The sequence below is a fragment of the Chryseobacterium paridis genome (genome assembly GCF_016595215.1).
GTDB classification, from domain to species: Bacteria; Bacteroidota; Bacteroidia; order Flavobacteriales; family Weeksellaceae; genus Chryseobacterium; species Chryseobacterium paridis.
This window is the reverse complement of record NZ_JAENHK010000005.1, coordinates 80,100-195,442: the sequence shown is the minus strand read 5'-3', so window position 1 is coordinate 195,442 and position 115,343 is coordinate 80,100. Positions and strand designations below refer to the sequence as shown.

Below are 115,343 nucleotides of genomic sequence, written 5' to 3'. Positions count from 1 at the left end.
AGGAAGAAGTTCTTATGAAGAAGTGGATGCCTCTATGTTTATGAGAGGAGATGAATTTGATCATCTTGCAGATCTTTACTTTCCGGATATTTTAGGAAATGTAAGACAGAAAGCAAGACCGTAGAATAGATAAAAAAAACGCTTCATTAATGAAGCGTTTTTTTTGTTTTTTATTGCTGGGCAGCTGTTCTTGTTTTTGTATCGTAAATCTGAAAGTTAAATACAAATGTTCTGTTCTGAAGAGAATAGCCTGTATAGTTATAGTGTGCTTCTCTTCCAAAAGCTGCTCTTGATGGTACAAGAATTACACCCTGTAGGTTATAAGCATCACCATCTGCCATATTTTGAAATCCTTTAAAGTACTTTAAACCTTCCTGGAATCCTTCAATTTCATAATACTTTCTTTGTTTTGCTACATCTGTTGTAGCATCAGTCAACGTTTTATTCTTAACATAATACCACATTGGATCAGAAATAGGGGACCCACCTCCATTTATTGTATTGACAAGAAAAGGAGAAACAGAAGAGGGTGTAAGTGCAACTGTTCCGTCTGTATTAGTTGCTAAATAATAACTAGCTCTTACCATCATTTTAAGTACATCAGTAGTGCCTATAGCGGTTCCCGGAGGAGTAGGTTGTGCACCTGCTCTTACGATATAAATTACACCTGAAGGGAGTTTAACAGGATTTAAATCTGCTAGCTTCTTCTCATTATCATCAGTAGTATCAGTAGAACTAAAAGCTTTTATATTTCCTTGAGTATCCAGATAATTATCATTCAAGAATTTTTGGATTGCCTGGTCATCATAAGTATTTCGAACTGCAACATCATCAGGTTCTACAAAGGTTTGCGGATCATCATCTTTTTTACAAGCAGAAAAACACAAAGATCCGGCAAGGATATATAAAAATATTTTTTTCATTTCAAAAACTTTAATTACTTTACAAATAATATAACGGCAAAAGTATAAAAAATTATGAGAATAGATAAATTTTTATGGAGCATTCGTTTTTATAAAACAAGAACTGTTGCAACTGAGGAGATTAAGAAGAACAGAGTTTCCATTGGAGACTCTGTTGTAAAGGCTTCTAAGGAGGTGAAAGAAGGTGATATAATAAAAATCCGTAAAAATCAGGTTGACTATAAAATTAAAGTAATTCAGATTCCTAAAAGCAGGATGGCTGCTAAGCTAGTCCCACTTCATATCAAAGATGTTACTGACAAAGAACAATATGAACTTCTCAGATTACGTAAAATATCTCAGGACTATTACAGAAATAGGGGAGAAGGCCGACCTACTAAAAAAGATAGAAGAGAGATAGACGGATATGTGGGAAATGATATTGATTCAGATTTTACAGATTGGGACGACTTTTTCGGAGAAAACGATAATGATGATATCGAAAACGAAATTGAAGAAAAATCATAAATAAAGTTTTTCAATAATTTCATTCAGGATATCTTCAGGTTCTCTTGAATCTGTATTGATACTGATCAAAGCTTTATTATAGAATTCATTTCTCTCAAATAAATGCTTAGCAATGAACTCAGGAAGGTTTTCATCAGAAATATTAGCTATTAATGGCCTTTTTTCTTTTTGTTTCGAAAGCCTTTCTGTTAGTGTTTTAACGGATGCTTTCAGGAAAATACTTTTAGAGTTATTATTAATGATCTCCATATTATTATAGTAGACAGGTGTTCCTCCCCCTAAACTTAAAATAAGATTTTCTTCTGTCGCAAGTATTTCTTCCAAAGTTTCTCTTTCCAGCTTTCTAAAGTAGATTTCTCCCTTTTTTTCGAAGATTTCTGGAATAGTTAATTTATTTCGCCTGGAAATCTCTTTATCTAGGTCAATTAATTTAAAATTTATTTTTTCGCTTAAAATTTTGGAAATGTGTGATTTGCCACAACCCATGTATCCAACTAGTGAAATTATCATGAAATATTTTTAAACAAATTTGCGAAAAAGTTTTGAGAAATTAAAAAAAGTTATATCTTTGCACCACTTAAAACAAGGGACATTACTTAAATGAAAATTGTTTAAAATAAGTGGCCGACTCGGTAGCTCAGCTGGTAGAGCAATACACTTTTAATGTATGGGTCCTGGGTTCGAATCCCAGCCGGGTCACTAGCAAAAATTTTACTATATTCTGTAATTTTTTTGCCTGCGTGGTGAAATTGGTAGACACGCCATCTTGAGGGGGTGGTTTCCTAAGGATGTGCTGGTTCGAGTCCAGTCGCAGGCACTGCAAAGAAAAATAAATTTTAAATTGTACATTGATTTAAAATTTGTAAATTAGAAATTTAAGACCGACTCGGTAGCTCAGCTGGTAGAGCAATACACTTTTAATGTATGGGTCCTGGGTTCGAATCCCAGCCGGGTCACAAGTTTACTGAAAAGTAAATTTTTTTCATATTAATATTTTGTGATTTGGTGTTCAAAGGCTTCCTTCCGGAAGCCTTTGATTTTTTATAGATGTTCTTTAATCTAAATGCATATTGTCAATCAGTCTCACGCCATCTACAACAACAACTATAAAAGCTCTGTAAGATTTATCTTTATAGAAGAAATCTGTTTCTTTTAGTGAGTTTTCATCAGCAATCATAAAATATTCCAGTTTCATACCATGTTGATGGTCGAAGATGTCGATAACTCTTTCTTTAATTTCTGGAACTGTAATTACTCTAAACCAATCATTCACCTTTTTTAATGTTTCAGAAATGATTTTTGAAGTTTCCCTCCGGTCTTCGTGAAGTCGTTGGTTTCTTGAACTCAATGCCAAGCCGTTTTCAGCTCTGTAAATTGGAACTCCGGTAATTTTTATGGGCAGTTGTTTTTTTTCAACCATTTTTTTAATGATTGCTAATTGCTGAAAATCCTTTTCTCCAAAATAGGCATTGTCCGGTCGTATTTGTCTGAAAAGTTCTTCTACAACTGTTCCAACACCATCGAAATGACCTGGTCTTGACTTTCCTTCCATTTCATTTTCTAAACCATCAAAATCGTAATGTTGGCTTTCTGCTTTTTCAGGGTAAATATCTGTGACTTCCGGAACGTAAACTGCATCCACCAATCCTGAATTTTCTAAAATAAGAATGTCTCTATTGATATCCCGAGGATATTTTGCTAAATCATCAGAATTATTAAATTGAGTGGGATTAACAAAAATTGAAGAAATAACAAGATCATTTTCTTCCCGAGCTATTTCATAAAGGGAAAGATGTCCATTGTGTAACGCTCCCATCGTGGGTGCGAACCCAATCTTTTTTCCCATTTCTTTCTGTCTTTCAATGAAATCCTGAAGTGTTTTTTTATTTTTTAAAACTTCCATAATTATTTTTAATAGCAATTCAAAAATACTAAAATATCACATAATAAACTGCGTTTTTGATAATTTGAAAAAGGGAAATATCGTAAAAAAATGTTAATTAAAATAATGTTGGATGTTTTTTTGTAATTTTGCACATTAAAGCATTTTTACAAAAATTAGATAGAAATTTATGCCGAATCAAAAAATACTGTACATTACTACAGAAATGTATCCATATCAAGAAGATACAAACATGGCTACTGTGGTAAACAAAATGGCACTTAAAATGCACAATGAAGGCAATGATGTAAGAGTTTTTATGCCAAGATTTGGACAAATAAGTGAAAGGAAATTCCAACTTCATGAGGTTATCCGTCTTTCGGGGATGAATATTATTATTAATGATCTTGATCAGCCTCTAATTATTAAAGTCGCATCACTTCCTGGAGAGAGACTTCAGGTCTATTTTATAGATAATGAAGAGTATTTCAAAAGAAAGCAGTATTACTTCGAAGACGACGGGACAGCTTTTGATGATAATGATGAAAGAGCTATATTTTTTGCAAGAGGAGTAATAGAAACCATCAAAAAACTGAATTGGGTTCCTGATATTATTCATTTAAATGGATGGATGGCTTCTTTTGTTCCTATTTATCTTAAAACTTATTACAAATCCGATACTTACTTCAAAGACGCTAAGATTGTGCTTTCTCTTTATAATGAGAAAGATGCGCCTCTCAATGATCAAATAGGAGAGAAATTGGAATTCGATAATATTTCAGGATTAAAAGCGTTAGATAAACCAAGCTTTCAAAGTTTTGTAATTGAGAGCATGAACTATGTGGATGGGGTTGTAAAAGGAGATGAATTCCTGGATGGTGATTTAGATAAAGCCTTCAATGAAACATCGACCACCAAATCGGAATATCTAGATGTAGATTCTATAAACAAACTTTATTAAAAAGACATTTAATGACTCGTACTATTAAAAGAACTTTTGCCATACTTTCTCTGGCAATTTTCGGCAGTGTATTACTTTATAATTGTGAACCAGATCCGGATTCTTTAGGGGAACAATTATTTTTAGATGGAGCCGCTCAGGGTATTGAGAAGGCTTATGAAGTAATTGCTTTCAATATTGATAATAAAGATACAATCAAAAGTGATGCTACTCAATTAGGGTCAGCTGTTCTAGGTGCTTTTCAGGAAGGGCAGTTTGGAATGCAAAAAGCATCTTATGTTACACAGTTAAGACTATCTACTTATAATCCAGATTTTGGAACTAATGCTAAAGTAGATTCAGTGGTTTTAGTTATTAAACCAACTTATGCATCAGATTCCCTTACCACAACTACAGACGAAAATTATGTCTATCCTGATGGGAATGTACCAGCGAAAAAAGAAGTAAAGACATATCCTGTTAATAAATATGGTAAGGCTAAAACAACATTCCATATCAATGTAAATGAAGTTACCGATTTCTTGGGAGCAGCGACTGACAGTGTTAAATCAAATGCTAATTTTGCTTACAATGCAACTGTATTAGGAACAAAAGAATTTAAAGGGACAATTAATACAGTAGCTATTACTAAAGATTCTGATAATAGTGCATTATTTACTACTACAACACCTGGTATAAGAATTTCATTGAATAAAGATTTGTTCCAGGAAAAGATTATAGATAAAAAAGGGAAGCCTGAGCTTATGGATGCTTCTAACTTTATAAGACACTTTAAAGGTCTTAGAGTTTCTGTACAGGAAAATGATGGATACTTGTTCCAGTTTTCTCCCAATGATATGGAGCTGATCATGTATTATAAAAATGATAAAGTAGAAAACGGAACTACTACCCGACCACAAACAACTTATGCATTTGCCTTAGGAGCGGGTAATTCTCATATTGGACAATATGAGTATGATAGAACGGGTTCCGAAGCATCTACTGGAGTGATAGGAAATAGAGTGACTGGAGATAAAAAATTGTATGCACAGGGAATGGGTGGTCCATCTATTGGGATTAAGATTCCAAAAGAGACTATTGATAGTCTTAAAACTTTATATCAACAAAATAAAGCTGCAATTATAGGTGCTAAAATCAGAATATATACGGACAAGGCAACATGGAATAACAGCTATAAAAAACCGACTGCATTAACCTTTTTGCAGAAAGATAGAAATAAGGATAAACCTGTAATTACAACTACTGGTTTTACTAGTGATGTACTAACTCTTGCAGGCTCTCCTAATTATGCAATTTATAAAACCTTTGATTTAGATAAGAATCCTGATCCTGGTTATTATGATTTTATTGTTACGAAATCGGTAAAAGATTTAGTAGAAGGAACAGCAGATAATTACGCATCAAACAATACCTATAAATATTATAGAATTGATATTGGAGCGTTCTTATCCAATTCAGATAATACAGGATTAGCAGGAGCTAGATTTACATCAAGATCTTATGCTAGGGAAAGAGCCGTTTTTGTAGGATCTGATAAGACAAATGCTCAAAGAGCGAGGTTAAGAGTTACTTACGCGACAAAATAAACTTAAGAAATACACCAAATAAAAATAAATTATGTGCGGAATAGTTGGATATACAGGCTTTCAAGATGCTTATGAAATCGTAATTAATGGTCTTAGAAGACTAGAATACAGAGGGTATGACAGTGCTGGAATTGTTTTGGAGAATAGAAACAATTCATTTGAAGTTGAAAAAACAAAGGGGAAGGTTGATGATCTAGTGAATATTTCCAATCAACTAAAAGGTACTGCACAAATGGGAATGGGACATACGCGTTGGGCTACTCATGGAGTTCCAAGCGATAGAAATTCACACCCACATTTATCTAATAACAACAAAATTGCAATTATCCATAATGGAATCATTGAAAATTATGATACCATTAAAAAGATGCTTACTGAAAAAGGGTTTACTTTCAAGTCTGAAACAGATACTGAGGTATTGGTAAATCTTATTCAGTATTTTATGGATATTAATGCTGATATTGATTTTCCAACAGCTGTAAGATATGCTCTTAATGAAGTATACGGTGCGTACGCTATTACAGTAATGCATGAGGATTATCCTGGAGTTTTAGTAGTTGGAAGATTAGGTTCTCCTTTAGCTATCGGGATAGGTGAAAAAGAATATTTTATTGCTTCTGATGCTTCTCCATTTGTAGAATTTACAAAAGAAGCAATATATCTGGAAGAAGGACATATGGCTACTATTTCTTTAGAAGGAGGAGTAGACATCAGAACAATCAATGAAAATTCTAAAATAGAGCCAGAAATTCAAAAACTGAAATTAAGCTTAGAGCAAATTGAAAAGGGTGGTTATGAACACTTCATGCTTAAAGAGATTTTTGAACAGCCAAAGTCTATTCATGATACAATGAGAGGTAGATTGCTTGTAGATGAGGGGGTGATTAAAATGGCAGGAATCTGGGATCATGTTGAGAAATTCAAAAATGCAAACAGAATCATTATAATTGCTTGTGGTACTTCATGGCATGCCGGTCTTATTGGAGAATATCTGATAGAAGAATATGCAAGAATTCCTGTTGAAGTAGAATATGCATCAGAGTTCAGATATAGAAATCCTATTATTACGGATAAAGATGTTGTAATTGCAATCTCTCAATCTGGAGAAACTGCTGATACGATGGCTGCATTAAAATTGGCAAAGGAAAAAGGAGCATTTATCTATGGTATCTGTAATGTAGTAGATTCATCTATTGCGAGAATTACAGATGCTGGTTCATATACTCATGCCGGACCAGAAATTGGGGTGGCATCTACAAAAGCTTTTACAGCTCAGCTTACCATTTTAACTTTAATTGCATTTAAGTTAGGTAAACACAACGGTAACCTTGGGAATGCTGACTTTATGAGTCTTATTGCTGAATTAGATGCAATTCCTAAAAAAATTGAAGATGTTCTAAGCTCTACCCATGAATTGGTTCAGAATATTGCTAAGGATTTCGTCGGAGTTCAAAACTTCTTATATTTAGGAAGAGGATACAATTATCCTGCTGCATTAGAGGGAGCTTTAAAATTAAAAGAAATATCATATATTCATGCAGAAGGATATCCTGCTGCTGAGATGAAACACGGACCAATTGCTTTAATTGATGAGAATATGCCAATCGTTATTATTGCGCCTAAAAAAGGGCACTATGATAAGATTGTAAGTAATGTTCAGGAAATAAAAGCTAGAAAAGGAAAAGTGATTGCTGTCGTTAATAGAGGAGACCAACAAGTAAGCGAAATGGCGGACTATGTTATTGAGATTCCTGAGACTTCAGAATGCTTCTCACCTATCGTTGCTTCCGTACCTTTACAACTCTTAGCTTACTACATTGCAGTATACAGAGGAGCCAATGTAGATCAGCCAAGAAACCTAGCTAAGTCGGTAACTGTAGAATAAAAATACTAGGAAATAAAATAAATTTAGATTTCTCGCGTTATTCTAAAAAAAATCTTAAAAGTTTCTTAAAAAAATTATATATTTACGGCTTAATTATAAAAATTAACATGAAAAGGATATTTCTATTATTATTGTCTGCGTCGGTAGCGTCGGTATCTTGTTCAGGTGGTGGTAGCTCTTCTGTAGGGAAGCCAGGAACAAAAGGAGAGTTGATACCAAGAGAAAAAACTAAATCATTTGTTGCTGAAAGACCATATGGTATGGTTGCAATTCCTGCAGGATCATTTATCGCAGGTTTAGCTGATCAGGATATTACTCATACTCCTGAAAAATCAACACTGAAAACAGTAACTGTTTCTTCATTCTTTATGGACGAAGCAGAAACTACTAATGCAGAATACAGAGTATTCATTAATTATGTAAGAGATTCTATTGCTAGAACTCTACTTGCTGAAGCTGCCGGAGAAGGTGGAGATGGCGGAGGTAGAGGAGCAAGCATAGGTGATTATGCATACCTTGCTAAAAAAGAAGAAAACTTAACTCCATATCAAGAGTATCTTGAAGGACAAGGAGGGAGAGATGATGGGAGTTATGACGCAAGTAAAAGATTAGACTGGAAAATCCCATTACATTGGAATACGACAAAATATCCTGATGTAGAATATGCGGAAGTTTTAGAATCATTGTATTTGCCGGCTTCTTCAAGAATAGGTAATGAAAGAATCCTTGATGTTAGTAAATTAAAATATAATTATCAGTGGGGTGACATGGATGCAGCTATTGCTGACAACGAAAGAGGTGCAAATTACCTTAAAAGTAAGAGCATCGCTATCTATCCTGATACCACTGTTTGGGTGAAAGACTTTCACTTTGCATATAATGAGCCTTTATTCGAACAATATTTCTGGCATAAAGCTTATAAAGATTATCCAGTTGTTGGGGTGACTTGGGATCAGGCAAGAGCGTATTGTAGTTTCAGATCTAAATTGAAAACGGATTACAACGAAAGCTTGAAAAGAAAAAAACAAAGACCATTACAATTCCGTTTACCTACAGAAATCGAATGGGAATATGCAGCAAGAGGCGGTATGCAAAATGCGACATATCCTTGGGGAGGTCCATATTTAATGGATGACAGAGGTTGCTACTTAGCAAACTTTAAACCTAAACGAGGTAATTACATGGAAGACGATAAAAAAGGTACTTATACATATACAGCTCCAGTAAAGAAATTTAAGAAAAATGGATTTGGGTTATTTGATATGGCTGGAAACGTTTCTGAATGGACAGCATCTTCTTATAACAATTCTTCATACGGATTTTCTTCAACTTTAAACCCTTCTACTAAAGATAAATCAGATTCTAAAAAATCTGTGAGAGGTGGATCTTGGAAAGATATAGGCGCTATGCTTATGACTGGTGCAAGAGATTGGGAAAGAAAAGATTCTGCAAGAAGTTATATCGGATTCAGAACAGTACAGGACATTCCTGAAGCTGCTGTTAAGCCAAGAAGAATTAACAGATAATCAGATTATAAAACTATTTTTCAATACAATTTATTTTTAATCATTAAAAAAACTAACTTATATGTTTAAGACTAAAGATGCTTGGATGAATTTCTTTTATTCATTCGGTGCTGCAATTGTAATCCTTGGAGCTTGGCTTAAGATTACTCACATTAACATAGGACCAATCAGTGGTAACGTTGCTCTTACTGTAGGACTTATTACTGAAGCTATTATTTTCATTATTTTCGCTTTCGACCCTCCAAAATCTGAAGAGTCTTATGCATGGGAAAATGTATATCCAGAATTATTGGATAAGCATGCAAACCCGAACCCTTTACATTCTAATGTATCTTCCAGAAATAATGCTGCAGCTCAGTTTGCAGAATTAGAAAACTCTCTTTCTTCTAAACTGGATAAGATGTTACAAGATGCTAAATTAGACGTCCAATTATTTGACAGATTAAGAACAGGAATTGATAAGTTTTCAAGTTCTGTTGATCAAATCAATCAGACTGTAGATGTTTCTGCTTCTACTCACAAATATAACGATCAGTTAAATATTGCTGCTCAGCATATGGAAAGTATGAATGCTTTATATACAATGCAAATCGAGAACGGTAAAAGACAATCAGAGTTTGCTAATAAATATGTTGCAGATATGCAAAAGTCTGCTGAACATTCAGAAAAATTCAATCAAGAGTTACAAGGTTTAACATCTAACTTAAATAATTTAAACAGAGTTTATGGTGGTATGTTAACTGCTATGAAGTCTTAATTTCCTAACCATTTTTAAATTAAATTTTTAATCCAAACAAAGAAAAAGAATGGCACAAGGAAAACAGACTCCACGTCAGAAGATGATCAACCTTATGTATTTGGTGTTCATCGCTATGATGGCCCTAAATATTGATGCGGAAATCATCAGATCTTATTATGACTCTACAATATCATTAAGAGAAACTAGAAAGCTTACTGAAGCAAAAAATGAAGATATCTTTGAGAAGACTTTAGAAGCGAAAGCTCAGCAGGTACCTGATACTTATGCACAGCCTTGGGAACAGTATAAAGTTTTAAAACAGAAGATTAATGAATTGGTTTCTCATGCTGAAGGTATCAAAGACAAATTAAAAAAAGAATCTGAATTTGTAGAAAAGGATGCAAAAACAGGAAAACTTACAGATGTTAGTGAAAACTTCTCTGCACTGAATAATAATGAAGCTACAACACATTATTTCTTTAAAGATGGGGACGAAAACTCTCCTTCAAAAGGAGCTGGTGATTTAAAGAAGAAGATTGATGATGTTAGAGACTACATTAACGCTACTTTTGCTAATAATCCTCAGTTACAGGCTTTAGTGGAAAGAGCAAATAAATCTTTAATAGCTGAATACGCTAAAGGGCAATCTCCTAATGATAAAACCTGGTTGCAGAATAAATTTTATCATCAACCTTTGATTGCTGCAATTTCTAATATAGAGATTATCCAAAATGATGCAAGAAATGTACAGTCAGATGCATTGGCATTATTGTTAAGAGAGAAAGTAGATGCTAGTATTAAATTCAGCAGCTACGAGCCAATCGTTTCTGGACCAGTTGATATTCAGGCTGGAAAACAAGCGGAGGTTAAAGTAATGCTTGGAACTTATTCTACAAGTAATAAGATTAATATTACTGGAGTTAGCAAGCTTGAAAATGGAAAAGGTATTATTCCGATTTCAGGATCAGGTATTGGAGAACATAAATTAAATGGTACTATTACATTAACAGATGCGTCTGGTAAACCTCAAAGTTTCCCTTGGACACATACATATAATGTAATTGCGGGACCTAGAGAAGTAAAACTTGAAAAAGGATTATTACTTTCTGCGGATAAGATGAACGTAATGTATAGAGGATTGGAGAATCCTGTATCCGGATCAATCTTAGGTGCTGATAATTCTAAATTGTCATTATCCGCTCCTGGTGCTGTTGTAAAAGGAAATGGTCCTGGAAAATGGACAGTTACTCCTTCTACTGGTACTACTGTTAAAATGACATTATCTGGAACAGATCCTTATGGTAAAACGGTTTCTCAGGTATTTGAATACAGAATTAAGAACGTTCCTCCTCCACAAGGTCAAATGAGAGGTCAGACGGTACTAAACATCCCTGCTACTTCGATTCCAAATCAAATGGTACAGGCTGCATTACCTGACTTTGATTTCCCGGTTTCATTCACTGTTAATCAGTTTATGGTTAAAGTACCTGGAAAAGCAGCATTACTAATCAAAGGTAATAGCCTTGATGAAGCTGCAGGACTGGTTAGAAACCTAAGAACGGGTGATGTAGTATATGTTTTTGATATTAAAGCGACAGCTACAGGATTAGGAAATCAGACATTGAAAAATATTTCTCCTGTTGTAATCAATGTTCAGTAATTTTAATAAGTTAAAATAATATTATGAAAAAATATATAAGCACTTTTTTAGTATTAGTTTCGGGATTTGCTTTTTCCCAAACTATTCTGAATGCTTCTTCTCCGGAGGAATTCAGACAAATGAGAGCTGAAAATAAACAAAAAGTTGGTGATACGATTGTTGATAAAACTGTAAAACCTTTGGAATATGGTTTTGTGGAAGACAAGGATATCCTGAAGAGTATGTTTGTTTGGGAGATCATTGATATGAATGATAAGATTAATCAGCCATTGTATTATGATAATCCGGACGGTCTACTTGCTACACAAACAAGATCTTTATATCAGCTATTATTGGATGCTGCCACTTCAGGTAAAATCCAGGAAGTATACGATGATGAGAACTTCGTAACTAAGCTTAGCCCGGAAGGAATTCAAAAGAGATTAGAAAGTGTTAGAGTTTCTGATGCTGCTATTGATATCTTGAATACTGGTAGAACCTTAACTGATCAGGAGAAAAAAGAATATACAGATATCTTTAAGACAACAACTGATAAAGTTAAAGTACTTAAAATTATGGGTATGTGGTTTATCGATAAGAGAGACGGGCAAATGAAATACAGACCTTTGGGTATTGCTGCTATGGGACCTGACCCTGCCGTACAGGGAAGAACAGGACCAGATGGACAACCTTTAGCTGGTGCTAACGAGCTTATTGATCTTTTCTGGATTTACTATCCAAGTGCTAGAGATATATTGGCTAATAACTATGTTTATAATAGAAAAAATTCTTCTGCGGATTTATCTTTTGATGATATCATTAACGCAAGACGTTTCTCTTCTATAATTTACAAGTCATCAAACGGTCTGGGAGATGGTACTATTAAAGACTATATTCCAAGAAATGCTGATGAGCAGATAGAAGAAAGCGACAGAATTAAGGCGCAGATTCTAGATATGGAAAATGATATGTGGAATTATTAGATTTCACTTGATATTTATACAAAACCTGAGTACTTTTACTCAGGTTTTTTTATTATGAAAAATGTAGATTATATTATTGTAGGAGATGGATATGCCGCTCTTTTTTTTGCACATCAGTTAATACAAAATGATAAATCATTTGTTATTTTTTCAGAAGGCAGGAAAAGTGCTTCTCAGGTTTCTGCTGGAATTATTAACCCGGTGGTGCTGAAGAAATTTACAACATTCTGGCTAGCTCAGGAGCAGATAGATATTCTTAAAAAGAGTCTTGATGAAATTCAATCATATACGGGTAAGAATTATTTAATCGATACTCCTATTCATCGTGTTTTCCATGATGAGAACGAACAGAAGCTTTGGCTGAAAAAATCAGATAATGAAGATTTATCTGCTTTTTTAGATAAAGAATTTCAACATTTAGATGGGATTAATAATCCTTTTAATACAGGGAAAGTAAACCAATCCGCAAGATTAAATGTAAGTGATTTCTTCAACGATTTTTTTGATTATTTCAAAAGGAACGAACAACTTATAAGCGAAAGATTTGACTACAGCCAATTGAATATATCTGAATCTGCTTATAAGGATGTTTCCTTTAAGCATATCATTTTTTGTGAGGGTATGGGAGTGAAAGATAACCCCTATTTTTCGGATATTGCTGTAATCCCTAATAAAGGGCATCATATAAGAGTTAAGCTTTCAGAAGCAATACAAAGTAATGTTACCATAAAGAAAAAACATTTTTTATTTCCTGTAAATAATGGACTTTATTTTTATGGTGGGACCTATGACAGGGAGCAACTTCATCATCACATTGATGATTCTGCTGTTGAACAACTTATTAAGGGTTTGTCTGAAGTATATCCTCACGACTTCGAGGTAAGTGAAATCAATTTTGGATTCAGGCCGACTGTTAGAGATAGGAGACCCATTGTAGGCCATCATTCTTCACATAAGAACCTATATGTGATTAATGGGCTTGGTGCAAGAGGAATTTTGAATGGATGTTATTTTTCTAAAAGTTTATACCAGTTTATTGAGGAAGGTACTCCTTTACCTGATGAAGTATCTATTTCAAGATTTAAGTAAAAACAATATATTTAAATATTCTAGAATTAGCTGATTAGAAATAAATAAGATGAATGAAAATATTCTGGGGATTATAGCAGGTACACTTACATCCATTGCAATGCTTCCCCAACTTATAAAGGTTCTTAAAGAAAAAAATGTCGACGATATTTCTTGGATCATTTTATTGGTACTTATTTCCGGGCTTTCTTTATGGATATATTATGGTATTCTAAAAGATGAACTTCCAATTATTCTCTCCAATGCCTTCGCTGTACTCATGAATATTTCACTTTTGGTTTGTTATATAATTTATAGGAAATAATATTTTTTCCTTAAAATAAAAGGACTTCTAATTCATAGAAGTCCTTTTATTTTAGATTTGTTTATATTCTATTTCTGTAAAATAAATTTTGCCAAAGGTGCCATTCTCGCCTTGTTAAGCGTCAGTGTATTACCATTTACAGAATAGTTATCGGCTGAGAGTAGAGCCTTTGTGAACAGCTGTTCCGTTTCAAGATCATCACAAGCCATCATGGTAGACATTCCCTGATTGAACTTTATGCGCATGATATCTTGCTTAATTTCAAAAGAACCTCCCACACCATTGCATCCTCCCTTTCCACTATATCTCATATCAGCTTTATTTAAAGAGAAATAAGGATTGTTCTTTGGGTCCTTAAGCTTTAGAGGCTGACCATTGATTTCGATTAGCTTCCAGGTCTTCCCTGTAATATCAACATTGTTTTGTTGTGCATTTTTTGTTGTACAGCAAAATAAAAATGTAAATACGGAAAGCATCAACAAATAGATGTGTAATTTTTTCATGGTTATTATTTTATAATGAATACCTGATTAAGGTTTAAACATAGCTAATAAGAGGCCATTTTACTAGATCCAGATTCCTTTTTGTCTTGTTTATGATGGAACAATACCATATCAACATTTCTTTTCAGGAAGGTAATATTTCCTCTGATATTTGAATATTGATATTCAGAATTCGATGCGGTGTAGTTGGGGAGATCTTTGTTTTTTTTGAGCTCATATGATTTTCCATTCAGATGAACAACAGCCGTATTATCCGTGTTGTTGATAGCTACTTCTATTTTGTCTCCAAAACTGTCTGTAAAAACATCTTTGGTAATTTCATCGGTTTCTACAGATTGATTCGCAACGATTTCAGGCTCGTCTTTAGCTGAACTTTTACACGCTGCTACTGAAACGACAGCGAGAACAAGAATGATTGATTGTACTATTTTCTTCATAATTATTTGTGTTTAGGTATACCATAGGGTAGGTGTTTATGAACTGTAAAATTACAATTTTTTTATGGAGTATTTGTTAATTTTTAATAAATTAATTAAATATTCATATAGAAAGGTGATGAAATGCCTTTGTTTCAAAATGTATATTTTTTATTTTTTAACTTATTTTTTATTAATTATGAATTATTTTCACGAGATGTTTTTGGGGACCTATTTTTTTAAAAAACTATAAAAAGCTCTCTAAATCTCAGGTATTTTAATGTTGTATTTTACAAAAATTGAAATTAATCACCATTTAATATATTTAAAGGTGAGTTAAATTTTGTTAATCTGTATAATAATATTCAAATCTAAGCTTACCTTTGCCACTTCAAAATGAGAAACTATATTGTGTACTTTTTGACGAGCCTATTTCTGCTTTTTATAGTAGAAAGCAAGATCAATGTCAAAACATTGCATAGTCATCTTCCTGATCACGTTTCTCATAATCTACCCAAAAAAGCAAACCGCTTAAACCAGACTTACGACAAATTATCTATTCAGCAAATGTTGGATAATGTGGATAATACTTCTTTAGAACTTACTGAAGATGATTTTCAGTTATCTGATACTTTACAAAGTGCTGTTCTTTTTGTAGGCGTTTTCAGTTTGGTGTACTTCTTTGGTTTATTTAATTATAAACGGCTAAAGCCTACTATACAAGGCTTTGTTTCTAACTATTCCTCCGTTAAAAAATTCATTCTAATACGTTCTATTAGAATATAAGATTATTTTTTCGATCTATTTTTCTGCTCTTTAAATAGAGTGGGATATCTGTGCGTTGTGTTTGTTGGTGGTCTGCATAACGTGTAATCTTAACTACCATTTCTATTCTATTAAACATTAACGATTTATAATAATTTCAAAATTATGAAAAGAGCTGCCTCGGGCATAGCGCTAAGCGTCCTCTTGTTGTTTGTTGGTTGTAACAACAAAAAAGAAGAAAAAGAAGAAGTAACAACATATCCTATTACGTCTCCGGTAAAGATGGATACAGTGATCAATAAAGAATATGTTACTCAGATTCAGTCTGTGAAGAATATTGAGATCCGTGCACAGGAGAAAGGATTTCTGGAGAAAATATATGTTGACGAAGGTCAATTCGTTCATGCCGGGCAAACCTTATTCCGCATTATGCCTCAGTTGTATCAAGCTGAGTTGATGAAATCTAAGGCAGAAGTAGAGCAGGCTAATATCGAACTGAGAAATGCAAGTACATTAGCCAATAACAATATTGTTTCCAAGAATGAAAGGGCTATGGCAAAGGCAAAATTAGATGCTGCCAATGCCGAAATGAAATTAGCTCAGATTCATTTATCATTTACCGACATAAAAGCACCTTTCTCAGGGATTATTAATAGAATTCCATTAAAATTAGGAAGTTTGGTGGATGAAGGTGATCTATTAACAAGTCTATCTGATAATACAAATGTTTATACTTATTTTAATGTTTCAGAACCTGAATACTTAAACTACCAGACGCATGCTGCTGATAGAGGAAGTAAAGAAGTGACTTTGATTATGGCGAATGGAGATGCTCTTCCTCAAAAAGGAGAAATCCAGACCATAGAAGGAGAATTTGATAATGAAACAGGAAATATTGCATTCCGTGCTAAATTTCCAAACCCGGATAAACTATTGAGAAATGGTGAAACCGGAAAGGTGAGAATGACTTTACCACTCAGAAATGCTTTAATTATACCTCAAAAAGCCACTTACGAAATTCAGGATCAGAAATATGTATTTGTTGTTGATAAAAATGGTGTTTTAAAATCAAGAAATATAAAAGTTGCTTACGAATTACCTGATCTGTATGTACTGACTTCCGGACTTTCACAAGGGGATAAGTTCCTGTTAGAAGGGGTTCAGAAAGTGAAGGATGATCAAAAAGTAAAAGTGAAATTCCAGGATCCTAATAAAGTGATTCAATCATTGAAATTAAAAGCAGAGTAGTGTACTCTTAAAATGAAGTTTGTATGTTTAAGAAATTCATTCGCAGACCTGTTCTGTCTATTGTAATCTCATTGATTATAGTATTTATGGGAATTCTGTCATTGGTAAAATTGCCGATTACACAGTTCCCTTCAATCTCTCCTCCTAAAGTAAATATTACCGCAGAATATCCGGGGGCCAATAACGAGCTATTGATTAAATCTGTGGTTATTCCTTTGGAAAGAGGATTGAATGGTGTTCCAGGCATGAAGTACATGACTTCTGATGCCGGAAACGATGGAGAAGCATCTATTCAGGTCGTATTTGACTTAGGCACCGATCCGAATGTTGCTGCGGTAAACGTTCAAAACCGTGTTTCTTCCGTAGTTAACAAGCTGCCTCCATTGGTTGTCCGTGAAGGGGTGAAGATTACAAGGGAAGAGCCTAACATGTTGATGTATATCAACTTATACAGTGATGATCCTAAAGCTGACCAGAAATTCCTGTTCAACTATGCGGATATCAACGTGATGTCTGAGCTAAGAAGGGTAAGTGGAGTAGGCTTTGCCGATATCCTTGGAACCCGTGAATATGCGATGCGTGTATGGTTGAAGCCAGATAGGTTAACGGCTTACAATATTTCAGCAGATGAAGTAATGGAAGCTTTAAATCAGCAGAGTTTGGAAGCTTCTCCTGGAAAAACAGGGGAAAGTTCCGGAAAGCGTTCGCAATCATTTGAGTATATCTTAAAATATCCAGGTCGTTTCAGCAGTGAAAAAGATTATGGAAATATTATTCTTAAAGCTAAATCAGCGGGAGAGTTTGTAAGGTTAAAAGATGTTGCTGATATTGAATTTGGTAGTTCGATGTATGATATATATTCGACATTGAATGGAAAACCTTCTGCAGCGATCACAGTAAAACAATCTTACGGTTCGAATGCAAGTGACGTTATTAAGAATGTAAAAACCTTAATGGCTGATCTGCAAAAGACTTCCTTTCCAAAAGGAATGCACTATGATATCAGTTATGATGTTTCCAGATTCCTTGATGCTTCTATTGAAAAAGTTGTTCATACTTTATTTGAAGCGTTTATTTTGGTGGCAATCGTAGTATTTCTTTTCTTAGGAGATTGGCGATCAACATTAATTCCGGCATTAGCGGTTCCTGTGTCGTTAGTAGGAACATTTGCTGTCATGTCGGCATTTGGGATCACCTTGAATATGATCTCGCTTTTTGCCCTCGTTATGGCGATTGGGGTGGTTGTGGATGATGCAATTGTAGTTATTGAAGCCGTTCACGCTAAAATGGAAGAGAAGAATCTCTCACCATTAAAAGCGACAGAAGAAGCAATGCACGAAATCAGTGGAGCGATTATCGCAATTACATTAGTAATGGCGTCTGTTTTCATTCCAATTGCATTTATGTCCGGACCGGTAGGTGTATTCTACCGTCAATTCTCTATTACGATGGCTTCGGCTATTATTCTTTCAGGGGTTGTTGCTTTGACGCTTACTCCTGCATTATGTGCTTTAATTTTAAAGAATAATCACGGGAAAGCTAAAAAGAGAACTCCGATTACCATATTCCTTGATAAATTCAATGCAATGTTTACGAAAGGAGCTGGAAAATATGAGAAGATGCTTAATAAGACAGTCACTAAAAAGCTGTTTACTCTTCCGTTATTATTGCTTTTCTGCTTAGGTACATTCTTTTTAAGTAATTCTCTTCCTTCCGGATTTATCCCAAGTGAAGATCAGGGGATGATCTATGCGATTATTCAGACTCCTCCGGGATCTACTTTGGAAAGAACCAATCAGATTGCAAAAGAGCTTTTGAGGGAATCAGAAGATATTGATGGAGTGCAATCCGTTTCTTCCCTGGCCGGGTATGAAATTTTGACAGAAGGTACAGGATCAAACTCCGGAACCTGTCTGATCAACTTGAAAAGTTGGGAAGAGCGTAAAGAGTCTGCTGCCGAAATAATTGAAAAGCTTGAAGAAAAAGCTAAAAATATTCCAGGTGCTAATATAGAATTCTTCCAGCCGCCATCTATTCCTGGTTACGGAGCTGCCGGTGGTTTTGAACTTCGTTTATTAGATAAAGCAGGAAGCGGGGATTATCATAAAATGGAGCAGGTAAGTAATGACTTTGTAAGGGAATTGAAAAAACGACCTGAATTGGGATCTGCATTTACATTCTATTCTGCAAGTTTCCCTCAGTATATGTTGAAAGTCGATAATGACCTTGCTGAACAAAAAGGAGTAACGATTGCCAATGCAATGGATAACCTTTCCACTTTAATCGGATCGAATTATGAAACCAGTTTTATCCGCTTTGACAGACCTTATAAAGTAATTGTTCAGGCAGGACCACAATACCGTGCTCTACCAAACGATCTATTGAAATTGTATGTTAAAAATGATAAAGAGCAGATGGTTCCCTATTCTGATTTCATGAGACTGGAAAAAGTATATGGTTTGTCTGAAATTACCAGACACAATATGTATAACTCTTCAGAGGTGAGTGGAACTCCTGCACCAGGATACAGTAGTGGTCAGGCAATTAAAGCCATTCAGGAAGTTGCCGATAAAACACTTCCGAGAGGATTTGGTATTGACTGGGCAGGTATTTCTAAAGACGAGGTGAGCCGTGGAAATGAAGCTGTGTTTATTTTCCTTGTGTGTTTAGGATTCGTTTATCTGATTCTTTCTGCACAGTATGAAAGTTTTATACTTCCATTACCGGTAATTCTTTCTCTCCCTACAGGTATTTTTGGAGCATTCTTATGCTTAAAGCTCTTAGGGTTAGAAAATAACATCTATGCTCAGGTGGCAATGGTAATGCTTATCGGACTTTTAGGTAAAAATGCTGTGTTAATTGTTGAGTTTGCCGTACAGAAAAAGGCAGAAGAAGGAATTCCTGTAATGAAAGCTGCTATCGAAGGAGCTACCATTCGTTTCCGACCGATTTTGATGACATCGTTTGCATTTATTGCCGGGCTTATCCCATTGGTAATGGCAACAGGTCCCGGAGCAGTAGGAAACAGAACTATCGGAACAGCAGCGGCCGGAGGAATGCTTATAGGAACTATTTTCGGATTAATGATCATTCCTGGATTGTATTTCATCTTTGGAACGATTGCTGAAAAATCAAGACTGGCAAGATATGAAGAAGAGAATCCTTTAACAGAACAAACTGAACCTTATGAACATGATGGAAAATTTGAAGACTAAATCAATCCTTACAGCCATAGCAGTATCACTTGTTTTAGCAAGTTGTAAAGCTCCTATGGCGACAGTTATAAAAGACGAGGTAAAAGAAAATGTACCTCAAAATTTTGGAGAAAACAATCAACAGGATGCTAATGCCAATAGTGGTACAACTCCCTGGAGACAGTTTTTTACGGATCCAAATCTTGTAAGCTTAATCGAAACTGCTCTGAAAAATAATCAGGAGCTATTGATTACTCTCCAGGAAATTGAGATTGCCAAAAGCGGAGTTCTTTACAAAAAAGGGAAATTAAGCCCTACAGTACAAGCACAACTTGGAGCAGGTGTTAAAAAATCCGGTCGTTATACGAGCGAAGGAGCCGGAGATGCCACCACAGAAATTGAACCGGGAAGAGAAATGCCAGATCCGCTAGGAAATTTTGAAGGAGGTCTTATGGCTAACTGGGAGATTGATATCTGGAAAAAGTTACGAACTGAAAAAGAGTCGGCGGTAGCTCATTATCTTTCTACGGTAGAAGGAAAGAACTTTGTTCTTTCCAATCTGATTGAGGAAGTGGCTGATAATTACTATGAATTACTGTCTCTTGACAATCAGCTGGATATTATTCAGCAGTATATTAAACTGCAGGAAAAAGCATTAGAGATCTCTAAAATACAGAAACAGGCGGCAGCGGCTACGGAATTGGCGGTAAAGAAATTTGAAGCAGAATTGGCTAAATCCAAAGCTACAGAATATACCATCCGTCAGCAGATTACTGAAAAAGAAAATGGAATTAATGCACTTTTAGGGAGATTTCCACAACCCATTGTAAGAACCAAAGAAAGCTTTATGTCAACGATTCCACAAACAGTGTATACGGGTATCCCTTCACAGTTGTTGGCTAACCGTCCAGATATAAAACAGGCTGAACTGGAACTGAAATCTGCAAAATTGGATGTAGAGGCGGCAAGAAAAGAGTTCTATCCTTCTTTGGAAATTTCTGCAACCTTAGGGTTGGAAGCTTTTAAGCCTTCATATTTGGTTAAAATGCCGGAATCTATCGCTTATAATCTGGTAGGTGAGGTAGCAGGACCTTTAATCAATAAAACGGCAATTAAGGCTAATTTTCAGACTGCCGATGCAAAACAGATCCAGGCATTGTATGAATATGATAAAACTATTTTAAATGCCTATCTGGATGTTGCTAATTTAATGTCGAAAGTTAAAAACATAGATCAATATTATAAGCTGAAATCTGAAGAAACACATGCTTTGGATCAATCTATTGATATTGCTAATCAATTATTCAGAAACTCAAGAGCAGATTATCTTGAAGTTCTTTTAAATCAAAGAGATGCTTTAGATGCCAAAATGGAATTGGTAGAAGCAAAAGAAAAACAGCTGAGTACAGTTGTTGATATTTATAAGAGCTTAGGCGGAGGCTGGAAGTGATTATAAATCCTTAATGTTTTTTTAATAGAAAGGAGGTTGTCGTAAGGCAGCCTCTTTTTTATTGGAAAACCTTTGAGTAGGAATGAGCTTTTAATCATTCTGTTTATGAAAAGGAGCCCAGTAATTAAACTGAGCTCTCTGCAACTTACCTGCACACTGCAACTAAATTATATATAAACATGGTTATTAGTTAGTAATAGTATTAATCATATACTTTATTAGAGTACTATTGATTTTTCCAGTGAGTTCCATTTTTTACTGGTGGATCAGCTTCTATCAGCTCCTCGCCTTTGGCCGTCTTTGATTGTCCACTTTTTGCTATTTTGCTTTCACTCATACTGGTTTTTGTATTTTGAAAGTCATTTTCATCATCCTGCCTGCAGGCTCCTAAAGTCATCAATATTGCAACTGCAATACATAGAGGAAACGTTTTTAATGAGATAATCTTTTCCATAAAATTTCAGAGTTAAAAGGTTATCCCGGCCAGGTTTGTCATTCAGAATTCTAAGTCCGAAATTATAGGCATAAATCGATATAAAAAAGAACTTGTTGTCTCTATTCGGCAATTAAGACGTCCTAATTCATAAATAAGGACAATGTTAAATATTTGATATTCAGTGTTTTAATAATGTGTTTTGTGTTTAGGAAATTCTATGTATTAAATCATTATTGTTGAATAGCATTTAAATGATTTTATGTATTTTTGGTTACTAAATAGGCCATATTAATCATTCATTGTGATAAAAAAAATTCTTTTTCTAATTTCTTTGATAGTTTTTAAGCTTTTCTTTTCTCAGGAAGGTTTCAGTGATTATTATAAATTACGGTTGAAATACGAAAATTTTGATGAAAATAATATACAGGCCTTTCCTTACATTCAACCTTATATTAATAAGGCCAAAAAAGAGAAGAATTACGAAAAACTGGTTCAGGGATATAAGGATGGGGTATTTTATTCATCCTCCAATGAAAGAAAGCTCGTTTATGCAGATAGTGCTATATGGGCTGCTCAACTGTCTGAAAATAAAGATCTCATAAGTACCGCTTATATTGAAAAAGGAGTAGTTTACTATTATCACTATAAAAAATTCCAGGCAGCACTTAATGAATATCTTCTGGCTTATGAATATTCTAAAGACACCAAAAATGAATTTTTAAAATATCAGAACCTCTATCATATTGGTGTCGTAAAAAGTTATTTGGGATATTATGAGGAAGCTTCAAAATTATTTGAAGAATGTATAGCCTATTATCATCCAAAAACGAAATCAGGATTACATCCCAATGAAATTTACAATAATAAGAAAGGCTATCTAAATAGTCTCCATCAGCTTATTATATGTTATCGTAACCTGAAAAAATCAGATAAAGAAGATTTAGCAATAAAAACGGGGCTTAGTGAAGTGGGTAATGATGATGATTATGTACAGGAAAAAGGATATTTTTTGCTTTCTAAAGGGATTTCAGAGTATGATGAAAAAAAGTATCTGTTGGCTTCAGATCATTTAAAACAATCTCTTCCTCCTTTAAAGAAGAGTGGCGATTTTGCGAGACTTTCTGTCAATTTTTTTTATATAGGTAAAAGCTATGCCGGACTAAAAAAGAATGAAGAATCTATTTCATATTTTAGAAAAGTTGATTCCATTTTTCAAAAGCATCAATTTATCCTTCCTGAACTTCGGGAAAATTATGAGATATTAATCAAGCATTATAAAAAAGAAGGTAATCAGGGACAGCAATTGTATTTTACCAGCCAGCTTTTAAAGGCAGATAGCATTATTTCAAAAGATTTTATTTACCTATCAAGTAAAATTCATAAAGAATTTGATACAAGAACTCTACTGGAAGAAAAAAGTAAATTGGAGAAAGCGAATTCCTGGGGGAATATTATTATTGGGAGTTTAATTTTGGTGGCGATTATTCTTTTAATCCTTTTAATTGTTCGGTATAGAAGAGAAAAAAATATTCAGCAAAAATACATTTTACTGGAAGAGAAATTTAGTTTGCAGCAAAATGCACTGTCAGAAGAGTCTTTTATTAATATGGATATTGAAGAAAAAAAGATAGGATTAGATGAAAATAAAGTAGAGGAACTCCTGACGAAGTTGAAGATATTTGAAGATAAAAAAGAATATACCCAAAAAGGGCTTACTATAAATAAACTTGCCGGACAGCTGGGTACCAATTCTAATTATCTATCACAGGTTATTAATGATTGTAAAGGCGTAAATTTTAACAAGTACCTAAGTGAGCTTAGAATCAATTATATAACCACCCTTTTGTTTGAAAATAAAGAATATCTTAAATATAGAATTGAAACCCTTGCAAAAGAATGTGGTATCGCTTCGAGGCAAAATTTCTCAGATTTATTTTATGAGATTAATGGCATTCGCCCTACCGATTTTATCAGGAAGAGGAGACAGGAGCTTGATAATAAAAATAATTTTTCGGCATTTAATCCCGCATAGATAATTGCTTTTTCAAATTTCACTTTTGAAAAATATTATCCTTTTGGTTTTTTTATCGGGATATCTTTTTTATATTTAGAGAAAGCCATCACAAAACCAAACGACCATGAAAAAATTCCTTTTAGCCATTGCAGCCATTATAATTATTGTAGTAGCAATACTGTTAATCAAAACATTTACCTACCCATTCAAAAAACATAATGAAAGTATAGTTCCTGAAACAAAATGGGTTAAAAACGATTCTGCTATCCAAAGATTTTCGGGTGGAATTAAAATTCCAACAGTGTCTGCAGGTGATCTGGATGTTTTTGATTATGCTCCATTCGGGCAATTTAAAGAGTATCTGAAAAAATCATATCCCTTAGTTTATCAAAATACGGAGAACTACGAAGTCAATACCTATGGCTTAGTTTTTAAACTAAAAGGAAGCAATCCGAAACTTGAACCTATTCTTTTTTTATCACACATGGATGTAGTGCCTCCCGGTGATGCTGATATCAAAAATAAGGACCAAAATGTTTTCAGACCCAATGATAAAGCTTTGCCTGCTGTAACTAAAGTAGCCGAAGATTGGGACTTTGCCCCTTTTTCAGGAGCAGTTGCGAATGGAAGAATTTATGGGAGAGGAGCAATCGATATGAAAGGGATGCTGTTTTCTTTAATGGAATCTCTTACGAATATGATTAAAAGCAAAACCGTTCCCCAACGGGACATTTATTTAGCTTTTGGGTTTGATGAAGAAGTGGGAGGAAGAAAAGGTGCTAAACAAATTGCAGAACACTTTAAAGAAAAAGGCTTGAAGTTCGATGCAGTATACGACGAAGGTGGACTAATATTACAGAAAGGGGGTATTAAAGGAATTGATGCGGATGTAGCTGTAATAGGCTGTGCTGAAAAAGGGTTTCTTTCAGCAAAAATAAAAGTAAAAGGTTTGGGAGGGCATTCTTCTATGCCACCTATTGAAAGTGCCATTGGTAAAGCGGCGATTATTATGCAAAGATTGGAAAAAGATCAAATGAAGCCAATGATTACTCCTCTTATAAATGATTTTTTTAATAATATTGGAGGAACGATGCCTTTTGCAAACAGACTGGCTATTTCGAATCAATGGCTTTTAAAATCAGTATTGCTTTCCCAATTGGCTAAAAATAATTCTACAAATGCAATGATTCGTTCCACAACAGCTCTTACTATGATGAAAGGTAGTGACGGAACTAATGTACTGTCTCCGGAAGTTGAATTTGTCGTTAATTTCAGGCTTCTGTCTGGGAATTCTGTAAAAGATATACGAGATCATATTGCTAAAGCTACCAAAGGTTTTGATGTCGAAGTAGAAGAGATTGATAATACCAGAGAGGCTTCTGCTGTATCTCCAACCAATGTAAAAGCATTTCAACTGATTCAACAAGGAATTAAGGAGGTTTATCCAAATGCTGTTACCACTCCTTATCTTACAGTAGCAGGAACAGATGCTTATAAATATCAGGTCGTGAGTAAGAATATCTACCGTTTCATGCCCATCAAGATTACAGATGCGGAGAAACAAAGTATTCACAGTACCAATGAATACATCAGCATAGAAAACTACATGAAAATGATTCATTATTTTGAATTTATTATGAAGAATTATGATAGGTAGCAGGTGGCAGGTAGTAGATGTTAGGTGGTAGGGATTAGGTAATATTTATGTCATCCTCTTCTTAATCTTTCAATCTTTTAATTTTTTAATCTTTTAATAATTAAATATTACACGTCGAGTTTTGACGCATTACTGAAATAGCTTTGTCACATCAAAATATAAAGCTATGGAAATGCCATTCTATTTAAGTTATAAAGAGTTTGAAAGCCATTATTACGACAACCTTGAAAAATGGTTTGAAGAATACCACAATACCACCGAAACAGATTTTCTAAAAAGTCTGGTGGATATATATCGTCCGTACTTGTATTATAATTTTGCGAATGATAGAATTCAGGCTGATGCGTCTATTCAAATCAAAGATTGTTTCTTTCCGTACTATGAGAAAATAGGCTTGTCCTTTTGTACCAACTGTGAAAATGGGAAAGAAAAGAAAAATAATATGAATCATGTTTTTGAATGGAAAACCATTACGATGATGGAATATGCTCAGCATATCCTGGATAAAGTGAATCGTCATTTTTCAAAAAGCGGCATTTTTCCAAAAAATGAAAACGTTCATGATTATATCAATAATTTAGAAATTATAACATTCCGAGAAGGAGCTGGTTATTGTGTCAATTATAACCTGCATCAGCGAACTATTTCCTTTTTAAAAGCTTATTTACCTTGTTACGGGCAAACTGTGAATATAGCGACTTACCGTGATTTTATATTCTCTGTTGCCCAAATTGCCAATTTCATCGATCAGAAACTGAAGGCTGTCCAGGCTGTAGAAGCGACAATTTACAGCAGGCTAAAATCAGATGCGAGATTTAAGGTACAAATGAGTCATCAGTTTCTTACCATGTGCAATTAACATACAAACGACACCAAAACATTCATTATAACTCAATTATGGTCTGATTCATATGTTTATATTTTTCAGACAAGCAAATCCTGATCATTTGATCAGGATTTTGTTTTTTATTTAGAAACCTGTATAGGGTATTTCAATTGTAAGGCAAACTCCTGAAGATATTTCTGCCAGTCCTGAGAAGAAGTAATTTTTCCTGCTTTATCCCAGACTGCTCCTGAATAGAATGTAACTGATTGATTACTTTTTAGAATAATTTCTGAGCCTAAATGTTGATTCTTATCTACAATATGATCATTAGTATCTGGAAAGAGAATGGCTGTTCCTACAATTCCATTTTTAGAATTTTCCGGCCAGTAAGCAGCTAAGTGATTGTTTTGATCTGATATTTTTTGGCCTTTACCATTCCAGTGAACAATCCCTGCAAAAACAGGAAGACTTGGCTTGCCTGAAAATTGATAGGTGACTACAGATTTATTAAGTTGGGAACCTGCATCAAGACTAATTCTTTTGGTTAAAGAAATATTATACCCATCTTTTTTTACTTGTGAATAGGTAAGCTCAAAAGTCATACGAAGTGGTCCATCTTCTATAATTTTGTACGAAGTATAATTTCCAAGATAAACAAAATGATCATTTATGAATGGGAGGATATCTCCGGCACCTAATGTGCTTCCAACCTGGAAGAAGTCAAGTCCATCTCCATTATCCTGATGATAATTATTTAATTTGTACCATTCATTGATGACCATTCGATCAGTTCTTTTAGCCCAGGCATCCATTCCCCATCCATTTTGTTCAGGAACTTTTTCGAGCTCCTTTCCATACATGCGGAAAGCTATTTTGTCATTTTCCCACGCAAAATCTCCTAATCGCTCAGGCACAAACCTTCCATATACTTTAGTATCTAAAGGTTTTATGGAACCCTCATAAAATTCTATATTTTTTATCTCTTTAGATTTAAAATCCTCCTGAATAAGAAGATCCCCATTCGAAAGCCATTGATAGGGGATCTCTTTTTTTGTTATAGTTTCGGTGATTTTAAAATTTTTACCAGAAAGAAACTTGATCTTTTTAGAAGGAATTTCTATAGATTGTAGGTCTCGTGAAATCTCCAGACTATTTGTAAGCCGGAGTTTATATAATAGAGTTGATTGCTGAGCATTAGATAATGAATTGAACCCCATCATTATTATGCTCCAATGTATTACTTTCATTCGCTTTATTTGTTATAAATACCAATCTTTATATCTTTTCAAGGCCTCCATATAATAATAATCAGCATAAATTAAAGGCACATCAATTTCTGAATGGAGTGGGAGTCCTCCTGTACTATGCATAAGAATGAATCCTCCATTTTCTCCTAACTTTGCATGGTATTGAGCTCCAGACAAACTGATAAGCATTTGGCGAGCATTATCTACATAATTTTTTCTTTCATCTGTTTTTACATATTGTCCCAATTCCAATAAGGCAGAAGCCATGATTGCTCCCGCGGAAGCGTCACGTGGAACATCAGGAATTTTTGGGTCGTTAAAATCCCAATAAGGGATTTTGTCTTTGGGCAGAGTAGGGTTATTTAGAATAAATTTTGCAATATTTCTGGCCTGATTCAGATATTTCTCATCTTTCGTAAAGCGGTACATCATAGTGTAGCCATACAAAGCCCATCCTTGCCCTCTAGCCCAGGCAGATGAATCAGAATATCCCTGAAAGGTCTTTTTACCTAAAACTTGACCAGTGTTGATATCATAGTCAATGACATGATAAGAACTATAGTCCGGACGAAAATGATTTTTGATTGTTGTATTCGCATGGGCAATGGCTATTTCCTTCAATTTTTTATCACCTCCATTCTGTGACGCCCAAACAAGCATTTCCAGATTCATCATATTGTCAATAATAACAGGACCTTTAAAGTCTGCCATTTTATCCCAAGACAAGATAGCTTGCATTCCGGGATGAAAACGAGTGGATAATGATTCGGCAGATGTAAGAATGATCTCCTTATATAATGGATCTTTAGTAATTCTGTAAGCATTCCCAAAGCTATTGAACATCATAAAACCAAGATCATGATCTCTTGTAAACGTTTTATTGGTTTCTATCAGGTGTAATGTCCTTTCGGCTTCTTTTTTAATTTCAGGATCGCTGGTTTGTTCATAAATCATCCATAAGGAGCCCGGGTAAAAGCCAGAACACCACCAGGTAATATCTCTTGTGGTAACCTGATTCGAAGAAGCATTATAAGATTGTGGCATTTTATCACGTGGAATGCCTTTCATCAGATATTTGTATTGCTTATTGGCAAATTGATACTCACTCTGGATAAGTTTCGACATTGGTTGCTTATTTTGTGCAAATGTTATGGTGTTGATAGCCAATAAAGTAGCTGTTATTAATCTTTGTAAAGGCATAAATTATTCAGATTATACAGTACAATTTAATTAAATTTCGTGAATTGTATTAAAATTTTACTTTAAAGAAGGGATTTTATATGCAATTCAACATCATTTATTAAAGAAATAAACTAATCTTACTGATGAATTATTATTAATGATAATAGTGGAAATGAGATGATTTTTTTCTTATCTTTGAGTATATCATTGATATTATTCTGGTTAAGAATAGAGCAGTTGAATCAGGTTGTGCCAAAATTTGTTTTTTATCATTCAGGTTATTTGTAATTTAATTATATATATTAATCTTAAATACCCAATCAAATTATGAAAAAATCAATTATTCTCTTCTGTTTATGCACATCAGCCTTTTATTACTCACAGGTTGGTATCGGAACAACAAACCCTCAGGCAGTTTTACATGTTGACGGAGCAAAAGATAATGCAGTTACTGGAGCTCCAACTGCAACCCAGGCAGCCAATGATTTTGTAGTGACGTCTACTGGTAATGTAGGTATAGGAAATGTTGATCCTCAAAGGTCATTAGACGTAGATGCCAAAAATCAAAGTTTAAGAGTCCGAAATTTAATCAGACAGGTACCTATGAGTTATGATATTTTAACAAGAGATATAGCTACTAGTGATGTTGTTGCAACATCATATAGCTATACTGAAGCTGTAACAGTCGCAGCAGGAGCGAGTGCAACAGTTACAGTACCGGCGACAGTAAATATAGCTACCGGACTTTTTATTGTAAAATCAATAAATGGTTGTAACAGGGCAATGATAACTAGTTTTGTGTATAATGGTCTATCTCTGGGATATGTATCTGGAGTAGCTAGAGATAAAATTGGAAACCCAACCATAGCCCCAATACCCACTTCTGCCAATACCTCTGGAACGTGGTCTGTTACTTTTTCTAATGTCACAAACTGTGCAGATGGAGGAACAGGAACACAGTTTGATTTTACTGTTGTAAAACCAACAGCAGATTCTTATACCATTACTAACAATGGGAATATAGCAAAGACATATCAATTGACTGTTAGTCGTTTGTAAGATAAATACACGTAAATGTATTTTTTACGATATTTAAATAAAAAAAATAAAGCGCTGAATTTCAGTGCTTTTATTTTTGAAAAGAGATCATACTTTAGAAGAAAGTTTTTATTTGAACTTATGATCCAAAAGATTGAAAATTGTGTTACTAATAGGATTCGTGGTGAGTCATTTCTCCAATTTGATTAAATTATTTTGATAATCTTTTTTTGGTTATTCACATTTGGCTTGTTTTATGTTATATTTATTACATCAATTTTAAAAATGAAAATATGAAAAAGAAGTTATTGGGCTTATTAGCCTTTGGTTTATTTACAACAGCTATTCATGCTCAGGAAACTGTAAAAAAAGAAGCTAAGAATGTTGGCAATGCAATTGAAAAAGGAGCAAAAGCAACAGGAGAAGGGGTGAAAGATGGTGCAGATTGGGTTGGTAAGACCGCAACTAAAGGGGCAAAAGCTACAAAAAAAGGAGTTAAAAAAGGCACAAAATGGGTTGGTAAAACCGCAACCAAAGGTGCAAAAAGTGTTAAAAACACCGCTGTAAAAGGTGCAGATGCAGTTTCAGATGGCTATAAAGATGTAAAGGCAGATTTAAAAAAATAAATTTTCACGGAAAATAAAAAAAGCGGCTTCGGTTAATGAAGCCGTTTTTTGTTTTTTTTTTCGTTATAATACATTTATAAACTATGTAGCTCGGTTTTTTAAAAATGAAAAATAATTTAGTTAAGGATATTATGACTGTGACAGTATCATTGCCTAGCTTTACTTACAAAGTTACTGTTACAGGAAGAAATTCTTAAATAAATAGAGAAATAAGCATAGGCTCTTACCATATTTACAGAAACTAAAAAAACTTCTCTCGAAATGGGAGAAATTTTAAATGCTTTACTTTCGTAAGAACATATATGGGATATTTTACGTATTAAACAACTGATAATCAGAAGTGTGTGTGGTCCAAATGGCAGATTGAATATTTTAGCAAAGAAATGAATCTAGGTGTTAAAAATTTAAGCTTTAAAAGAGTCAATATTATTTTAATATTAAAAACTAAATATCCGTATAGTATACAAGTTTTATTCTTCTTCAGAATCCTCATCAGAAATCTCTTGTTCGTCAGAGGAACTTTCTTCGTTGGTGTTATTCTCAGGTATATAAATGGTTTTATTACCATATCCACATCCCCCTTTATTTAACAAAGTGACTTTATATTCATAACCGGCATCACTTGTGAAAGAGCAAGAACCAGTTGAAATATCTTCGGGGCTAAAATGTGAATCATCTAACCAGCCTCCATTTGGCCAGTTAATTTGAATTAATTCTCCATTGTCCACTTCTACATCTAAAGTATATGTACTAGAAGTGCCTGTCTTATAATAAAAATAATCAATTTCAGCACAATATGTACCATCAATCACTGACTCTTCGTTTTCTTCATTATCAAGCTCACTATCTATACTTTCAGAAATATTGTAAGTGTTTGTGTTTGGCTGATTTTTTTTCTCCGAACAAGAAAAAACAATAATAAGAATGAATAACAAGTAATATTTCATGATATAGAATTTGCAGTAATCCAAACAAATTTCAAATTCATATTTAATTTAATTTCATCTGTGAACATTCCCTCTAATAGAGTCTTTCAATACTAGATTTTTACCTTTAATTTTATAAATATATTCTGGATACATTGCATCGTTTATTACAAAATCTTTTTGAGTAAATTTTTCCAAGTCTTTTTGAAAATATTTTTTTACAAAATTTTTTCCTATCCTGTCTTTATCTATAATGTATGTAGCTTTCAATGACTCATCTCTATAAATACCATAGAGATTTTTCTCTTCAAGATTTATCCCAATAGGACTAAGAGAAACAGATAGGGTACTGTCCTGATAAAAATAAACTTCATAAACATAAATTGAATTCTCAGGGGTTTCTTTAAATGGATTTTTTTTCTGGTAATCTATAAGAACGTTATATAGATTATCATTTAAATCCATATTGTTTTTTTTCTCTTCACATGAAGTAAACAAGAAAAAAACAAAAGCTAAAATTACTGTAATTTTCATTATTCTGAATCTTAAATTATTGTTTATTTACCTAGCAAGCTTAATTCCTGTAGGGGTAACATTATATAGATTTCCTGATTTTGGAAAATAGGTTTGATATTTGTAATTGATTGGTTTGCCAGTACCATTTCCCCTTACATTATAATAATCCCCAGAAATTTTTGTTCTTCCATTTTGTTCTTTAAAGCCCATAGAGTTTATTTCTGTAAAACTGCTATCATAAGTATCTTTGCTAGGATGATTATGTTTTAGTTTTATTTCACTTCCTTCTGCAACACCAATTTGATTCATACCTGGTGATCTTTCGTCCGAATTGTACGTTTGTAGAGAAATAAATTTTTTATCGTTTATTTTAAAGTCAGTCAATGAAAATTCAACTGTAGAATTTTTGGCTGAGAAATCAAACAACTTAGACATATCATTTTGGGTAGATTCCGTACTTTCTTTTATAGCTTGGTGATAAGCTGGATAGCTATCAGAAGTGTTCCCATCTCTGAGATACTGTAACTGACCTACAGTACCTTTTTCCACTGTTACAACGTTGTTTTTATCAACATTCCCTTTTTTATCCGTAGCAAACAATCTGTCATCATTTCTTTTTTCACTTCCATCCTTAGGGTCAACTCTGGTAACAGAACCATCTTTTAAAAGTTTATAATCAGTAAGAGGAGCTCTCCCGTCTGGGTCAACATTGCTTATAGGATTATTAAATACAAAATTGTACGGAGACCAACTACTAAATTCCTCACTCAACGGGTCAGGAGAAAACCATCTCCCTGCCGTATCTAAGTAGGGTTGAGTATCTGGGTCACTTAAATCTATTTCTCTGAATTCAACAATCTCTTTGGTTTTCCTGTTAAATCTTACAGAGCCTATATTGACAATAGAATCTTTATCGTGGAACTCTAAATATTTTCCTTTGCTTAAAGTAGCTACTTTAGGATAGTACCCATATTTCTTAAATGGATTTCCTGCTTCAATGTTCTTTCTTCTCCTTTCAGCTTCCTCAGGAGTTAAAGGCTCTCTACTTTTCAAAACCTCATCCATGTAAGGTCTGTTTCTTTCCTCTTTAGTCAGCTTTACAGGATTGATGTATTGTTTCTCTGCCTTTGGTTTATTGTGGGAGTTACTTTTTACTTGTCCTTGTGTAAATCCTGCCACAAGTACAAAAGTAGTGAGTACAATTCTTTTCATAGTCATTTGTTACTTCGTAAAGTTATTCAATAATTTTTTATTCTCGTATTTTTCTCTTTCTGTTTTTAAGGAAGTTAGCCAATCCAAATACATTTCCTCTGGCATCTGACGATAACCCGTGTCATAGATATGAGCATATTCTTTGGTCATTATCTCCATGAGTTCTTTAGCTTTTGGGTCTTGTTGAACTTTTTTAATGTTTTCAGTATTATTGGAACTCAAATTTTGTTTATCCATTAGCCTTTCAAACTGTTCTTTGTGAGTTTCAGCTTTTAGAATAAGAGCTTTTGCAAAGTTTGGATAAACTTCTAAAGCTCTATTTATGGTCTTTAATACAAACTCTCCATCATTGTCAGGAAAATTTCTGTTGTATGCCTGTGCTAAATCAAACAGGCATAAAGCTAGGCTTTCTTTATTGTTCAATGCCTTCATAAACACTCCATTTTTAATAGCATCTAAATGAATGTAACCAGAAGCCATTAACCACGAATCCTGTGGAAATATACCACTTGTAAGCTCTGTATTATACCACCCATCGGATTTGATTTGATGCTTAATATAAACATGATTAGGTGCTAATGCCAGATTGGCTTCAACTCCCAATTCTTCTGCTAATATCTTATACAAATAGGGCATGGAATTACAATTTCCTTTTTTGGTAGCCAAAAGTTTTGAAACAAATAAATTAGTAATGTCTTTGTGTCCAAATACATCCTCAAAATCATAATTGAAAGGTTTGTACTGGATTACTGTATCTTTTATAGCAATAGGAAGAGTCTGGCACATGATAGAATAGACTGCTGCATATTTGCTTACCTTATCTTTATCTGATTGCTTATAGGTAAGGTCTCTGCTCTTAATAATAGCATTGGCAAAACCCTTTAAAAAGGCTATTTCTCCGTTTAATTTCTCTGTATCTAACTTACCCTGATAATAAGCATTTTCAACACTAAATACAGCCTCTTTGAAGCTGTATTGCTGTTTGTCATTCAGCATATTATCAATAGTTTGATAAGCATCATTGTAAAACTGATTGCTTTGGGCTTTTGCCATCCCTGTATTCAACCAAACAAGTAGTATAGATAAAAGGAATGTATTCCTATACGAATATGATAAATATTTTTTCATTATAATTTACTTGGGTCAATTGGTGTGTATTTAGGTTTTTGTTCTTGTGTCTTTCTTTGAGTTTCCTGCTGTTTTTGCTTTTGCTTTTCAGCATTAACTTGTCTCATTCTTTCAGCAAGTTCTTCACTTTTCTGTCTGTTGGCTTCTCCTTTCATATTACCCAACCACTGTTCATAAGCTCCTTCGGGCATCATAACAAATCCCAAATTATCAATAGTATTAAACTGGGCTTTAGTTTCCTGCAATAAAGCTATTGCCTGAGGATAAAATCTTATCTTTTTAAGGTCTTCTGGATTCTCTAAATCTGTAACTCCTAATTGACCAGCTACATAAGCTAATCTTGCCTGTTGATACATAGATTTAAGCTGATTAGCATAAATGTTATTGGGTGAGTATTCCAAAGCCTTATCTAATGTGTTCCCTACAAACTCATCCATTCCGTATTTGTGAATGTATCCATTGGCTAAGTCAGCATAGAATTGTGCTAAAAGTTCTTTTTTGCTTAGATTTTTCATGTAGATGTCATTCTGCAAAGCTTCGGATTTGATGTATCCAGATTCCAGAATTAAAGAATTGGCTGTAAAAATACCATTGGTAAGCTCTGCATTTTGCCATTCTCCCTCACCATCCAAAAACTTGATATAAGTATGATTAGGTGCATAAGCTAAAGAGGCTTCTGTATTCATTTCTTCTGCCAACATCAGATACAACAATGGCATTGAATGGCATTGTCCTGAACCTGTTTTGAGCAGTTTGGAGACAAACATCTTTGAATGGTCTTTTTGACCCATATAATCCTCAAAATCGTATTTGTAAGCTTTATGCTGAACTCCTCCCAGTTTCATGTTTTTTGAGAAATATTCAAATATCATCAGATTCTTGTCTGTGTTGCTTTCTGTATCTTCTTTTCTTTCCTTCATTTTCTGCAAGAGCTGTTTTGCAGTTTTCTGAATTCCTGATTTGAACTGATTGAAGTTTTGTTTGTTATTGTAGTAAGCATTTTCCACAATAAAATTGGCTTCACTTACGGAGTAGTTGTCAGTATTGAGTGAGGCTAATTGATTATAAGCATCATAATAGGATTGAGTTCCTGCTTTTCCTGATAAAGAGGGTAAATTATAAGAAGAATCCTCTGAGGATTGTAATCTTGTGTATTCTTGCTGTTTGGCTATAAGCTCCTGTTCCTGATTAGCTCTTTTAAAGTCCTCCTGAACCATTCTCTGGTTCTGCTGGTCTACCTGTGAGCTTTTTTGATTATACAAACCACCATGAGGAATAGAGGGAACAACTGACCTTGCTGAACTTCCATAGTTTGAATTTGAAAAGTTACCCAGATTACTTTGGTTAGGAGCTTGGGAGGTGGGAAAATTATGAATCTGTCCCAGTCCACAAACACTTATACACAGCAAAGGCAAAACCTGTAGTTTTTTCATCATAAATACTCTTTTTCTTGTGCTTATTAAGGGCTTGCAATTTTACAAAATTTCAATGACTTGTGAAAATTAAAGCCAGTCTTAAACACTCATAGCATTAATTTAGCCAAAGGTAGATAAGGATAACGACAAAACCTGTCGTGTGACTAAATTAATACTGTGAGAATTTTATAAATGCAATGGAACCCTATTCTGTTTCGGTTATCAACTCAATGATTTCATTTGTTGGTTTTTGCACTTCCGATAAATTTTCAACCCAGACAACTTTTTCTCTATCTGTTATTACTGGCTCATTAATTATGGTTAATTCTCCTTCTTTATTAAAATCCCGAGCCAACAAAGTCCATTTTATAGTAATTTTATCTTTATTAGAAAAAGGTTTTAAATAAAATTTAAACCATTTGTTATCATTTTGAATTAATGGAGAATTTTTTACTGGAAAGTACTTTATTAATTTTTCATCTTCATAAGCATATGTAGTTCTATTATCCCTCATATGTGTTTTAACTTCGTTCGATAGCATCCAAGGAATGTCAAAGCCATCATCAACTGTTTTGATATTATCTGAAATCTGCAAACTTAATTTCCAATCCTCTATTACCATAGCTCCAGTGTTCTCAATAATTATTTCAACTTCACACCAGCTATGATTAATTTTATTGGATTGGAAAGGCATCAAAGGTTTTTCCCACATCCATGATGGTGCTAATATTGGTTTTGCACCATGTTTATACTTTGTGATTACATTTTCAAATTTTGGATTCACAATCATTTCTTTATTGTTAAAGTAATTAATGAAAATCTCAACATCAAATTTATCTCTAAAATTATGTTCTTTTACATACCAATTAAAAGTTTCTCTGTTTTCCTCTATTAAATCTGTAATGTCTTCCCAGCAAAAAAGTAAAATTTTAAATCCATTATTGCTTCTACTTTCTATATCTTTTTCTCTAACATATTGTTCAGCTTTAATATCTTTATTTGCTGTTGTAGCAATAATAAAAACATCTAAAGCTGGAGAAAAAGTTTTAGCTTTTTCTATTTCATTTTGAATTTCATTAGTCTCAAGTTTTGCACCCGTATAATCATCTTTTCCTTTAGCTTGAATTCCAAAATAATTTATCTTTCCTTTAGGAACCCCGTAAACATCAATTCCAGCTTGAGGTTGTCCAAGTCTTCCATTTTTTTTAATCTCATGTGGAATTTCCCACAATTCACCCCATAATTTTTTACATAAACTTTCAAAATCTTGCCAGTTTTCAGGTTTCCTTAGAGTCTTTTTCAATGTTAAATGTTTTATAATTGTTTAACTATTATTTTTTTTAATACTTCTTGACTAACTTTTCTAACTATATAACCAGTCCATTCTATAAGATTTATATCGAATGGTAAAGGGTAGAGTTTACAACCATTTTTATCACTATCAGAAATTTGTGGTAATGAGATTCCAGCATAGTATCTTTCATTTCTTACTCCACTATGAAGGTATTTACTTCTATCAACATAATATTCATCAAAAACCTTTTTTAAAGAATCATTTAAATGAAGTTCCACAAGGCTTAAAACTCTTTTTCTGATTGAATATAATGGCTGGTTACAACACTTACATATATCACCCATTGTAAAATTAATTTCTGTAAGAACTTCAATGCATGACATGAAATACGTAATAGTAATTTCTTCTGGCATTCTTGCAGTTTGCAAGTTTAAACCATTAACGTAATGATGACTTGCTCTCAATAGTTTTAAAATTGAATCATCTTTTAATTGAGGGATTTTTTCAAGTGCTTCAAGTACATATTCAGGTAATAAGAAATGATTATTTTCAATTGGATACTCATCAATCCAATCTAAATCACATTGAAATTTATTAGCAACTGTTATACTTGTTCTTTTTTTTAATAAAGATGTTTTCGTATGTTCAAATTTTGAATTGGTTTGGGTAGAAAGTATTGATGTAATTTTATCTACAATTAAAAGTACCTCTTCTTGCAATTGTTCTTTAGAATAGGCATTATGTACAATTTCTATATATTGTTTATCCTTAATACAGTAAATAGAAACATTTTTAGATTGATAAGGATGGAGATAAGAAACACCAAAAAGAGAGCTAATGTCAAATTCTAAAGCAATTATAAATTCTTCTTTTAAAATTAGATTTCTTCTTTTATTGATTTCTTCAAAGAAATCAGATTCTTCTTTTGTGATACTTTCCTTTTGGGTTATAAAGATAACAGAAGAAATCTGACTCTTTGTTTTTCTTACAAAAGAAACATTATAGTCACCAACCCCATGAATTGATACACCACCAACATTGATTAAATTATTCATTTTAAATGGAGAGTATTGCCAACTCATTTTAGTTTTCTCTAAAATAGAAGCCCATATCTTCATCAATTCTTCGTTTGTAGACTCAATATCCTTTGATGTTATTTTAAATTCATATTTATTCATAATTGTTAGCTGTTGTAGCTCATAAATATAAAGACAATCTTTAAAATTTAAAACTACTTTTTATATGTTTCTAACATACCTATATGAACAACAAGCCCCTCCTATTGTTGTAGCTTTGGTGGTACCCCCTCTTTTTGAAATCGGGCTTATTTCTATTTATTTGAAAAAATATAAAATATTTTTAGTTTGGAGATTTTTCGAAAGATGTAGCAGTAAGTTTTGAATCTAAAAAATTACCAAATGTGATACTGAGATAAGAAATCACTATATTTGCTATATAAGAAATGTAGGGAAAATGTGGGGAAGAAAACTTTAATAAAAAACAAAACCCACTGATTATCAGTGGGTTTATGTTTGATACTTGCAGAGAGGAAGGGATTCGAACCCTCGATACAGTTACCCGTATACTACCTTTCCAGGGTAGCTCCTTCAACCACTCGGACACCTCTCTATTTCGAGATTGCAAAAGTAATGTATTTTCTCGAACTAACAAATATTTTAAGAGATTAGTCTGTAATTTCTCCACATAAACTTTTAGAGAAATTATCAGCAAAACTACCCGAGTACTTTGGGTTACCTACCAAATGCATAGCCTTGGTAATTGCAGTTTCCGCTGTCATATCTTTTCCGCTAATAGCTCCTATTCTTGAAAAAATGTTGCTGTTTTCATATTTTCCAAATGAGATACCTCCTGATATACACTGGCTTACCACTACTATTTCAGTTCCATTATTCCTGATCTCCTCAAGTGTTTGCTGTGTTTTTTCACTGCTGAAAATGGTTCCTGAACCAAAGACCTGAAGAATAAGAACCTTCATTTTAGGTATTTCTTTAAAATGACTCAGATGCATTCCTGGAAAAATTCTCCAGAATAAAATATCTTCAGAAATGTGGTCATCAACATGAAATTCTACAGAAGGGTCACAACGATGCAGATTATCTTTTACAATATTTAAGTGAACTCCCGATTGACCGAGAATAGGATAATTAGGACTTGCATAAGCATCAAAATACTCTGCCGAATATTTCAGCGTTCTGTTTCCTCTTAATAATTTATATTCGAAATAGATGGCAACCTCTTGAATAACGGCTTTATCATTTTCATATAAACTGGCATAATATAAACTCGTTAAAAGGTTTTCCTTGGCATCAGTTCTTAGATCTCCGATGGGCAACTGTGATCCTGTAAGGATAACAGGCTTCTTCAGCCCTTTTAGCATGAAACTTAAAGCAGAAGCTGTATAAGACATGGTATCAGTTCCATGAAGGACTAAAAAACCATCATATTGATCATAATTCTTGTGGATATAGTGCGCAATGATTTTCCATTCTTCTGGTCCCATATCTGAAGAATCCAGAGGTTCTGCGAAAGGATGTACAAAAACTTCACATTCCATTAGTTTCATTTCGGGCATCTTTTCGAAGATATTTCCAAAATCAAATGCTCGAAGGCTTCCGGTTTCATAATCTTTCTCCATACCAATGGTACCACCTGTATATATCAACAGAACTTTTCGTTTCATGTATTACTTTTTATTAAGAAGTTGAACCCCGCTCGGGTTTATAAACTCAAAATTACGTTAATTTGCAAAGATTTGAAAATGAATGAAACGCTTATGAAAGAATTTTATAAAAATAAAGTTGTAATTGTAGGTGTTTTATCAGGCTATCTAAAAAAATAACAGAATGGAGATGAAAGATTTAGCACAAACTTTTGAATATTTAAAACAGTTCCTAACAGATGAAAGACTAAGAAAGATTGAACATTTTTCCCAGGATAGTTCAGACTTTGTTCTTCCTGTAATGGAAGATATTTATCAGTTTAGAAATGCGGCGGCTATTGTAAGATCTGTTGAAGCATGTGGGTTTCACAAAGTGGTGGCAATGGAAGAGGAGAATGTTTTTAATCCTAACCTTACAGTAACGAAGGGTGCAGAAACATGGGTAGAAGTAAAAAAAATGCCCAAGAACATCGTTTCGCTTCAGGAAATTAAAAATGAAGGATATAAAATTTTAGCTGTTTCACCTGAAAAGAATGCGGTAATGCTTCCTGATTATCACATTACAGAGCCTATTGCCTTGGTTTTTGGAACTGAACTGGAAGGGGTTTCAGAAGAGGTACTTGATTTTGCAGATGAGACATTGGCAATCCCAATGTATGGTTTCACCAAAAGTTTTAATGTGTCAGTTGCTGCTGGTATCTGTATGTATGAACTGAAACAAAAACTTCTCAGATCAGGTATTGAATATAAACTCAATGAAGAAAAGCTTCTGAGAATGAAAATTCGTTGGGCAGTTAATTCTATAAGAAGTGGTCATGAAATATTGGAGCATTATTTAAAAGCATAAATCTTGTTATCTATCTGATGAAAAAATATACCAAACACCTATTTATCTTTTCCTTTGTAATGTCTCTGATAAGTCTGCTTATCATAGAAAAAGGCTATAAGGAAATGTATCCTTTTTATAGCTGGAAATTATTTACAGTACCTAGTGGGGGAGAAGCCACTGAAGATCAGTATAGATTATATGGAATTATCGGTCAGGATACAATACGAATTCTAAATACGCCTGCTCGTAGTTATGAAGCTAGTTATAAAGCGGTAATTGTTGGTACTTATGGAAAAAAAATAGATGAAAATGATGATAGAGAGACTAACAAGGCAAAACTATTAATCTTCGCTAAAGATACGGAGCCCAAATACAAAGAATTTTTGTTATACAAGGAAACTTATCGTCCTAAAGAAATTGGTGAAGCAAAAATGAATATTAATAAAAAACTAATTATAAAACTGTAATGAATTATCCACAACTTACTGTATTTAATTATAAAGTTTCTTATTATGTTTTAAGACTTTTTGGTCTGTATTGGCTTATCGAACAATATCTGACATTCATTAAACTGAAAGGGAGACCTGCGGTTATTTATGAGCCTGCTTTTAGACTTGAAAAATTAATGTTTCCGGAATTTCCAAGCACATTTGTTTTTGCTGGTCTTTTGATAGCCTGTGCGGCTCTTCTGATCATTACGCTTTTTAAGCCATCTTATATTTTGAATGCTCTGATATTTCTGTTAGTTGCAATTATTAATTTACCAATTTCAGCTAATTTTGGAGTTCACCATGACGGACATACCATAATTCTTGGCTTTTTTCTCACCATTTTTCTTTTGCCGAAGAACCTGGAAGATAAAGACTATAAACTTATTCAATACTTTTATTTGGGGATTCTGATGACTTACTCGTTAGCAGGCATGGGTAAAATTCTTGGAACCATAAAGAATGTAGTCAAAAACACAGATAAATTAACATGGCTGGATAAGGATGCTGCAAAGCTGAATACTTATGATAATTATTGGATGGCAGATGTGGATATTCCTGCTGTATTTAAGAGTATCTATGCCTATGATAATTTTTGGGTAATACTAACTGTTATTGGTATATTAACTCAATTCTTGTGTTTTCTGGGAGCTTTTAATAGAAAGTTACTTACTTTCTTTCTGATTTTCCTCTATATCTTTCATGTATATACAGCTATGTTTGTTTTGGCGGATTTTGAAAATGCCAATTATTTTTTGATTGTTATTTTCTTTCCTTACCATCTTTTACAGCCGTTATTCAAGAAAAAGTATGCTGTGAGTTAATTATTAAAAAGTGGTTATTGTAGGTTAAGGTAATTCCATGAAGCTACAAATATTCCAGCTGTTTCGGTTCTGAGTCTTTGGTTGCCGAGTGATGTTGCTTTCACTTTGTTATCTGCCAGATGTCGAATTTCTTTTTCAGAAAAGTCTCCTTCCGGTCCTATCAAAAAAGTATATTGATCCAGCTTGGGAAGCTTATCAAGCTCAATTCTTTCCAGATTTTCATGACAATGGGCAACAAAAGTATTTTCCGAAGTTATGTTTTTAATGAAATCTGAAAATTTTACAGAGTCATTGATAATTGGGAAGTGAAATCTTAAGCTCTGCTTTGAGGCAGCAATACTCTGCTTTCTGATCTTATCAATATTGATGTTTTTACGTTCTGTTTTTTCAGTGATCAAAATTGTAATTTCTGAAACACCCATTTCCACTGCTTTTTCTACAAAAAATTCTATACGGTCAATGTTTTTGGTAGGTGCAATTGCAATATGAAGCTTAGGATTAAAATCAGGCATACCCGTTTTAATTTCAGAGACATCAAGAAGCGCTTTCTTCCCTTCCAAAACCAATTTCCCGGAAGCAATATTCCCTTTACCATCAGTCACATGAATTTCTTCTCCATTTTTCATTCGAAGAACCTTTACAATATGTTGTTGTTCCTCATCATTGATGGTAACCTTGTTGTCTTCTATGTGTCCGTAAAATAATTTCATAATGTGTAGGGTAAGCTAGCTAAAGGCAAAAAGGCGAATTTGCAAAATAACTATATGCTGCTGTTTAATGTTTTATGTAGAGCATTTAACTGGTTTGAAATGCTTTCTGTTTTGGTTCTTAATTGTTCATAATCTGTATTGTCCAGGAAACCTAAGTCATTAGAAATAATTAAAAAATTAATAACTTCAATACAGCTGCTAAAAGATATGTTTATAAATCTTGACTTTTCCTTGTCTGTTTGTCTGGACATTCCCTCTGCAATATTTGCAGTTATACTAGTACTTGCCCTGCGAATCTGGTTGGTAATACCAAATTTTTCGTTGTCTGGAAATGAAGAAGTTGTAGTATAAATTTCTTTCACTAATACTCTGGCATTATTCCATACCTCCATTTTTTCAAAATAAAATTTGTGCATTTTTTCATCATTTGTTTGTGTTTATTTATTGGCGATTTCGCCCCTCTGCCTTTTAGCTACAGCTCATATTTCGATGTCGCACTAGTTCTCAAATCCGTAAATTCTCCTCGTTCAAATTTTAATTGCGCTACCATAGCTATCATAGCAGCATTATCTGTAGTATACTCAAATTTTGGAATGTAAATATTCCAGCCTAATTTATCGTGGTTATCTTGCATAACCTTTCTCAATTCTGAGTTTGCTGAAACACCACCAGCAATAGCTACTTCTTTAATATTAAGTTCTTTTGCTGCTTTTTCAAGCTTGTTCATTAATATTTGAATAATAGCTTTTTGTACTGAGGCACACAGATCGTTGAGGTTTTCTTTGATGAAATCCGGGTTCTTCTTCACTTCCTTCTGGATGAAATATAAAACCGAAGTTTTTATCCCACTGAAAGAATAATTGTAATCCTCCATCTTGGGTTTATTGAATGTAAAGGCATCAGGATTTCCTTCTTTTGCCAATTTATCAATGATAGGACCTGCCGGGTAATCCAAATCAAAGATCTTTCCTATTTTATCGAATGCTTCTCCTGCCGCATCATCAATGGTTTTTCCAATAATTTCCATGTCGAAATAATCTTTTACCAAAACGATCATAGTATGTCCACCACTCACTGTAAGGCATAAAAATGGGAATGTAGGCGGCATAGGATTTGCATCGTCAATAAAATGGGCTAAAATGTGCGCCTGGAGATGGTTTACTTCGATTAAAGGAACATCTAGACTCATAGCCAGAGATTTAGCAAAAGATGTACCTACGAGAAGTGAACCTAAAAGTCCCGGTCCGCGTGTAAATCCTATAGCAGAAATCGCATTTTGTTGTATATTTGCTTTGGTGAGAGATTTTTCAACAACGGGGATGATGTTTTGCTGATGGGCTCTTGAAGCCAGCTCAGGAACAACGCCACCATATTCTTTATGAATTGCCTGATTTGCAGCAATATTAGAGAGAATAGTATTTCCCTTGATGATAGCTGCTGATGTGTCGTCACAAGACGATTCGATACCTAAAATTATAGACTCGCTCATAATAATGGCAAAGTTAGAGAATAATAACGAAAATGAGAATAAAAAATCTGTAACTGAAAACTTAAGTGATCAGGTACATAAGACTGTAGAGAATGTAGAGGAAAAAGTAAAGGAAACGGTAAAAGAAGCATCGGAGCTGGCATCGGATGCTGTTCACCATCCGGTAGAAACAGCTCAGGAGTTCGGTAAGCAGGCTGCTAAAGATGTTACCAGCTATTCCTGGTGGGCAAGGCTTTTGTTGATTTTATTCTGGCTTGGTTTTTCTCTCGTTGTTGCGATTATCGTTATTATTAATCTTCCAGTGACCAAGCAGTGGGCAGCAGATCAGGCGCTACAAATTGTTAACAAAGATTTCAAAGCGAAAATGTCCACCGAAAGTGTGGAGGTAAATTATTTCGGAAATGTTACCATAAAAGGATTAAAAGTAAAAGATTATAAAGGTCTTGATTTTATTAAAGCAAGAGAGTTTCGGGCAAATTCCGATTGGTTATCACTTGCTTCAGGAGCCATTTCTGGGAAAAGTAATTCATTGAGCTTTAACTCACTAACTTTAGTTAATGCCGATATTAAGGTAATTACCTATAAAGGGGATAGCATTTCGAACTTTATACGCTTTACAGAGTTATTTGATAACGGTAAAAAAAGAGATCCTAAAAAACCTCCTTTTCAATTAAATTCCCGGGTACAAATTGTGGATTCCAAGGTTTCCATTGTCAATCTAAATTCACCGGGTGAAGCTGGAAAATGGCTCACAGCGACTAAATTCAATCTGAAAGCACCTAATTTAAAAGTCAGTGGTCCCGATGTTTCGGCGCTGATCAATAATTTATCCTTCGTTACGACAAGATGGGGGAAATCTCATTTTGTAGATACATTTTCTACCGAATTATCGCTTACCCATAAATTTCTTTCCCTTAAAGATCTGACATTAAATACGGATCACACGCTTTTGCAGGGTGATATCAAGTTTAATCTTAATAACGGTTCATGGGCTGGTTTTGCTGATAGGGTAAGATGGGACATGAAACTTAAGCAAGGAAGTCAACTGAGCGGATATGACATCAGTTACTTTGTGACCAATTGGGATAATTTCAAGCCTTTTAATGTATCAGGAAAAATGACAGGTCCGCTCAATAAATTTTATCTGGAAAACTTCCTGATCAGAAATCCTGATGTGAATATTGCTACTCAGACGATGAAGGTAAATAATCTTTTGAAAGGACATTTTCAGATAGAAACCAATAATCTTTCAACGGATTTTACTTACCAGGATCTTAAAGCGATGATGCCTTCATTTATTTCTAAAAAGATGAAAAACTTTGCTGATGATTTTGGTAAACTTAAATATAATGGAGCAGCAAGGGTAAACCCTGATCAGATTTTTATTCCTAATGGAAATTTGATGACAGGTATTGGACAGGCTAAAATCAGTAAGCTTTCTCTTACTGGATACAGTACAGCGATGCCGAAATATTCAGGATATGTTGAAGCAACAGATTTAAATGTTTCAGTCATTACAAAAAATAAATCTGTTGGATTGATTTCCGGAAAGTTTGATCTTAATGGCCAAAGCTTCGATGTGAATACCATGCGATTGACTACCAAATCTCAAATTTCGCGCGTTGAGATCATGAATAAAGAAATCAACAATCTTTATCTGGATGGTTTGTTGGATCATAAAAAATATAACGGGACAATTACCGTAAATGATGAACAGGCGAAAGCGACTGTTAAGGGACTTATTGATTTCAGTACATCAAGGATTGCAATGGATGTAAACGCTGATGTCAATTACCTGAATATGAATTATTTTACGGATAAGCCAGGAAATCAGATTGTGAGTGGTCAGGTGATTGGAAAGATGGCCATGTCCTCTATTAATGATCTTACACTGGATGTCGAAGCTAATGATATTAATTTTGCAACTGCTACACAGAAGTATATAGTTCCTAATGCTAAATTGAAAACATTTGTTGAAGCTGGAGGCAGAGTTATTTCTGTTGATGCACCTGGAGCTGTAAATGGAAAGATTTCAGGGAAGTATAGCCTGGCAGATCTGGCTGGAATGGTAGAAAATGGTTTAGGGAGAATTTTAGTAGGCCCACCACCAAGAAAGTTATATAAAGGTCAAAATTTTGCAATGAATTTTGATGTTCAGCAAGGATTGGTAAGTTATTTTCTTCCGGATTTAAAGTTACCTCAGGGCGCTATAGTAGAAGGAAGTTATGATGGAAATGCGAATAATCTTATTCTGAATATTGATGCTGCATCCTTAAAATATATGATGACCAAAGAAGTTGAAATTACGGAGGCGGATAAGGCATTGGCAGAAGCGAATCCAGCATATAAAATCAATCAAAGAGATAATATTGCAAGGGATAGTGCCTTAGTCGATAGTGTCATGGTGAGAATAAACACGGCTAATCTGGATGAGCAACTTTATGCAAAAATAAATAAGGTACAATACAATAAAAATATACTTAAAGATATCACCCTAAGCGGTAAGAACGAAAATAATACAGTTCTTCATCTTGCTACCAAATTTAAACATGGGAGCCCTGAAGATGAATTGGATGATAAGCTGAAAGAATATGCTATTAACGTAAATCAGTCTACAAATAATTTAGGAGATTTTGTTTTCAAATTTGACCCTACTGAAGTAAAATTCAATGAAGTTACCTGGGCTATTGACACCAGTCCTGAACTCGATCATTCCATTACCTATAGAAAAAAGACAAGCGATTTTGAGATCAGAAATTTAAAGATCTTCTCGGATAAGAGTGAATTATTTATTAAAGAATCAACATTTAAATCTGCTAAAGATTTCTATGTTGATGCTGATATTAAAGATTTTTCTATTGAAAAATTGTTAGAAATGCAGTCCGGAGGAAACACCATGGATCTAAAGGGTCTTGCAAATGGGAGTGTAAAGATAAGGATGGATAAAAATACCTTGCAGCCATTGGTTGATTTAACGGTAGATGATATCAAAATGAACGGAACTGATATGGGAGATCTTACGATCTCCGCTACCAACGGTTTTTCCCTTAATGTTTATGATATTGATGTAAAGGTGACATCGGCAGGAGTTCTTGGAAACAACAATCTGAACCTCACCGGAACTGTTAATAATAATACTTCTTCGCCTACGATTGATCTTGTAGCAGAAATGCGTGATTTCAATATATCTTTTGCACAACAGTTTGTACAGTCGGTATTTGGAAATTTAAGAGGGAAAGCAACGGGAGATCTGAAAATAAACGGAACTTTAAAAAATCTTGATTATAGTGGAGATATTACTTTAAAAGAATTTGGATTGAAGCTCTTGTTTACAGGAGTGGATTATTCTTTTGATGATACGGTAATACCATTGTCAAAAGGATTGGCCATCCTTAACAATATAGAAGTTCACGATGGAAGATCAAATTCTAAGGGAAATATTTCGGGGGCTATTCAGTTTGAAACCCTTTCTTCAATGGGAGTCAACCTCGTAATGAGAGCAGATAATCTATTGGTGTTGAATAGTACACAAAAAGATCTAGATTTGTTCTGGGGTAGAGTATATGGGCAAGGGGATCTCTATATTGATGGACCGGTATCAGGCCTTAGTATATCGACCCCGAATATGAGAGCACTTAGTGGAAGTACGTTTACGTTCAACTCAAGTTCGACCTCTAATGTTGAAGAATTTAAAATGCTGAGGTTTTTAAAAGAAGGGAAAGATGGTTTGGTAACGCTTGAAGAAAAGAAAAAAACCGGAGCCAATATGAATATCGACTTCTCGCTTGATGTGGATAAAGGAACCACGGTAAATGTTTTGGTGGGAGATGATGTAGGAAATATCACCGTAAAAGGGGAAGCTAAAAACTTAAAGTTCCAGATGAACAGACAGGGAGCAATTGCAATGGCGGGAACTTATAAAGTAGATAATGGAACATTTGTTTCAAAGGCTATTCTTAATAAAACATTTCAGATAGCGAAAGGGAGTAGTATCCGTTGGGACGGTGATGCTATGAAACCAGCATTGAATATTAATGCCAATTATGTAAGAATGGTTTCCAACGCGGGGCAATATTTAAATATGGGTAGTCTTCAGCCTATCAGTATATTATTACAGGCAAATATTACACAGTCTCTTGTAGACCCTAAGATTGATCTTGATGTATCTGCATTAGATGTATCAAGTCAGGTCAAAGAAACACTTGCGGCTAAAATGAGCCAGGAAGGCGAAAAAGTTCTACAGTTTGGTTCTATATTGTTGTTAAACAGTTTTAATATTTCAAATACCGGTGGTGTAGGGGTAGACGTTGCAGGGGTAGCCGAATCATCCGGATATAATATGTTATTAAAACAATTGGGATCTGTTCTTAATACGATGAGTAATGAATTTCAGATCGACTTGAATTATGTGAAAGGAGATCAGAATTCAAATACTGGAGATAGGGCAAATGCTGGAGTAAGTTTTGCGCTTTCACCTAGAATAAAAGTGAAGACCGGTTTAGGTATTCCATTAACGAAAACTGAAAGTACAGAAGCTAATTATCTCTCCGGAGAGGGATCTATCGAATATGATATTTCTAAGAAAAATGATGGAAGTTTAGTTTTAAGAGGTTACTCCAAACCTACGAATATCGGAATGGGAACAGGAGCAGTTGGAACTAACGGATCTGCAAATCAAGCCTATGGAGGCGGTGTTGTGTGGAGTAAAAGCTTCAATTCTTTATTTAAAAGAAAGAAAAAAGATAAAAAACAATCAGAAGTGAAAATGGAAATAAAAACAGATTCCCTAAAAGCAGAGGGTAAATAATTTGAATATTTTAATGATTTTTATCATCTGTGTTAATTATTGTTAATTATTGTTATTATTTTTTTAGTTAAATTATTTTTTATAGATTTGCAAAAAATACATAGATTTTTTAAGAAAATTGTAATTTAACTAATATGAACTATCAACTGGACGAAATAGACAAAAAGATTCTTGATTTCTTAGTAGAAAACACAAGAATGCCTTTTACTGAAATTGCTAAACAGATGGATGTGTCTGCGGGTACAATTCACGTAAGAGTGAAAAAAATGGAAGATGCAGGTATTATTTTGGGATCATCCCTTAATATCGATTATGGTAAATTAGATTATCACTTTACTGCCTTTATCGGAATTCTTTTAACTAAATCAAACCGTACTCAGGAAGTTTTAAAAGAGTTGTCAACTCTTCCAAACGTAATTGAAGCGAGTGTGATTTCTGGAAAATATAATATTTTCTGTAAAGTAAGAGCGAAGAATACTGAAGATGCGAAAAGAATTATCTATCAGATAGACGATATTCAGGACGTAATGAGAACAGAAAGTATGATTTCTATGGAAGAATACTTAAGTGACAAAAATAGATTGATCAACGCTATTTCTATTTAATCAAATTCTAAACGAATAATTATAGAAGAACTTATGAAATTACTCATAAGTTCTTTATTTTTGTACCTATGGAAGAATACAGTTACTTTGATGAGGATCCAAAGAAAGGATGGGGTTTTATTTTAGCATTTGCCTCCCTGATGTTATTTACGATTATGGGATTGGGAATAGATGTAGATGAGTATTTACAACATGAATATCTTAATATCCCCAGGTGGTACTTCTACATTATTTTTTCTTTAGACATACTCATGATGATCAGTCTTGTTCTCATGTTCTTTTACAGGAAAATAGGGATTTTTACTTTTCCTGTATTACTGATTCTGCATTTCTTTATGCATAATTATTATCTCTCCACTTTCTTATATACGGATGTTACCAATCTTTTCCTTTTCACTGGATTTGGTATGCTCGCAATAATTCCCAAATGGAAATTCTTTAAATAATATTATATACCACATAGCCTTCCTTGAGAAGGCTTTTTTTTAACTGTATGTAAGGCTTATAAATAGAATAAGTTAATTAGTGAACTTTTGAAAAAATAGCAGACAGACTTGTCTGTATGTGAAAAATTTATTTTAAATTTGTAAAATAATAAACAGTCTTATGAGCGCTCCAAAAGAAAGAATTGTAGAAACCACAATGAAGCTATTTTCCTCACAGGGATATAATTCTACAGGAATCAATCAGATCATTTCGGAATCGAGTGTAGCGAAGGCAAGTTTCTACCAGCATTTTAAATCTAAAGAGGATCTATGCGTTGAATTTCTGAATACAAGACATACTTACTGGTTTAATGAATTAGATAGTTTTACGGCATTGAAAAACGATCATAAATCTAAAATAATAGCTGCATTTGACTTTCTGATCCATATGAATGAAAAGGAGAATTTCAGAGGGTGTAGCTTTCTCAATATTTTATCTGAAATTCCGAATGATAATATCAAAATCCTAAAGGTTATCCAGGAGCATAAATCAGGGCTTCGAAATTACTTCAATGGTTTAATACAGGATAAAGATATAGCGGATCATGTATACATGCTTTTCGAAAGCAGCATCATAGAAAGCCAGTTATTCAAATCGAATGAATTAATAGAGAGATCAAAACAAATAGTTACCAATTTAATACATTAATCATGGAACAAAAACATCCGCTTCCGCCTTTCACTTTTGAAACAGCGAAAGAAAAAATTCAATTAGCAGAAGATGCCTGGAACAGTCAGGATCCTGAAAGAGTTTCCAAAGCCTATACTGAAGACAGTGAATGGAGGAATAGAGATCAATTCGTCAATGGAAGAAGTGAAATTGTTGAATTTCTTCGTCAAAAATGGGCAAGAGAATTGAATTATAAATTAAAGAAAGAATACTGGGCACATACCGATAATCGTATCGCAGTACGATTTGAATATGAATACATGAAAGAAGGGGGTGAATGGTTCAGGGCGTATGGAAATGAAAACTGGGAGTTTGATGAAAATGGATTGATGAAGAAAAGATTTGCCAGTATTAATGATTTAGCCATAAAGGAAGAAGAGCGTAAATTCAGATAAATAGATTGTAAATAATAAAAGCATCCCATTGGGATGCTTTTAATGAATATGATAAGAAAATTATTTATCTAAAATTCTTTTTACTGCTTCTTTTACTGCAGCAGCATCAATTTTATATTTCTTCATCAATTCCGCAGGAGTAGCAGATTCTCCGAAAGTATCGTTTACTGCAACGAACTCCTGTCTTGTCGGTTTTTTTCTTGCCAACATTCCCGCAATTGATTCTCCTAAACCTCCTAAATAGTTATGTTCTTCAGCAGTTACGATCTTACCTGTCTTTTCAACTGATTTTAAGATGATTTCTTCGTCTAACGGCTTAATAGTATGGATATTGATCACTTCGCAAGAGATACCTTCTTTTTCAAGCTCATCTGCAGCTACAAGAGATTCCCAAACAAGATGTCCTGTTGCAACAATTGTTACATCCGTTCCTTCTTGCAACATAATTCCTTTTCCGATTTCGAAAGGCATGTCTTCAGGAATGAATACAGGTACTACAGGTCTTCCGAATCTTAAATATACCGGACCTTCAAAATCAGCAATAGCAAGAGTAGCAGCTTTTGTCTGGTTGTAGTCACATGTGTTGATTACCGTCATTCCCGGAAGCATCTTCATCATACCGATATCTTCCAATACCTGGTGTGTAGCTCCATCTTCTCCTAATGTAAGACCAGCATGCGATGCACAGATTTTTACATTTTTACCCGAATAAGCTACTGACTGACGAATCTGGTCATATACTCTTGAAGTAGAGAAATTAGCGAAAGTTCCAGTGAAAGGAATTTTTCCTGTGATACTAAGACCTGCAGCAATACCAATCATGTTAGCTTCTGCAATTCCTATCTGAAAGAATCTTTCCGGTGCTTTTTCAATGAATTTTTCCATTTTCAAAGAACCAATAAGATCTGCACAAAGTGCTACTACATTTGGATTCTTATCAGCAAGCTCAGCTAATCCGGCTCCGAATCCTGAACGTGTATCCTTTTTTTCTGTATATGTATATTTCATTTTTATTTTTTTAATCAAGATTTTTTAAATAATTATTTAATTTCTTTTTATCAGATTGATCAAGTTTTTCCTGAATGGTATTGAGATAGAGAACTTCCCGTCTTATTTCATCAAGCGTCAGTTTAATGCCCACATTATGGCTTGCTGATTGTGTAAGGTACATATCACACATCTGCCCTACATAATTTCGTAAATGTCCCTTTACTTCTTTAAGCTTAAAAGCCGGAAGGTCCTTTTCGAAATTTTTGCAGTGTTTAGGCAATCCTTTCCAAAGATTTTCACTTGGGATGTTGGTTATTGCTAAACTTCCATCTTCATCATGAGCTTTTTTATACTCAGAAACATAGTCAGGAATATAATAGTAGGTTTGATCTGAATATGGAACAGCTGCTGTTGCAGAGTCGACTACCACAGCTGTGGAATCAGTTGCTGTATATACAGAATCATTTTTCGCATATTCCTCTTCCTGTTTTTTATAGGCAATCATTATAGAGTCCTGCTTTCTTTGCTGGTCCGTCATTGCTTTTTTATGATCAAAAAATACCTGATCTTTAGAATCTTTTATAGATTCCAGTACAAAATATTCTTTGTCATACGTTTTCTCAGGACCTACTTTTAAAATAAGACCGCTTAAACCTGAACTTTTCATTTTGATACCTGGAAGGTATTGATTTAAAAGGCCGCTAAATACATACATGTTGTTGATAGATGACTGATCATCGATACACAACTTCAAGTCTTCATTTTCCTTTTTTGTGCCATCTTTTGCCCGGTAATTGATCAGGTAATGAGAACATGGCATTCCTAAAATGGTTTCTTTTGTATCCAGCTTTTTGGCCTCCAGAACATACTCTTCTTTTTCTCCATACCCACCATAACTGCTATAGCCCAAATACATTAATGCGCTCAAACCTGAACCAGCAAGACGACTGTTCATTTCTAACGAAACGGCAGTTGTTCCCAATGCATCGGTATAATAATACATCGGAACTTCCTTGATGTTCAATCTGGTAAGAAATTCATTATTGTTACTTGCAAACATCTTTAAAGTAAGCAAAGGTGCTCTCTTATCAATCATTTGATAATTAAATACTTTAGCGAAAGAAATTTTCTTTTCTTGCGCGGTACCTAAAATAAAAGATGTTAGTAGGCAGATTAAGATGAATTTTTTCATGGAAAACGTAATAAATGTGATAATCAAAGATATTAGTAATCTGCAGGAGCTTCCAAATAAAGTTGTTTGAATGCTGCTTCCAACTGCTCATCATTAGGAGCTTTACCATGCCAAGCGTGGCTTCCCATCATGTAATCTACTCCAGCACCCATTTCAGTATGAAGCATTATTGCAACCGGTTTGCCTTTACCCGTTTCAGCTTTTGCTCTTTCTAAAATAGCAATTACTGCCTCAAGATCATTTCCGTTTTTCTCTTCTAATACAGTCCATCCAAATGCTTCTAATTTAGCATGCAGATCACCTAAGCTTAATACATCATCAGTATCACCGTCGATCTGACGACCATTATAGTCAATCGTAGAAATGATATTGTCTACTTTTTTAGCTGCAGCGAACATTAAAGCTTCCCAGATCTGACCTTCCTGTAATTCACCATCTCCATGAAGCGAATAAACCAATGATTGGTCACCATCTAATTTCTTTCCTAAAGCAGCACCTAAAGCTACAGAAAGTCCTTGTCCTAAAGATCCGGAAGCAACACGGATTCCAGGTAATCCCTCATGAGTAGTCGGGTGACCTTGTAATCTTGAATTTAGTTTTCTGAAAGTTTTCAATTCCTCAACCGGGAAAAATCCAAATCTAGCTAAAGTAGAGTAGAAAACCGGTGAAATGTGACCATTTGAAAGATAGAAATGATCTTCATTTTTACCTTCCATAGTGAAAGGAAGATGATAGTTCAGTACTTTTCCATACAGCGCTGTGAAGAATTCTGTACATCCTAAACTTCCGCCCGGATGTCCTGAATTTACATCATGAACCATTCTTAAAATGTCTCTTCTGATTTGTGTAGCAAGAGATTTTAACTCTTCAATACTTTTACTCATTATATCTGATTTATTTGCACGCGAATTTACGATTTTTTAATGGCTTATAAAAATGTAAAAATCCGGATATAAAACCCGGATTTCTAATTATTTAAAGAATTGAACTTTTTAACAACCTTCATTTAGTGATACTGAGATTTCTGTCACAATATTATTAATCATTTTAAAAGATAACATGGTAGACGCATCCGTGTCATTCAGCACAAAGTAGCTTTCATTTTTTGTAGGCTTGCCCTTGTCATCCCAGCCGGTGTACACATTGTAATTTGGATAATTTTTATAGGCATTGATGATGTCATCTTTTGTACTTCCTACTCCAATACCACTTTTGGTTTTAAATTTTTTACTGGTGGTAGAGATGCTATATATGCTATAGCCATTGGTTTCTTTCCCATTATTATCATATTCCTGAGTGGTGCTGATCATAATAGTTTCACCATTATATTTTACAGAATTCTTGTATTCTCCGTTCGTTAATCTCAATTTTTCTCCAGAGAATTTTTCTATTTCTGTACTTTTCATAAATACTTTGTAAGGTCCTATCCTTAGTGTTGAAACTTCAAAGTTATCCTGGGCAGAAAGAAAGCTGAAAGCAAACAATCCAAGCAGAAGAGGAATAATTTTTTTCATGTTAATTATATTTTGTTTTTGATGTAGTACTTATTTACTTTTTTCTGATCAGCCACAATCCAAGGAATGTTAATAATCCATTGATGATCAATAATTCCAAACCTATTTTGAAGTTCCCGAAAATAGTTGCCTGATATTTGTCGATAAAATAGGATATGATTGGAGCTGCGATACAAACATAAGGAACAAGCTTGTCTTCAACTTTGTATTTCGTGAAAATACCAAAAGCGAAAAGCCCTAAAAGCGGTCCATAAGTGAATCCTGCTAATTTTAAGATCAAGCCGATCATGGAATTGTCATTAATCACCTTAAATATAATAACCATGATGAGAAACGAAAGCGCCACTATAAGGTGTACATTCTTACGGAACTTTTCCTTCTTTTTATCGGTCCAGTCTTTTTTTTCCTTCATCCCGAAAATATCAATACACAATGAAGAGGTAAGGGCGGTCATAGCACCGTCTGCACTTGGAAATAATGCTGAAATTAATGCTATGATGAATATGATGGAAATAAAGCCTGGCATATGATTTAATGCAACCTCAGGAAATATTTTATCTCCGAAAATATCTTTTCCGCCAAGTAGAAATTCTTTTTTAGGAATACCATCTTGGATGATTTCAGTAAGGTGTCCCCCCTGGCTTTCTCCAAAAAGATACAAAAGCCCTCCCATGTAGAGGAATAGTGAAATTACCCCCAATAAGATGAATCCAAGGGTAACCATATTTTTCTGAGAATCCTTAAGCTTGGTTACAGAAAGACTTTTTTGCATCATTTCCTGATCAATTCCCGTCATTGTAATGGTAATAAATGCCCCTGCAAGAATTTGTTTTACAAAGAACCCAGGCGAATTAAAATCCATTTCAAATATTTTGGTATAACCTTTATCGCTCATTGCTGTTAAACTCTGTCCAACGCTCAGGTCTAAATGGTTCAGCATATAAATAGTACAAATGATGAGTCCCAAAAGCATACAAGAAGTTTGTAATGTGTCTGTCCACACAATGGTTTTTACGCCTCCTTCATACGTATAAAGGATAATCATGGCAAGGATGATTAAAGTGGTAACAATAAACGGAACACCTAAACTATCCAATATGGTAACCTGGAGAATATTTACTACCAGATATAATCTGGCGGTAGCACCTACTAATCTCGAAACAATAAATATCCATGCACCTGATTTGTAGGAAAGTTGCCCCATTCTCTGTTGAAGATAGCCGTAAATCGAAGTAAGCTTTAGACGATAGTATAAGGGAAGTAAGACGTATGCAACTGTAATATAACCAATAAGGTAACCTAGAGTAATTTGTAAATAGGAAAAACTGTCTTTTCCAACTGCTCCGGGAACACTTACAAAAGTTACTCCAGAAAGAGAAGTTCCAATCATTCCAAAGGCAACAAGCATCCAATTACTTTTCCTGTTTCCGATAAAGAAACTTTCATTGTCACTTCCTTTACCAGTTTTGTAAGCTACCCAAAGAAGCAACGCGAAGTATACAACGATAATGGACAATAATATAATGGGAGACATATTTTCTGTAATTAAAATTTTACAAATATAGTTTTTTTATGTTCTGGTAAAAAAGAAAAACCTTTCAAGGGAGATCCCTGAAAGGTTTATAAAATATTTTTTCTGATCAACTAGACTACGACGTCCTGAAGGTCCTCGTTTTTCTGGAAAGTAGCTTTCGCAAAAGGACAAAGTGCAATTATTTTTTTGCCTTGTTTTCTTGCGAAATCTACCGCCGCTAAAACCATTTCTTTACCAACGCCTTTGCCGTTGTAATCTTCTTCTACTTCTGTATGATCAATAATGAATCTTTCTTCTCCAGCCCAGGTATAGGTCATAAGTCCTGCGCGGTTTCCGTCTATGAAAGCCTCAAAACTTCCGTGTTTTTCGTCGTTGTTTTGTTTTACCTCTATCATATTATGAAAATTTGGTTAGTATTTCTATTTCGTTTGTTAAAATTTTATGTACCGGACAGGCATCCGCAATAGTGTGAAGCCTTTTCAGTTGTTCTTCATCCAGATTGGCTCCCTCAAAACTGATCTTTCTTTCAAAAATAGCTCTTTTGGTAAGCGGGAAGTTTTCCAGATCAACTTCTACATCGATTTTCTCTATATCCCATTCTTTTCTTTCAATATACATTCTAAGTGTAGCAGCAGTACAACTTGCCAAAGACGTAGCCAGGATTTCAAAAGGATTGAAACCTTTGTTTTGACCCCCTTTGTCAATAGGTTCATCTGTGATGATTGTATTTTCTCCGGCTACTACTTCCGTATAGTATTTTGTTTTTCCTAAACTTGCTTTTACGGTTACGCCCATTATTTTTCAGTATTGAATTTGTAACTTAATGCTCCTGAAGGGCATTGTTCTATTTGATCTATAAGTTCCTGTGTTGTTGCGTTCTCAACTTTTATCCAAGGTCGGTCTTTGGGGTTGTAAACTTTTGGCAACAATTTTACACACATTGTAGAATGGATACATTTTTTAGGCATCCATATCACTGCTAGATCGCCGTTGTTATATTCGTGTGTTTCCATATTATTCTTCTTTTAGTAATTTTTCGATTCTTCTGTCCGGAATGAGCCATATAAGAGCAACAATGTAATAAAAACAGATAGCAATATAAGGATAAAAAAATGAAGTCGCTATTCCCGTTATATAGAACAAGATAGAAATATATTCTTTAAACTTAGAGTGTATCGCTTCTTTTAACCTTGAATTTTCTCCCTCACATCGGACGATTAAATTTTCCATAATCGTGTATGCAATAGCACACATGATCAGCCCGACGCCATAAGCGGCAACCGGATTTTTAGCAAAATGGGTATTTCCAATCCATTCTGTTGCAATAGGCATTAACGAAAGCCAGAAAAGCAAATGCAAATTTGCCCATAGGATTGTTCCATTAATTTTTTTTGCAGCCTGAAATAAATGATGATGATTGTTCCAGTAAATACCTACATAAATAAAACTAAAGATATAAGCCAGAAGTTTTGGAATAATAGGTTTCAGACTAGCCCAGCTATCTCCTTCCGGTACCTTAAGTTCAAGTACCATGATGGTAATGATAATGGCTAATACGCCATCACTAAACGCTTCCAGTCTTCCTTTGGTCATCAGTTCTTAATCTGGATTTTAAAATTCTCAATTTTTTCATTCAGCTCTTTCAGCATATCAGGATTAATAACTCCGCTTTCCAGATCAAAATTTTCATAAAATTTAGGTAGAGAAAAGGTATCTTTAATATCTGCTGCAAATTGCGGGAAAAATGTTTTTGCTGTATTCATTACATTTCCGCCACCATAGCCACCAGGAGAAGTGCTCATCAGAAGCATAGGTTTGTTCTGAAAAAGCTTAACATTGATCCTTGAAGCCCAGTCAAAAACATTTTTAAATGCAGCACTGTATGACCTGTTGTGTTCTGCGAGAGAACAGATAATAACATCACAGTCTTCAATTCTTTGTAAAAACTGATGCGCTTCATTTGGGAAACCTTTTTTCTCCAGATCTACAGAGAAAACAGGCATGGTATAATCATTAAGATCAATTAAATTGATTTCTTCATTTTGAAAATCTTTCAATACGAATTTTACCAGTTCTCTATTGATAGAGGTGGAAGAAGTGCTTCCTGCAAATGCTAATATTTTCATGGGTTATTATAAGTTACTTGGCTCTGGACCTTATTTATTTTCTATTCAGGACTGCTTTTGGAAGTGGAACAAATTCGTTTTCATCTCCGGGAACCAAAGGAAACGCATCATGATTCTGATCGTTCCAGTTCACTTTTGCCTGGTCTATTAATTCCTTATCCGAATTTACGAAATTCCAAAATATAAAGCGTTCATCTTCAAAAGGTTCGCCTCCGAAAAGATATACGGTAGCATTTTCGCTCATTTCGAATTCACAAAGTTTAGTATCCTTAGCGATTAACAATTGTTTTGAGCCATAAGTGTTTCCTTCAATATTTACTGTTCCGTCCAAAACATACATCGCAGCTTCGCCATATAGATCTTGTCCAATACTTATTTTCTGAGCTGTTTTGGTTTTGATTTCAATAAAAAACAACTTGCTGTGAACAGGAACCGGAGACTTCTTTCCAAATGCCTCTCCTGCAATAAGTTTATAATGGATCTCACCATCTTCCCAAACCGGAAGCTCATCCGCTTCGGTATGATGAAAAGTAGGTTCGCTCTGCTCCAAATGTTTTGGAAGACCAACCCAAATCTGAAAACCATGTAATCTCTTATCGGTTTCTCTTAAATATTCCGGAGTTCTTTCAGAGTGTACAACACCCTTTCCGGCAGTCATCCAATTAACAGCTCCCGGTTTTATTTCCATAGCACTTCCAATGCTGTCACGATGGAAAATAGATCCTTCAAGCAGATAAGTCAATGTAGATAATCCGATGTGAGGATGGGGTGGTACATCAAGATTTTGATAATCTTTTAGTTCCGAAGGTCCCATGTGGTCTATAAAAACAAATGGGCCAACTGCTCTTTTTTCACGAAAAGGCAAAAGTCTGCCTACTAAAAAGTTTCCTATATCTGCGGCTTTTTCTTCTATGATAAGTCCAATATTTGACATAAATAATGTGTTCTTTAGGGTTGATGTTTTTTTTAATTTAATTAAAATTTTACTGTTTTCAGATATTAAAGCTGGTCATATCTTTCAAACTTTTCGTCAACGATACGTTTCCATTCAGGATGCTTTTTAATGTAAGCAAAAACATAAGGACAGTATGGAAGCAATTTCTTGGCGTTCTCTTCGATAAAATGAAGAGTTTTCTCAACAACAGCTGCTGCGGCTCCTGTACCTGCCAATTCTGGGTTAGCTTCTGTGTGAACTAAAATAATCTGGTCTCTCCCTTCGCGATAATCAATAAATGCAAAATGTCCGTTTACTTCTATTTCAAATCTTTTCTTTGATTCGTTCTTTACTAGGGGAGTATTTTCAAACTCTGGTTTCATTGTTTAAATTTTCTTGATTGATGAATACTTATAAAGTATATTGTTAAAGGTAATAAAAAGCAATAATTAAATAAAGAGCTCAAGATTAAGATTATTTAATTATTGCTTATTTGTTCTGTTAGTCTTCTAAATACCCGAATTTTCCGGTATTGAAATCTTCAAAAGCCTGCATGATCTCCTCTCTTGTATTCATTACAAAAGGACCATGAGGAAAAATAGGTTCATTGATCGGCTCTCCACTGATGATCAATACAATTGCGTTTTCGCTGGCCTCAATGATAAATTCCTCACCCGCATTTTCAAACAAGATCAATTGGTCTGTTGCTGCCTTTTCATTTCCATTTACTGTAACATTTCCCTCAATTACAAGGGCTGCTGTATTATAATTAGCGGGAAATTGAAATGTAGCCTTTCCGCCGGTTTTTAATTTGGCATTCATCATGTGTACAGGAGTGAAAGTAAATGCAGGACCTTTATTTCCATTGTATTCTCCAGCGATCACTTCGATTACACCGTTTTCACCCAGATCTACCAATTTCATATCTGAGTTTTTAATGGCCTGATATTTAGGCTTGCTCATTTTATCCTTTGCAGGAAGGTTGACCCAAAGCTGAACCATTTGAAAAATTCCACCGGTTTTAGACCATTCTCTTTCATGATATTCTTTGTGAAGAACGCCTCTTGCGGCTGTCATCCATTGAACATCTCCTTCTCCGATCACACCTCCTCCTCCCGAGCTGTCATGATGTTCTACTTTTCCCTGGTAGGCTATGGTTACAGTTTCAAAACCTCTGTGCGGATGTACGCCGACGCCTCTTGGTTTTTCAGATCCGTTAAAATGAAATTTTGAATTATAATCGAGCATAATGAAAGGATCCATTCTTTTCATATCCAATCTTGATACTCCTGGTATAAAGTTGTGAACTCTAAAACCATCACCTACAAAATGAGCAGGTTTTGGTGATACCACTATTTCTACTTTTTTAGTTGTCATCATAATGTTGATTTTTTATATAAACAAAAATAGAGTAGATCGTGATCAATTGCATTGACCTGTGTTAAGTTCGGTTTAAGTTAGTTTTTACCAGATGATTAATGATCTTTAGATTGCATATTTTTCCCATCTGAAATATGAAGTCTTCTGAAAACCAATCCTGATAGTATCGTAAGAATACCTACAGTGAGAAATGTATAACGGAATGCATTATGTATTTCTCCTTTGATGAGGTCTGTGCTTTCAAAAATTTTTAGAACGATGAGACCAAAAGCAATCCCAAAACCAATAGCAAGCTGTTGATTTACCGATATTAAAGAATTTCCACTACTCGTCTGGAAATTGCGTAAATCAGCGATGGAAATGGTATTCATTGACGTAAACTGAATAGAATTAAAAAATCCTAGAACAGCGATAATCGGAATAAACCAAAATAGGGAGGTATTTATATTTGGAATAGCAAGCATGCATATCAATGTTCCGATAATAAATGTATTCACCATTAATGTTTGCCGGTATCCGAACTTATCAAGAATCTTTATAACTGAAGATTTTCCGAAAATAGCAGTCAGTGCCATAGGAGCAACGATCCAGCCAGATGTAACTGCAGATTGTTTATAGGCAATTTGTATCATGAGGGGAAGTAACAATGGAACAGCACTGATTCCTAATCGAGTGGCAAGGTTTCCCACAATTCCCACGCGGAAAGTCCTTACCTGAAACAGATTTAATGGGAATATAGGATTTCCTCCTCTTTTTGCATGTTTATAATAGTAATAGAGAAATAAGAAACCAAGAATAAATACCAAAAGAACCGGTGTTGTATTCTGTAGATCTCCAAAAAGTTCCAATGAAATAGAGAGTAGGAGTGAGGCTGCAGCGAATATCATAAATCCTTTCAGATCAAAATCCACATCAGCTGATTTATAGTTAGGCATAAATTTGAAGCCTAAAACAATTCCCAGGATTCCAATTGGGATATTGATGAGAAATATCCAGTGCCACGAAAGATAATCTACCATATAACCACCTACAAGAGGACCAAGTACGGGTCCAATAAGTGCTGGAATGATAGCGAAATTCATAGCTTTTAGTAATTCATTCTTATCAAAAGTTTTGATCAAAGCTAATTTTCCAACAGGGGTCATCAAACTACCTCCAACACCCTGAATTACCCTTGAAATAACGAGATGAGTAAGGTTTTGTGAGAGTGCACAAAACAAAGAACCTAAACTAAAAAGCACCAATGAAAAAATAAAAACTCTTTTTGTTCCGAATCTATCCGCCAGAAAACCACTTGCCGGCATAAAAACCGCTAATGTCAGAACATAGCTGATAATTGCGTTCTGCATATTTAATGGAGATTCCTTTAAATCCTTCGCAATTGAGGGTAAAGAAGTATTCAAGATAGTAGAATCCAGCATCTGCATAAAAATAGCAGTGGCAAGAATCAGTGGAAGGATCTTTTTAATTGATGTTATTGACGAGTTGGTTTCAGACATTTTGTATCAGCTAGAATCTTTAAGTAATGTAAAATCTATCAGTAAAATGCAGCTCATCCGAGTTGATTAAAAGGTAGTAATGGAAATGAGAAAAGAATGTATTTTTCTTTCCTCTGCTTATAAATTGCTCAAACTACACACTAAAAAACTTGATAGAATTTATGATTAGATAAAGAAATATCTATAAAATTAAAAAAGTCCTGTGAGATTTCACAGGACTTTTTTAATTATTTTCTGGTTTTTTCTACTCCTTTCCATTCATCCCCAGCTTTTCGGTACTGGCTTAAAATGAAAGTTTTGAAATCTGTTGTCTTATATTCAATGTTATCAGTGTTTTGTTCAAAAGGCATGATGTAATAAAAGTCAACATCCGTTTTATCTGTTTTATTCCCCTTTTTCACTGAAGGAACATACTTTGAAAATTTATAGTTCGGAAGATATTGTTTTAATGAAGCATAGAATTTTTTGTCATCTTCTTTTGGAATAATATCCACAATATTAAAGTCATCTTTTTTCTTATCTATCCAAAGGTAGTAGGTAACTTCTTCCTGAGTTTTTCTGTTCAAAGAATTGAAAGCAAATAATTCTTTTGGGACCAGCTCTTTAATTTTTTCAGGATCTACTTTTGTAAAATATTCTCCTTGAGAAGGATCTACATACGTTTCAAGATTGTACATCAATACCGCATTATTTTCGAAATTTTTATTCTTGAAATATTGGTTTAAAGATAATTCAGCAGTTTCTCTCAGTTCTTTACCTCTTGCATCTAGTTTTTTTGTCGGATTCTGAGGGTTTACTTTTTTTACAAATTCATAGAGAACAACTGGTTTTACATCCTTAAGGTGAGGGTATGTTTTTAATTGCTCAGCTTTCGCCAGCCAGTAATATTGCTGATAGTAGTTTTCTTTTTCGTTGTCCTTTACTGTTTTATAAGTTAAGGCAAGTTTTTTTGAATTTAGATATTTACCAAATTTACCTTGGCCAAAAGCAAAATTTATAGATAACAAAGCAAAAAAGATAGTAACGGTTCTTCTCATTTTATAATATTGATTTTTTCGTTTTCCAAATATAATTATTTATTAGATACTATTTTTGATTGTCAGTTAAAATGTGTTAATATTCTTGCTGTTTCTTCAAAAGAAAATCCTGTATTGCTACAGGATTGATAAATTTTATTTTTTTTGATGACTATAATAATGTATGAGGAATAAGATCAGAATAATTTTTATTTCTAATAACTTGAAATCTGAAACTCATCTCTTAAAACATTACTCTTCATAAGAGGTTTCATGTACTTTTACAGCCCTTCCGCTTGGGTCATTCATCTTTTTAAATGCCTCATCCCATTCCAGTGCGATAGGAGTGGAGCATGCCACTGATGGTACAGAAGGAACTGTTGCTGCAGCCGTTTCACTAAGAAAATGTTCTTCAAAAATAGTTCGGTATCTGTATTCCTCCTTGTTTTGAGGGGTGTTCAGAGGGAATCTGAATTTTGCATTCGCCATCATTTCATCTGTAACTTCTTTTTCAGCAACTTCTCTTAAAGTGTCAATCCAGGAATAGCCAACGCCGTCAGAGAACTGTTCTTTTTGTCTCCACACAATAGATTCAGGAAGGATGTCTTCAAAGGCTTTTCTTAAGATCCATTTTTCAATTTTCCCTTCAGCTGCAGCAATCATTTTGTCTTTAGGATTAATTTCCATGGCAATATCCATGAATTCTTTATCCAGGAAAGGAACACGTCCTTCAATTCCCCAGCTCATTAATGCTTTGTTAGCTCTTAAACAGTCATAAAGGTGAAGCTTTCCTAATTTTCGTACAGTTTCATCATGGAATTCTTTTGCATTGGGAGCTTTATGGAAGTATAGATATCCTCCAAACAACTCGTCAGAACCTTCTCCTGAAAGGACCATCTTGATTCCCATAGATTTGATAACCCGTGCCAATAAATACATTGGAGTAGAGGCTCTTACAGTCGTTACATCATAAGTTTCCAAATGATAAATGACATCACGGATGGCATCCAATCCTTCCTGAACAGTGAAATTAACTTCATGATGAACAGAACCAATGTGATCTGCTGCTTTTCTTGCTGCAGCAAGATCCGGAGATCCTACAAGGCCTACTGCAAAACTGTGCAATCTTGGATACCATGCTTCCTGCGTATCCCCACTTTCGATTCTTTGTCGGGCGTATTTTGCAGTGATAGCAGAAATAACGGAAGAATCTAAACCTCCTGATAAAAGTACACCATAAGGAACATCGCTCATCAGCTGTCTATGAACCGCATCTTCAAGTCCTTGTCTGAGTTTTTGGATATCACTTTCGTTATCCTTTACATTATCAAAACTATCCCAATCTCTTTTGTACCATTGTTGAAGTTCATTTCCATCCTTGCTGTATACAAAGTGACCAGGCAAAAAGGTTTCTATTGTTTTGCAAACACCTTCCAATGCTTTTAATTCTGAAGCTACATAATAATTTCCGTTTCTGTCCCAGCCTTGATAAAGAGGGCAGATTCCCATATGATCACGAGCGATAAGATAAACATCATTTTTTATATCATATAGAGAGAAAGCGAAGATTCCATTTAGTTTTTCTAAAAAGTCTTTCCCATATTTTTCATAAAGAGCCAGAATAACTTCACAGTCAGATTGGGTTTGAAATTCATAATCAGGAAACTCTTTTTTTAGTTCTCTATGATTGTAGATTTCACCATTTACTGCTAATACGATATTTCCATCTTTAGAAAATAGGGGTTGTTTACCTGAAGTAGGATCTACAATGGCTAGTCTTTCATGAGAAAATACCACTTTCTCGTTTTGAAAAACTCCGCTCCAATCTGGTCCCCTATGACGGATTTTTTTTGACATTTCCAAGACCTGAGGTCTTAATATTTCTGTTTTTTGTTTCGCGTCAAACAAACATACGATTCCACACATTTTTTATCATTTATTTAGAAGCAAAAATAGAATTGCAATTTAAAAAAGAAAATATAAATTGAATATAAGTTAATATTTTTAATCAATTAGTTTTATTTAATTAAAAATATTAATTATTTTAAATGATAAGCATGATTTTGATTGATATTTTTCACAAGGAAAAATAGTGGTGAATTACATACGAAATTAAAATTAGATATTTATTAATATTTGGTAATTAATTATATGAATTTTTACTTTTACTTTGTGGCTCGAAATAATTTTTTTTCATCATTTGTGTTTTTACCTTCTTGTGACTAATATCACGAGAAGGTTTTGTTTTTATTGGATTCCTAATAAAACTCCGGAAACGTTCCATGAACTGAAACTGGTGCCTTCTGTTGGTCCCTGAGGAATTTTTATTTGTATACTGTGTTTTCCAGCTTTTAAATCTCCCAAAGGAATAAAATTAGGATTGGTAACGGTGCCCGGGCACCAGTTTGATCTGCTTAGATCTGACGAAGAAAGCCCATCGGGGAAATTTCCTGAAGCAGGATTGTACAATCTATAAGATCCACAATCTGTTCTCCAGGGAGTAAAAGAGAATGTCATTTTACCATCCAGGAATATCGAGTTAGGTTTTGGTACAAATTCATCTCCATTTTCCCATCCACCATGACCTGTGGTAATATATCTTAATTGTGCATTTTTCACATCTTTTTTCAATGTGAACTCTACAAAAAGCCCTTTATCCTTATCAAACATTGTTGAATAGTCCTGGCCAGCCATTTCCATAATGTTTACGGAATTGAACAGAGGAAGAGCAATGTTATTTTTATTAATTGTCTGATCACTTTTATGAATAGTGATATCAAGACTTACTTTGTGTCCGCCCTTATCATAATTACCTATAAAAGTACCTATCCAGAGCTCCTTTTCTGATAAAGATGGTTTAAGATCTGTAATATCCTGACGGAATGGACTGATGGTTTGCCAATCTTTTCCTTTTAACTGAATGTGATTAAACTTCTGGATACCAAAGGCAGTGAAAAAGCGCATCATTTCAATGCTAGGATCGTAGTTGTCGGTTGAAGTAATACCATAATATTGTTTTCCGTTTCCATTTTCGTAAACCGGAAGTGTTTTAGCTCCTTTTTCGAGTCCATCAAAAAAAGATTGAGATTTATCCTGAGGAATGAAGAATACAGTTCCTGTTCTGTCATAAGCATCTCCATTGGATTGTTGTTTTAATTCGACAAAAATATTCTCCCCGTCAGTTATTTTAGGAAATTTTACTTTTTTTAGGATAATGGTTCCGTTGGCAAATCGCTTTATTTTTTCATCGGATTTTGATTCATCAGAAAAATTAATAGTTTCATTTTCAAAGACCTGTAAAGTCGTAAATCGACTTTTCCACAGAAGGTCTTTGTATCCCAATAAATCTGTAGTAGTGATTTGCCCTTTTATGATATTCTCAATATCTGTCTTTTTAATTTTTTTAATAGAGGTTGCAGTGATCAATGAATTTTTATTTTTTTCAATTTCAAGAACCAATCCCATATTTTGACCCAATGTAGAAGGACCTCCGCTTATTTTTAAATCATTTGTATACCACACCTCAATGGTGTTGGAATTTATTTTAGTTACTGCTTTTCTACAGTTATAGCCTAGTATTTTTTTAGTTTCGTTCGTTAATTCAAAAGTTTGCTTACCTATTGATTCTTTATCTATTGTAGATATTGTTTCATTAGGTTTTAAAAAAGCGTAAGAAACAACGGTGTTGGAAGGTTTTTCCACTTTGGTGATCTCAAATGGGAATTCACTTTTTTGTTCTCTGATTGAGTTGTTTAGTATGAAGTTTTCTTTATCATTAGCCCAGATAAAAGTGGGTGATTGTTCAGTTTGTACTTTTCCATTGTAAGAGCTGGTGTATTGGATTTCGTAGGTCTGTGCGTACGTAATACAAAATAGGAAAGAGAAGAAACTGAATAAAATTCTTTTATACATAGAGATAGTGGTTTATCGCAAAGATAGATTTTAGTATCAATATCTACCTGTTGATTTAAAAATGATTTTTCATGAATAGGTATCACAAAGAAGTGAGAATGTTACGAAATTGTGAAAATATTTTTATTGTAATTTTATTTTGATTAAAAACATTACGTTTAACGTGATATTTCAAACAAAAAACTACCCTAATAATAGAGTAGTTCATATATTTAATCTTGAAGATCTTAATTATGCAAGTCTTTCAATCAAAGCCATATAGAATCCATCGTATCCTTCACTAGGCATTACTTTTTCATCTTTAATAAGTTTGAAATCAGGGTTGTTTTTAAGGAATTCCTTAACCTGTCCTGTGTTTTCCGATGGTAAAATAGAACATGTTGCATATACCATTTTTCCACCCTTTTTTACTATTTTGGAATAATCCTGAAGGATTTGTTGTTGTTCAATTTTAATTCTATCAATAAAGTCCTGATCAATTTTCCATTTGCTGTCCGGGTTTCTTTTTAAAACTCCTAAACCTGAACAAGGAGCATCAATAAGAAGTCTGTCTGCCTTTTCATGAAGACGTTTAATCACCTTATTATCAGAGATCATACGGGTTTCGATGTTGTGTGCTCCAGCTCTTTTTGCACGACGCTTCAATTCTGCCAGTTTCCATTCAAAAATATCCAAGGCGATGATTTGTCCTTTATTTTCCATTAAAGCAGCCAGGTGAAGTGTTTTTCCACCAGCTCCGGCACAAGCATCAACAACACGTTGTCCTTCTTTTACATCAAGAAAGTATCCTATCTTTTGTGAAGAAGCATCCTGAACTTCAAATAATCCTTCTTTAAAAGCAGTAGTTAAAAAGACATTCTTTTTTTCTTCCAATTGTACAGCATCCTGATAATTTCTTACTGTAAAAGATGCAACACCTTCGTCGGATAGATCTGAAATAAGTTCTTTTGGGGTTGTCTTTAAAGAGTTTGCACGTAAAACAGTTGGAGCTTGTTCGTTTAAAGCTCTCATTTCTTTTTCCCAGCCAGAACCTAATTCTTTTTCCAAAGTTTCAGCTAACCATTCCGGAATAGAATGTTCAATAGCTTTAGTTGGAACAGTATCTTTTTTAAGTTTAGTAATAATATCAGCTATTTTTATTCCTTCGAACTCTTCAAATCTTTTGTAATTTGTTTTACTCCAAAGTAAATAAGCAATAATGAGTTTGTAAATATTGTTAGGCTTTACACCTTCTCCCATATAATATTCCAGACGTTTCTTCCAACGGATGATGTTGTAAAAAATCTCAGAAACAACTGCTCTGTCCTGACTTCCCCATTTTCTATGTGCTTTCAAAAGTCTTTCAATTACTTTATCGGCGTATTTATTTTTTTCAAAAAATGTTTCCTGTAGGGCATCGTGAATTCCGATGGCTAAGTTTCTGTGAATAAGTTCCATAATTGCTTCTGCTGTTTTCAATCTGCAAAAGTACAAATTATAGTGGAGAGTTGAAAATGGGAGTGGAGTTGAAAGTTGAAAGTAAAGGCTAAGTACTAAATCATAAAACGTTCAATATGTTTTCAATTTTCCACTTTCAACTTTCCATTTAATTACCGGTTCAGTCCTTTCCTCTTGATTCAATGGTTCAAAAAGCCCTACCTTTGTGAAAAATTAAAATATGAGTGATGTTGTTCTTTGTCCAAAATGTGGTTCTGAATTTACTTATCCTAGTGATAATATGACGGTTTGTTCTCAGTGTTTCTATGAATGGAATGCGGAAGAAGCGGCTTCGGAATCTGCGAATGCAGGGAAAATATTTGATTCCAATGGAAATGAATTGCAGGATGGAGATTCTGTTGTGGTTATTAAAGATCTACCGGTTAAAGGTGCTCCAAAGCCAGTTAAGGCAGGAACTAAAGTAAAGAATATACGTTTAAGACCAGATAGTGATCATAATATCGACTGTAAAATTGATGGCTTCGGATCAATGGCTTTGAAATCGGAGTTTGTAAAGAAAGCTTAGAAAGATTTGATTATATATACTATGAATGCGTCTTAAGTGACGCATTTTTTATTTACAGAACATAAAAAAAGGAAAAGATTGGACAGTGTAATCTTTCAAAGACTAGATTGCAGGATTCTGCTAATGTTTGTCCTGGAGGCAGAAAGAGAATTAACCAAAAGTTTCCTTATGCTGTGGAAACACAAATGTAAGGAAAAGTTTTAAAAGCAAATTTTGAGAATAGGAATTTTTATCCACAAACTAACAATAAGTGTCATAAAATGTGTTAATTAGGAGGAGCCTGAAAGGCGAAAAGGCTGAAAAGCAAAATCGCAAAATTGCAGAATTGTTAATTTGCCAATCAGTATTTTAACGACAATCGATTTTACAGTTTTACAAATTAGCAAATTAGCTTTTTCGCTTTTCAGCGATTTTGCCTTATGCGAAGGTTATTCTAATAGGATTTTCCAGCTTATTACTACTGTAGACAATAAGCTCTCTATTGTTAGCTTTAATTTTATTCCAGTAATGATTTCCGGCAAATCTGCTTTCAAGGACTTCTGCTTCTAAACCATTTTCTGAAACTTTGATCTCATGAGGATAATACGAGAACTTAGGAATCTGAAAATCTTTCATTTCAGTCTCATTGAAAATATTAACCTCCCCAAAAAGTTTGGCCACATATGGGTTATAAGGTTCTTTATAGGTTTCTTCAGGATGTGTATTTTGAATTAATCTTCCGCCTTGAAGAATAACGATCTGATCCACCCAAGGCATAATATCCTGAAGTTCATGTGTAGAAATAATCAAAGAAATATTATGCTGTTTTACATATCTGAAAAGTCTTTCACGAAGCTCTATTTTTCTCGGGAAATCAATATTGCTAAAAGGTTCATCCAGTATAAGAAGTTTCGGAAGTACGGAAAGGGCTCTTGCTATAGCTACTCTCTGTTGCTGGCCGCCACTTAAATTTTTTGGAAGGACATTAGCATATTCCTGCAATCCTACAACTTCCAGAAGTTCATTTACTATTTCACTTTTTTTAGATAGATTAATATTTGAAATAAACTTTCCTACATTATCAGCAACTGTAGAATAGGGCATCAGGTCAAAATTCTGAGCTACAAATTTCATTTCCGCTTCTCCGGGAACGAGATTTCCTTTAGGGCCTAAAAGGGGAGTGCCATCAAAAATAATATCTCCATTTTCCCAATCTAAAAGTCCATAAATTAAATTTAATAAAGTAGATTTTCCACATCCGCTTTCTCCTGCTAATGCAATGATTTTACCCTCCTCAAATCGTATATTAAGGTTTTGAAAGAGGGGCTGGTCCTGGCGGTATGAAAAATGTAAATTGTTTATTTCTAATAGCATCTTACAAATGTAGTATTTTTATAAAAGAATTATTTTTTTTATTATCTTAGCGAACGTAATAAAAAAATATCAAAGATGAAGAAAAAATTGTTTTATTTAGTTATCCCTGCCGTTTTTGCTACAGCTTTACTTGTTTCTTGTAAAAAAGATAAACCGCTTACCAGCGAAAGTAATGAGGTTGCAACTACAAAAGATGGTGCTCAATATGTACTGGATACTTTGAACAGTAAAATAGAATGGAAAGGATATAAAGTATTTAAGTCTGAAAGCACAAGCCATTTCGGAACCATTAAATTTGAAAGTGGAGATCTTACAGTAAAAGACGGGAAATTAGAAAGTGGAAAATTTGTTGCTGATATGGGTTCTCTTACATCGGTAGATTTAAAAGATGATGCTGATCAGTTAGGAAAATTAAATGGACATTTGAAAAGTGGAGACTTTTTTGAAGTAGAAAAATTTCCAACTGCTTCTTATGAAATTACCAAAGTGACACCAGCTGCTGAAGGAGATTACAATACTTTGTTAGATGGTAACTTAACAATTAAAGGAATTACAAAACCACTTCAGTTGAAAGCTAATGTTTCTGTAAAAGAAGGAGAAGTGAGTGTGGCAACTGAGCCCAAAGATATTAAAAGAGAAGAGTTTGGTGTGAAATTCCAAGCTCCTGCTGAAAACGGAGTCATTAAAGATGAGGTAACTCTTCAAGTCAACGTTAAAGCTTTAGAAAAGAAATAATTTTTTTATTTAAGTGAAATAAGTGATTGAAGTCTGCCTCTGAATAGGGGGCAGATTTTTTTATGACAAAATAAGAAAGTTTTTAAACTGAAAAATCGTATTTTTGCAAAACATTTTGAAAGGGTAAAATAATGATAGAAAAGATAGAAGAACTACTCGTTGAAGTAAACAGCTTCAATACTACATCTAAAGAGGAAATCGAAAATTTCCGAATCAAGTATAATGGTAAGAAAGGAGTTCTAAACGATTTTTACGAAACATTAAAAGAAGTTCCTAACGATCAGAAGAAAGAATTCGGACAGAAAGTTAATTCTTTAAAGCAAGCTATTGCCATAAAATTAGAAGACTTGAAAAGTGCTTCTGCATCTTCTATTGTAGTAGAGAAAGATGATCTTACAAAACCTGCTTTTCCCTTGGAGCTGGGATCAAGACATCCTATCAACTTGGTAAAGAACAGAATTATTGAGATCTTTAAATCTATTGGATTTGCTGTTGCAGATGGACCAGAAATCGAAGATGACTGGCATAACTTTACTGCACTTAATCTTCCGGAATACCATCCGGCAAGAGATATGCAGGATACTTTCTTTATTGAGCAAAATCCGGATATTCTGTTAAGAACCCACACTTCTTCAGTGCAGATTCGTTATATGGAAGAAAACCAGCCGCCGATAAGAATTTTATCTCCCGGAAGAGTTTTCAGAAATGAAGCAATCTCTTCACGTTCCCACTGTATTTTCCATCAGATAGAAGGATTATATATCGACGAAAATGTGAGCTTTGCAGATTTGAAACAAACAATCCAGTTCTTTACTACTGAACTTTTTGGAAAATCTAAAATCAGAATGAGACCTTCATTCTTTCCATTCACAGAGCCAAGTGCTGAGATTGATGTATATTGGGGATTAAACTCTGAAACAGATTACAGAATCACTAAAGGTACAGGATGGCTGGAAATTATGGGATGTGGAATGGTAGACCCTGCCGTACTTAAAAATGTGAATATCGATTCTGAAAAATATTCAGGATATGCATTCGGAATGGGAATTGAAAGAATTACGATGCTTCTTTACCAAATGAGTGACATCAGAATGTTCTTTGAAAACGATATCAGAACTTTAGAGCAATTTAAAACTTTATAATACAAAAGCCTCCGAAATTATTTCAGAGGCTTTTTTTATACTTGTTCAATATGTTTATTTTGTAAACTTTAAAGGATATTTGACGTTTTTATAATCATCAATACTCGCCTTTAATGCTCCTACAGCTAATTCAGCTTTTAATAACATGGGAACGTGATTGGCATCATTAGAAACCCACATAGTAACTCCTTCTTTCTCTTTAAATACTCTTCCGCTTATTACTGATGGTATAATTTTTAAACAATTGATAGTTCCAAACTTTGTTTTTAAATTTTCAGTGCCCACTACTCTCAGACGGAAAGGAAACATTTCATCATCGATCCACACATTCATATTAATTACTGTTCCTACTTTCAGATCAGTCTGGCTTTGGCTTCTCAGGTAATAGAAACACGAAAGCATATCCTGAACCCCTTTTACTGACTTTATAACTTTAGAGCCATTGGCTGGAGTTTTCTTATCAGTTAATATGAGGGTATTGTTATCATGATTGAAGACTGTTTCAAAATGTTGACGGTAGCTGCCTTCTTTTACATTTCTTACATAAAAACTTGGTAGTCCGGTTTCTGTATTGATGAAGCTCTCGTACAAATCATCCACTTTAAAGAAAGCTTTTACAGCACCGGATGTTTGTCCTGTTCCTTTCACATATAAGTGCGGAGCACCTTTGTAAGTGGTCTTTTGTGTTGTAAGTGTTGCATTACCTGCAGTCAGAATTCCATAATGAATTCTAAAAGTAATGGATTCACCATCCGCTATATTATCGATCTGGCCAAAGCCCAGGAAGAATACGAATAATGCAAGGATATTAAGGGTTTTCTTCATAGTATTGTTTTTACAAAAACGCTGCCAAAATTAAAATTTTTCTATTTTTCCAGCTATTTGATAAATCTCAGGTTTTTATTTAGACTCAATTAAATCAGCTTCGCGTTAAAATTAGTAAATTTGCAGCTATATGTAAAATTAAATTTTATTATGATTACTACCGATATATTGATTATAGGAGCCGGGCCAACTGGACTTTTTGCAGTATTTGAAGCAGGTTTGCTTAAAATGAAATGTCATATTATAGATGCGCTTCCTCAGCCAGGAGGGCAGCTTGCTGAACTTTATCCTAAAAAACCTATTTTCGATATTCCGGGTTATCCTTCGGTAAATGCGGGAGAATTGGTAGATAATTTAATGGAACAGATCAAACAGTTTCAACCAGGATTTACATTAGGAGAAACAGCTGTTTCTTATACAAAAGTAGATGATGAGTGGTTTGAGGTGATTACTAATAAAGGAACTGTTCACAGAGCTAAAGCAATTGCTATTGCTGGTGGATTGGGTACTTTTGAGCCTAGAAAGCCTGCAATGGATAATATTGCTGATTATGAAGAAAAAGGCTTGGAATATTTTATCAAGGAACCTGAACATTTCAGAAATAAAAAAGTAGTTATTGCAGGAGGTGGAGACTCTGCTTTGGATTGGAGTATTTTCTTGTCGAATGTGGCAAGTGAAGTTACATTGATCCACAGAAGAAATGAGTTCAGAGGGGCTTTGGATTCTGTAGAAAAAGTACAGGATCTTAAGAATCAAGGTAAGATAAAATTGATTACGCCTGCTGAAGTTACTGCTATTAAAGGTGACGGGAAAGTTGAAGCGATCACCGTTGTAAAAGATGGAGAAGAAGCATATGATCTTGAAACAGATTATTTCATCCCATTGTTCGGGTTGACTCCAAAATTAGGAGAGATCGCTAACTGGGGACTGAATATTGAAAAAAATGCTATTGTTGTTAATAATGCTTTGGACTACCAGACCAATCTTGAAGGGATCTATGCGATCGGAGATATTAATACATATCCTGGGAAATTAAAATTGATCCTTTGTGGTTTCCATGAAGCAACACTAATGTGTCAGAGTGTATACAATAGATTAAATCCAGGTAAAAAATACGTTCTAAAATATACCACAGTAAGTGGAGTAGATGGGTTCGATGGAAGTCGTAAAGAAGCAGAAAAGGCTGTTGTGAAAAAAATTGACTAATTTTGCAAAATTATGTCAGATATCAATATAAAAATCACCGATAGAGGAGGAGTAGCTCACGATGTTGTAGCACCAACGGATATGTCCATGAATTTAATGGAAATTATTCGTTCTTATGAACTAGCAGAGGAAGGAACTATTGGAGTATGTGGAGGAATGGCTATGTGTGCTTCATGTCAGGTGTATGTAATCAATGATCCCGGATTAGTGGAGATGGGTGCTGAAGAAGATGCAATGCTTGCTGAAGCTTTCCATGTAAAGGAGAATAGCAGATTGGGATGTCAGTTACATATGGTAGAAGAGATGGAGGGATTAGAAGTTGAAATTGCTCCATATCCGTAGAAAAATTTTAATCTAAAATAAAAAAGCTCACGAAAAAAATCGTGAGCTTTTTTATTACATTTACTTATCCTAATAGCTCAATTAGTAGAGCGTCTGTAAAACATACAGAAGGTTGGGGTGCGAATCCCCCTTATTTTTACCCCAATAAGAACCCGGCTACTTAATTTCACCGAGTATCTTAGATACTAATCGCCCCCAAATAAGAAAATATATTTATATAAAATTGTGGAGGCAAGGGGAATTGCTTCTTTAAATGTTTAAATCATTAGGCTGTCTTTGAGCTCCTTCTAATATTTGTTTTGTTATACCATTGTATCTTTCGAATAGCTCGTTTCGCCATTCTAAGTTGCTTGTTTCTTCCAATTTATGAATTTTTGTCCCTAAGTAATATCTTTGATTTTTATAAATAATACCAAAATTTTTACCATTGAATTTATTATAGAGACCAACTAATTGTGGGGCACCACCACATTGTAAATCTTTAATATCTATTAAAGTATGACAAAGACATTGAAATAGAGCTCTACTTGTTTTACCATTATTTCCTTTTAAGTAATCTAAATATCTATTATAAAACTCATCCTTTCCACTTCCTAAAATGATTACTTTATCAGAGGCTAGAGGTATTTCCTGTTCAGAGATTGTCCAGTTGGTTTCTATGGTCCATTTATATATGAAGCACACAAAATCAATTTCATTATCTCTTGATATATGGATGATTTCTATTGATTTGGCTAGCTTACTTTCTGGGTAATAAGCAGATTTTTCTTTTATTTGATTAAATACAATTTGTACCCTTTCTCTATTACTTGAATTTTTAGGAAATAAGATACTATCTTTATCCATATCTAATAATTGTGTTAGAATAACAGTTGGATAAAGTACATCTCCACAATAGCCTAATATATCTGGTGAATTTTGTAATGCATATACTTTTCTTCCATAATCAAATTTTCTACCATCACTCCATGAAAATCTACTATCACTTGCAATATAAGCACTAGAAATTTTTCTAGAATCTTTTCCTATCCAACTTAATAATAATGTCATTTGTTATGAATTCTATCCAACTATATAAATATATAGATTATTTGATGAAAAATAATAACTTTTAAAAATATCCCAAATTAGACAACTTTAGATAATTTAAATAAAGTTTTTCTTATTTCTGAGGAATATTCGCTAAGATTTCTTTTAGGAAACTCCAGAATTTTTGTGCTGAAGGAATATTTGCTCTTTCATCAGGAGAATGTGCTCCCCTGATAGTAGGTCCGAAGCTTACCATTTCCATTTCAGGATAGTTCCCTCCGATGATACCACATTCTAAACCTGCATGACAAGCTACAACGTGAGGTTTTTCTGTGAATTTTTCAATATAGATCTTTTCCATTAGCTGAACAATCTCAGAACCTGGCTTCGGCTTCCATCCCGGATAAGATCCACTAAATTCTACCTTCATTCCAGCTAGTTCAGAAACTGATTTTAATTGTTCTGCAACAGCATATTTTGTAGAATCTACAGATGATCTTGAAAGATTTAATATTTTTAAGCTTCCTCCTTTTAATTCTACTCTTGCAACATTATTAGATGTCTCTACAAGATCTTTTACATCTGGGCTCATTCTGTAAACACCATTATGAAGAGATTTTAGAACTAGGATAATCTTTTTGGAATCTTCTTCTGAAAGAGCCTTTTCAGAACTTGTTGAATTTTCTATATTAATCTGAAGACCTGGTTCTACAGTGGCAAACTCTTCTATTATTTCTTTTTTAAGACCTCCGGTTAGTTCTTCAATGAATTCATTAGCGTTTCTTACTGAAATTGTAGCAACTGCTTCTCTTGGAATAGCGTTTCTTAATCCACCTCCATCAATTGAAATTAACTGTATATTTTCTTTTGCCAGACCATTATAAAGTAATCTGCCTAATATAATATTTGAATTTCCAAAGCCTTTATGGATATCCATTCCTGAGTGACCGCCTTGTAATCCTTTGATTTCAATTCTTACAATCTGTCCTTTAGCATCTTCTAATTCATAGTTTTGAGAAATTGTAACATCAATTCCTCCTGCACAGCCGATATCAATTTCGTCATCTTCCTCTGTGTCAAGATTTAATAAAATCTGTCCTGTAAGCTCACCTGGTTTTAAGCCTAAAGCTCCTGTCATTCCTGTTTCTTCATCGATTGTGAAAAGTGCTTCCAAATCAGGATGCGGAATATCTGAACTTTCTAAGATGGACATGATCGTGGCTACACCTAAGCCATTATCTGCTCCTAATGTAGTTCCTTTTGCCTTTACCCAATCTCCATCGATTTCCATTTTGATTCCTTCTGTATCAAAATCAAAATTTACATCATTGTTTTTTTGGCAAACCATATCAAGGTGAGATTGTAAAACAATGGATTTACGGTTTTCCATTCCTACTGTGGCAGGCTTTTTAATAATAACATTTCCTACTTCATCTACCGTTGTAGGTAATCCTAAACTTTCACCAAATGCCTTGATGAATGCTATTACTTTCTCTTCTTTTTTTGAAGGTCTTGGAATAGCATTTAATTTGGAAAAATTCTTCCAGATAATTTGCGGTTCTATATTGGATAATTCCATAAAATTTATTTTTATCAAAATTACAAAATAAAAAATGCTCCCGTAAATTCAGGAGCAGTCTTTTTTGTTTTTGAAGCGAAAAAGCGAAAAAGCGAAAAAGCGGAATTGCTGAAAGGCAAAAAGGCAAATTCGCAAAATTGTAAAAATGCAAAATTGCAAAAAGCCTAAAGGCTAAATTTAAAACCGTTTGTTGTTAAACGACTCACTAACGATTTTGCGAATTTGCGATTCTGCAGTTTAGCCTTTTCGCCTTTTAACATCCACATTCCCCATAAATAGGTAAAGTAACTACAGAGCCATCCGGTTTTTCAATAGTAATGGTGCCCTGGAATAGCAGAGCCTCTTCATTTTTTATTTTCTTTCCTTTTACAGAAATCTTATAATTATCAGTTTCAATTTCTTTTGTTAAAAGCTCATCGGCTTCCATATCGCTGGAAGATATCAGGTTCATGGCTAATCTCTGCCCATCCAGTTTCATATAAGCTGTTTTTCCAGCATCATCAGCATAGATATACTTCTCTGCTTCGAAATCAGCTTTGTTTTTAGCAAAATAGCACGAACATTCTTTGATTTCTTTAGGAAAGGAAATGGTCTCAACTAAAATTTTTCCTGATGCGTCTACCTTTGCAGAATCCTGAACAATCGTCAGTGAATCTTTTGAAGCGGTATTGGAAACATTTTCTTTGTCTTTCTTACAAGCGACTAACGAGAACGCTGAAAAGATAATAATAAGGTATTTCATTGTTTGTGGTTTATTGTTAATTTATCCTCTTGCTCTTTCTAATAGAACCATCATTAATAAAGAAAGTATTACTAAGCTTTCGTCTTCGTCATCAATGTCAATCACTCTATCAAGCTGGAATCTTCTTCCAAAAAAAGAAGGCATCTTTTTTAATTTAAAATATTCTTTTCCATCCACTCCCTTTACTGTATAGGCCGGGTTAAGAAAATATCCTGTGAACATACCAATGATTGGAATTTCACTTACCATTCCATCAAAGAATTTTGTCCATGCATTATCCTCTGTAACGGTAAACTTTGGCTGATCATTGGAATCCAGAATATTGTAGGTGGATTTCCATAAAGAGCGCATTCCCTTTCTTGCTAATCTTCCGAAATTCTTTTTATCGACCAGATCATTTAATGAATAAGAAGCGTTAAAATCAATCCATTTATTAGCCTGTATTCTAAAAAGTTCTTTAGATTTGCTTTCATCATTGAATACGATAACATCTTCTTTAAGCTTAAACATTTTCTGACGAACATAAGCAACGTAGTTTCCATTTTTGTCAGTAATATTAAAGTCACTGGCTAATGTTGTGATTTTGAATTTGAAATCCAGTGGATAATTAAGGTTATTAAGTACCATTTAGTTTGTTTTTTTCATATATCCCCCAAAGATAGATTTTTTTGTTGGAAAGGAGTTGATTTAAGCGTTGTAAACCCATAAATACTCATCTTTTTATATTATTTTTGTGGTTATGGATTATCCAAGTAAAGTTTTGGCAAAAGCAGTGGATGAAATTTCAGGACTTCCCGGAATAGGCCGCAAAACAGCTTTGCGTTTGGCGCTTCATTTACTGAAACAACCCAATTCCAGAGCAGTTGGTTTGGGAAACTCTCTCATCAATCTTGTTAATGAAATAAAATACTGCAAGGAATGTCACAATTTTTCTGATTTTGATATTTGTGAAATTTGCAGCAGTTCAAAGAGAAACGATGAGGTGATCTGTATTGTAGAAGATGTACGGGATGTTATAGCTATTGAAAATACAGGAAAATATACAGGGAAGTATTTGATTTTAGGAGGTAAAATTTCTCCAATGGAAGGAGTTGGCCCTAATCAATTGAACATTCCAAGTATCGAAAGAAAATTGAATACCGGAGTAGTAAAAGAGTTTATTTTTGCTTTAAGTGCAACTATGGAGGGCGATACTACCGCGTATTATATTTATAAAAAATTCAAAAACTCTAATGTGAGTTTTTCAAGTATTGCCAGAGGGATATCAGTAGGAGACGAGCTTGAATATGCGGATGAGATCTCTTTGGGCCGATCTATTATCAATAGACTTCCTTATAACGAAAAGGATTAAAATGAACACAAAGTTGTCAATTGTAATTGTTAATTATAATGTTACACAATTACTTAGAAATTGTCTTTTATCGATTCAAAAGTATATTAGAGAAATCGATTATGAAGTCATTGTAATTGATAATGCTTCCACAGATATTTCATGGAAAAGCCTTATTACTGAATTTCCTGATTTTCATTTTATAGCTTCCGAAAATAATGATGGCTTTTCTAAAGCAAATAATAAAGCGATAAGAACGGCAAAGGGAGAGTATGTCCTTATTTTAAATCCTGATACAGAACTTGAAGGATTTTATATGAATGCTGTACTGAGATTTGCGGATTCTCAATCTGATTTTGGATGTTTAGGAGTCAGAATGCATGATGCTCAAGGAGCTTTCTTGCCTGAAAGTAAACGTTCTGTTCCGGATATGTTCAATTCCTTTGAAAAGTTATTTGTTAATTTTAAAAATAATAACTCAAAATCTTATTACCGGAATGATGTCGATGAGAACGAAATTGCTGAAGTCGAAGTGATCACTGGTGCATTTTTTCTTGTGAAGAAAGAAGTATATGAGAAGGTTGGTGGTTTGGATGAATCGTATTTCATGTATGGTGAAGATATCGATTTATGCTATACCTTATTAAGGAATGGCTTTAAAAATTACTATTATGGGAAAGCTTCTATACTTCATTGTAAAGGAGAAAGTACAGTGAAAGATGAGGTGTATTTGGAGCGATTCTATGGGGCAATGCAAATTTTCATTAGTAAATACTACAAGGAATCAAAACCATTTCAGTATTCGTTTTTAAGTGCTGGTTTAAGACTTCGTCACAAAATAGAAAAGATCAAATTAAAATAAAAAAGCAACTCAATTTGAGTTGCTTTTTTAATATATAAAAATATTATTTGCTTATTTAGCTGGTGCTACAGGAGTATTAGCAGGTGCAGTTGTTTGAGAAGCTGGAGCAGATTGTTTTGCCGGTGCTTCTTTTTTAGCTGGCTGCTGAACTGGAGCTGTTTGTGATGGCTTTCCTGTAATTACAACACTTATAAGTATAAGAACAATAATAGTTGCTCCTAAAGTCCATGTTGCTTTTTCCATGAAGTCATTGGTTCTCTGTACTCCAAACTGTGCAGATGATGCACCTCCGAAAGTACTGGAAAGGCCTCCTCCTTTTGGATTTTGAGCCATAACAATAATTACCAGTAAAACGCTAGCAATCATAACAAGAACCATCAATAGTATAAATATAGAATCCATTAATTTGATATCTTTTTGAATGGGCAAATTTAATCTTTTTTTACCGAATAGCAAAATAAGATTTTAGTAAAAAGAAAAAACGACAACAAATGTTGTCGTTTTTTCTTTAAAACTGATTGTTCCTATTTAAAATCGGAATCTTTAGCCTGATTGATCAGGTAAGATTTTACAGCTAAATTAATATCCATTCCACCCATATTCTGGAGGATAGTATGAGGTAGTTTCACGCCGGATACTTCTTTGTAATCAGAATAGCTTGTTGGTGTAGAACCTTGTTCTCCTGCTTTTACTTCTCCTGTTTTTAAACCGGTTTTTACACTGTAATAATATGTATCTTTTGCTCCTTTCACAACATAAGAATCTTCGTTATTGTATTTCTCAATTCCGGCTAATTTATATTCTGCTGATTTTGCAAAGTTTAATTCCGGGAAAAGTTCTTTTTCTTCAGACATTTCTGCCTTCTGCTTGTCGCTTAAAGGAACTTTTTTCCCCTGAACTTCCATATAGCCATCTTTTCCATCGAAAACTATTTTTTGTACAGTATTTCCCATCATACTGATGTTCATAGCCATTTTACCTTCTTTTGCCTGAATCATTTTCATATTCATTTCCATACCTTGTACTTTCGTAGTAGCATCACTGGAAATAGAAGTGATTTTCTGAACAGCAGCTAAGCCTCCTATTGCATTGATATATTTGTCAGCAACCGATCCAATCGTTACATTGGCATCAACTTTCTGTGCAGCAGGTTTTGCTACAGGATTAGCTTCTTTATCGAAATATTTTACAGGATATCCCAGTTTCTCTAAACCTTCAGAAATATCAGATGCTTTACCAGCGATGAAAATTCTGCTCTGATTCGGGAGAATAGTAGCTTTTACAGCAGCTGAAACATCTGCTGCAGTTACTTTATCAATAGATTTTAAATAGTTTGTATAGAAATCTGATGGAAGATCCTGAACTTTTTGATTTAAAGCAAATTTTGCGATAGTCTCAGGTTTTTCTAAAGACATAATGAAATTTCCTTTCAATTTAGCTTTAGCATTTTCAAGCTCTTCAGGTTTTACCGTAGAGATTGCATTCAATTCATTCATGAATTCCTTAACAGCCTTATCAGTCACTTCGTTTCTTACACTTGATTCGGCAGAAAAGTTTGGAGAATATTTGCTGGCATTCATGCGAGAATAAGCACCATAAGTAAATCCGTTCTTCTCACGAAGATTCATGAAAAGCCTTGCCTCTCCACCGCCTCCTAAGATGTAATTAGCAATAGTTGCTGAAAAATAATTAGGATCTTTCATTTTTAGTGTGTTGAGGTTGCCTACAGCAACCACAGATTGTACAGCAGAAGGTACATCAACAATATTAATTTCAGTTTTAGCTACATTCGAAGCTGGTTCTAAAGCTGTAAATGCAGTATTTGATTTTTTCCAGCTATTGAATGCTTTTTCGATCAAAGGTTTTACCTGATCGTATTTAACATCTCCGACGATCACTAAATAAGCATTGTCCGGAGAATAATATTTTTTATAAGTATTCTGAACATCTGCTAACTGAATTTTACTGATTGATTCTACAGTTTCAAATTCCCCTCTCGATGTATTTTTACCATATTGTAGAGCATTAGATACTCTGGATGCAATAGATGAAGCATTTTTTTCGTCAGACTTTAAAGCTTCAATCGTTCTTTCTTTGGAGTTTTGAATCTCTTCAGCTGAGAATTTTGGATTGATAATAGCATCAGCCATTAGACTTAATACTTCAGGGAAATATTTTGAAAGCGAGCCTGCAAAAGCACCTGATGAAGAAAAATTAAGGTTCGCTCCTAGAAAATCAACCTTTTTATTGAATTCGTCCTTACCGATATTTGTTGTTCCGTTTTCGAACTGTTCAGCCATAATCTCGCTTACACCTGTTACATTCCCTTCATGATAAGGAGGTCTGTCCATGGAAAGATTAGCACTTACTCTTGGTAATTTGTTGTTTTCTACAACCATTACCGTAAGACCATTGCTTAGCTGAAAAGTCTTTGGCTTTGCAATGTTGATTGCAGGAGTTGGTCCTGGCTTTGGCATTGCATTAAGATCTATTTTTTGTGCTGAAAGCATTCCTGTAAATAAAAATGCTACTGCTATATATGTTAATTGCTTTTTCATTTGTAAATAATTGTTTGTTATAATCACTTTTAAGCCTAAAGTCTGCTATTATTTTTTTTCAGGTACGTAATTGATGATTATTCTTTGATTAGGATTCAGGTACTTTTTAGCAGCATTTTGAAGATCCTCTCTTGTGATTGATCTGTAAATGTCTATTTCTTTGTTGATTAAATTGGTGTTACCCATCAATACATGGTTTGTTGCTAATGAAGCAGCAATTCCCTGAATGCTTGAATTTTGATTTACAAACTGATTTTCAAATTGATTTTGAATTTTTTGATAATCCTCCTGAGAGATTAATGTAGTTTGCAGTTTTTTGATCTCTGCATCGATGTCAGACTGTAAAGTTTGCTTTGTTGTCTGTCCCATTGGAATCGCAAAAAAAGCAAAAATACTATAGTCTTCAAGGCCTTGGTTGAAAGCAGCTACCTGAAGTGCTTTCTTATCCTGATCTACTAGTTTCTTATATAATACAGAAGATTTTCCATTACTTAAATATGAAGAAAGCATATCTAAAACATAAGCATCTTTCTCCTTGTTTGCTGGTGTTCTGTATGCAAAAACATAAGCAGGAAGTTGAATATTAGGATCTGTAGCAGTAACTTCTTTTTCCTGAGTTATTGGAGCATCCTTCGGATAATCTTTTGGATATAATGTTCCTTTTGGAATACCACCATAATATTCCTCGATCCATTTTTTAGTTTGTTCAGGCTTAATATCTCCTGCAACTACCAATGTAGCATTATTAGGAACATAGAATTTTTTATAGAATGCCTGGAATTCTTCAAGCTTAGCTGAATTCAGATCCTCCATTGACCCGATAGTTGGCCAATTATAAGGGTGATTCGTAAAAAGGTTCTTTTGTACTGCGATAAAAAGATTTCCATATGGTTGATTGTCCATTCTTAATCTTTTTTCTTCTTTCACAACCTCTCTCTGAGTATCTACTCCTACTTGGTTGATTACAGCATGACGCATTCTTTCTGCTTCCATCCAAAGGCCTAATTGCTCATTGTTGGAAGGGAATGTCTCATAATAATAGGTTCTGTCATTTGTAGTGTTGGCATTGTTTTGTCCTCCGTTGGAAGAAACGATTTTAAACCAATCACCTCTTTTGATATTTGGTGTTCCTTCAAATAAAAGATGTTCGAAGAAGTGTGCGAAACCTGTTCTTCCTTTTACTTCATCTTTAGCTCCTACATGGTACATTACTCCTGTTGTAACTACCGGTGCTGTATTGTCCTGATGAAGAATTACGTGTAAACCATTTGGTAAATCATACTCTTCGAATTTGATTTGTTGCGCATTCAGCATCATTCCAAAGAAAGCTACAGCAGCAACAGAAAGAAGTCGTTTTTTCATAAAGTAGAAATTGTTTGTTAATTAGTATTGTAAATCACATAATTGTTACAGTTTCGATGTATTTTTTCATTTGTTATTGTTGAATAATAAATGAAAGTGTTTTAGGGTTTCCAATTAAAGAAAAATACCCCTGTGTTTACAGAGGTATTTTTATGATATCAATAATAATGTGATATTTATATTTGACAATAAGGATGAGTTATCGGTCTGCAACTATTTTTTGCACAACACCAGTTTGCTCCACATGGTGGTAAATCCTCACCACACTGGATAAGTCCTCCTTTGATCATTTTTAAGTTTTGTCTTGAAATTGTTCTTAGATTTTTCATATCGTTTTAATTTAGTTTTAAACTAGAATTTAACTACAAAAGTTGATATTTTATTCTTCTATTGGTGGCAAAAAGCAATAAGAAGAATTGATTGGTCTGCAGACGTTATTAGCACAACACCAACCTGCGCCACATGATGTACCATCACCACAATATTTAAGTCCACCTTTAATCGTTTTTAAACTTTCTCTAGAAATTGATTTTAAATTTTTCATATGATTTTAATTTTTAGTTAGTTACTAATATATATAAATAATCATAAAGTTGATTATTTTAAGTTTAAAATAAATTCATTTTTATTATTTCATCTTACAATAAGACAATTAGTATGTATATAAATTCTAAATGATATGCAGTTTGAATTCTCCTTTTAATACATTATTTTTGTATTCCCAAATTTTTTTGCAGCATGGATTATTTGAAAGGACTAAATGAATCACAATATGAAGCCGTTACTACTTTACAAGGACCTTTAATGGTACTTGCGGGAGCAGGTTCGGGAAAAACACGTGTACTTACTATGCGTATAGCCCATTTGATTACCAATGGGATCGATCCTTTCAATATTTTAGCCCTTACATTTACCAATAAAGCGGCACGTGAAATGAAAGAACGTATTGCTAAGGTAGTAGGACCTGGAAATGCCCGAAGTCTATGGATGGGAACTTTTCACTCGGTTTTTGCGAGGATTTTAAGAGGAGAGGCTCATTATTTAGGATATCCTTCCAATTTTACCATCTATGATCAGCAGGACGCCTTAAATGTCATCAGAAAAGTGCTGAAAGACATGAATATTGATGCTGATCTTTATAAGCCCAAAAAAGTTCAGGCTAGAATTTCCAATTATAAAAACAACCTGATCACCGTAAAAGCCTATTTCAACAATCCTGAACTGATGGAAGCTGATGAAAAGGCAAATATGAAATTTATCGGACAGATTTATCAGAAATATGTAGAGGCATGCTTTAAAAACGGGGCAATGGATTTTGATGATTTATTGTTAAAAACCAACGAATTGCTTACCCGTTTCCCTGAAGTTTTGGCAAAGTATCAGGATCGTTTCAGATATATTCTGGTAGATGAGTACCAAGATACGAACCATTCACAGTATCTTATTGTAAAAGCGTTAGCTTCGAAATTTGAAAATATATGTGTGGTTGGAGATGATGCACAATCCATCTATTCATTCCGTGGGGCTAATATTTACAATATTTTAAACTTTAAAAAAGATTATCCTGATGCGGTAACCGTTTCCTTGGAGCAGAATTATCGTTCGACACAAACCATCGTCAATGCTGCCAATGTGGTAATTGCTAAAAACTTACAACAGTTTAAGAAAAATGTATTCAGTGAGAATGAAGAAGGAGATAAAATAAAAATCTACCGTTCACTTTCCGATGCAGATGAAGCCAATTTTGTAGCTGGAAATATCTGGGAACTTCGTAATAGGGATCAGAGAAAGTACAATGATTTTGCTATTTTATACAGAACCAATTCTCAGACGCGTGCTTTTGAAGATGCGCTGAGACGTAAAAATATTCCGTACAAAGTTTATGGAGGTCTTTCTTTCTATCAAAGAAAAGAGGTAAAAGATTTGATCGCTTACCTTCGTCTTTTGATCAATGAGAATGACTCTGAAGCATTAACAAGAATTATCAATTATCCTACAAGAGGTATTGGAGAGACTACTCAAAACAAACTTGTTGTTTTTGCAGATGCTCACAATGTTTCTGTTGCTAAAGTATTGGATAACCTTCCAATGTATTCTCAGCAGTTAGGATTCAATAATGGAGTTCTTAATAAGTTGAATGATTTCTGGTCGATGATCAAAGCATTCCAGGTATTATTAAAGACAGAAACAGCTTACAGTGTAGCTATGGAAGTAGCGAAGCGAAGTGGTTTGATTAAATTTTTAAAAGATGATGGAACTCCTGAAGGAATTTCAAGGGTAGAAAACGTTCAGGAATTAATGAACTCGATGCAGGGGTTCATTGAAGAACAAATGCAGTTGGAGGATGGTGATCCTAGTTTATCCAATTTCCTTGAAAATATTGCACTTTCAGCAGATACACAAGCTAAAGAAGAGGAAGATGATATGGTTTCTTTGATGACGATTCACCTTTCTAAAGGATTGGAATTTCCAGTAGTACACCTTGTAGGTATGGAAGAAAATCTTTTCCCGAGTTTTATGAGTTCAGCAACGAGAGAGGATCTGGAAGAGGAAAGACGTTTGTTTTATGTTGCTTTAACAAGAGCTGAAAAGCAAGCCTTTTTCTCTTATGCTATTTCCCGTTTTCAATGGGGGAAAATTACTGACTCGGAGCCTTCGAGATTTTTGAGTGAAATAGATGAAGAATATCTGGAGTTCATTAATCCGGCGATGGAAAAACGTTTCATTAATCAAAGCGGTCTTAAATCCAATATTTTTGATGAGCATCCATCTGAAATGAGAAGTTTTAAAAAAGTTGAAAAGAAAACCATTGAGAAGAACGAGAATTCAAAACCGATTGCAGAACCAAGGAAATTAAAGCCTGTAAGTACAGCCAAGATCATTAACCCAAGTGGTGCTTCTTCTCAGGATATTGAAATTGGAGATAAGGTAAGACACGATCGTTTCGGAATTGGAGAGGTTACTTTCCTGGATGGTACGGATCCTCAAAATATCAAAGCTAAGGTTGTCTTCATGCATGAGGGAGAGAAAAATCTTATTCTAAAATACGCCAAGCTAACCAAGATTTAAAAAAGAATAGATATCAGCTATTAACATTTTTTATAAATTATAAGTCTACTTATTTTGTAGACTTATAAATATGACATACATTTGCTCCTCAAAAAAAGTTAAAAAAAACTTAACATAAAATGTATGAAAAATAGAAAGACCATTTTTTCAGCTTCTGTTTTATTTTTCTTGGGAACATATGCATCTGCACAGGAAAAGAAAGATACAGTAAAGACCGCTAATGTAGAAGAGGTAGTTATCTTAGGTTCCAGAAGTGGGGCCAGATCAAAAGTAGATAGTCCGGTTCCTGTGGATGTATTTAATATAAAAGAATCTTCATTGGTTCTACCACAAACTAATATTTCTCAGATTTTAAATGCTATTGCGCCGTCTTTTACCTCTACGGTTCAGACGAATTCAGATGGTACTGACCACCTAGATCCCGCGCAGCTTAGAGGACTTGGACCTGATCAGGTTTTGGTTTTGGTGAATGGTAAGAGAAGGCATACTTCAGCATTGGTGAATGTAAACGGGACTCCGGGTAGAGGGACAGTAGGAACAGATCTTAATGCTGTACCATCATTTGCCATCAATAGAATAGAAGTTCTTAGAGATGGTGCTTCTGCACAATACGGATCAGACGCTATTGCCGGAGTAATCAATTTGGGATTAAAAAGAGATACCGGAAAACTGACTGGACAATTTACCTATGGTGGAAATCTTACCCCAGCAGCCAATGATCATACCGGAAACTTTGATGGACAAAATTTTCAGGTTGACCTGAATTATGGAAACAAAATAGGAAAGAAAGGTGGGTTTTATAACATCACCTGGACTTCCCAATTCAGAAATCCTACTTATAGAGCAGGAACTGAAAGCGGAGCTATTTATAATGCCTATAATGCTATTGAAAAAAGAGCTTTGAATGATGGGGTTAATCTTTCATCATTATTTACAGATATTAATAATACACCCAATTCGCAACAAATTGTAAACTATATTCATCAATATTCTCAAAATGTAAACTATTTCTCTCAGGACTTCCAAAATCAAATCCAAGGAGCAAATACAATTGGTGCATTACAGGGTTTGCTAGGCCGCGATGTCAGTGATCAAGAATTGGCATATAGAGGATTAGATAGGAAAGATTTTAATATGCAAGTTGGGCAGTCTAAACTAAATAACCATCAGTTATTTGCAAATATTGAAGTTCCTATTAACGATGACTGGAAAGTCTACACTTTTGGAGGGTATAGTTTCAGACATGGTACTTCTGGCGGATTCTTTAGAAGACCTAATCAAAGCAGAACTTTTACAGGACTTTATCCGGATGGGTATTTGCCACAAATTGCTACTGATATTCAGGATTTATCTCTTTCTGCGGGAATCAAAGGAAATTGGGAGGGGTGGAATATTGATTTAAGTAATACTTATGGACAAAACTCTTTTGACTACAATATCCAGAATACAGGAAATACTTCTTTAAGATTTAGCTCGCCAAGTGAGTTTAGTGCTGGTGGATTGCGATTCTCTCAAAATACAATCAATCTTGATTTTTCAAAAAAATATGATGTCTGGCAGGGTATCAACATTGCGTTTGGAGCCGAACACCGATATGAAAATTTTAAAATAACCGCGGGCGAGGAGGCTTCTTATGCCACATATGACGTCAATGGGAATGTATGGAATGGTAATACTCCCAGGCCAACTGATTTTTTTGGAAATGGAACGCAATTTCTTCCCGGAGGTTCACAGGTTTTTAGCGGTTTCAGACCTGATAATGCAGTCAATAAAAACAGACAATCTGTTGCCGGATATGCTGATTTAGAATTCAACTTTACAGATTGGTTCTTAGTAGATGCTGCTGCGAGATATGAAAACTATTCAGATTTTGGATCTACTTTTAATTATAAATTAGCTTCGAGAATTAAACTTGATAAAAACTTCAATCTGAGATTTGCAGGTTCTACAGGATTTAGAGCACCTTCTATTCACCAGATCTACTATAATGTAACTTCTACTTTATTTACCAATAACCAGCTTTTAGATGTTGGAACGTTTAGTAATGATTCCGAAATTGCAGGGTTATTAGGAATACCAAAATTAAAGCAGGAAACATCACAATCAGCAAGTATAGGATTTACCTATAGAATTCCTTCGGCTAATCTTACATTTACAGCTGATGGATACTTTACTAAAATTAAAAATAGAATTATTCTTACAGACCAGTTCCTAAAAAAAGATGTTCCATTAGAAGCACAAAATGTATATGCAAAATTAGGAGTTAATGCAGCACAATTCTTTACAAATGCTATAGATACTGAAACGAAAGGACTTGATGTTGTAATTGCTCACAATGCAAGATTTTCAGAAATAAAACTGGATAATAGTTTTGCTATTAACCTTAATCAGACCAAAAAAGTGGGAAATGTTCATTCATCAGGTTTATTGGAATCTGCTAATCTTGAAAATACTTATTTTTCTGAAAAATCAAGAGTATACCTTGAGGAAGCGGTTCCAAGAGTGAAAGCTACTTTATCACACAGTATTTCCTGGAAAAATGCAAGTTTCTATTTGAGAAATACCTATTTCGGGAAAGTAACAGGGGCAGATGTTTTAGATGCAAATGGAGATGGAATCATTGAATTTAATGAACATCAGAAAATTGCTGATAAAGTAATTACTGATGTGTCGGTAGCTTATCAGTTTACAAAAAATGTTGGTTTGACATTAGGAGTAAACAATATTTTTGATATCTACCCAACCAAAAACCTTCCTGCATCTTCGAATAATGACCAGTTTATTTATTCACGATCCACTTCACAATTTGGGCAGAATGGGAGATACGTTTTCACCAGATTGAATTTTAATTTTTAATTAAAAATAACAGGTAAGGGATCTTCAAAACTTATTATCCGGTAATCTGCAAGATCGAAATAGATTTCGGAATTTTGATTAGTAAATGCAATAACAGTCATTCCCGCATTTTTAGCAGCAAGAATACCGGAATGACTGTCCTCTATTACAATACAGTTTTGAGGATCAACTTTCAGGCTTTTTGCTGAAGTAAAATATACTGCAGGATGAGGTTTGCCCTGTTCTTCAAACTCTGCTGAAGTAATATGATCAAATAAATGTGCACTATCAATTTTATCCAAAACGACTTGAATGATTCTATAGGGAGAGTTGGTAGCTAAACCTATTTTATATTGCTTTAATTTAAGATCTTCTATAAACTTTTTTATACCCGCAACAGAGCAATCTTCTGTTTGTATCAATTCAATTACCCTTGAGATGACTTGCTGTTCTACAATATCCAATGCAATGTTTTCCCAGGGGTATTTTTTATACCAAAACTCAGTAACTTCTTTGGTCGTCATGGATTGGGTGTGTTGTGTCAGCTCATCAGTAATTTTTACACCAAGAGCGCTGAATACTTCCTGTTCAGCTTGCTTCCAGAATTTTTCTGTATCTACCAAAACACCATCCATATCGAAAATGACTGCCTTATTAGATTTTACATCCATGTCTTTAATTGATATGCTGCTTCCCAAAAATGATATTCCATTCGGGTTGAGGTAATGAAAGCTTCAGTCATTCTTTTTCTTGTTTCTTCAGTCGTATTTTCTGCTACTTTATCACAAATAGCAATAGCCTGATCCACGGCAATAGAGAACTCATCTCCGCCGTAGGTCTCGATCCATTTTTGATAAGGATTATTGATTGCGTTTTGATTCTTGTAAATATAATCTCCCACTTCTCTGTAGATCCAGAAACATGGTAATACTGCGGCAACTGCAACTTCTACAGATTCCAGAGCTGCAGTACTTCTTAGAAAGTGGATATAATGATGGCAGGCAGGTTGTAGTATTCCTTTGTCTGTAACCCCAAAGTCTTTGAAATAGGACTCATGTAAAGCGTTTTCAACAACGATTGCATTTTCCGCGAATCGCATATAAGCAAGAACGTCCTGGAGATCCTGAATTTTAGCAGCAATAAGGGAAAGAGTTCTGCCAAAATGTTCAAGGTATAAAGAATCCTGAGCCATATAAAATTTAAACTTCTCCAGAAGCAGAGTACCGTCAGATAATTCTTTTATAAAAGGCATTTTCAGAATAGAATTATATTTCTCTTCAATAGTTTGCCAGGTTTGTTCAGACCATTTCATTTTTTATCAGTTTTTGAGGGTTAAAAAAGTGATTTAAGGGACCATTCCCCAATCCTGTTTCTACATCTTTTCCGTTTTCTATAGCTTGATAAACGTATTGTTGTCCAAGAGATACAGAATCATATAAAGTTTTCCCGTGAGCCAGATAAGCGGCTATGGCAGAAGAAAGCGTACAGCCCGAACCATGTGTATTATTAGTCTTAAATTTTATGGTTTCAAACATGTGGTAATTCTCTTGCTCATCATAAAATAATGAAGTGATTGTTGAAGTTTCCTGGTGACCTCCTTTAAGGAGAATGCTTTTACATCCTAATTGTTTTATATGCTTCCCCGCTGTATAAAGGTCTTCAAGAGTTTCTACCTTCATATTTGCTAAAATAGCAGCTTCATCCATATTGGGTGTAATAACATCAGCAATAGGGAAAAGCTTTTCTATAATCGCCTGAATAGTATCTTCCTCGATCAATCGGTGTCCGCTTGTGGCAACCATTACAGGATCAAACACAAGGGGTATTTTTTTATACTTACTCAGCGTGGAGACAATTGTTTCAACCAGTTGAGGAGTGTGAACCATTCCGATTTTAATCGCATCAGGGAAAATATCATCTAAAATAGCTTCGATCTGATCTGCAACGGCTTCTACAGGAATAGGATATATTTTTCGTACACCCTGGGTGTTCTGTACAGGCAAAGCAGTAAGAACCGATGTGGAAAAGCATCCCAAAGCGGAAGCTGTTTTAATATCAGCCTGAATGCCGGCACCACCACTTCCATCAAATCCTGCAATGGCTAATACTGATGGATATTTATATCTTTTCATTTTAAAATCTCATTTTTTAATTCGTATGCAGCTTTCTCAGGATCATCGGCACCACATATTGCTGAAACTACTGCAATACAGTCAGCTCCGGCCTTCATGATATCTTTGGCATTGGCAAGGTGAATATTTCCAATGGCAACCAAAGGTTTCGGGGTGAGTTGTCTGATCGTAGTAATTCCTTCCAGTCCCCATTCTGTTATGGTATCTGTTTTGGTATTTGTTCTGAAAACGGGACTTATTCCCAGATAGTCTGATGCAGCAGTTTGTTCGTTTGCAAGCTGAGACAGATATTCAATGGAGTATCCAATGATTTTATTTTGAAAGAATGGCTGTTGTCTTAGATAGGTAGGTTCAGCATCGCTATTACCAACATGAATCCCGGCTGCATTTGTTCTTTTTGTAACCTCAATATGATCATTAATGATCAGCGGAATATTGTATTTATGAGTAATCTCAATAAGCTGCAGAGCTTTTCTTAAAAACTCATCTGAAGAGATTTTTTTTTCTCTTAATTGAATGATATCTACTCCGCCAAGAATAGCCTGTTCCGCTACTTTTAAAAAGTCTCTTCCGACACAATCTGCTTCGGAGATCACGAGATAGAGTTGATATGGGAAAGAATGGGAATTCATAACCTTTCTATCTTTAAATGGCTGCTAAATTCTTCTTCTGTAATATTATACAGCTTATCAATAAGATTTACCTGCAGGCTTCCAGGACCTTTGCTTTCTAAAACAGCAATTTCACCACTAATGCCAATTAATGCCATTGCAGCAGCTACAGATTCTGTTGCATTTTCTGTAACTCCTATAAATGCCCCTATAATTGCTGTAGCTGAACATCCAAGGCCTGTTACTTTGGTCATCAATGGATGTCCGTTTTTTATAAGAAAGGTTTTTTCATGGTCTATAATGATGTCAGTTTCACCTGAAATACAGACAATTGTTTGGTAATGATCTACGAGGAATTGTGCAGCACTTATAGCTTCATCGCTTTTTGCGGTACTATCAACCCCTTTCGTTACTGTTGTATTGGCTTTGGCTAAGGCAATAATTTCAGAAGCATTTCCCCTGATTACAGTAGGTTTGTATTGTAGTAGCTGGTTTAAAATACGATCACGGAAACCCGTTGCTCCTGCGCCTACAGGATCTAAAATCCATGGTTTTTTTGCTAAATGGGCAGCTTCCGCTCCCAGTAGCATTGCCTCTGACCAATATTCATCAAGGGTACCAATGTTAATCACCACCGAATGGGCGATATTAACCATTTCATGAATTTCCGATTTTGCGTGAGCCATAATAGGAGAGGCTCCCACAGCCAAAAGTGCATTGGCTGTATTGTTCATCACCACATAATTGGTGATATTATGTACAAGAGGAGAGTGTTGTCTTACCAATTGTATCTGTTGCCAAAGATTCTTGTCCATTATTATTGTTTACATAAAAATAGCTTCAGGAAAAAATCCAAAACAAAAGTACATTGTAAGTAATGTCTTTTTGCTTTTCCCTACGTCGGTGTAAGCCGTATCAGGTTCAAAGGGACTCTCTCAATTCTTTTTTAGAATACCCCTAAAGCAGAACAAATGTATAAAAATAATCAGAGCACGCAAAATATCATATAGAGAAACAAATCGCTCAACTCATAACTTTATCTCTCAACCAGTTCTTTTACTGTCTCTCCATAGAAATCAGTTTCGGATTTAGTGATTTTCAAAAGCTCATACCATTTTCTAAAAGCCCCGATAAAAACGATAAGCATAAGAACCATAGCGACTACTGCTAGGGTAGCAAGCAAATATTGTCCTTTAGGAAGATAGATATCTGTTACCTGGATATAGCCTGCCCAGAATGTAATGATTGCCATGAAAACACCAGGAATAGCGGAGCAGAGTGCATATTTACCTCTATTCAGACGGATGAGCATCGTTGTACATACAATAAGGCCACACGCTGCTAAAAGTTGATTACTGATTCCAAATAATGGCCAAATACTACTTACATTACCGGTAAAGACAAGGTATCCCCATGCGAAAGTAAATAAGAGACTGCTGATAATAATTCCTGGAGTCCAGTTCTTGTCGTTAAATTTTGGAATTACAGAACCCAGCATTTCCTGTAAAAAGAAACGTCCAACTCTTGTTCCAGCATCGATAGCGGTGAGAATAAATACAGCTTCAAACATGATCGCAAAGTTGTACCAATAGGCCATCAATTGATCCATATAAGGGATTTTATTGAAAATATGAGCCATTCCTACAGCCAGAGATACTGCGCCTCCTGTTCTTCCATGGAGGTCGATTCCTATTTTCTGTGAAAAATAATCAATATCCACTCCATGTAAAGATGGATGGGCAGCAAGGAATGCATCATAAGATTCTTTCGGAGTGTTAATAGCAAAATAGTCGCCGGGCATCAAAGTACAAGCTGCAATTAATGCCATCAGGGCAACGAATCCTTCAACAAGCATAGCGCCGTAGCCTACAAAAAGAATTTCTCTTTCTTTATTCAACATCTTAGGGGTAGTTCCGGTTGCGATAACAGCATGGAATCCGGAAATAGCTCCACAGGCAATAACTATAAAAATAAAAGGAAGAACAGGTCCTCCTATTACAGGTCCTCCACCATTCACAAATTGGCTGATAGCCGGCATTTGAACAGTTGGATGAATGGCAATAACTCCTATGGCGAGCATTACAATGGTTCCGATTTTTAAATAGGTAGAAAGATAATCTCTCGGTACCAACAATAACCAAACAGGTAAAACAGATGCTAAAAAGCCATATAAAGGTATTGCTATAGAAATAGTAGTAATATCCCATGAAAATAGACTATTCATGGTTTCGTTTTGCATAAGATTGTGCCCACCAATGATACCTGCTATCAAAAGCACTCCACCCAGTATACTTGCAAAAGTGACACTGTTTTTTCTATAACGCATAATTAATCCCATAATAATGGCGATGGGCATTGTAATCACTACAGTAAATAAAGACCATGATGCCTCATGCATTGCATTGATACAGGCAAGTGATAGACCTGCCAATGTGAGAATCAAGATGAATAAAATAGCGAAGCCGGCTACGGTTCCTGTTGTTTTACCAATTTCTTTAGATGCAATGGTAGCTAAACTTTGTCCTTTATGACGTACAGATGCAAATAACACCACCATATCATGCACTCCTCCTCCTAAAACACACCCTATTAGAATCCATAAAGCTCCGGGAAGATATCCGAATTGTGCAGCAAGAACAGGCCCTACCAAAGGCCCCGCTGCCGCGATAGCAGCAAAATGATGTCCGAAAAGAACATTTTTATTGGTAGCAACATAATCTTTACCATCTGCAAATTCAAGTGCCGGGGTCGTATTTTTATCATTGAGACGCAATACCTTATTGGCAAGGAAAATCCCATAAATACGATACGCTATTGCGAAAATAAGGAGTGATGTGAAAACTAAAGTAAGAGCATTGATGTTATTTAGGAAATCCATATCGTCTTAGTTTTTTATAAATAGATAATTAAAATTTTTGTTTATTTTATTTTGAATAATTTAAACAATGGCCAAGTTAATTATTTTATGAATAAAAAATATTGATATGTATATCAATTTAGCAAATTAATAGATTTTCTAATGTTTTAATTTTATAAATATTTATGAATCAATTTGTAGTGTGTTTTATTGGTTTGAAAACTATATAGTTAAGTTTCAATATTTGAAGATAATAATTTGTTTGCTACTTTTTTTGAGATACAATATAGGCTACCATTTCATCGACCAGTTGGTTAAGGTATGCTTTATCTGTTGTCCCAAAACCATGTATACCTCCTTCCACAATGGTCAGGTTATTTTTTACATCCTTTTGATCCAATTTTTTCTGTAGTATTCTAGACTGCTTTAAAGGAACGATTTTATCTTTATTTCCTTGTAGAATTAATGTCGGAGTAGCATTATCAACATAAGTTACCGGGGATAATGTATTAAAATAATCGATCACTTTTCTTTTGTCTTTTTTAATATCATAACCTGATATCCCCAAGATCAGTTTTTCTCTAAGGTCAACAATTTTCTTAGAGAACAGACTGACAAAAAAGACACCTACATTTCCTATACGGGTATGAAGGAGCTTATTGAGATCAGTTGGCCCATAGTTGTTTACAACATAGTTTACTTTTGCAGAATAAGAAGACAACCCAGGATCTCCAATGAATTCATTGTCCTGAGTATATGCCGCTAGTAAGGAAAGGTGAGCTCCTGCAGATACTCCGAAAAGCCCTATATTATTGGTGTCGAAATGATATTGATCTGCGTTTTTTCTTACCCATCGGATAGCGTCTTTAGTATCCTGAATCGGAAGAGGGAAGTGGACATCTTTGTTGACCAATGTATAGTTGACACTTATCACGATATATTCTTTTTCTACCAATTTTAAAATCATGTTTTCGATATAGGAGTCAGCGTGTACTATTTTATCGCCGCCAACCCAGCCTCCGCCATGCACATAAATGAGGACAGGATATTTTTTATCAGAACTGATTTTTGGACCATACATATCCAGGGCCATTGAACCTTCTTTATTTGTCTTGTAGAAGATATTTTCTGAAGAAAGAGTTTTTTCTGATAAAAGAGTACTCTTTTCACCCTTTGGCATGGCAAGGTTTTGTGAAAAACTTAGATTAAATACAATCAGAAAGAAAATAAAAAACAGGTTTGATAAAAACCTGTGTGATATGATATTGATCTTAAGTGATTTCATATAATTTTTTTGAGAGAATTGGTTATTTTACTAATTCTTCAAAAAGTTTACCAAAAGTCTTTTCCAGATCTTTTGATTTTCCGGGATGAGGTCGTGATGTTTGAATAACAGAACTTCGTACGGCTGTTAGCCAACGGAAGCGTTCAGGGATTTCCAGCAAAGCGATAGGCCCACCTTCCTTATCACCATTGGCGATTTTTTTAAAACTTTCCAGATTCTGTATTACATCTTCATAGTCCAGTTTACTGTGCATCAATTTGAATTTATCAGGACACAGATAAAAATCAGCGTGAATAAACTTTTCTTTCTTTGAAAACATCACCAAGCCTATGTTGAAAAATTCTTCTCTTTCAACCTTAGGTACCAAACGTATTACGGCGTATTCATATATTTTATCCTCTTGCATTTTTCGCTTCGTTTACAAAGATTTGTGAATTCTCTAGTCTTGTTTTCATAAATTGGAAATAGATCTCACGAATTTCTTCAGGAGTTTCCTCAGCATCATTCCACTGTAACCAATCTTCAGGAATTAAGTTAACAATTTCCCGGAATACGGTATCATTTAAAACTTCATGAGCCCACTGATCTGCTTCATCCAGCATTTTAGCTTTTGGAAGTAAAACATGATCTTTTACGTATTTAAAAGGAGTTTTCGCTGCAGTATCAAAATTCTGCCATGAATGATGAAAATAAAAGGAAGCTCCATTATCTATCACCCATAGTTCCTTATGCCACATCAGCAAATTCGTGTTTTTATAGGTACGGTCAATGTTGGTAATAAATGCATCCAGCCATACAATTTTTGAAGCCAGTAGGGGATCGATAACCACTCCCGGATCATAAGTGATAGACCCTGAAAGATAGTGAAGCCCAAGATTCAGTCCTTCAGAAGATTTCAGCAGGTCCTGAATTTCTTCATCCGCTTCTGTTCTACCAAAATCAACATCAAGGTTCACAAAAACCAATTCGGGAATTTTCAATCCTAAAATTTCAGTTATTTTTCCACCTAAGAGTTCAGAGATCAGCATTTTTACGCCATGGCCAGCGCCACGGAATTTCAGTACATATTTAAAATCATCATCAGCCTCTGCCAAAGCAGGAAGTGAACCTCCTTCTCTTAATGGCAGTATATAACGCATTACAGTTACTGTTCTTAAATCCAACATACAGCAAAAATAAGATTTTACTTTGTGTTTATTTCTATTTTTAATATTTTTAAGTGAAAAATAAGCCAATCGCAAAGGCGCAATCAAAATAATTTGCTTTGTATTTTTAAGGCGCAAGGATTTTTATCAGAGATAAAAATTTTATAGTATTCTTACTCAGGAATGAAAATAATAGAGAGATTATAAAATGTAATTTATCCTAATAGAAAATCTCTGATTTTCTTGCGCCTTAAAAAACACAAAGTAAAATGAAAATCTTGCGCCTTTGCGATTAACCAATAAGCAACAAAATATGGGACTCATTAAAAAACAGAATATTATCATTTCAAATCCTGAAACAAGGGATTTTCTTGCAGATGCTTACTATCCGGAAACCAATGGAAAACTTCCATTGGTGATTTTTGTTCACGGCTATAAAGGCTATAAAGATTGGGGAGCCTGGAATCTGATGGCTGAAAAATTTGCAAAGACAGGTTTTTTCTTTGTTAAATTTAATTCTTCTCATAATGGAACCACTGTAGAAGATCCTCATAATTTTGGAGACCTGGAAGCTTTTGGAAATAATAATTATTCAAAAGAACTTTCTGATCTGGGGGCTGTCATAGATTTTTTTAGTCAAGATAACAATGTGGATGATCAAAAGATCATTTTAGTAGGACATAGCAGGGGAGGTGGAATTTCTATTATAAAAACCTATGAAGATGAAAGGATCAATGGATTGATTACATTAGCAAGTGTAGATACTTTAGATCGTTTTCCAAAAGAAGCGGGATTGGGAAAATGGAAGAATGATGGCGTTTATTATGTTGTAAACGGAAGAACGAAACAGGAGATGCCTCATTACTATCAATTTTATGAGGATTTTGAAAAAGATGTACATCGTTTTGATGTGGAAAGAGCGATGGAAATGGCAAAAGCCCATGTGTTAATCATTCATGGAACAAACGATGAAAGTGTTCCTGTAAAAGAAGCTGAACATCTTCATATTCTGAACCCTAATTCTGAATTATTTTTAATAGAAAATGCAAATCATACATTTGGTGCAAAAGAGCCATGGGAAAGTGGGGAACTACCAACAGATCTTAATGTAGTGACTGAAAAGTGTATTGATTTCATTAACTTGAAAATGGAAACAATATAATCCTACTATGAAATATGACACTCATTCCTCAATATGATCCAGAGAACTTTCAGGCAGTGATAAAAAGCGATTCTGAAAAATCTACTCATAAAGAATCAGCGGATTTTTTCATTATTGAATTATCTCTTCAAAAAGATCAGTTGCAGTTGCCGTTTCTTCCTCATCGTCTTACAGTGAATGATTTTGTTTTTGTGAAAAAAGGGGAAGTGGTAAAAACAGTATGTTCAGATTCATATTCTATTCCAGAATCTACTCTCATGATGTTGCCTGCTTATAAGATAAGAACGATGGAAGTATTTTCTGAAGATGTAGAAGGTTATTACTGTCATTTTCCGGATGAACTTCTTTCAAGGGATAATGGTTTCAAAAACCTTCAGGAAATACTGAATTATTTGGATCTTAAAAATGATCATCGTATTGCCGTAACAGATAAAACAAAAGAGAATCTTCTCTTTATTTTAAAAAGAATGAAGGAGTCTTATATGCAAAATGATACAGATCTAATAAGTTCCTATCTACAAACTTTTTTAGCAGAGGTAAAATCTATCATACAGGATCTTCCTCCCATTATTCTTACGACTAATGAAACGACTGCTTTTCATTTTAGAAAAGCAATTACACAATATGTAAATTCAATTCACAGCATTCAGGAATATGCAGATATGCTTCACGTTTCTCCTAATCATTTGAATAAATCCGTAAAAATGGCAACGGGAAAAACAGCTTCTTCAATCATTAATGAAACCTTGACCATGGAGGCGAGATCCTTACTTTCAAATACTCAACTGAGTATTGCGGATATTGCCTTTTCTTTAGGAATTGAGGACCCCTCTTATTTCACCCGTTTTTTTAAGAAGCATTCTGGGGTTTCTCCCAATCAATATAGAAAAAGGATTGGTTTGTCCTATTAATTGCCTTATTTGTTCTATGTTCGGACTGGTTATCCTGCTGAAATTTGCAGTGTAATAGTTTGATAATATGAATTTTAAAATTTCACTGCTGTTTTTCTTAGGATATGCTGTTTTTGCTCAGGGTCAATTAAAAGACGGGGAAGGAGATAGAAATCCTCCTGTCGTTTTTGAAATCCTCACCGGAAATGCTGGAATTGCTTCACAGCTAAACATCAATAAAAATTTTAAAGATGTACCCGGTTTATCTTTTTTCAGTGTCAGCAATATTTCCTCAAAATGGAATGAGCAGAATGCTAAAGATGCGATGTCTCAATTCAATTTGGCGTATGAGTTTGTAAAGGGGTTCCGGTTGTTCGGAGGTATTCATTATACACCGTCAACGGGCTTACGACCAAGTGTTATGTTGTTATATTCCTACGTAAAAGAGGAAATTACTCTTGTTATTGGACCTAGAATTGATTTGGCAGATAATAGTAATCTGGAGGGTTTTGGAATGTTGGAATATAAACCTAAATTAAATGATCAATGGAAAATATATTCAAGACTACAGGGGTTATATGCGAGATCTGTAAAGAACGGGATTCATGCAAGAAGTTATTTAATGGTAAGAGCAGGACTGAGCTATAAAGACTATAGTTTCGGGATTGGAGCCAACTTTGATGCTTATGGACCAGAAAGGATTATAAAAAACAATTATGGGATTTTTGTAGCAGCAAGGCTTTTCAAATAAAATGAATTAAAAAAAATATACAATGGAAAATACAGAATTGAAAAAATATTTTGACAGAATACATTATTCTAAGAATGCAGACCCTACTATTGAAACTCTAAAAGATATCCACGCTCTGCAACCACAATACATTACCTTTGAGAATACAGATACCTATACTGGCCATGTTCCGAAGGTAGACTGGAAGTCTGTATTCACTAAATTGGTTATGCACAATAGAGGAGGATATTGCTATGAGCAAAATGTTTTGTTGAAAAATGTCCTTGAGACAATTGGCTTTGATGTCACAAGTCATCTTGGTAGAGTTTTGTGGGGTGGAAAAAAGGAGAGCAAATCTCCACGGACTCATATGCTACTTATTGTATCTTTTGAGGGTGAAAAGTACCTTGTTGATTCAGGGTTTGGTACAGTAACACTCACTTCACCATTGATTTTGGATTCTGAAGAACAACAAGTAACACCTAACGGAATTTTTACAATATCAAAAGAGAATCATATATATACTCTAACCTTAATAGCAGAGGATAAAATGCCAATCTATGAGTTTTCTTTGGAGTCTGTAGAACAGTCTGATGTAGAGGTGGCCAATTGGTATATTGCGACAAATCCGTCTTCCATATTCAGAGAAAATCTGATCGTGACTAAAGTTGATGGGATAGCCCGGTACACTTTGAATAATACATCTCTTAATATGCGTTACAATAACGGAGTAAGAGAAAATATTGATATTAATAATTATGAGGAATTGCTTATTCTGCTTGAAAATGTATTCCATATCAATATTCAAAATATAAATGATAAAGAATTGCTGATGAAAAAGTTTAATAGAGAAGTAGAGTTGACTGATGTTGGAGGAAATAAAAAAGATGGTTTTTAACCATCTTTTTTATTTTTTCATAGAGATCTTATCAAATAACTAGGATTCTCCAGGCTTCTTCAATGTTGTTTTCTAATAAAAGGTCTTGTGCCTTTTTATGAATATCTTCGTCCGCCTGGTAATTTCCCAATGGTAATATTTCTACATTAGCAAGCATTCCCAGATCATTTCCTGTAAAGATTTTGCTAAGTTTTATAGCATCAGGAAGAAGATCAAAGCCAATTCCTTTTGTTACCAAAGGCTTAGGAACTTCAAAAAGACTGTTTTCATTACTTCTAGAATACCAGTTTACTCCCAAGCGGGCTACCATATCAAGCTTTGCCTGATCCAAATTACCTTGCTCGTTCAGATATTCTTCTCTGATATGTATTTTCTGTACTTCACAAATAACCAGATTTCCAGCTCCTCCCTGATCTCCCAAAGGTTTTATCTCAAGTACTTTGCATTCAAAGTTGACAGGACACTCCTCAATAAGCTTAGGTTGTACTAAATCTGCATCTTTCATGGTGAGTCCGGACTTGACAAACTCATTTACACCACCTTCATATTCTGTTGAAGCTAAGGATATTTGTTGTACGATTGGGAAATTAACCGTTCCAATAACTACCTCCGGAACTTCTAAAACATTTTCCAGAGTATGCTTTGTGGTATTGTCACGAACTCTTCTTGATGGTGAAAAGATCAGGATAGGTGGAACCGTACTGAACATATTAAAAAAGCTGAATGGAGATAAATTAATAACACCATTTTTATCTACTGTAGACGCCAACGCAATTGGTCGTGGTGAAACAGCAGTCTGCATGATTGTTTGTAATTGAACAGCGGTTATTTCGGAGGGTATAACTGTTTTCATATTTTTGTATTAACTACAAAAGTCACAAAAGTTAATTTTAAAGAAATTAATTTAAATCATTTAAGTTCAAAAAAGCATATTGTAATATTGGTTTACAACAGTTTCCTGACCTTCATAATATAAATTTTTCACATTAAAATTAACTAATATGCCTTTGGGTTTTTTCATTAAATTAATATAGTTAAGAATTTGAGCACGATGAATATCATTTAATTCAACAACTGCTTTCAATTCTACAACAATGAGATCTTCAATTAAAAAATCACAAAAAAATCACATTTGAGCTCTTTTCCTTTGTAAATAACTGGGATTTTTAGCTCCGTTTCGAAACGGATATTTCGTAATTGTAATTCTTCCGCTAAGCACTTGTGATAAACGCTTTCTAATAAACCAGGACCTAAAATTTTGTGAACTTCTATGCAAGCTCCATTTACTTTATAAGTCAAATCGGTTAAGTAGGATTGCGTAATCATCAAATCTTTTGTGACTTTTGTGGTTAAGATTTTTTACAAAGTTGGAATTATTTTTCCACTAACTTCACCGAATCCCACTCTTACACCATCTTTTTCCGCCCACGCTTTCATTGTAACAGTATCATTGTCTTCAATGAATTTTCTTTCCTGACCATTTTTTAGCTGGATAGGGTTTTGTCCTTTCCAAGATAATTCAAGCATAGAACCAAACGATTTAGGATCACTTCCTGAAATAGTACCACTTGCATACAAATCACCAACTTCAAGGTTACAGCCATTTATGGTATGATGAGCCAACTGCTGTGTCATATTCCAATACATGAATTTATAATTACTTTCAACGATTAGATTTTCTTCTCCGTTCTCAGGCTGTAAGTAGACCTCAAGATTGATATCATAATTCTTGTCACCTTCAAATTTTAAGTAATCTAAAACTTCAGGATCCTGTACTGGAGAAGAGGTTCTGAAAGGAGCAAGAGCTTCTAAAGTAACTACCCACGGAGAAATAGATGAACCAAAGTTTTTACCTAAAAATGGCCCTAGTGGAACGTATTCCCAAGCCTGAATATCTCTTGCAGACCAGTCATTGAAAATAACCATTCCGAATATAGCGTCTTCTGCTTCTTTTGTAGAAACACTTTCGCCCATATCCGTATTTTTATTAATGATAAAAGCCATTTCTAGTTCAAAATCCAGTTGTTTGGAAGCTCCAAAGATTGGTTTTTCTGAATCAGCAGGTTTTGTCTGACCTTTTGGTCGGTTGATATCTGTTCCGGAAATAACGATTGAAGATGCTCTACCATGATAACCAACAGGTAAATGTTTCCAGTTAGGTAATAAAGCATTGGCTGGATCACGGAACATTTTTCCAACGTTTGTTGCATGTTCTATACTGCTGTAGAAATCCGTATAATTGGGAATATGAATAGGCATGATCATTCTTACTTTATCAAGATCATAAAAAGCTTCTTCTATTGTTTTCTGATCTTTTGATAAATTCGATCCTTCCTGTAATAATTCCTGAATTTTAGTACGAACGGCATTGGTAACCGGTTTTCCTAATTCGATAAATTCGTTTAAGGTATAAGCTTCAAAGACGTTGTCTTCAAGTCCTGTGATATCTTCAAAATAACCAAGATCATATAGGCTGGCAAGATCAACAACCTGATCTCCGATTCTTGTGCAACATCCAATATACTCTTTATTGAAAACAGCTACTCCAAAAGGAATATTATGTATAGAAAAGTCTGAATTTGAGGAATACTCTACAAATGATTTCATAAGATTGTAATTTAATTGAGATTAATAAATCTGTTAAAATTTGGGTTTCAATATCTCAAGTGGCCGTAGCAGAAAAGCGAAGTTTTCCAACTAAATATTCTTAAAACTCATCAGCATTCTTAATGGTCGAATTAACATCATTAAGGCTGATTAAAATTGAGATATCAAATAAATTACTTTCTCACTACGCTCCCCGCAATAACGAGCGCCCTCAAGATATTTATATTATTTTTTTGAATAAGAGGCTTCATCAATCCACCTGTCCTTAGTATTAACGTCGATCAGGTACAGGATATTATCTTGTCTTGTTAATAATAAAGTTTTTGTAACCGGAATAGGAACTTTTTTACCTTCAAGAATATTAGCTCTCAAAGAAACAATATTCTTTTTTCTGATGATATCTCCTGTGAAAACATTTGAACTGCTTTCGCCAGTAGCTTTATCATCGAAAACTTCTACATACGTTGCATTGTTTCCTTTAATGATAATAAAATCCCTCTCTGTATGGTCATCAGCATCTTTGATAAAAACAAACTTTTTGTCGTCTATATTTACGTTTTCCAGATGTTGATTGATGCCTTTTCTTTCTTCAAGTCTGTTAAGAATTTCATTAAGTGTTCCATACTGAGCTTTTACGCCTAAGGCACTGAAAAATAAAATTCCAAATACAATTTTTTTCATAGTAAGTGTTTTAAAAAAAAGTTTTGTCAAGACTTTGTATCCTGACAAAACTTAGTATTTATTTCTGTGGATTAAAGATTTCCTCTTTTATCCTGCTCTCTTTCTAATGCTTCAAATAATGCTTTGAAGTTACCAGCTCCGAAGCTTTGTGCACCATGTCTTTCAATAATTTCAAAGAAAAGAGTAGGACGGTCTTCTACTGGTTTTGTAAAGATCTGTAAAAGGTATCCTTCCTCATCATGATCAATAAGTATTCCTAAATCTTGTAATTTCTTAAGATCTTCATCAATATGCCCAACTCTTTCAGGAACCATATCATAATATGCTTCTGGTGGAGCAGAAAGGAACTCTACACCTCTTTTTTTAAGTTGTGTTACCGTATGAATAATGTCTTTTGTTGCCACTGCGATATGCTGAACACCTTCACCTTCATAGAAATCAAGATATTCCTCTACCTGAGATTTTTTCTTTCCTTCTGCAGGCTCGTTGATAGGGAATTTAGCAAATCCGTTTCCGTTTGACATTACTTTAGACATCAATGCTGAATACTCTGTATTGATCTGTTTGTCATCAAAAGAAAGAATGTTTACAAATCCCATTACTTTTTCATACCACTCTACAGTTGGAAGCATTCTGTTCCAATCTACATTTCCTACACAATGGTCTACATATAGTAATCCAGCATCTTCAGGCTGATATGCACTTTCCCATTTTTCGTATCCAGGCATGAAAGGTCCAGTGTAATTTTTTCTTTCTACAAACATGTGAACAGTTTCTCCGTAAGTATAAATTCCGGACATTCTTACTTCACCATGTTCGTCAGTTAAAGTTACAGGCTCTAAATAAGGTTTACCACCTCTTTTTGTAGTTTCCTCAAAAGCTTTGTAAGCGTCATCCACCCAAAGTGCTAAAACTTTTACTCCATCTCCGTGTTTTTTTACATGTTCGTTGATTGGTGATTCAGAGGTAAGTCCCGTCGTTAAAATTAATCTTATTTTTCCCTGTTGAAGAACATAAGAAGCACGATCCCTTACTCCTGTTTCAGGACCAGCATATGCTACAGACTGAAAACCAAAAGCGGTTTTATAAAAATGAGCAGCCTGTTTAGCATTTCCTACATAGAACTCAATGTAATCTGTGCCATTAATTGGCAAAAAATTCTCTGCTTGAGCAATTTTTTCGGCAAATGTAAGTGTTGACATATTTTCTTTTTACTTTTATTTTTATAGGTATGCAAATTACAAAAATCTTAGATATGGCAAAAGTATTAATAGGAAATCCTTAAGGACGCTTAACATAGGCTTAAAGAAAAGTTCATTTAAGTATGTTTAAGTTTATTGTGTTACAATTCGGTTATCTACATTTGTAATACAAAGACAAGTGAAAAGAAGATATTTTCGAAAATTTGAAAGCTGTAGATATTCTACAGCTTTCATTTTTTATTGTTGAGTCTACCTGCATCAGGATTATAATTATCCCATATTTTCCAGACATTATCTATTTTTCTGATGAAGTAGATTTGGGTATTAAGCTGATTTACAAAATTTTCCTCCCCGGTCTCGCCAACCTTGAATAAGAGGTTCCAGAATTCCTGAGTTTCCAGGATCTTTTTATCAGGCTCATCCGTTACCATATGAATGTCGAAAACCTCAAAGTTGGAGCGGTTATTTTTGGTGACCAATTGAAATTGCCTGTCACATAATTCCTTACTAAAATGGGTTGCTCTTTCAAGAAAGGGAGAATCATCAAAAACAAGTTCTTTAAAGAGCTGGGTATTATGTTCAGGAAATTTTTTATAGAATTCAAAAGCGGTTGAACAATATTGGTAAACAATATTGCTAAAGAACGCCTCATCATCGGAATCACTATCTTGTTTTTTCTCTCTAACGAACTGAATGTAGGCGTTTAGGTCTTTGAATCCCAAAAAGATACAGATCTTGTCCAATGTTTTCAGAAAACGAAGGTCATTATGAGTCTTATCCTGATAATCATTTTCAAAAAAACGCTGTAAGGTAACATGGGAAATCGTATTTCCGATTTCAAATTTTTTGCCGCCCTTCAGTTCTTCAGATTCAGATAGCTGATCTTTTATAATTTCGGAAAGAATGATATAGTGACTTCTTTTCCAGTCTCTCACATTCCCCAAAACAGAATTTTTAATCTTGGAATGTTTTACTATTTCTTCCCTAATAGAGTTATATATGGTTTTCAATTTCCTTACTTTAGAAGGGGTTTATCAAAAATGTTGCCAAAGACTTATGTTGCCTTTTGCTTATCCCTTTTTGTTCAGTAAACAAGCGGTTTTCCCTGAGTAAAATAATTTAATGTTTAAACCTTTCGAAAGCTGCCTGCTCTAACATTTCCCTATCATCCGGATGAGCAATACTGATCAGTTCCTGTGCTCTTTGACGTAGATTTTTTCCATATAAGTAAGCGGTTCCATATTCTGTAACCACATAATGAATATGTCCTCTTGTCGTCACAACACCGGCTCCTTGCTTCAAATAAGGAACAATCCTTGAAATCCCTTTTTTGGTTCTAGAAGTAATCGCAATAATTGGTTTTCCTCCCTCGCTTAAAGCGGCTCCTCTCATGAAATCCATTTGTCCTCCGATACCGCTGTATTGTAAAGTTCCTATAGAATCGGCACAAACCTGTCCTGTCAAATCAATTTCAATAGCAGAATTAATAGCAACCATTTTTTTGTTCCGCATGATATTGATAGGGAAGTTTACGTCACTTACATCCTTAAATGCAAAAACGGTGTTATCATCTACATAATCATAGAGCTTTCTGGTTCCAAAACAGAAACTGGTTATTGTTTTATTATCGTTGTAACCTTTGTATTTGTTGTTGATCACATCATTTTGAATGAGATCTATTACTCCATCACTTAGCATCTCAGTATGAATACCCAAATCTTTATGATTTCCCAAACATTTTAAAACGGCATCAGGAATTGTTCCGATACCCATTTGGATAGTAGATTTATCGTCAATAAGTTCAGCTACATTTTTTCCAACCAACATTTCTTCAGGACCTACTTTTGATCCATAATCTACCGTAGGCAATTCCTCTTCATGCCATACCAGTTTATTGATCCTGCTGATGTGAATCATCCCATCTCCATGCGTTCTTGGCATTAATGGATTTACGATGGCAACAATTATTTTAGCAGTATCTACAGCAGCTCTGGCCACGTCTACTGAGGTACCTAATGTACAAAAACCGTGTTTGTCTGGAGGAGAAACAGTAATAAGTGCTACGTCCAAAGGCAGGATGTTATTCCTGAATAAAATAGGAATCTCACTTAAAAAAACAGGCACGAAATCTCCTCTTTCGGAATTTACCGCTTCTCTTACGGGTGTGGAAACAAACAGCGAATTGACAAAAAAGCTGTCTTTGTATTGTGGCTTTGCAATCTCAACGTTTCCCTGCTGGGTAATGGATACCATTTCCACGTTTTCTAATCTGTGAGACTGTCTTGCTAATTCATCAATAAGATAATTGGGTGTACATGCACTTCCGTGGAAAAATACCCGATTACCACTCTTTACTGTATATACGGCTTCCTCTGCACTAATATAATTGTACATATTGATTTTTTTTGAAATAATATTTATCGACTGTTGTTTACAGTCATCTGTGTCTTTTGCTGTTTATTCCAACCAGGATGTTTTATAAGTTGGGTCTTCTACTTTCATAGCCTCCTCTGTGATTTTTAAAGGACGGAACGGATCCACCATCACAGCATATTCTTCGGTGAATTTTTTACCGATACTTCTTTCCATTGCCCCTGGGTGTGGGCCATGAACGATTCCTCCAGGATGTAAACTGAAATCCATAAGATCTACGTGATTACGGCTCATAAAGTCTCCTTCAGTGTAGAATAAAACCTCATCAGAATCTATATTGGAATGGTTGTATGGTGCAGGGATTGCTAATGGATGGTAATCATACATTCTTGCACAGAAAGAGCATACTACGAAATTATGTCCTTCAAAATTTTGGTGAATCGGAGGTGGTTGGTGTATTCTTCCGGTTATAGGCTCAAAGTTTTTGATATTAAATTTATAAGGGTAGAAGTAACCGTCCCAACCAACTACATCAAAAGGATGTGTTGCATAAATGAAATCGGTGATCTGATTTTCTTTTTTTACTTTAATTAAAAACTCTCCTTTTTCATCTTTCGGTTCAACGAATGTCGGTGCGATGATGTCTCTCTCACAAAATGGAGAATGTTCTAAAAGCTGCCCGAATTCATTTCTGTAACGTTTTGGAGTATAAATTGGAGAATGACTTTCCAGTACGAAAAATACAGTGTTTTCAGAATGAAGTTCTACTTGGTAGATTGTTCCTCTTGGTATAATAAGATAGTCACCTGTTGAGAAATCCAGATTACCAACAAATGTTTTTAGAACTCCGCTTCCTTCATGAACAAATAAAAGTTCATCACATTCTGCATTTTTATAGAAATAGTCAGTAGATTTTCTAGGTTTTGATAATCCCATTTTAAGGTCGTTATTCACCAAAAGAAACTTTCTGCTGTCCAGAAAATCATCCTCAGGAGTTACCTGCATGCCCTTAAACATTCTGGGAGTTACATTTTTTTCAACCGCAATTTTAGGTGTCACATCTTTTGCTGTTCCTATAGATTTGATCTGAGTAGGGCGGTGAATATGATAAAGCAAAGAAGAGATGCCATGAAAACCTTCCGTTCCGAAAAGTTGTTCATAGTAGAATTTATCTTCAGGAGATTTAAAAATCGTATGTCTTTTCTGTGGGATGTTCCCGGAATGGTTATATCTCATTTTACCTTTATATTTTCTCAAATTTAATAATTTTTGACGAATTATTTTAAAGGATATTTATCATAAAGTTTTTTGTTTCGAAAATAATTGTTAGATTTGCCTAACAATTATTATTTCATGAAGCGAATATTATTTTCTGTTGTACTTTTATCTTCTTATTGTTTCTCTCAGGAAACAGATAGTTTACATTTAAATCAAAACCTTAAGCCTGATTCTATTACTGTTACAAAAAAAGAAATCAAAACCAAATTAATTGATGATGTTGTAGTTACTGGTACCATAAAGCCAATAAGTCGGTCTAAAAGCCCGGTAGCTGTGGAAATTTATAGCCAGAAATTTTTCCAGAAGAATCCGACTCCTAATATTTTTGAAGCCATTTCTATGGTGAATGGTGTACGTCCTCAGTTGAACTGTTCTGTATGTAATACAGGAGATATCCATATTAACGGTCTTGAAGGACCATACACAATGATTCTGATTGATGGGATGCCTATTGTAAGTTCATTATCCACAGTATATGGATTAAGTGGAATTCCCAATAGCCTGGTAGACAGGATAGAAGTAGTGAAGGGCCCCGCTTCATCTATTTATGGCTCGGAAGCGATGGGAGGCGTAATCAATATCATCACAAAAAATGCATTAACAGCTCCTAAATTAAGTCTGGATGTCATGACAAGTACCTGGAGTGAGGATAACATAGATTTATCAACCAAGTTCAATGTGGGAAAGAAAGCTGCTTCTTTATTAAGTCTGAATTATTTCAATTTTACTAAAAGGATAGATCAGAACAAGGATAATTTTACGGATGCTACTCTTCAGAATAGGATTTCTGTCTTTAATAAATGGAATTTTCAGAGAAAGGAAAACAGATTGGCAAGCTTAGCACTACGGTATTTATATGAAGACCGTTTTGGTGGTGAAATGCAATGGACAAAAGCTGACAGGGGAGGAGATAAAGTGTATGGGGAAAGTATTTATACCAATAGAGTAGAAGCTTTGGGAGTGTATCAGTGGCCATTGAAAGAACAGATCATTACTCAATTCTCTTATAATTACCATAATCAGGATTCTTTTTATGGGACAAATCCCTATGATGCCAAGCAGAAAGTGGCTTTCGTTCAGACGTATTGGGATAGAAAATTTGGAAATCATGATCTGATCTTGGGAGTTACATACAAAAGAACATTTTATGATGATAATACTCCCGGAACTTCGTCAGCGGATGGACTTACCAATGAACCTATGAAGTCTCCGATTTTAGGAGCTTTTATTCAGGATCAATGGGAACTCGATTCTAAAAACACAATATTGCTAGGCTACAGATACGATTATGACAGAATTCATCATTCTGTACATTCACCAAGATTTGCATGGAAATTTTCTCCCAATCCTTATCACACACTCCGGTTTAATTTTGGAACCGGGTTTAGGGTTGTGAATTTATTTACGGAAGACCACGCAGCATTAACGGGTTCCCGGGAAGTAGTTATAAAATCTGATCTAAAGCCTGAAAAATCAATCAATGGAAATTTAAATTATATCTGGAAAATTCCAGTAGGCAATCGCCTGATTAATCTCGATGCCTCTGCATTTTATACCTATTTCAGTAATAAGATTGTAGGTGATTTTGATACAGATCCGGATAAAATTATTTATGATAATCTTCATGGATATGGTATTTCCAAAGGAGCTTCGATGAATGTAGACTTTAGTTTTAGTTTTCCTCTTAGTGTTAATCTGGGAGTGACCTATCTTGAAGTGTTTCAGAAATTAGATGGTGAAAATGCTAAAGTTCAGCAGCTGCATGCCCCGAAATGGAGCGGAACTTACAGTCTGACCTATAAATTCCCGAATGCTTTAACGGTGGATTTTACAGGTCAGTTTTATGGACCCATGAGATTACCTGTTTTACCGGATGATTTCCGCCCTGAGTATTCACCCTTCTATTCGTTGGCTAATATCCAGGTTTCAAAAGCCTTTAAATCTGGATTTGAAGTGTATTGTGGAATTAAAAACCTTTTCAATTTTACACCCAAAGATCCTTTAATGCGACCTTTTGACCCGTTTGATCAACATGTAAATGACCCTATTAATAATCCAAATAATTACAAATTCGATACTGCTTATGGGTATGCACCTATGCAGAGAATTCGTGGATTTTTTGGAATAAGATATACTTTGAAATGAAAATATTTTCGATTTTATTTTTAATGTTAGTGCCCTACTTTTGTCTTTCTCAAAAGATGAGAGAGGGCACTTTTTCTGAACTGGAAACGTTGCATGACGGACATCCCAAACCTGTCATTATTCATCTGTATACAGGCTGGTGTGCCATTTGTAAAATTGAATCTTTTAATCTGAATAAAGATAAAGATCTAGTCAATCTGATTAATGATCACTTCTATTTTATCAATTTTGAAGCGGAAAAGACTAAGGACAAGATCCGTTTTGAGGGGAAGGAGTTTAACTATCTTCCAAATGGAAATTCCGGGATCCACGAATTGGCTTTAGCATTATCTAAAAATAAAAGTCAGCCCGTTTATCCACTATGGATCATATTGGATGCTGATCAGAATTTGGTGTATTATCATGAAGGAGAGTTTAAACCTGAATTGATGAAGAAGAAGCTTGCAGAAATATCTAATACTTATAATTAATATTTCTCTCGCAGATTGAGCAGATGACGCAGATTTTTGATAATGATCTATTGAATCCGCGAGAATTTTTTAATATTAAAATTATTCAATCGGTTATACCACGAGAAATCATTTCAATCTTTAAATAATTAAATTCTTAAATCTTTCAATCACTCTCACTCTTCTGCACCAATCAATACTGCCAGTTGAATACAAGGCTCATCGGAACGATTGCTCCATGCGTGGTTCGTTCCCCGCTGTATTACAATATCTCCGGTTTTAAGAAGCGTTTCACCTTCTTCCATGATCAGATAGAGTTCACCAGACAAAATAATGATATAGTCTAAAGTCTGAGTCTGATGCATCATTGGATGAGGTTCTCCGACCTTAGATTCAACTCCGAGATCTTTATCAGGTGGAATTACTACATATCGAAAATAAGTTCCGTTTTTTGGAGTCTGGGGAAATCCGGTATTGGGAATGGGAATTTCAAAATCCAGATTTGCCGGAGTTTTTTGTGTATTCCATAAATCTGAAATAATCAATCCAGGTAGATGCTCTACCACATTTTCTACCCTTTGATCTTCAACAATAGTTGATTTTCCGTTTTGAATTCCTGTAACGATGGGTCTTGGTATTTTGTTCATAATTAATGAGTCATAATTAATTTATTTCCCTGAGTAAGATTCTTTTTGAGTATTTGATGGGCTTTGAGGACTGTTTCCAGAGATAGGTTTCCAATTATCCTGTATTTGGGTGGGGCAATCAGTTGTTCCTCAATGAGATTGGAGATTTGTGTTAAACTGTTTTTATAATAATCATAGTTCCTTGTCATGCTATAGGTGTAGTTGGAAATGTTCATAATGATATTTCCTTTATTGAATAGAGTTTCCTTTGCATCTTTGCTGATTAGGGCAGTAACATCTACATACATCCCGTGGACCTTTAATACTTCTGCGGTTATTTCAGACATGGAGTTGCCAACAAGATCAACTCCTATGTCAAAAAGCTGATCACCATTTGCTTGAATTAATTTTTCTACGAGATCATCTTCCTTGTAATTAATGATCTGATTATTCTGAAGCCCCATTTCTAATAGTAGCATTCTGTTTTCTTCAGATCCTACAGTTGCAACGATATTTTTGAAATGATTAGCAATTAAAAGTTTGACAAAAAAAGATCCTACACCACCAGTTGCACCTGTAACCAATATAGTATCAGTAAGCTTTAGCTGTAAACGGTTAAAAGTTTGTAAAGCGGTCATTCCAACGGATGGAATAGCGGCAGCCTGCTCAAATGAGATGTTTTTAGGTTTTAAAGCCACGATAGCCTCTGGTACAGTTATGTATTCAGCATAGGAACCATTGCTTCCCATGGAACCACTGCCACAAAATACCTCATCGCCGATTTCAAATTGAGAAACATTTGCGCCTTTTCCAACAATAATTCCTGAAAGTTCTCGTCCTAGAATCGGAGAACTTATTAGTTTTCGTTCAAGCTCATTTTCAAGCATCTGATAGTCGATTGGGTTAAACCCACTTGCTTTTATTTGAATTAAAACCTCATTGCTTTTTGGTTGGGGTCTTTCAGTCCATCCATCTTGCAATTGAAAATCTTTATTCAATGTTACTGTTTTCATTGTATTGAATTTTAAGACAAATGTAGATGGAGAATAGTTTATATTTGCTACTAGTTAACTATTGGTAACTAGTAACTTTAAGGATACTATTATGTCAAAAATTATAGAAAACGGAGTAGAACGTGAAGCGACATGCACAGAAGAATTATTTGCTATGCGTGATAGTCTGGATGTTTTGGGAGGGAAATGGAAGTTGATGATCTTACGGTATTTAACCAACCGTACAGATCAGTTAATTCATTTTAAAAAGCTCCAGAGAGGAATTGATGGTATTTCAGCAAAAATGTTGAGCAAGGAATTGAAAGAGCTGGAAATCAATTTGCTGATTACCCGTACCATCCAGGACACAAAACCAATTACGGTAAGGTATGCCGTGACTGATTATGGAAAGTCTGTACTTCCTGTTACAGAAACCTTAGTGAATTGGGGGATTATTCATCGGGAAAAAATTAAACAATCGATGGGAGATCTGAAGTGATTAAAAGATTGGGGGGACTTCTGTGCATTATATGAGATAGGGAAATATTGTTATATTATTAATTTCCCACAGATTTCACAAATAACACGGATTCAAATATTAAAAATCTGTGTCATCCGTGAAATCTGTGGGAAAGAATTATTTCAAAAGTACAGCGATGATCGCTAAAATAGCTGGTAAAGGCTGAACAAAAAATATTCTTTTTGTTGCAGAGATAGCCCCATAAATTCCGGCAATCGCTACACAACCAAGAAAAAAGAGCGCAATATTCGTTTGCCATTCTGCATCTTTAATAAAGAAAGTCCAGATCAATCCTGCAGCAAGAAAGCCATTTAAAAGATTGAAAAATTTAAAGATTAAAAGATTGGGGGACTTATGTGTTTTATATGAGATAGGGAAATACTGTTATATTGTTAATTTCCCACAGATTTCACAAATAACACGGATTCAAATATTAAAAATCTGTGTCATCCGTGAAGTCTGTGGGAAAGAATTATTTCAAAAGTACAGCGATGATCGCTAAAATAGCTGGTAAAGGCTGAACAAAAAATATTCTTTTTGTTGCAGAGATAGCCCCATAAATTCCGGCAATCGCTACACAACCAAGAAAAAAT

At 34.4% G+C, this 115,343-nt stretch carries 112 protein-coding genes, 4 tRNA genes, 1 pseudogene and 1 riboswitch (1 of these 118 only partly in view); of the genes and pseudogenes, 47 read left to right on the top strand and 70 right to left on the bottom strand.

The window, feature by feature from the left end; translation table 11 throughout:
* Positions 1-124 carry the end of an FMN-binding glutamate synthase family protein gene (locus tag JHL15_RS05965; RefSeq protein WP_200244180.1) on the top strand. 1,394 nt of this gene lie to the left of the window's left edge, so only the last 124 of its 1,518 coding nucleotides appear in the window; its start codon lies beyond the left edge, outside the window; it ends in the stop codon at positions 122-124.
* A 46-nt stretch (positions 125-170) separates the two neighbouring features.
* On the opposite strand, the gene JHL15_RS05960 is transcribed toward JHL15_RS05965, so the two are convergent.
* Positions 171-923 (bottom strand): hypothetical protein, encoded by a 753-nt coding sequence (locus tag JHL15_RS05960; RefSeq protein ID WP_200244179.1) that lies wholly within the window; start codon positions 921-923, stop codon positions 171-173.
* Positions 924-977: 54 nt separating this feature from the next.
* On the opposite strand from JHL15_RS05960, the gene JHL15_RS05955 reads away from it, so the two are divergent.
* Positions 978-1,430 (top strand): RNA-binding S4 domain-containing protein, encoded by a 453-nt coding sequence (locus JHL15_RS05955; protein ID WP_200244178.1) that lies wholly within the window; start codon positions 978-980, stop codon positions 1,428-1,430.
* Here JHL15_RS05955 and JHL15_RS05950 read toward each other — a convergent pair.
* Positions 1,425-1,940: a shikimate kinase gene (locus tag JHL15_RS05950; RefSeq protein ID WP_200244177.1), complete on the bottom strand. Its 516-nt coding sequence runs from the start codon at positions 1,938-1,940 to the stop codon at positions 1,425-1,427. The genes JHL15_RS05955 and JHL15_RS05950 overlap by 6 nt on opposite strands.
* A gap of 116 nt (positions 1,941-2,056) precedes the next feature.
* On the opposite strand from JHL15_RS05950, the gene JHL15_RS05945 reads away from it, so the two are divergent.
* The 3 genes from JHL15_RS05945 (at position 2,057) to JHL15_RS05935 (ending at position 2,386) form a co-directional block, all read left to right on the top strand.
* Positions 2,057-2,129 (top strand) — tRNA-Lys (locus JHL15_RS05945).
* A 35-nt stretch (positions 2,130-2,164) separates the two neighbouring features.
* Positions 2,165-2,247, top strand: a tRNA-Leu gene (locus JHL15_RS05940).
* A gap of 66 nt (positions 2,248-2,313) precedes the next feature.
* Positions 2,314-2,386, top strand: a tRNA-Lys gene (locus JHL15_RS05935).
* A 98-nt stretch (positions 2,387-2,484) separates the two neighbouring features.
* Here the strand turns inward: JHL15_RS05935 and panC are convergent.
* Entirely contained in the window at positions 2,485-3,333 is an 849-nt protein-coding gene (gene panC, locus JHL15_RS05930) for a pantoate--beta-alanine ligase (RefSeq protein ID WP_200244176.1), read from the bottom strand.
* A 169-nt stretch (positions 3,334-3,502) separates the two neighbouring features.
* On the opposite strand from panC, the gene JHL15_RS05925 reads away from it, so the two are divergent.
* The 9 genes from JHL15_RS05925 (at position 3,503) to JHL15_RS05885 (ending at position 14,024) form a co-directional block, all read left to right on the top strand.
* Positions 3,503-4,273 (top strand): glycogen/starch synthase, encoded by a 771-nt coding sequence (locus tag JHL15_RS05925; protein WP_200244174.1) that lies wholly within the window; start codon positions 3,503-3,505, stop codon positions 4,271-4,273.
* An 11-nt stretch (positions 4,274-4,284) separates the two neighbouring features.
* Positions 4,285-5,859 (top strand): DUF4270 family protein, encoded by a 1,575-nt coding sequence (locus JHL15_RS05920; protein WP_200244172.1) that lies wholly within the window; start codon positions 4,285-4,287, stop codon positions 5,857-5,859.
* Between the two features lie 31 nt (positions 5,860-5,890).
* Complete coding sequence (gene glmS / locus JHL15_RS05915) at positions 5,891-7,744, top strand: glutamine--fructose-6-phosphate transaminase (isomerizing) (RefSeq protein ID WP_200244170.1); 1,854 nt, start codon at positions 5,891-5,893, stop codon at positions 7,742-7,744.
* A gap of 107 nt (positions 7,745-7,851) precedes the next feature.
* Positions 7,852-9,270 carry a T9SS ring complex lipoprotein PorK/GldK gene (gene porK, locus JHL15_RS05910; protein ID WP_200244164.1) on the top strand — a complete coding sequence of 473 codons (1,419 nt, stop codon included), beginning with the start codon at positions 7,852-7,854 and terminating at the stop codon, positions 9,268-9,270.
* Between the two features lie 61 nt (positions 9,271-9,331).
* A complete protein-coding gene (porL, locus tag JHL15_RS05905; protein WP_200244160.1) occupies positions 9,332-10,027 on the top strand; it encodes a type IX secretion system motor protein PorL/GldL in 696 nt (231 codons plus the stop codon).
* 49 nt (positions 10,028-10,076) lie between these two features.
* Positions 10,077-11,669, top strand: coding sequence for a type IX secretion system motor protein PorM/GldM (gene porM / locus JHL15_RS05900; protein WP_200244158.1), 1,593 nt, complete (start codon positions 10,077-10,079; stop codon positions 11,667-11,669).
* 23 nt (positions 11,670-11,692) lie between these two features.
* Positions 11,693-12,631 carry a type IX secretion system ring subunit PorN/GldN gene (porN, locus tag JHL15_RS05895; protein WP_200244156.1) on the top strand — a complete coding sequence of 313 codons (939 nt, stop codon included), beginning with the start codon at positions 11,693-11,695 and terminating at the stop codon, positions 12,629-12,631.
* 54 nt (positions 12,632-12,685) lie between these two features.
* Positions 12,686-13,720 carry an NAD(P)/FAD-dependent oxidoreductase gene (locus tag JHL15_RS05890; RefSeq protein ID WP_200244154.1) on the top strand — a complete coding sequence of 345 codons (1,035 nt, stop codon included), beginning with the start codon at positions 12,686-12,688 and terminating at the stop codon, positions 13,718-13,720.
* A gap of 49 nt (positions 13,721-13,769) precedes the next feature.
* Positions 13,770-14,024: a SemiSWEET transporter gene (locus JHL15_RS05885; protein WP_200244153.1), complete on the top strand. Its 255-nt coding sequence runs from the start codon at positions 13,770-13,772 to the stop codon at positions 14,022-14,024.
* Between the two features lie 68 nt (positions 14,025-14,092).
* On the opposite strand, the gene JHL15_RS05880 is transcribed toward JHL15_RS05885, so the two are convergent.
* Both JHL15_RS05880 and JHL15_RS05875 read right to left on the bottom strand, forming a co-directional pair.
* Positions 14,093-14,527 (bottom strand): META domain-containing protein, encoded by a 435-nt coding sequence (locus JHL15_RS05880; RefSeq protein WP_200244150.1) that lies wholly within the window; start codon positions 14,525-14,527, stop codon positions 14,093-14,095.
* 44 nt (positions 14,528-14,571) lie between these two features.
* Complete coding sequence (locus JHL15_RS05875) at positions 14,572-14,964, bottom strand: hypothetical protein (RefSeq protein WP_200244149.1); 393 nt, start codon at positions 14,962-14,964, stop codon at positions 14,572-14,574.
* A gap of 375 nt (positions 14,965-15,339) precedes the next feature.
* Here JHL15_RS05875 and JHL15_RS05870 point away from each other — a divergent pair, with 375 nt between their 5' ends.
* From JHL15_RS05870 to JHL15_RS05855, 4 genes are all read left to right on the top strand, one after another.
* Positions 15,340-15,729 carry a hypothetical protein gene (locus JHL15_RS05870; protein ID WP_200244148.1) on the top strand — a complete coding sequence of 130 codons (390 nt, stop codon included), beginning with the start codon at positions 15,340-15,342 and terminating at the stop codon, positions 15,727-15,729.
* 144 nt (positions 15,730-15,873) lie between these two features.
* Entirely contained in the window at positions 15,874-16,956 is a 1,083-nt protein-coding gene (locus JHL15_RS05865; RefSeq protein WP_200244147.1) for an efflux RND transporter periplasmic adaptor subunit, read from the top strand.
* A gap of 23 nt (positions 16,957-16,979) precedes the next feature.
* Positions 16,980-20,171 carry an efflux RND transporter permease subunit gene (locus tag JHL15_RS05860; protein WP_200244145.1) on the top strand — a complete coding sequence of 1,064 codons (3,192 nt, stop codon included), beginning with the start codon at positions 16,980-16,982 and terminating at the stop codon, positions 20,169-20,171.
* Positions 20,143-21,600, top strand: a complete 1,458-nt coding sequence (locus tag JHL15_RS05855; RefSeq protein ID WP_200244143.1) for a TolC family protein — start codon at positions 20,143-20,145, stop codon at positions 21,598-21,600. Before JHL15_RS05860 ends, JHL15_RS05855 begins: the two co-directional genes overlap by 29 nt.
* 226 nt (positions 21,601-21,826) lie before the next feature.
* On the opposite strand, the gene JHL15_RS05850 is transcribed toward JHL15_RS05855, so the two are convergent.
* A complete protein-coding gene (locus tag JHL15_RS05850) occupies positions 21,827-22,054 on the bottom strand; it encodes a hypothetical protein (protein WP_200244141.1) in 228 nt (75 codons plus the stop codon).
* Positions 22,055-22,427: 373 nt separating this feature from the next.
* On the opposite strand from JHL15_RS05850, the gene JHL15_RS05845 reads away from it, so the two are divergent.
* The 3 genes from JHL15_RS05845 (at position 22,428) to JHL15_RS05835 (ending at position 26,566) form a co-directional block, all read left to right on the top strand.
* Positions 22,428-24,068 (top strand): helix-turn-helix domain-containing protein, encoded by a 1,641-nt coding sequence (locus tag JHL15_RS05845; RefSeq protein WP_200244139.1) that lies wholly within the window; start codon positions 22,428-22,430, stop codon positions 24,066-24,068.
* A 106-nt stretch (positions 24,069-24,174) separates the two neighbouring features.
* Positions 24,175-25,707: a M20/M25/M40 family metallo-hydrolase gene (locus JHL15_RS05840; RefSeq protein ID WP_200244137.1), complete on the top strand. Its 1,533-nt coding sequence runs from the start codon at positions 24,175-24,177 to the stop codon at positions 25,705-25,707.
* A gap of 166 nt (positions 25,708-25,873) precedes the next feature.
* A complete protein-coding gene (locus JHL15_RS05835) occupies positions 25,874-26,566 on the top strand; it encodes a hypothetical protein (protein ID WP_200244135.1) in 693 nt (230 codons plus the stop codon).
* A gap of 107 nt (positions 26,567-26,673) precedes the next feature.
* Here the strand turns inward: JHL15_RS05835 and JHL15_RS05830 are convergent, their stop codons facing one another.
* Together JHL15_RS05830 and JHL15_RS05825 are read right to left on the bottom strand one after the other, a co-directional pair.
* The gene (locus tag JHL15_RS05830; protein ID WP_200244134.1) at positions 26,674-27,780 is read right to left on the bottom strand and encodes a DUF4861 family protein; all 1,107 of its coding nucleotides are present in this window, start codon (positions 27,778-27,780) and stop codon (positions 26,674-26,676) included.
* Between the two features lie 12 nt (positions 27,781-27,792).
* Positions 27,793-28,980: a glycoside hydrolase family 88 protein gene (locus JHL15_RS05825; RefSeq protein ID WP_200244132.1), complete on the bottom strand. Its 1,188-nt coding sequence runs from the start codon at positions 28,978-28,980 to the stop codon at positions 27,793-27,795.
* A gap of 309 nt (positions 28,981-29,289) precedes the next feature.
* Here JHL15_RS05825 and JHL15_RS05820 point away from each other — a divergent pair, with 309 nt between their 5' ends.
* On the top strand, positions 29,290-30,021 hold the full coding sequence (locus JHL15_RS05820) for a hypothetical protein (RefSeq protein WP_200244129.1): 732 nt from the start codon (positions 29,290-29,292) through the stop codon (positions 30,019-30,021).
* Between the two features lie 272 nt (positions 30,022-30,293).
* Positions 30,294-30,626, top strand: coding sequence for a hypothetical protein (locus JHL15_RS05815; protein WP_200244127.1), 333 nt, complete (start codon positions 30,294-30,296; stop codon positions 30,624-30,626).
* A gap of 470 nt (positions 30,627-31,096) precedes the next feature.
* Here the strand turns inward: JHL15_RS05815 and JHL15_RS05810 are convergent, their stop codons facing one another.
* The 9 genes from JHL15_RS05810 to JHL15_RS05770 all read right to left on the bottom strand — a co-directional run bounded on the left by JHL15_RS05810 (position 31,097) and on the right by JHL15_RS05770 (position 39,818).
* Positions 31,097-31,573, bottom strand: coding sequence for a hypothetical protein (locus JHL15_RS05810; RefSeq protein ID WP_200244125.1), 477 nt, complete (start codon positions 31,571-31,573; stop codon positions 31,097-31,099).
* A 54-nt stretch (positions 31,574-31,627) separates the two neighbouring features.
* The gene (locus JHL15_RS05805; RefSeq protein ID WP_200244124.1) at positions 31,628-32,086 is read right to left on the bottom strand and encodes a hypothetical protein; all 459 of its coding nucleotides are present in this window, start codon (positions 32,084-32,086) and stop codon (positions 31,628-31,630) included.
* A 27-nt stretch (positions 32,087-32,113) separates the two neighbouring features.
* Complete coding sequence (locus tag JHL15_RS05800; protein ID WP_200244122.1) at positions 32,114-33,280, bottom strand: JAB-like toxin 1 domain-containing protein; 1,167 nt, start codon at positions 33,278-33,280, stop codon at positions 32,114-32,116.
* Positions 33,281-33,289: 9 nt separating this feature from the next.
* Positions 33,290-34,408 (bottom strand): hypothetical protein, encoded by a 1,119-nt coding sequence (locus JHL15_RS05795; protein ID WP_234047695.1) that lies wholly within the window; start codon positions 34,406-34,408, stop codon positions 33,290-33,292.
* Positions 34,408-35,844: a hypothetical protein gene (locus tag JHL15_RS05790; RefSeq protein ID WP_200244120.1), complete on the bottom strand. Its 1,437-nt coding sequence runs from the start codon at positions 35,842-35,844 to the stop codon at positions 34,408-34,410. The genes JHL15_RS05795 and JHL15_RS05790 overlap by 1 nt, the downstream gene beginning before the upstream one ends.
* Before the next feature lie 184 nt (positions 35,845-36,028).
* Entirely contained in the window at positions 36,029-37,126 is a 1,098-nt protein-coding gene (locus tag JHL15_RS05785) for a hypothetical protein (RefSeq protein ID WP_200244119.1), read from the bottom strand.
* A gap of 11 nt (positions 37,127-37,137) precedes the next feature.
* The gene (locus JHL15_RS05780) at positions 37,138-38,295 is read right to left on the bottom strand and encodes a hypothetical protein (protein ID WP_200244117.1); all 1,158 of its coding nucleotides are present in this window, start codon (positions 38,293-38,295) and stop codon (positions 37,138-37,140) included.
* 364 nt (positions 38,296-38,659) lie between these two features.
* Positions 38,660-38,746: transfer RNA gene (locus JHL15_RS05775), tRNA-Ser, on the bottom strand.
* Positions 38,747-38,801: 55 nt separating this feature from the next.
* Positions 38,802-39,818 (bottom strand): asparaginase, encoded by a 1,017-nt coding sequence (locus JHL15_RS05770; RefSeq protein ID WP_200244114.1) that lies wholly within the window; start codon positions 39,816-39,818, stop codon positions 38,802-38,804.
* Positions 39,819-39,987: 169 nt separating this feature from the next.
* Between JHL15_RS05770 and JHL15_RS05765 the strand changes: the two genes are divergently transcribed.
* From JHL15_RS05765 to JHL15_RS05755, 3 genes are read left to right on the top strand one after another with little or no spacing between them, the layout of a single operon-like run.
* Positions 39,988-40,644 (top strand): TrmH family RNA methyltransferase, encoded by a 657-nt coding sequence (locus JHL15_RS05765; RefSeq protein WP_200244480.1) that lies wholly within the window; start codon positions 39,988-39,990, stop codon positions 40,642-40,644.
* Between the two features lie 59 nt (positions 40,645-40,703).
* Entirely contained in the window at positions 40,704-41,093 is a 390-nt protein-coding gene (locus tag JHL15_RS05760; protein ID WP_200244113.1) for a hypothetical protein, read from the top strand.
* Complete coding sequence (locus JHL15_RS05755; protein ID WP_200244112.1) at positions 41,093-41,938, top strand: hypothetical protein; 846 nt, start codon at positions 41,093-41,095, stop codon at positions 41,936-41,938. The genes JHL15_RS05760 and JHL15_RS05755 overlap by 1 nt, the downstream gene beginning before the upstream one ends.
* A 14-nt stretch (positions 41,939-41,952) precedes the next feature.
* Here JHL15_RS05755 and JHL15_RS05750 read toward each other — a convergent pair whose 3' ends face one another.
* From JHL15_RS05750 to tsaD, 3 genes are read right to left on the bottom strand one after another with little or no spacing between them, the layout of a single operon-like run.
* Entirely contained in the window at positions 41,953-42,648 is a 696-nt protein-coding gene (locus tag JHL15_RS05750) for an RsmE family RNA methyltransferase (RefSeq protein ID WP_200244111.1), read from the bottom strand.
* A gap of 50 nt (positions 42,649-42,698) precedes the next feature.
* The gene (locus JHL15_RS05745; protein ID WP_200244110.1) at positions 42,699-43,064 is read right to left on the bottom strand and encodes a four helix bundle protein; all 366 of its coding nucleotides are present in this window, start codon (positions 43,062-43,064) and stop codon (positions 42,699-42,701) included.
* A 56-nt stretch (positions 43,065-43,120) separates the two neighbouring features.
* Entirely contained in the window at positions 43,121-44,137 is a 1,017-nt protein-coding gene (gene tsaD, locus JHL15_RS05740; RefSeq protein WP_200244109.1) for a tRNA (adenosine(37)-N6)-threonylcarbamoyltransferase complex transferase subunit TsaD, read from the bottom strand.
* A gap of 4 nt (positions 44,138-44,141) precedes the next feature.
* Between tsaD and JHL15_RS05735 the strand changes: the two genes are divergently transcribed.
* From JHL15_RS05735 to JHL15_RS05715, 5 genes are all read left to right on the top strand, one after another.
* Complete coding sequence (locus JHL15_RS05735) at positions 44,142-48,944, top strand: translocation/assembly module TamB domain-containing protein (protein WP_200244107.1); 4,803 nt, start codon at positions 44,142-44,144, stop codon at positions 48,942-48,944.
* A 134-nt stretch (positions 48,945-49,078) separates the two neighbouring features.
* Positions 49,079-49,549, top strand: coding sequence for an Lrp/AsnC family transcriptional regulator (locus JHL15_RS05730; RefSeq protein WP_089029148.1), 471 nt, complete (start codon positions 49,079-49,081; stop codon positions 49,547-49,549).
* 68 nt (positions 49,550-49,617) lie between these two features.
* Entirely contained in the window at positions 49,618-49,995 is a 378-nt protein-coding gene (locus tag JHL15_RS05725; protein WP_200244102.1) for a hypothetical protein, read from the top strand.
* A 160-nt stretch (positions 49,996-50,155) separates the two neighbouring features.
* The gene (locus JHL15_RS05720) at positions 50,156-50,683 is read left to right on the top strand and encodes a TetR/AcrR family transcriptional regulator (protein ID WP_200244100.1); all 528 of its coding nucleotides are present in this window, start codon (positions 50,156-50,158) and stop codon (positions 50,681-50,683) included.
* A 2-nt stretch (positions 50,684-50,685) separates the two neighbouring features.
* Positions 50,686-51,099: a nuclear transport factor 2 family protein gene (locus JHL15_RS05715; RefSeq protein ID WP_200244099.1), complete on the top strand. Its 414-nt coding sequence runs from the start codon at positions 50,686-50,688 to the stop codon at positions 51,097-51,099.
* Between the two features lie 60 nt (positions 51,100-51,159).
* Here JHL15_RS05715 and JHL15_RS05710 read toward each other — a convergent pair whose 3' ends face one another.
* The 18 genes from JHL15_RS05710 to JHL15_RS05625 form a co-directional block, all read right to left on the bottom strand.
* Positions 51,160-52,107, bottom strand: a complete 948-nt coding sequence (locus tag JHL15_RS05710) for a transketolase family protein (protein ID WP_200244097.1) — start codon at positions 52,105-52,107, stop codon at positions 51,160-51,162.
* Between the two features lie 10 nt (positions 52,108-52,117).
* Complete coding sequence (locus tag JHL15_RS05705; RefSeq protein ID WP_200244096.1) at positions 52,118-53,185, bottom strand: hypothetical protein; 1,068 nt, start codon at positions 53,183-53,185, stop codon at positions 52,118-52,120.
* Positions 53,186-53,313: 128 nt separating this feature from the next.
* A complete protein-coding gene (locus JHL15_RS05700; RefSeq protein WP_317193020.1) occupies positions 53,314-54,168 on the bottom strand; it encodes a transketolase in 855 nt (284 codons plus the stop codon).
* A 105-nt stretch (positions 54,169-54,273) separates the two neighbouring features.
* On the bottom strand, positions 54,274-54,795 hold the full coding sequence (locus tag JHL15_RS05695; protein ID WP_200244093.1) for a hypothetical protein: 522 nt from the start codon (positions 54,793-54,795) through the stop codon (positions 54,274-54,276).
* A 34-nt stretch (positions 54,796-54,829) separates the two neighbouring features.
* The gene (locus tag JHL15_RS05690) at positions 54,830-56,329 is read right to left on the bottom strand and encodes a sodium:solute symporter (RefSeq protein ID WP_200244091.1); all 1,500 of its coding nucleotides are present in this window, start codon (positions 56,327-56,329) and stop codon (positions 54,830-54,832) included.
* Positions 56,330-56,439: 110 nt separating this feature from the next.
* On the bottom strand, positions 56,440-56,724 hold the full coding sequence (locus tag JHL15_RS05685) for a GNAT family N-acetyltransferase (RefSeq protein ID WP_172821049.1): 285 nt from the start codon (positions 56,722-56,724) through the stop codon (positions 56,440-56,442).
* A gap of 1 nt (position 56,725) precedes the next feature.
* Positions 56,726-57,124: an OsmC family protein gene (locus JHL15_RS05680; RefSeq protein ID WP_200244090.1), complete on the bottom strand. Its 399-nt coding sequence runs from the start codon at positions 57,122-57,124 to the stop codon at positions 56,726-56,728.
* Positions 57,124-57,342: a (4Fe-4S)-binding protein gene (locus tag JHL15_RS05675; protein WP_089029158.1), complete on the bottom strand. Its 219-nt coding sequence runs from the start codon at positions 57,340-57,342 to the stop codon at positions 57,124-57,126. The genes JHL15_RS05680 and JHL15_RS05675 overlap by 1 nt, the downstream gene beginning before the upstream one ends.
* Position 57,343: 1 nt before the next feature.
* Positions 57,344-57,922, bottom strand: a complete 579-nt coding sequence (locus tag JHL15_RS05670; RefSeq protein ID WP_200244089.1) for a TMEM175 family protein — start codon at positions 57,920-57,922, stop codon at positions 57,344-57,346.
* Positions 57,922-58,455, bottom strand: coding sequence for an NADPH-dependent FMN reductase (locus JHL15_RS05665; protein ID WP_200244088.1), 534 nt, complete (start codon positions 58,453-58,455; stop codon positions 57,922-57,924). Before JHL15_RS05665 ends, JHL15_RS05670 begins: the two co-directional genes overlap by 1 nt.
* Positions 58,456-58,489: 34 nt before the next feature.
* Positions 58,490-59,389: a pirin family protein gene (locus tag JHL15_RS05660; protein ID WP_200244087.1), complete on the bottom strand. Its 900-nt coding sequence runs from the start codon at positions 59,387-59,389 to the stop codon at positions 58,490-58,492.
* Positions 59,390-59,454: 65 nt separating this feature from the next.
* On the bottom strand, positions 59,455-59,772 hold the full coding sequence (locus tag JHL15_RS05655) for a GNAT family N-acetyltransferase (RefSeq protein WP_200244086.1): 318 nt from the start codon (positions 59,770-59,772) through the stop codon (positions 59,455-59,457).
* Between the two features lie 118 nt (positions 59,773-59,890).
* A complete protein-coding gene (locus JHL15_RS05650) occupies positions 59,891-60,766 on the bottom strand; it encodes a pirin family protein (RefSeq protein ID WP_200244479.1) in 876 nt (291 codons plus the stop codon).
* 98 nt (positions 60,767-60,864) lie between these two features.
* Positions 60,865-62,268, bottom strand: a complete 1,404-nt coding sequence (locus tag JHL15_RS05645; protein WP_200244084.1) for an MFS transporter — start codon at positions 62,266-62,268, stop codon at positions 60,865-60,867.
* A 227-nt stretch (positions 62,269-62,495) separates the two neighbouring features.
* The gene (locus JHL15_RS05640) at positions 62,496-63,305 is read right to left on the bottom strand and encodes a hypothetical protein (RefSeq protein WP_200244082.1); all 810 of its coding nucleotides are present in this window, start codon (positions 63,303-63,305) and stop codon (positions 62,496-62,498) included.
* 231 nt (positions 63,306-63,536) lie between these two features.
* Complete coding sequence (gene asnB, locus JHL15_RS05635; protein ID WP_200244069.1) at positions 63,537-65,210, bottom strand: asparagine synthase B; 1,674 nt, start codon at positions 65,208-65,210, stop codon at positions 63,537-63,539.
* A 321-nt stretch (positions 65,211-65,531) separates the two neighbouring features.
* Positions 65,532-67,196: a GLPGLI family protein gene (locus JHL15_RS05630; RefSeq protein WP_200244067.1), complete on the bottom strand. Its 1,665-nt coding sequence runs from the start codon at positions 67,194-67,196 to the stop codon at positions 65,532-65,534.
* Between the two features lie 231 nt (positions 67,197-67,427).
* On the bottom strand, positions 67,428-68,633 hold the full coding sequence (locus tag JHL15_RS05625) for an RsmB/NOP family class I SAM-dependent RNA methyltransferase (protein ID WP_200244478.1): 1,206 nt from the start codon (positions 68,631-68,633) through the stop codon (positions 67,428-67,430).
* Positions 68,634-68,853: 220 nt separating this feature from the next.
* Between JHL15_RS05625 and JHL15_RS05620 the strand changes: the two genes are divergently transcribed.
* Complete coding sequence (locus tag JHL15_RS05620; RefSeq protein ID WP_089029169.1) at positions 68,854-69,198, top strand: zinc ribbon domain-containing protein YjdM; 345 nt, start codon at positions 68,854-68,856, stop codon at positions 69,196-69,198.
* Between the two features lie 417 nt (positions 69,199-69,615).
* On the opposite strand, the gene JHL15_RS05615 is transcribed toward JHL15_RS05620, so the two are convergent.
* The gene (locus tag JHL15_RS05615) at positions 69,616-70,551 is read right to left on the bottom strand and encodes a sulfate/molybdate ABC transporter ATP-binding protein (RefSeq protein ID WP_200244066.1); all 936 of its coding nucleotides are present in this window, start codon (positions 70,549-70,551) and stop codon (positions 69,616-69,618) included.
* Positions 70,552-70,626: 75 nt separating this feature from the next.
* Here JHL15_RS05615 and JHL15_RS05610 point away from each other — a divergent pair, with 75 nt between their 5' ends.
* On the top strand, positions 70,627-71,286 hold the full coding sequence (locus JHL15_RS05610; protein ID WP_200244065.1) for a YceI family protein: 660 nt from the start codon (positions 70,627-70,629) through the stop codon (positions 71,284-71,286).
* Positions 71,287-71,417: 131 nt separating this feature from the next.
* Positions 71,418-72,428, top strand: coding sequence for a phenylalanine--tRNA ligase subunit alpha (gene pheS, locus JHL15_RS05605; protein ID WP_200244064.1), 1,011 nt, complete (start codon positions 71,418-71,420; stop codon positions 72,426-72,428).
* A gap of 54 nt (positions 72,429-72,482) precedes the next feature.
* Here the strand turns inward: pheS and JHL15_RS05600 are convergent, their stop codons facing one another.
* Positions 72,483-73,253 carry a DUF3108 domain-containing protein gene (locus tag JHL15_RS05600; RefSeq protein ID WP_200244063.1) on the bottom strand — a complete coding sequence of 257 codons (771 nt, stop codon included), beginning with the start codon at positions 73,251-73,253 and terminating at the stop codon, positions 72,483-72,485.
* Between the two features lie 150 nt (positions 73,254-73,403).
* On the opposite strand from JHL15_RS05600, the gene JHL15_RS05595 reads away from it, so the two are divergent.
* Positions 73,404-74,459 (top strand): NAD(P)/FAD-dependent oxidoreductase, encoded by a 1,056-nt coding sequence (locus JHL15_RS05595; protein WP_200244061.1) that lies wholly within the window; start codon positions 73,404-73,406, stop codon positions 74,457-74,459.
* Positions 74,460-74,471: 12 nt separating this feature from the next.
* A complete protein-coding gene (locus tag JHL15_RS05590; protein ID WP_200244059.1) occupies positions 74,472-74,801 on the top strand; it encodes a 2Fe-2S iron-sulfur cluster-binding family protein in 330 nt (109 codons plus the stop codon).
* Positions 74,802-75,050: 249 nt separating this feature from the next.
* On the opposite strand, the gene JHL15_RS05585 is transcribed toward JHL15_RS05590, so the two are convergent.
* From JHL15_RS05585 to JHL15_RS05570, 4 genes are all read right to left on the bottom strand, one after another.
* Positions 75,051-75,851 carry a hypothetical protein gene (locus tag JHL15_RS05585; RefSeq protein WP_200244058.1) on the bottom strand — a complete coding sequence of 267 codons (801 nt, stop codon included), beginning with the start codon at positions 75,849-75,851 and terminating at the stop codon, positions 75,051-75,053.
* 112 nt (positions 75,852-75,963) lie between these two features.
* A complete protein-coding gene (locus JHL15_RS05580) occupies positions 75,964-77,409 on the bottom strand; it encodes an aminoacyl-histidine dipeptidase (RefSeq protein WP_200244056.1) in 1,446 nt (481 codons plus the stop codon).
* Between the two features lie 253 nt (positions 77,410-77,662).
* A complete protein-coding gene (locus tag JHL15_RS05575; protein ID WP_200244054.1) occupies positions 77,663-78,151 on the bottom strand; it encodes a hypothetical protein in 489 nt (162 codons plus the stop codon).
* 21 nt (positions 78,152-78,172) lie between these two features.
* Positions 78,173-78,778 carry an LURP-one-related/scramblase family protein gene (locus JHL15_RS05570; RefSeq protein WP_200244049.1) on the bottom strand — a complete coding sequence of 202 codons (606 nt, stop codon included), beginning with the start codon at positions 78,776-78,778 and terminating at the stop codon, positions 78,173-78,175.
* A gap of 112 nt (positions 78,779-78,890) precedes the next feature.
* Here JHL15_RS05570 and recR point away from each other — a divergent pair, with 112 nt between their 5' ends.
* Entirely contained in the window at positions 78,891-79,502 is a 612-nt protein-coding gene (gene recR, locus JHL15_RS05565; protein ID WP_200244048.1) for a recombination mediator RecR, read from the top strand.
* A gap of 1 nt (position 79,503) precedes the next feature.
* Positions 79,504-80,343 carry a glycosyltransferase family 2 protein gene (locus JHL15_RS05560; protein ID WP_200244046.1) on the top strand — a complete coding sequence of 280 codons (840 nt, stop codon included), beginning with the start codon at positions 79,504-79,506 and terminating at the stop codon, positions 80,341-80,343.
* A gap of 51 nt (positions 80,344-80,394) precedes the next feature.
* Here JHL15_RS05560 and secG read toward each other — a convergent pair whose 3' ends face one another.
* The 5 genes from secG to JHL15_RS05540 all read right to left on the bottom strand — a co-directional run bounded on the left by secG (position 80,395) and on the right by JHL15_RS05540 (position 84,807).
* A complete protein-coding gene (gene secG, locus JHL15_RS05555; RefSeq protein ID WP_200244045.1) occupies positions 80,395-80,745 on the bottom strand; it encodes a preprotein translocase subunit SecG in 351 nt (116 codons plus the stop codon).
* Between the two features lie 122 nt (positions 80,746-80,867).
* On the bottom strand, positions 80,868-82,901 hold the full coding sequence (locus JHL15_RS05550; RefSeq protein WP_200244044.1) for a M16 family metallopeptidase: 2,034 nt from the start codon (positions 82,899-82,901) through the stop codon (positions 80,868-80,870).
* A 48-nt stretch (positions 82,902-82,949) separates the two neighbouring features.
* The gene (locus JHL15_RS05545; protein WP_200244043.1) at positions 82,950-84,263 is read right to left on the bottom strand and encodes a M16 family metallopeptidase; all 1,314 of its coding nucleotides are present in this window, start codon (positions 84,261-84,263) and stop codon (positions 82,950-82,952) included.
* A 176-nt stretch (positions 84,264-84,439) separates the two neighbouring features.
* Entirely contained in the window at positions 84,440-84,592 is a 153-nt protein-coding gene (locus tag JHL15_RS21390) for a bacteriocin-like protein (RefSeq protein ID WP_449508516.1), read from the bottom strand.
* A 50-nt stretch (positions 84,593-84,642) separates the two neighbouring features.
* A complete protein-coding gene (locus JHL15_RS05540) occupies positions 84,643-84,807 on the bottom strand; it encodes a bacteriocin-like protein (protein WP_200244042.1) in 165 nt (54 codons plus the stop codon).
* A gap of 194 nt (positions 84,808-85,001) precedes the next feature.
* Here JHL15_RS05540 and JHL15_RS05535 point away from each other — a divergent pair, with 194 nt between their 5' ends.
* Positions 85,002-87,332 carry an ATP-dependent helicase gene (locus JHL15_RS05535; protein ID WP_200244041.1) on the top strand — a complete coding sequence of 777 codons (2,331 nt, stop codon included), beginning with the start codon at positions 85,002-85,004 and terminating at the stop codon, positions 87,330-87,332.
* A gap of 123 nt (positions 87,333-87,455) precedes the next feature.
* Positions 87,456-90,188, top strand: coding sequence for a TonB-dependent receptor plug domain-containing protein (locus JHL15_RS05530; protein WP_200244039.1), 2,733 nt, complete (start codon positions 87,456-87,458; stop codon positions 90,186-90,188).
* Here JHL15_RS05530 and hxpB read toward each other — a convergent pair.
* The 9 genes from hxpB to JHL15_RS05485 form a co-directional block, all read right to left on the bottom strand.
* Positions 90,185-90,838, bottom strand: coding sequence for a hexitol phosphatase HxpB (gene hxpB, locus JHL15_RS05525; protein ID WP_200244034.1), 654 nt, complete (start codon positions 90,836-90,838; stop codon positions 90,185-90,187). The genes JHL15_RS05530 and hxpB overlap by 4 nt on opposite strands.
* Positions 90,829-91,479: a thiaminase II gene (gene tenA, locus JHL15_RS05520; RefSeq protein ID WP_200244033.1), complete on the bottom strand. Its 651-nt coding sequence runs from the start codon at positions 91,477-91,479 to the stop codon at positions 90,829-90,831. Before tenA ends, hxpB begins: the two co-directional genes overlap by 10 nt.
* Positions 91,466-92,299: a bifunctional hydroxymethylpyrimidine kinase/phosphomethylpyrimidine kinase gene (gene thiD, locus JHL15_RS05515; RefSeq protein ID WP_200244030.1), complete on the bottom strand. Its 834-nt coding sequence runs from the start codon at positions 92,297-92,299 to the stop codon at positions 91,466-91,468. Before thiD ends, tenA begins: the two co-directional genes overlap by 14 nt.
* Positions 92,296-92,931 carry a thiamine phosphate synthase gene (gene thiE / locus JHL15_RS05510; protein ID WP_200244027.1) on the bottom strand — a complete coding sequence of 212 codons (636 nt, stop codon included), beginning with the start codon at positions 92,929-92,931 and terminating at the stop codon, positions 92,296-92,298. The genes thiD and thiE overlap by 4 nt, the downstream gene beginning before the upstream one ends.
* Entirely contained in the window at positions 92,928-93,725 is a 798-nt protein-coding gene (thiM, locus tag JHL15_RS05505) for a hydroxyethylthiazole kinase (RefSeq protein WP_200244023.1), read from the bottom strand. The genes thiE and thiM overlap by 4 nt, the downstream gene beginning before the upstream one ends.
* Positions 93,726-93,785: 60 nt before the next feature.
* Positions 93,786-93,879: riboswitch (TPP riboswitch) on the bottom strand.
* A gap of 67 nt (positions 93,880-93,946) precedes the next feature.
* Positions 93,947-95,788: a carbon starvation CstA family protein gene (locus JHL15_RS05500; protein WP_200244014.1), complete on the bottom strand. Its 1,842-nt coding sequence runs from the start codon at positions 95,786-95,788 to the stop codon at positions 93,947-93,949.
* A 244-nt stretch (positions 95,789-96,032) separates the two neighbouring features.
* Complete coding sequence (locus JHL15_RS05495; protein ID WP_200244011.1) at positions 96,033-97,052, bottom strand: alpha/beta hydrolase; 1,020 nt, start codon at positions 97,050-97,052, stop codon at positions 96,033-96,035.
* Between the two features lie 22 nt (positions 97,053-97,074).
* Positions 97,075-97,458, bottom strand: coding sequence for a DUF3037 domain-containing protein (locus JHL15_RS05490; RefSeq protein ID WP_200244009.1), 384 nt, complete (start codon positions 97,456-97,458; stop codon positions 97,075-97,077).
* On the bottom strand, positions 97,445-98,218 hold the full coding sequence (locus JHL15_RS05485) for a HipA family kinase (protein ID WP_200244007.1): 774 nt from the start codon (positions 98,216-98,218) through the stop codon (positions 97,445-97,447). Before JHL15_RS05485 ends, JHL15_RS05490 begins: the two co-directional genes overlap by 14 nt.
* 292 nt (positions 98,219-98,510) lie before the next feature.
* Between JHL15_RS05485 and JHL15_RS05480 the strand changes: the two genes are divergently transcribed.
* The 4 genes from JHL15_RS05480 (at position 98,511) to JHL15_RS05465 (ending at position 101,877) form a co-directional block, all read left to right on the top strand.
* Positions 98,511-99,359 (top strand): alpha/beta hydrolase family protein, encoded by an 849-nt coding sequence (locus tag JHL15_RS05480; RefSeq protein WP_200244005.1) that lies wholly within the window; start codon positions 98,511-98,513, stop codon positions 99,357-99,359.
* A gap of 14 nt (positions 99,360-99,373) precedes the next feature.
* Positions 99,374-100,270, top strand: a complete 897-nt coding sequence (locus JHL15_RS05475; protein WP_200244003.1) for a helix-turn-helix domain-containing protein — start codon at positions 99,374-99,376, stop codon at positions 100,268-100,270.
* Between the two features lie 67 nt (positions 100,271-100,337).
* Positions 100,338-101,000 (top strand): hypothetical protein, encoded by a 663-nt coding sequence (locus JHL15_RS05470; RefSeq protein ID WP_234047694.1) that lies wholly within the window; start codon positions 100,338-100,340, stop codon positions 100,998-101,000.
* Positions 101,001-101,022: 22 nt separating this feature from the next.
* A complete protein-coding gene (locus tag JHL15_RS05465) occupies positions 101,023-101,877 on the top strand; it encodes an arylamine N-acetyltransferase family protein (RefSeq protein WP_200244001.1) in 855 nt (284 codons plus the stop codon).
* 31 nt (positions 101,878-101,908) lie between these two features.
* Here JHL15_RS05465 and JHL15_RS05460 read toward each other — a convergent pair whose 3' ends face one another.
* The 8 genes and pseudogenes from JHL15_RS05460 to JHL15_RS05425 form a co-directional block, all read right to left on the bottom strand.
* Positions 101,909-102,730, bottom strand: a complete 822-nt coding sequence (locus tag JHL15_RS05460) for a flavin reductase family protein (RefSeq protein ID WP_200243998.1) — start codon at positions 102,728-102,730, stop codon at positions 101,909-101,911.
* A 66-nt stretch (positions 102,731-102,796) separates the two neighbouring features.
* A pseudogene (locus JHL15_RS05455) lies at positions 102,797-103,203 on the bottom strand (GxxExxY protein).
* A gap of 33 nt (positions 103,204-103,236) precedes the next feature.
* Positions 103,237-104,484, bottom strand: coding sequence for a fumarylacetoacetase (gene fahA, locus JHL15_RS05450; RefSeq protein WP_200243995.1), 1,248 nt, complete (start codon positions 104,482-104,484; stop codon positions 103,237-103,239).
* Between the two features lie 225 nt (positions 104,485-104,709).
* A complete protein-coding gene (locus JHL15_RS05445; protein WP_200243992.1) occupies positions 104,710-105,165 on the bottom strand; it encodes a hypothetical protein in 456 nt (151 codons plus the stop codon).
* Positions 105,166-105,236: 71 nt separating this feature from the next.
* On the bottom strand, positions 105,237-106,367 hold the full coding sequence (gene hppD / locus JHL15_RS05440; protein WP_200243989.1) for a 4-hydroxyphenylpyruvate dioxygenase: 1,131 nt from the start codon (positions 106,365-106,367) through the stop codon (positions 105,237-105,239).
* Between the two features lie 230 nt (positions 106,368-106,597).
* Positions 106,598-107,377 carry a hypothetical protein gene (locus JHL15_RS05435; protein ID WP_200243986.1) on the bottom strand — a complete coding sequence of 260 codons (780 nt, stop codon included), beginning with the start codon at positions 107,375-107,377 and terminating at the stop codon, positions 106,598-106,600.
* 109 nt (positions 107,378-107,486) lie between these two features.
* Positions 107,487-108,761: an acetyl-CoA hydrolase/transferase family protein gene (locus tag JHL15_RS05430; protein WP_200243983.1), complete on the bottom strand. Its 1,275-nt coding sequence runs from the start codon at positions 108,759-108,761 to the stop codon at positions 107,487-107,489.
* Between the two features lie 63 nt (positions 108,762-108,824).
* Complete coding sequence (locus tag JHL15_RS05425) at positions 108,825-109,976, bottom strand: homogentisate 1,2-dioxygenase (protein WP_200244469.1); 1,152 nt, start codon at positions 109,974-109,976, stop codon at positions 108,825-108,827.
* A 117-nt stretch (positions 109,977-110,093) separates the two neighbouring features.
* On the opposite strand from JHL15_RS05425, the gene JHL15_RS05420 reads away from it, so the two are divergent.
* Together JHL15_RS05420 and JHL15_RS05415 are read left to right on the top strand one after the other, a co-directional pair.
* Positions 110,094-112,163, top strand: a complete 2,070-nt coding sequence (locus JHL15_RS05420) for a TonB-dependent receptor plug domain-containing protein (protein WP_200243982.1) — start codon at positions 110,094-110,096, stop codon at positions 112,161-112,163.
* Between the two features lie 56 nt (positions 112,164-112,219).
* Entirely contained in the window at positions 112,220-112,633 is a 414-nt protein-coding gene (locus JHL15_RS05415; RefSeq protein ID WP_234047693.1) for a thioredoxin domain-containing protein, read from the top strand.
* 155 nt (positions 112,634-112,788) lie between these two features.
* On the opposite strand, the gene JHL15_RS05410 is transcribed toward JHL15_RS05415, so the two are convergent.
* Positions 112,789-113,259: a cupin domain-containing protein gene (locus tag JHL15_RS05410; protein ID WP_200243977.1), complete on the bottom strand. Its 471-nt coding sequence runs from the start codon at positions 113,257-113,259 to the stop codon at positions 112,789-112,791.
* 2 nt (positions 113,260-113,261) lie between these two features.
* On the bottom strand, positions 113,262-114,251 hold the full coding sequence (locus JHL15_RS05405; protein WP_200243975.1) for an NADP-dependent oxidoreductase: 990 nt from the start codon (positions 114,249-114,251) through the stop codon (positions 113,262-113,264).
* Positions 114,252-114,342: 91 nt separating this feature from the next.
* Here JHL15_RS05405 and JHL15_RS05400 point away from each other — a divergent pair, with 91 nt between their 5' ends.
* Positions 114,343-114,729, top strand: coding sequence for a winged helix-turn-helix transcriptional regulator (locus tag JHL15_RS05400; protein WP_200243974.1), 387 nt, complete (start codon positions 114,343-114,345; stop codon positions 114,727-114,729).
* A gap of 138 nt (positions 114,730-114,867) precedes the next feature.
* Here JHL15_RS05400 and JHL15_RS05395 read toward each other — a convergent pair whose 3' ends face one another.
* Together JHL15_RS05395 and JHL15_RS05390 are read right to left on the bottom strand one after the other, a co-directional pair.
* Positions 114,868-115,122, bottom strand: a complete 255-nt coding sequence (locus JHL15_RS05395) for a DUF1304 domain-containing protein (protein WP_200244468.1) — start codon at positions 115,120-115,122, stop codon at positions 114,868-114,870.
* A gap of 100 nt (positions 115,123-115,222) precedes the next feature.
* Positions 115,223-115,343: DUF1304 family protein (locus JHL15_RS05390; protein WP_200243972.1), on the bottom strand; the 121-nt coding region annotated here is incomplete at its 5' end.

Coding starts and splice junctions, on each gene's coding strand:
- hxpB (WP_200244034.1), bottom strand. CDS start 90,838: ATGGATGTAAAATCTAATAAGGCAGTCATTTTCGATATGGATGGTGTT.
- JHL15_RS05800 (WP_200244122.1), bottom strand. CDS start 33,280: ATGAAAAGAATTGTACTCACTACTTTTGTACTTGTGGCAGGATTTACA.
- JHL15_RS05725 (WP_200244102.1), top strand. CDS start 49,618: ATGGAAGAATACAGTTACTTTGATGAGGATCCAAAGAAAGGATGGGGT.
- JHL15_RS05550 (WP_200244044.1), bottom strand. CDS start 82,901: ATGAAAAAGCAATTAACATATATAGCAGTAGCATTTTTATTTACAGGA.
- JHL15_RS05680 (WP_200244090.1), bottom strand. CDS start 57,124: ATGGGCGTAACCGTAAAAGCAAGTTTAGGAAAAACAAAATACTATACG.
- JHL15_RS05850 (WP_200244141.1), bottom strand. CDS start 22,054: ATGGAAAAGATTATCTCATTAAAAACGTTTCCTCTATGTATTGCAGTT.
- JHL15_RS05720 (WP_200244100.1), top strand. CDS start 50,156: ATGAGCGCTCCAAAAGAAAGAATTGTAGAAACCACAATGAAGCTATTT.
- JHL15_RS05640 (WP_200244082.1), bottom strand. CDS start 63,305: ATGAGAAGAACCGTTACTATCTTTTTTGCTTTGTTATCTATAAATTTT.
- JHL15_RS05760 (WP_200244113.1), top strand. CDS start 40,704: ATGTCTCTGATAAGTCTGCTTATCATAGAAAAAGGCTATAAGGAAATG.
- JHL15_RS05580 (WP_200244056.1), bottom strand. CDS start 77,409: ATGGAATTATCCAATATAGAACCGCAAATTATCTGGAAGAATTTTTCC.
- JHL15_RS05575 (WP_200244054.1), bottom strand. CDS start 78,151: ATGAAATACCTTATTATTATCTTTTCAGCGTTCTCGTTAGTCGCTTGT.
- JHL15_RS05480 (WP_200244005.1), top strand. CDS start 98,511: ATGGGACTCATTAAAAAACAGAATATTATCATTTCAAATCCTGAAACA.
- JHL15_RS05475 (WP_200244003.1), top strand. CDS start 99,374: ATGACACTCATTCCTCAATATGATCCAGAGAACTTTCAGGCAGTGATA.
- JHL15_RS05465 (WP_200244001.1), top strand. CDS start 101,023: ATGGAAAATACAGAATTGAAAAAATATTTTGACAGAATACATTATTCT.
- JHL15_RS05790 (WP_200244120.1), bottom strand. CDS start 35,844: ATGATGAAAAAACTACAGGTTTTGCCTTTGCTGTGTATAAGTGTTTGT.
- JHL15_RS05630 (WP_200244067.1), bottom strand. CDS start 67,196: ATGTATAAAAGAATTTTATTCAGTTTCTTCTCTTTCCTATTTTGTATT.
- JHL15_RS05770 (WP_200244114.1), bottom strand. CDS start 39,818: ATGAAACGAAAAGTTCTGTTGATATATACAGGTGGTACCATTGGTATG.
- pheS (WP_200244064.1), top strand. CDS start 71,418: ATGATAGAAAAGATAGAAGAACTACTCGTTGAAGTAAACAGCTTCAAT.
- JHL15_RS05805 (WP_200244124.1), bottom strand. CDS start 32,086: ATGAAAATTACAGTAATTTTAGCTTTTGTTTTTTTCTTGTTTACTTCA.
- thiM (WP_200244023.1), bottom strand. CDS start 93,725: ATGGACAAGAATCTTTGGCAACAGATACAATTGGTAAGACAACACTCT.
- JHL15_RS05780 (WP_200244117.1), bottom strand. CDS start 38,295: ATGAATAAATATGAATTTAAAATAACATCAAAGGATATTGAGTCTACA.
- JHL15_RS05485 (WP_200244007.1), bottom strand. CDS start 98,218: ATGTTGGATTTAAGAACAGTAACTGTAATGCGTTATATACTGCCATTA.
- JHL15_RS05415 (WP_234047693.1), top strand. CDS start 112,220: ATGAGAGAGGGCACTTTTTCTGAACTGGAAACGTTGCATGACGGACAT.
- JHL15_RS05585 (WP_200244058.1), bottom strand. CDS start 75,851: ATGACATTATTATTAAGTTGGATAGGAAAAGATTCTAGAAAAATTTCT.
- JHL15_RS21390 (WP_449508516.1), bottom strand. CDS start 84,592: ATGAAAAATCTAAGAACAATTTCAAGACAAAACTTAAAAATGATCAAA.
- JHL15_RS05885 (WP_200244153.1), top strand. CDS start 13,770: ATGAATGAAAATATTCTGGGGATTATAGCAGGTACACTTACATCCATT.
- JHL15_RS05620 (WP_089029169.1), top strand. CDS start 68,854: ATGAGTGATGTTGTTCTTTGTCCAAAATGTGGTTCTGAATTTACTTAT.
- tsaD (WP_200244109.1), bottom strand. CDS start 44,137: ATGAGCGAGTCTATAATTTTAGGTATCGAATCGTCTTGTGACGACACA.
- JHL15_RS05535 (WP_200244041.1), top strand. CDS start 85,002: ATGGATTATTTGAAAGGACTAAATGAATCACAATATGAAGCCGTTACT.
- JHL15_RS05710 (WP_200244097.1), bottom strand. CDS start 52,107: ATGAAATATACATATACAGAAAAAAAGGATACACGTTCAGGATTCGGA.
- JHL15_RS05530 (WP_200244039.1), top strand. CDS start 87,456: ATGAAAAATAGAAAGACCATTTTTTCAGCTTCTGTTTTATTTTTCTTG.
- JHL15_RS05500 (WP_200244014.1), bottom strand. CDS start 95,788: ATGGATTTCCTAAATAACATCAATGCTCTTACTTTAGTTTTCACATCA.
- JHL15_RS05660 (WP_200244087.1), bottom strand. CDS start 59,389: ATGTCAAATATTGGACTTATCATAGAAGAAAAAGCCGCAGATATAGGA.
- JHL15_RS05875 (WP_200244149.1), bottom strand. CDS start 14,964: ATGAAGAAAATAGTACAATCAATCATTCTTGTTCTCGCTGTCGTTTCA.
- JHL15_RS05870 (WP_200244148.1), top strand. CDS start 15,340: ATGAGAAACTATATTGTGTACTTTTTGACGAGCCTATTTCTGCTTTTT.
- JHL15_RS05890 (WP_200244154.1), top strand. CDS start 12,686: ATGAAAAATGTAGATTATATTATTGTAGGAGATGGATATGCCGCTCTT.
- panC (WP_200244176.1), bottom strand. CDS start 3,333: ATGGAAGTTTTAAAAAATAAAAAAACACTTCAGGATTTCATTGAAAGA.
- JHL15_RS05650 (WP_200244479.1), bottom strand. CDS start 60,766: ATGACAACTAAAAAAGTAGAAATAGTGGTATCACCAAAACCTGCTCAT.
- porN (WP_200244156.1), top strand. CDS start 11,693: ATGAAAAAATATATAAGCACTTTTTTAGTATTAGTTTCGGGATTTGCT.
- JHL15_RS05625 (WP_200244478.1), bottom strand. CDS start 68,633: ATGGAACTTATTCACAGAAACTTAGCCATCGGAATTCACGATGCCCTA.
- JHL15_RS05880 (WP_200244150.1), bottom strand. CDS start 14,527: ATGAAAAAATTACACATCTATTTGTTGATGCTTTCCGTATTTACATTT.
- JHL15_RS05670 (WP_200244089.1), bottom strand. CDS start 57,922: ATGACCAAAGGAAGACTGGAAGCGTTTAGTGATGGCGTATTAGCCATT.
- JHL15_RS05745 (WP_200244110.1), bottom strand. CDS start 43,064: ATGCACAAATTTTATTTTGAAAAAATGGAGGTATGGAATAATGCCAGA.
- JHL15_RS05950 (WP_200244177.1), bottom strand. CDS start 1,940: ATGATAATTTCACTAGTTGGATACATGGGTTGTGGCAAATCACACATT.
- porK (WP_200244164.1), top strand. CDS start 7,852: ATGAAAAGGATATTTCTATTATTATTGTCTGCGTCGGTAGCGTCGGTA.
- porL (WP_200244160.1), top strand. CDS start 9,332: ATGTTTAAGACTAAAGATGCTTGGATGAATTTCTTTTATTCATTCGGT.
- hppD (WP_200243989.1), bottom strand. CDS start 106,367: ATGTCAACACTTACATTTGCCGAAAAAATTGCTCAAGCAGAGAATTTT.
- asnB (WP_200244069.1), bottom strand. CDS start 65,210: ATGTGTGGAATCGTATGTTTGTTTGACGCGAAACAAAAAACAGAAATA.
- JHL15_RS05595 (WP_200244061.1), top strand. CDS start 73,404: ATGATTACTACCGATATATTGATTATAGGAGCCGGGCCAACTGGACTT.
- JHL15_RS05925 (WP_200244174.1), top strand. CDS start 3,503: ATGCCGAATCAAAAAATACTGTACATTACTACAGAAATGTATCCATAT.
- JHL15_RS05560 (WP_200244046.1), top strand. CDS start 79,504: ATGAACACAAAGTTGTCAATTGTAATTGTTAATTATAATGTTACACAA.
- JHL15_RS05865 (WP_200244147.1), top strand. CDS start 15,874: ATGAAAAGAGCTGCCTCGGGCATAGCGCTAAGCGTCCTCTTGTTGTTT.
- JHL15_RS05420 (WP_200243982.1), top strand. CDS start 110,094: ATGAAGCGAATATTATTTTCTGTTGTACTTTTATCTTCTTATTGTTTC.
- JHL15_RS05765 (WP_200244480.1), top strand. CDS start 39,988: ATGAAAGATTTAGCACAAACTTTTGAATATTTAAAACAGTTCCTAACA.
- JHL15_RS05540 (WP_200244042.1), bottom strand. CDS start 84,807: ATGAAAAATTTAAAATCAATTTCTAGAGAAAGTTTAAAAACGATTAAA.
- thiD (WP_200244030.1), bottom strand. CDS start 92,299: ATGAAAAGATATAAATATCCATCAGTATTAGCCATTGCAGGATTTGAT.
- JHL15_RS05690 (WP_200244091.1), bottom strand. CDS start 56,329: ATGTCTCCCATTATATTATTGTCCATTATCGTTGTATACTTCGCGTTG.
- JHL15_RS05705 (WP_200244096.1), bottom strand. CDS start 53,185: ATGATTGATAAGAGAGCACCTTTGCTTACTTTAAAGATGTTTGCAAGT.
- glmS (WP_200244170.1), top strand. CDS start 5,891: ATGTGCGGAATAGTTGGATATACAGGCTTTCAAGATGCTTATGAAATC.
- JHL15_RS05810 (WP_200244125.1), bottom strand. CDS start 31,573: ATGAAATATTACTTGTTATTCATTCTTATTATTGTTTTTTCTTGTTCG.
- JHL15_RS05405 (WP_200243975.1), bottom strand. CDS start 114,251: ATGAAAACAGTAACATTGAATAAAGATTTTCAATTGCAAGATGGATGG.
- JHL15_RS05410 (WP_200243977.1), bottom strand. CDS start 113,259: ATGAACAAAATACCAAGACCCATCGTTACAGGAATTCAAAACGGAAAA.
- JHL15_RS05460 (WP_200243998.1), bottom strand. CDS start 102,730: ATGAAAACAGTTATACCCTCCGAAATAACCGCTGTTCAATTACAAACA.
- JHL15_RS05425 (WP_200244469.1), bottom strand. CDS start 109,976: ATGAGATATAACCATTCCGGGAACATCCCACAGAAAAGACATACGATT.
- tenA (WP_200244033.1), bottom strand. CDS start 91,479: ATGAAATGGTCTGAACAAACCTGGCAAACTATTGAAGAGAAATATAAT.
- JHL15_RS05825 (WP_200244132.1), bottom strand. CDS start 28,980: ATGCCTTTACAAAGATTAATAACAGCTACTTTATTGGCTATCAACACC.
- JHL15_RS05665 (WP_200244088.1), bottom strand. CDS start 58,455: ATGAAAATATTAGCATTTGCAGGAAGCACTTCTTCCACCTCTATCAAT.
- JHL15_RS05610 (WP_200244065.1), top strand. CDS start 70,627: ATGAAGAAAAAATTGTTTTATTTAGTTATCCCTGCCGTTTTTGCTACA.
- JHL15_RS05470 (WP_234047694.1), top strand. CDS start 100,338: ATGAATTTTAAAATTTCACTGCTGTTTTTCTTAGGATATGCTGTTTTT.
- JHL15_RS05750 (WP_200244111.1), bottom strand. CDS start 42,648: ATGAAATTATTTTACGGACACATAGAAGACAACAAGGTTACCATCAAT.
- JHL15_RS05495 (WP_200244011.1), bottom strand. CDS start 97,052: ATGAAATCACTTAAGATCAATATCATATCACACAGGTTTTTATCAAAC.
- porM (WP_200244158.1), top strand. CDS start 10,077: ATGGCACAAGGAAAACAGACTCCACGTCAGAAGATGATCAACCTTATG.
- JHL15_RS05715 (WP_200244099.1), top strand. CDS start 50,686: ATGGAACAAAAACATCCGCTTCCGCCTTTCACTTTTGAAACAGCGAAA.
- JHL15_RS05645 (WP_200244084.1), bottom strand. CDS start 62,268: ATGTCTGAAACCAACTCGTCAATAACATCAATTAAAAAGATCCTTCCA.
- JHL15_RS05840 (WP_200244137.1), top strand. CDS start 24,175: ATGAAAAAATTCCTTTTAGCCATTGCAGCCATTATAATTATTGTAGTA.
- JHL15_RS05835 (WP_200244135.1), top strand. CDS start 25,874: ATGGAAATGCCATTCTATTTAAGTTATAAAGAGTTTGAAAGCCATTAT.
- JHL15_RS05860 (WP_200244145.1), top strand. CDS start 16,980: ATGTTTAAGAAATTCATTCGCAGACCTGTTCTGTCTATTGTAATCTCA.
- JHL15_RS05400 (WP_200243974.1), top strand. CDS start 114,343: ATGTCAAAAATTATAGAAAACGGAGTAGAACGTGAAGCGACATGCACA.
- fahA (WP_200243995.1), bottom strand. CDS start 104,484: ATGAAATCATTTGTAGAGTATTCCTCAAATTCAGACTTTTCTATACAT.
- JHL15_RS05430 (WP_200243983.1), bottom strand. CDS start 108,761: ATGTACAATTATATTAGTGCAGAGGAAGCCGTATATACAGTAAAGAGT.
- JHL15_RS05655 (WP_200244086.1), bottom strand. CDS start 59,772: ATGAAACCAGAGTTTGAAAATACTCCCCTAGTAAAGAACGAATCAAAG.
- JHL15_RS05590 (WP_200244059.1), top strand. CDS start 74,472: ATGTCAGATATCAATATAAAAATCACCGATAGAGGAGGAGTAGCTCAC.
- JHL15_RS05490 (WP_200244009.1), bottom strand. CDS start 97,458: ATGCAAGAGGATAAAATATATGAATACGCCGTAATACGTTTGGTACCT.
- JHL15_RS05820 (WP_200244129.1), top strand. CDS start 29,290: ATGAAAAAATCAATTATTCTCTTCTGTTTATGCACATCAGCCTTTTAT.
- JHL15_RS05960 (WP_200244179.1), bottom strand. CDS start 923: ATGAAAAAAATATTTTTATATATCCTTGCCGGATCTTTGTGTTTTTCT.
- JHL15_RS05570 (WP_200244049.1), bottom strand. CDS start 78,778: ATGGTACTTAATAACCTTAATTATCCACTGGATTTCAAATTCAAAATC.
- JHL15_RS05795 (WP_234047695.1), bottom strand. CDS start 34,408: ATGAAAAAATATTTATCATATTCGTATAGGAATACATTCCTTTTATCT.
- JHL15_RS05920 (WP_200244172.1), top strand. CDS start 4,285: ATGACTCGTACTATTAAAAGAACTTTTGCCATACTTTCTCTGGCAATT.
- JHL15_RS05600 (WP_200244063.1), bottom strand. CDS start 73,253: ATGAAGAAAACCCTTAATATCCTTGCATTATTCGTATTCTTCCTGGGC.
- JHL15_RS05755 (WP_200244112.1), top strand. CDS start 41,093: ATGAATTATCCACAACTTACTGTATTTAATTATAAAGTTTCTTATTAT.
- JHL15_RS05855 (WP_200244143.1), top strand. CDS start 20,143: ATGAACATGATGGAAAATTTGAAGACTAAATCAATCCTTACAGCCATA.
- thiE (WP_200244027.1), bottom strand. CDS start 92,931: ATGAATTCCCATTCTTTCCCATATCAACTCTATCTCGTGATCTCCGAA.
- secG (WP_200244045.1), bottom strand. CDS start 80,745: ATGGATTCTATATTTATACTATTGATGGTTCTTGTTATGATTGCTAGC.
- JHL15_RS05730 (WP_089029148.1), top strand. CDS start 49,079: ATGAACTATCAACTGGACGAAATAGACAAAAAGATTCTTGATTTCTTA.
- JHL15_RS05695 (WP_200244093.1), bottom strand. CDS start 54,795: ATGAAAAAAATTATTCCTCTTCTGCTTGGATTGTTTGCTTTCAGCTTT.
- JHL15_RS05830 (WP_200244134.1), bottom strand. CDS start 27,780: ATGAAAGTAATACATTGGAGCATAATAATGATGGGGTTCAATTCATTA.
- JHL15_RS05445 (WP_200243992.1), bottom strand. CDS start 105,165: ATGAAAAAAATTGTATTTGGAATTTTATTTTTCAGTGCCTTAGGCGTA.
- JHL15_RS05615 (WP_200244066.1), bottom strand. CDS start 70,551: ATGCTATTAGAAATAAACAATTTACATTTTTCATACCGCCAGGACCAG.
- JHL15_RS05815 (WP_200244127.1), top strand. CDS start 30,294: ATGAAAAAGAAGTTATTGGGCTTATTAGCCTTTGGTTTATTTACAACA.
- JHL15_RS05685 (WP_172821049.1), bottom strand. CDS start 56,724: ATGATAGAGGTAAAACAAAACAACGACGAAAAACACGGAAGTTTTGAG.
- recR (WP_200244048.1), top strand. CDS start 78,891: ATGGATTATCCAAGTAAAGTTTTGGCAAAAGCAGTGGATGAAATTTCA.
- JHL15_RS05955 (WP_200244178.1), top strand. CDS start 978: ATGAGAATAGATAAATTTTTATGGAGCATTCGTTTTTATAAAACAAGA.
- JHL15_RS05675 (WP_089029158.1), bottom strand. CDS start 57,342: ATGGAAACACACGAATATAACAACGGCGATCTAGCAGTGATATGGATG.
- JHL15_RS05735 (WP_200244107.1), top strand. CDS start 44,142: ATGGCAAAGTTAGAGAATAATAACGAAAATGAGAATAAAAAATCTGTA.
- JHL15_RS05545 (WP_200244043.1), bottom strand. CDS start 84,263: ATGAAAAAACGACTTCTTTCTGTTGCTGCTGTAGCTTTCTTTGGAATG.